This is a genomic window from Nesterenkonia haasae (assembly GCF_010119385.1).
Lineage (GTDB): Bacteria > Actinomycetota > Actinomycetes > Actinomycetales > Micrococcaceae > Nesterenkonia > Nesterenkonia haasae.
In genome coordinates this window covers 1-114,943 of sequence record NZ_VFIE01000021.1, presented here as the reverse complement: position 1 = coordinate 114,943, position 114,943 = coordinate 1, and the positions used below count along the sequence as shown (strand labels likewise).

Annotated in this window: 104 protein-coding genes, 1 tRNA gene, 1 pseudogene and 1 riboswitch (1 of these 107 cut by a window edge); of the genes and pseudogenes, 58 read left to right on the top strand and 48 right to left on the bottom strand. The window is 61.2% G+C overall.

Translation table 11 applies throughout. The features are described from left to right. Positions 1-29, bottom strand: partial view of a hypothetical protein gene (locus FH975_RS10210; protein ID WP_162321267.1) — the 5' portion only. The gene continues 820 nt to the left of window position 1, outside the view; only the first 29 of its 849 coding nucleotides appear in the window; its start codon is at positions 27-29; its stop codon lies beyond the left edge, outside the window. Positions 30-126: 97 nt separating this feature from the next. Here FH975_RS10210 and FH975_RS10205 point away from each other — a divergent pair, with 97 nt between their 5' ends. After that, a complete protein-coding gene (locus FH975_RS10205) occupies positions 127-768 on the top strand; it encodes an O-methyltransferase (RefSeq protein WP_162321266.1) in 642 nt (213 codons plus the stop codon). On the opposite strand, the gene FH975_RS10200 is transcribed toward FH975_RS10205, so the two are convergent. From FH975_RS10200 to FH975_RS10185, 4 genes are all read right to left on the bottom strand, one after another. Beyond that, positions 769-939, bottom strand: coding sequence for a DUF3117 domain-containing protein (locus FH975_RS10200; RefSeq protein WP_138252750.1), 171 nt, complete (start codon positions 937-939; stop codon positions 769-771). It abuts the gene before it with no gap. A 56-nt stretch (positions 940-995) separates the two neighbouring features. Then, positions 996-1,316, bottom strand: coding sequence for a DivIVA domain-containing protein (locus FH975_RS10195; RefSeq protein ID WP_162321337.1), 321 nt, complete (start codon positions 1,314-1,316; stop codon positions 996-998). A gap of 68 nt (positions 1,317-1,384) precedes the next feature. Next, positions 1,385-2,317, bottom strand: a complete 933-nt coding sequence (locus tag FH975_RS10190) for an undecaprenyl-diphosphate phosphatase (RefSeq protein WP_162321265.1) — start codon at positions 2,315-2,317, stop codon at positions 1,385-1,387. Positions 2,318-2,355: 38 nt separating this feature from the next. Further along, positions 2,356-3,138, bottom strand: a complete 783-nt coding sequence (locus FH975_RS10185; protein WP_162321264.1) for an NAD-dependent deacylase — start codon at positions 3,136-3,138, stop codon at positions 2,356-2,358. A 155-nt stretch (positions 3,139-3,293) separates the two neighbouring features. Here FH975_RS10185 and FH975_RS10180 point away from each other — a divergent pair, with 155 nt between their 5' ends. Then, positions 3,294-4,214: a hypothetical protein gene (locus tag FH975_RS10180; protein ID WP_162321263.1), complete on the top strand. Its 921-nt coding sequence runs from the start codon at positions 3,294-3,296 to the stop codon at positions 4,212-4,214. 16 nt (positions 4,215-4,230) lie between these two features. On the opposite strand, the gene FH975_RS10175 is transcribed toward FH975_RS10180, so the two are convergent. The 8 genes from FH975_RS10175 to FH975_RS10140 form a co-directional block, all read right to left on the bottom strand. Next, entirely contained in the window at positions 4,231-4,902 is a 672-nt protein-coding gene (locus tag FH975_RS10175; protein WP_162321262.1) for a response regulator, read from the bottom strand. Between the two features lie 22 nt (positions 4,903-4,924). Further along, positions 4,925-6,247, bottom strand: a complete 1,323-nt coding sequence (locus tag FH975_RS10170) for a sensor histidine kinase (RefSeq protein ID WP_162321261.1) — start codon at positions 6,245-6,247, stop codon at positions 4,925-4,927. A 44-nt stretch (positions 6,248-6,291) separates the two neighbouring features. After that, positions 6,292-6,480, bottom strand: coding sequence for a hypothetical protein (locus tag FH975_RS10165; protein ID WP_162321260.1), 189 nt, complete (start codon positions 6,478-6,480; stop codon positions 6,292-6,294). Positions 6,481-6,585: 105 nt separating this feature from the next. Further along, positions 6,586-7,470 carry an ABC transporter permease gene (locus FH975_RS10160; RefSeq protein WP_153078942.1) on the bottom strand — a complete coding sequence of 295 codons (885 nt, stop codon included), beginning with the start codon at positions 7,468-7,470 and terminating at the stop codon, positions 6,586-6,588. Then, positions 7,467-8,465, bottom strand: coding sequence for an ATP-binding cassette domain-containing protein (locus FH975_RS10155; protein WP_162321259.1), 999 nt, complete (start codon positions 8,463-8,465; stop codon positions 7,467-7,469). Before FH975_RS10155 ends, FH975_RS10160 begins: the two co-directional genes overlap by 4 nt. A gap of 75 nt (positions 8,466-8,540) precedes the next feature. Then, positions 8,541-10,739: a prolyl oligopeptidase family serine peptidase gene (locus FH975_RS10150; protein ID WP_162321258.1), complete on the bottom strand. Its 2,199-nt coding sequence runs from the start codon at positions 10,737-10,739 to the stop codon at positions 8,541-8,543. Positions 10,740-10,749: 10 nt separating this feature from the next. Then, entirely contained in the window at positions 10,750-13,428 is a 2,679-nt protein-coding gene (locus FH975_RS10145; protein ID WP_162321257.1) for a phosphoenolpyruvate carboxylase, read from the bottom strand. Between the two features lie 163 nt (positions 13,429-13,591). Next, entirely contained in the window at positions 13,592-14,878 is a 1,287-nt protein-coding gene (locus tag FH975_RS10140; protein ID WP_162321256.1) for an ABC transporter substrate-binding protein, read from the bottom strand. A 260-nt stretch (positions 14,879-15,138) separates the two neighbouring features. Between FH975_RS10140 and FH975_RS10135 the strand changes: the two genes are divergently transcribed. Beyond that, positions 15,139-15,636: an aminoacyl-tRNA deacylase gene (locus FH975_RS10135; RefSeq protein ID WP_162321255.1), complete on the top strand. Its 498-nt coding sequence runs from the start codon at positions 15,139-15,141 to the stop codon at positions 15,634-15,636. A gap of 28 nt (positions 15,637-15,664) precedes the next feature. Here FH975_RS10135 and dnaG read toward each other — a convergent pair whose 3' ends face one another. The 11 genes from dnaG to FH975_RS10085 form a co-directional block, all read right to left on the bottom strand. Further along, positions 15,665-17,632 (bottom strand): DNA primase, encoded by a 1,968-nt coding sequence (dnaG, locus tag FH975_RS10130; RefSeq protein WP_162321254.1) that lies wholly within the window; start codon positions 17,630-17,632, stop codon positions 15,665-15,667. A gap of 108 nt (positions 17,633-17,740) precedes the next feature. Beyond that, complete coding sequence (locus FH975_RS16630) at positions 17,741-17,911, bottom strand: hypothetical protein (RefSeq protein WP_153079116.1); 171 nt, start codon at positions 17,909-17,911, stop codon at positions 17,741-17,743. A 33-nt stretch (positions 17,912-17,944) separates the two neighbouring features. Continuing rightward, positions 17,945-18,616 (bottom strand): BON domain-containing protein, encoded by a 672-nt coding sequence (locus FH975_RS10125; RefSeq protein ID WP_162321253.1) that lies wholly within the window; start codon positions 18,614-18,616, stop codon positions 17,945-17,947. 134 nt (positions 18,617-18,750) lie between these two features. After that, the gene (locus FH975_RS10120; RefSeq protein WP_162321252.1) at positions 18,751-19,398 is read right to left on the bottom strand and encodes a response regulator transcription factor; all 648 of its coding nucleotides are present in this window, start codon (positions 19,396-19,398) and stop codon (positions 18,751-18,753) included. After that, positions 19,395-21,089: a sensor histidine kinase gene (locus tag FH975_RS10115; RefSeq protein WP_162321251.1), complete on the bottom strand. Its 1,695-nt coding sequence runs from the start codon at positions 21,087-21,089 to the stop codon at positions 19,395-19,397. Before FH975_RS10115 ends, FH975_RS10120 begins: the two co-directional genes overlap by 4 nt. A 132-nt stretch (positions 21,090-21,221) precedes the next feature. Next, positions 21,222-24,665, bottom strand: a complete 3,444-nt coding sequence (locus FH975_RS10110) for a pyruvate carboxylase (RefSeq protein ID WP_162321250.1) — start codon at positions 24,663-24,665, stop codon at positions 21,222-21,224. A 111-nt stretch (positions 24,666-24,776) separates the two neighbouring features. Further along, positions 24,777-26,102: a deoxyguanosinetriphosphate triphosphohydrolase gene (locus tag FH975_RS10105; protein WP_162321249.1), complete on the bottom strand. Its 1,326-nt coding sequence runs from the start codon at positions 26,100-26,102 to the stop codon at positions 24,777-24,779. 10 nt (positions 26,103-26,112) lie between these two features. Next, positions 26,113-27,294 carry a tRNA dihydrouridine synthase DusB gene (dusB, locus tag FH975_RS10100; protein WP_162321248.1) on the bottom strand — a complete coding sequence of 394 codons (1,182 nt, stop codon included), beginning with the start codon at positions 27,292-27,294 and terminating at the stop codon, positions 26,113-26,115. Positions 27,295-27,419: 125 nt separating this feature from the next. Beyond that, the gene (locus FH975_RS10095) at positions 27,420-28,370 is read right to left on the bottom strand and encodes a GNAT family N-acetyltransferase (RefSeq protein WP_153078811.1); all 951 of its coding nucleotides are present in this window, start codon (positions 28,368-28,370) and stop codon (positions 27,420-27,422) included. A gap of 66 nt (positions 28,371-28,436) precedes the next feature. Then, positions 28,437-29,819 carry a glycine--tRNA ligase gene (locus FH975_RS10090; RefSeq protein WP_162321247.1) on the bottom strand — a complete coding sequence of 461 codons (1,383 nt, stop codon included), beginning with the start codon at positions 29,817-29,819 and terminating at the stop codon, positions 28,437-28,439. Positions 29,820-29,929: 110 nt separating this feature from the next. Next, the gene (locus tag FH975_RS10085; RefSeq protein WP_153078813.1) at positions 29,930-30,922 is read right to left on the bottom strand and encodes a DMT family transporter; all 993 of its coding nucleotides are present in this window, start codon (positions 30,920-30,922) and stop codon (positions 29,930-29,932) included. 40 nt (positions 30,923-30,962) lie between these two features. Between FH975_RS10085 and FH975_RS10080 the strand changes: the two genes are divergently transcribed. After that, on the top strand, positions 30,963-31,208 hold the full coding sequence (locus FH975_RS10080) for an RNA-binding S4 domain-containing protein (RefSeq protein WP_162321246.1): 246 nt from the start codon (positions 30,963-30,965) through the stop codon (positions 31,206-31,208). A 1-nt stretch (position 31,209) separates the two neighbouring features. Here the strand turns inward: FH975_RS10080 and FH975_RS10075 are convergent, their stop codons facing one another. Beyond that, complete coding sequence (locus FH975_RS10075; RefSeq protein WP_153078815.1) at positions 31,210-31,866, bottom strand: alpha/beta hydrolase; 657 nt, start codon at positions 31,864-31,866, stop codon at positions 31,210-31,212. A 116-nt stretch (positions 31,867-31,982) separates the two neighbouring features. Between FH975_RS10075 and FH975_RS10070 the strand changes: the two genes are divergently transcribed. After that, on the top strand, positions 31,983-32,882 hold the full coding sequence (locus FH975_RS10070; protein ID WP_153078816.1) for an SGNH/GDSL hydrolase family protein: 900 nt from the start codon (positions 31,983-31,985) through the stop codon (positions 32,880-32,882). A 5-nt stretch (positions 32,883-32,887) separates the two neighbouring features. On the opposite strand, the gene FH975_RS10065 is transcribed toward FH975_RS10070, so the two are convergent. From FH975_RS10065 to FH975_RS10055, 3 genes are read right to left on the bottom strand one after another with little or no spacing between them, the layout of a single operon-like run. Further along, positions 32,888-33,310: a molybdenum cofactor biosynthesis protein MoaE gene (locus FH975_RS10065; RefSeq protein ID WP_328821857.1), complete on the bottom strand. Its 423-nt coding sequence runs from the start codon at positions 33,308-33,310 to the stop codon at positions 32,888-32,890. Continuing rightward, positions 33,307-33,804: a cyclic pyranopterin monophosphate synthase MoaC gene (gene moaC, locus FH975_RS10060; RefSeq protein ID WP_153078817.1), complete on the bottom strand. Its 498-nt coding sequence runs from the start codon at positions 33,802-33,804 to the stop codon at positions 33,307-33,309. The genes FH975_RS10065 and moaC overlap by 4 nt, the downstream gene beginning before the upstream one ends. Then, complete coding sequence (locus tag FH975_RS10055; RefSeq protein ID WP_162321245.1) at positions 33,801-35,138, bottom strand: molybdopterin molybdotransferase MoeA; 1,338 nt, start codon at positions 35,136-35,138, stop codon at positions 33,801-33,803. The genes moaC and FH975_RS10055 overlap by 4 nt, the downstream gene beginning before the upstream one ends. On the opposite strand from FH975_RS10055, the gene moaA reads away from it, so the two are divergent. Together moaA and FH975_RS17085 are read left to right on the top strand one after the other, a co-directional pair. Then, entirely contained in the window at positions 35,137-36,237 is a 1,101-nt protein-coding gene (gene moaA / locus FH975_RS10050) for a GTP 3',8-cyclase MoaA (protein ID WP_162321244.1), read from the top strand. The genes FH975_RS10055 and moaA overlap by 2 nt on opposite strands. Before the next feature lies 1 nt (position 36,238). Beyond that, positions 36,239-36,529, top strand: coding sequence for a MoaD/ThiS family protein (locus FH975_RS17085; RefSeq protein WP_162321243.1), 291 nt, complete (start codon positions 36,239-36,241; stop codon positions 36,527-36,529). Here FH975_RS17085 and FH975_RS10040 read toward each other — a convergent pair. The 8 genes from FH975_RS10040 to FH975_RS10005 form a co-directional block, all read right to left on the bottom strand. Continuing rightward, positions 36,440-36,811, bottom strand: a complete 372-nt coding sequence (locus FH975_RS10040; RefSeq protein WP_162321242.1) for a helix-turn-helix domain-containing protein — start codon at positions 36,809-36,811, stop codon at positions 36,440-36,442. The two genes, FH975_RS17085 and FH975_RS10040, sit on opposite strands and share 90 nt — an antisense overlap. 184 nt (positions 36,812-36,995) lie before the next feature. Beyond that, the gene (locus FH975_RS10035) at positions 36,996-38,276 is read right to left on the bottom strand and encodes an amidase family protein (protein ID WP_162321241.1); all 1,281 of its coding nucleotides are present in this window, start codon (positions 38,274-38,276) and stop codon (positions 36,996-36,998) included. Then, entirely contained in the window at positions 38,263-38,496 is a 234-nt protein-coding gene (locus FH975_RS10030; protein WP_162321240.1) for a hypothetical protein, read from the bottom strand. Before FH975_RS10030 ends, FH975_RS10035 begins: the two co-directional genes overlap by 14 nt. Before the next feature lie 10 nt (positions 38,497-38,506). Then, positions 38,507-39,595, bottom strand: coding sequence for a homoserine O-acetyltransferase MetX (gene metX / locus FH975_RS10025; protein ID WP_153078836.1), 1,089 nt, complete (start codon positions 39,593-39,595; stop codon positions 38,507-38,509). A 160-nt stretch (positions 39,596-39,755) separates the two neighbouring features. Then, positions 39,756-41,090, bottom strand: a complete 1,335-nt coding sequence (locus tag FH975_RS10020) for an O-acetylhomoserine aminocarboxypropyltransferase/cysteine synthase family protein (RefSeq protein WP_162321239.1) — start codon at positions 41,088-41,090, stop codon at positions 39,756-39,758. A gap of 48 nt (positions 41,091-41,138) precedes the next feature. Continuing rightward, positions 41,139-41,256: riboswitch (SAM riboswitch) on the bottom strand. A 173-nt stretch (positions 41,257-41,429) separates the two neighbouring features. Then, positions 41,430-42,332 carry a tRNA glutamyl-Q(34) synthetase GluQRS gene (gene gluQRS / locus FH975_RS10015; protein WP_162321238.1) on the bottom strand — a complete coding sequence of 301 codons (903 nt, stop codon included), beginning with the start codon at positions 42,330-42,332 and terminating at the stop codon, positions 41,430-41,432. Positions 42,333-42,346: 14 nt separating this feature from the next. After that, positions 42,347-43,120, bottom strand: coding sequence for an SDR family NAD(P)-dependent oxidoreductase (locus FH975_RS10010; protein WP_162321237.1), 774 nt, complete (start codon positions 43,118-43,120; stop codon positions 42,347-42,349). Between the two features lie 20 nt (positions 43,121-43,140). Continuing rightward, positions 43,141-44,328 (bottom strand): acetyl-CoA C-acetyltransferase, encoded by a 1,188-nt coding sequence (locus FH975_RS10005; protein ID WP_162321236.1) that lies wholly within the window; start codon positions 44,326-44,328, stop codon positions 43,141-43,143. 113 nt (positions 44,329-44,441) lie between these two features. Here FH975_RS10005 and FH975_RS10000 point away from each other — a divergent pair, with 113 nt between their 5' ends. From FH975_RS10000 to FH975_RS09985, 4 genes are read left to right on the top strand one after another with little or no spacing between them, the layout of a single operon-like run. Then, the gene (locus FH975_RS10000) at positions 44,442-45,938 is read left to right on the top strand and encodes a CoA-acylating methylmalonate-semialdehyde dehydrogenase (RefSeq protein ID WP_153078828.1); all 1,497 of its coding nucleotides are present in this window, start codon (positions 44,442-44,444) and stop codon (positions 45,936-45,938) included. A gap of 3 nt (positions 45,939-45,941) precedes the next feature. Then, entirely contained in the window at positions 45,942-47,021 is a 1,080-nt protein-coding gene (locus FH975_RS09995) for an enoyl-CoA hydratase/isomerase family protein (RefSeq protein WP_162321235.1), read from the top strand. Then, positions 47,018-47,953 carry a 3-hydroxyisobutyrate dehydrogenase gene (gene mmsB, locus FH975_RS09990; RefSeq protein WP_153078830.1) on the top strand — a complete coding sequence of 312 codons (936 nt, stop codon included), beginning with the start codon at positions 47,018-47,020 and terminating at the stop codon, positions 47,951-47,953. Before FH975_RS09995 ends, mmsB begins: the two co-directional genes overlap by 4 nt. A 3-nt stretch (positions 47,954-47,956) precedes the next feature. Continuing rightward, positions 47,957-48,733, top strand: a complete 777-nt coding sequence (locus tag FH975_RS09985; RefSeq protein WP_153078831.1) for an enoyl-CoA hydratase — start codon at positions 47,957-47,959, stop codon at positions 48,731-48,733. A gap of 10 nt (positions 48,734-48,743) precedes the next feature. On the opposite strand, the gene FH975_RS09980 is transcribed toward FH975_RS09985, so the two are convergent. Both FH975_RS09980 and FH975_RS09975 read right to left on the bottom strand, forming a co-directional pair. Beyond that, positions 48,744-49,250: a MarR family winged helix-turn-helix transcriptional regulator gene (locus FH975_RS09980; protein ID WP_153078832.1), complete on the bottom strand. Its 507-nt coding sequence runs from the start codon at positions 49,248-49,250 to the stop codon at positions 48,744-48,746. Positions 49,251-49,317: 67 nt separating this feature from the next. After that, positions 49,318-51,069 carry an AMP-binding protein gene (locus tag FH975_RS09975; protein WP_162321234.1) on the bottom strand — a complete coding sequence of 584 codons (1,752 nt, stop codon included), beginning with the start codon at positions 51,067-51,069 and terminating at the stop codon, positions 49,318-49,320. A 138-nt stretch (positions 51,070-51,207) separates the two neighbouring features. Here FH975_RS09975 and FH975_RS09970 point away from each other — a divergent pair, with 138 nt between their 5' ends. The 11 genes from FH975_RS09970 to FH975_RS09920 all read left to right on the top strand — a co-directional run bounded on the left by FH975_RS09970 (position 51,208) and on the right by FH975_RS09920 (position 61,442). Then, the gene (locus FH975_RS09970) at positions 51,208-52,413 is read left to right on the top strand and encodes an acyl-CoA dehydrogenase family protein (RefSeq protein ID WP_162321233.1); all 1,206 of its coding nucleotides are present in this window, start codon (positions 51,208-51,210) and stop codon (positions 52,411-52,413) included. A 100-nt stretch (positions 52,414-52,513) separates the two neighbouring features. Further along, on the top strand, positions 52,514-52,990 hold the full coding sequence (paaI, locus tag FH975_RS09965) for a hydroxyphenylacetyl-CoA thioesterase PaaI (protein WP_328821856.1): 477 nt from the start codon (positions 52,514-52,516) through the stop codon (positions 52,988-52,990). A 125-nt stretch (positions 52,991-53,115) separates the two neighbouring features. Continuing rightward, entirely contained in the window at positions 53,116-54,378 is a 1,263-nt protein-coding gene (locus FH975_RS09960) for an AMP-binding protein (RefSeq protein WP_235928658.1), read from the top strand. A 65-nt stretch (positions 54,379-54,443) separates the two neighbouring features. Further along, a complete protein-coding gene (locus FH975_RS09955) occupies positions 54,444-55,094 on the top strand; it encodes a TetR/AcrR family transcriptional regulator (RefSeq protein ID WP_153078838.1) in 651 nt (216 codons plus the stop codon). 91 nt (positions 55,095-55,185) lie between these two features. Next, positions 55,186-56,220, top strand: a complete 1,035-nt coding sequence (gene paaA, locus FH975_RS09950; RefSeq protein WP_153078839.1) for a 1,2-phenylacetyl-CoA epoxidase subunit PaaA — start codon at positions 55,186-55,188, stop codon at positions 56,218-56,220. Positions 56,221-56,264: 44 nt separating this feature from the next. Continuing rightward, positions 56,265-56,621 (top strand): 1,2-phenylacetyl-CoA epoxidase subunit PaaB, encoded by a 357-nt coding sequence (gene paaB / locus FH975_RS09945; protein WP_153078840.1) that lies wholly within the window; start codon positions 56,265-56,267, stop codon positions 56,619-56,621. Next, positions 56,618-57,463, top strand: coding sequence for a 1,2-phenylacetyl-CoA epoxidase subunit PaaC (paaC, locus tag FH975_RS09940; protein ID WP_162321232.1), 846 nt, complete (start codon positions 56,618-56,620; stop codon positions 57,461-57,463). The genes paaB and paaC overlap by 4 nt, the downstream gene beginning before the upstream one ends. A 14-nt stretch (positions 57,464-57,477) precedes the next feature. After that, a complete protein-coding gene (gene paaD, locus FH975_RS09935; RefSeq protein WP_162321231.1) occupies positions 57,478-58,017 on the top strand; it encodes a 1,2-phenylacetyl-CoA epoxidase subunit PaaD in 540 nt (179 codons plus the stop codon). After that, the gene (gene paaE / locus FH975_RS09930; RefSeq protein ID WP_162321230.1) at positions 58,017-59,195 is read left to right on the top strand and encodes a 1,2-phenylacetyl-CoA epoxidase subunit PaaE; all 1,179 of its coding nucleotides are present in this window, start codon (positions 58,017-58,019) and stop codon (positions 59,193-59,195) included. The genes paaD and paaE overlap by 1 nt, the downstream gene beginning before the upstream one ends. Before the next feature lie 40 nt (positions 59,196-59,235). Then, positions 59,236-60,006: an enoyl-CoA hydratase/isomerase family protein gene (locus FH975_RS09925; RefSeq protein ID WP_153078844.1), complete on the top strand. Its 771-nt coding sequence runs from the start codon at positions 59,236-59,238 to the stop codon at positions 60,004-60,006. A gap of 248 nt (positions 60,007-60,254) precedes the next feature. Further along, complete coding sequence (locus FH975_RS09920; RefSeq protein WP_162321229.1) at positions 60,255-61,442, top strand: NAD(P)-dependent malic enzyme; 1,188 nt, start codon at positions 60,255-60,257, stop codon at positions 61,440-61,442. Positions 61,443-61,460: 18 nt separating this feature from the next. On the opposite strand, the gene paaZ is transcribed toward FH975_RS09920, so the two are convergent. Beyond that, on the bottom strand, positions 61,461-63,581 hold the full coding sequence (paaZ, locus tag FH975_RS09915) for a phenylacetic acid degradation bifunctional protein PaaZ (RefSeq protein WP_162321228.1): 2,121 nt from the start codon (positions 63,579-63,581) through the stop codon (positions 61,461-61,463). A 147-nt stretch (positions 63,582-63,728) separates the two neighbouring features. Between paaZ and pdhA the strand changes: the two genes are divergently transcribed. Genes pdhA through FH975_RS09885 form a run of 6 tightly spaced genes read left to right on the top strand, consistent with a single transcriptional unit; the run spans position 63,729 to position 70,236 of the window. Next, on the top strand, positions 63,729-64,940 hold the full coding sequence (gene pdhA / locus FH975_RS09910) for a pyruvate dehydrogenase (acetyl-transferring) E1 component subunit alpha (RefSeq protein ID WP_162321227.1): 1,212 nt from the start codon (positions 63,729-63,731) through the stop codon (positions 64,938-64,940). Then, a complete protein-coding gene (locus FH975_RS09905) occupies positions 64,940-65,974 on the top strand; it encodes an alpha-ketoacid dehydrogenase subunit beta (protein WP_162321226.1) in 1,035 nt (344 codons plus the stop codon). Before pdhA ends, FH975_RS09905 begins: the two co-directional genes overlap by 1 nt. A gap of 1 nt (position 65,975) precedes the next feature. After that, entirely contained in the window at positions 65,976-67,367 is a 1,392-nt protein-coding gene (locus tag FH975_RS09900; protein WP_162321225.1) for a dihydrolipoamide acetyltransferase family protein, read from the top strand. 13 nt (positions 67,368-67,380) lie between these two features. Then, entirely contained in the window at positions 67,381-68,580 is a 1,200-nt protein-coding gene (locus FH975_RS09895; protein WP_162321224.1) for an acetyl-CoA C-acyltransferase, read from the top strand. Between the two features lie 10 nt (positions 68,581-68,590). Then, entirely contained in the window at positions 68,591-69,382 is a 792-nt protein-coding gene (locus tag FH975_RS09890) for an enoyl-CoA hydratase/isomerase family protein (RefSeq protein WP_162321223.1), read from the top strand. Further along, positions 69,379-70,236: a 3-hydroxyacyl-CoA dehydrogenase family protein gene (locus FH975_RS09885; protein WP_328821855.1), complete on the top strand. Its 858-nt coding sequence runs from the start codon at positions 69,379-69,381 to the stop codon at positions 70,234-70,236. Before FH975_RS09890 ends, FH975_RS09885 begins: the two co-directional genes overlap by 4 nt. Positions 70,237-70,337: 101 nt before the next feature. Here the strand turns inward: FH975_RS09885 and FH975_RS09880 are convergent. Beyond that, positions 70,338-71,764 (bottom strand): annotated as a pseudogene (locus FH975_RS09880) (FAD-dependent monooxygenase); the annotation flags it as partial. Between the two features lie 153 nt (positions 71,765-71,917). On the opposite strand from FH975_RS09880, the gene FH975_RS09875 reads away from it, so the two are divergent. The 3 genes from FH975_RS09875 to FH975_RS09865 all read left to right on the top strand — a co-directional run bounded on the left by FH975_RS09875 (position 71,918) and on the right by FH975_RS09865 (position 76,424). After that, positions 71,918-73,798, top strand: a complete 1,881-nt coding sequence (locus FH975_RS09875; RefSeq protein ID WP_162321222.1) for an amidohydrolase — start codon at positions 71,918-71,920, stop codon at positions 73,796-73,798. Continuing rightward, positions 73,795-75,276 (top strand): APC family permease, encoded by a 1,482-nt coding sequence (locus FH975_RS09870; RefSeq protein ID WP_162321221.1) that lies wholly within the window; start codon positions 73,795-73,797, stop codon positions 75,274-75,276. Before FH975_RS09875 ends, FH975_RS09870 begins: the two co-directional genes overlap by 4 nt. Positions 75,277-75,437: 161 nt before the next feature. Next, the gene (locus FH975_RS09865; RefSeq protein WP_162321220.1) at positions 75,438-76,424 is read left to right on the top strand and encodes an AraC-like ligand-binding domain-containing protein; all 987 of its coding nucleotides are present in this window, start codon (positions 75,438-75,440) and stop codon (positions 76,422-76,424) included. 6 nt (positions 76,425-76,430) lie between these two features. On the opposite strand, the gene FH975_RS09860 is transcribed toward FH975_RS09865, so the two are convergent. Then, complete coding sequence (locus FH975_RS09860; RefSeq protein WP_328821854.1) at positions 76,431-78,389, bottom strand: primary-amine oxidase; 1,959 nt, start codon at positions 78,387-78,389, stop codon at positions 76,431-76,433. A gap of 247 nt (positions 78,390-78,636) precedes the next feature. On the opposite strand from FH975_RS09860, the gene FH975_RS09855 reads away from it, so the two are divergent. The 8 genes from FH975_RS09855 to FH975_RS09820 all read left to right on the top strand — a co-directional run bounded on the left by FH975_RS09855 (position 78,637) and on the right by FH975_RS09820 (position 88,495). After that, positions 78,637-79,623, top strand: coding sequence for an AraC-like ligand-binding domain-containing protein (locus tag FH975_RS09855; protein WP_162321219.1), 987 nt, complete (start codon positions 78,637-78,639; stop codon positions 79,621-79,623). A 164-nt stretch (positions 79,624-79,787) separates the two neighbouring features. Further along, entirely contained in the window at positions 79,788-80,306 is a 519-nt protein-coding gene (locus FH975_RS09850) for a hypothetical protein (RefSeq protein WP_162321218.1), read from the top strand. Continuing rightward, on the top strand, positions 80,249-80,902 hold the full coding sequence (locus tag FH975_RS09845; protein WP_153078864.1) for a TetR/AcrR family transcriptional regulator: 654 nt from the start codon (positions 80,249-80,251) through the stop codon (positions 80,900-80,902). The genes FH975_RS09850 and FH975_RS09845 overlap by 58 nt, the downstream gene beginning before the upstream one ends. Positions 80,903-81,054: 152 nt before the next feature. Further along, on the top strand, positions 81,055-82,464 hold the full coding sequence (locus tag FH975_RS09840) for an aldehyde dehydrogenase family protein (RefSeq protein WP_162321217.1): 1,410 nt from the start codon (positions 81,055-81,057) through the stop codon (positions 82,462-82,464). A gap of 701 nt (positions 82,465-83,165) precedes the next feature. Further along, a complete protein-coding gene (locus tag FH975_RS09835) occupies positions 83,166-84,851 on the top strand; it encodes an amidohydrolase (protein WP_235928653.1) in 1,686 nt (561 codons plus the stop codon). A gap of 265 nt (positions 84,852-85,116) precedes the next feature. Then, on the top strand, positions 85,117-85,941 hold the full coding sequence (locus FH975_RS09830) for a sugar ABC transporter substrate-binding protein (RefSeq protein ID WP_235928652.1): 825 nt from the start codon (positions 85,117-85,119) through the stop codon (positions 85,939-85,941). An 11-nt stretch (positions 85,942-85,952) separates the two neighbouring features. After that, positions 85,953-87,506 (top strand): sugar ABC transporter ATP-binding protein, encoded by a 1,554-nt coding sequence (locus tag FH975_RS09825; protein ID WP_162321216.1) that lies wholly within the window; start codon positions 85,953-85,955, stop codon positions 87,504-87,506. Then, a complete protein-coding gene (locus FH975_RS09820; RefSeq protein WP_162321215.1) occupies positions 87,503-88,495 on the top strand; it encodes an ABC transporter permease in 993 nt (330 codons plus the stop codon). Before FH975_RS09825 ends, FH975_RS09820 begins: the two co-directional genes overlap by 4 nt. Before the next feature lie 457 nt (positions 88,496-88,952). On the opposite strand, the gene FH975_RS09815 is transcribed toward FH975_RS09820, so the two are convergent. The 4 genes from FH975_RS09815 to FH975_RS09800 are packed head-to-tail and all read right to left on the bottom strand — an operon-like array spanning position 88,953 to position 93,173. Next, entirely contained in the window at positions 88,953-89,744 is a 792-nt protein-coding gene (locus FH975_RS09815; protein WP_153078866.1) for an ABC transporter ATP-binding protein, read from the bottom strand. 3 nt (positions 89,745-89,747) lie between these two features. After that, a complete protein-coding gene (locus FH975_RS09810) occupies positions 89,748-90,692 on the bottom strand; it encodes an ABC transporter permease (protein WP_153078867.1) in 945 nt (314 codons plus the stop codon). Next, positions 90,689-91,753, bottom strand: coding sequence for an ABC transporter substrate-binding protein (locus tag FH975_RS09805; RefSeq protein ID WP_162321214.1), 1,065 nt, complete (start codon positions 91,751-91,753; stop codon positions 90,689-90,691). Before FH975_RS09805 ends, FH975_RS09810 begins: the two co-directional genes overlap by 4 nt. 49 nt (positions 91,754-91,802) lie before the next feature. Further along, a complete protein-coding gene (locus tag FH975_RS09800; RefSeq protein WP_153078869.1) occupies positions 91,803-93,173 on the bottom strand; it encodes an MFS transporter in 1,371 nt (456 codons plus the stop codon). 190 nt (positions 93,174-93,363) lie between these two features. On the opposite strand from FH975_RS09800, the gene FH975_RS09795 reads away from it, so the two are divergent. After that, entirely contained in the window at positions 93,364-94,161 is a 798-nt protein-coding gene (locus FH975_RS09795) for a thioesterase family protein (protein WP_202923174.1), read from the top strand. A gap of 33 nt (positions 94,162-94,194) precedes the next feature. Next, positions 94,195-95,595: an FAD-binding oxidoreductase gene (locus tag FH975_RS09790; RefSeq protein ID WP_162321213.1), complete on the top strand. Its 1,401-nt coding sequence runs from the start codon at positions 94,195-94,197 to the stop codon at positions 95,593-95,595. Here FH975_RS09790 and FH975_RS09785 read toward each other — a convergent pair. Then, positions 95,536-97,344, bottom strand: a complete 1,809-nt coding sequence (locus FH975_RS09785) for an FAD/NAD(P)-binding protein (protein ID WP_162321212.1) — start codon at positions 97,342-97,344, stop codon at positions 95,536-95,538. The genes FH975_RS09790 and FH975_RS09785 overlap by 60 nt on opposite strands. A gap of 108 nt (positions 97,345-97,452) precedes the next feature. Here FH975_RS09785 and FH975_RS09780 point away from each other — a divergent pair. Continuing rightward, positions 97,453-97,541, top strand: a tRNA-Ser gene (locus FH975_RS09780). 182 nt (positions 97,542-97,723) lie between these two features. Here the strand turns inward: FH975_RS09780 and FH975_RS09775 are convergent. After that, a complete protein-coding gene (locus tag FH975_RS09775; protein ID WP_162321211.1) occupies positions 97,724-98,218 on the bottom strand; it encodes a CinA family protein in 495 nt (164 codons plus the stop codon). A gap of 210 nt (positions 98,219-98,428) precedes the next feature. On the opposite strand from FH975_RS09775, the gene FH975_RS09770 reads away from it, so the two are divergent. The 10 genes from FH975_RS09770 to FH975_RS09730 all read left to right on the top strand — a co-directional run bounded on the left by FH975_RS09770 (position 98,429) and on the right by FH975_RS09730 (position 109,122). Next, positions 98,429-99,688 carry a Zn-dependent hydrolase gene (locus FH975_RS09770; protein WP_162321210.1) on the top strand — a complete coding sequence of 420 codons (1,260 nt, stop codon included), beginning with the start codon at positions 98,429-98,431 and terminating at the stop codon, positions 99,686-99,688. A 116-nt stretch (positions 99,689-99,804) separates the two neighbouring features. Next, the gene (locus tag FH975_RS09765) at positions 99,805-101,475 is read left to right on the top strand and encodes a DNA polymerase III subunit gamma and tau (RefSeq protein ID WP_328821853.1); all 1,671 of its coding nucleotides are present in this window, start codon (positions 99,805-99,807) and stop codon (positions 101,473-101,475) included. A 192-nt stretch (positions 101,476-101,667) separates the two neighbouring features. Next, positions 101,668-102,225, top strand: coding sequence for a hypothetical protein (locus tag FH975_RS16955; protein ID WP_328821852.1), 558 nt, complete (start codon positions 101,668-101,670; stop codon positions 102,223-102,225). 11 nt (positions 102,226-102,236) lie between these two features. Next, entirely contained in the window at positions 102,237-102,833 is a 597-nt protein-coding gene (recR, locus tag FH975_RS09760; RefSeq protein WP_153078875.1) for a recombination mediator RecR, read from the top strand. Positions 102,834-103,195: 362 nt separating this feature from the next. After that, positions 103,196-104,173 (top strand): transporter substrate-binding domain-containing protein, encoded by a 978-nt coding sequence (locus FH975_RS09755; protein ID WP_162321209.1) that lies wholly within the window; start codon positions 103,196-103,198, stop codon positions 104,171-104,173. Between the two features lie 87 nt (positions 104,174-104,260). Then, positions 104,261-105,115: an amino acid ABC transporter permease gene (locus FH975_RS09750; RefSeq protein WP_162321208.1), complete on the top strand. Its 855-nt coding sequence runs from the start codon at positions 104,261-104,263 to the stop codon at positions 105,113-105,115. 41 nt (positions 105,116-105,156) lie between these two features. Next, a complete protein-coding gene (locus tag FH975_RS09745) occupies positions 105,157-105,834 on the top strand; it encodes an amino acid ABC transporter permease (protein WP_162321330.1) in 678 nt (225 codons plus the stop codon). Next, a complete protein-coding gene (gene ehuA / locus FH975_RS09740) occupies positions 105,818-106,651 on the top strand; it encodes an ectoine/hydroxyectoine ABC transporter ATP-binding protein EhuA (RefSeq protein ID WP_202923173.1) in 834 nt (277 codons plus the stop codon). Before FH975_RS09745 ends, ehuA begins: the two co-directional genes overlap by 17 nt. Before the next feature lie 85 nt (positions 106,652-106,736). Then, positions 106,737-108,020, top strand: a complete 1,284-nt coding sequence (locus FH975_RS09735; protein ID WP_162321207.1) for an aspartate kinase — start codon at positions 106,737-106,739, stop codon at positions 108,018-108,020. A gap of 187 nt (positions 108,021-108,207) precedes the next feature. Then, positions 108,208-109,122 carry a 3-methyladenine DNA glycosylase gene (locus tag FH975_RS09730; RefSeq protein WP_162321206.1) on the top strand — a complete coding sequence of 305 codons (915 nt, stop codon included), beginning with the start codon at positions 108,208-108,210 and terminating at the stop codon, positions 109,120-109,122. On the opposite strand, the gene FH975_RS09725 is transcribed toward FH975_RS09730, so the two are convergent. After that, a complete protein-coding gene (locus FH975_RS09725) occupies positions 109,119-109,772 on the bottom strand; it encodes an NADPH-dependent F420 reductase (protein ID WP_162321205.1) in 654 nt (217 codons plus the stop codon). The two genes, FH975_RS09730 and FH975_RS09725, sit on opposite strands and share 4 nt — an antisense overlap. A 151-nt stretch (positions 109,773-109,923) precedes the next feature. Between FH975_RS09725 and FH975_RS09720 the strand changes: the two genes are divergently transcribed. From FH975_RS09720 to FH975_RS09695, 6 genes are all read left to right on the top strand, one after another. Then, positions 109,924-110,103, top strand: a complete 180-nt coding sequence (locus FH975_RS09720) for a ribbon-helix-helix domain-containing protein (RefSeq protein WP_162321204.1) — start codon at positions 109,924-109,926, stop codon at positions 110,101-110,103. After that, the gene (locus FH975_RS09715) at positions 110,100-110,321 is read left to right on the top strand and encodes a hypothetical protein (protein ID WP_162321203.1); all 222 of its coding nucleotides are present in this window, start codon (positions 110,100-110,102) and stop codon (positions 110,319-110,321) included. The genes FH975_RS09720 and FH975_RS09715 overlap by 4 nt, the downstream gene beginning before the upstream one ends. Positions 110,322-110,562: 241 nt before the next feature. Next, on the top strand, positions 110,563-110,817 hold the full coding sequence (gene purS, locus FH975_RS09710; protein WP_153078882.1) for a phosphoribosylformylglycinamidine synthase subunit PurS: 255 nt from the start codon (positions 110,563-110,565) through the stop codon (positions 110,815-110,817). Between the two features lie 6 nt (positions 110,818-110,823). Continuing rightward, on the top strand, positions 110,824-111,600 hold the full coding sequence (gene purQ, locus FH975_RS09705) for a phosphoribosylformylglycinamidine synthase subunit PurQ (RefSeq protein ID WP_162321202.1): 777 nt from the start codon (positions 110,824-110,826) through the stop codon (positions 111,598-111,600). Continuing rightward, on the top strand, positions 111,597-113,948 hold the full coding sequence (gene purL, locus FH975_RS09700) for a phosphoribosylformylglycinamidine synthase subunit PurL (RefSeq protein ID WP_162321201.1): 2,352 nt from the start codon (positions 111,597-111,599) through the stop codon (positions 113,946-113,948). Before purQ ends, purL begins: the two co-directional genes overlap by 4 nt. Positions 113,949-114,137: 189 nt before the next feature. Further along, positions 114,138-114,943 (top strand): ice-binding family protein (locus tag FH975_RS09695; RefSeq protein WP_162321329.1); only part of this gene is annotated, 806 nt, incomplete at its 3' end.

Below are 114,943 nucleotides of genomic sequence, written 5' to 3'. Positions count from 1 at the left end.
CGGGCAGCGCTTGGGGTCATCCGAGACATCGCCCATAGTGTGCAGGTGTTTTCTGTGAATAGGCTTATTTTTTTCTGAGAATCTTGGCTCACCTGGGGGTTCGCTGCAGCAATATATGCTTCACACATGAGTACGCCGGAAAAGAACAAGTATGCCAGTTGGGCCTACGCTGAAGAACATTCCGGACAGGACAGTCTGCTGGAACGGGCCCGTCAGCTGAGCGCCGATGTGGGAACGAAACCGATCTCCGACGGAACAGCGGCGGCACTGACGACCTTGGCTGCCGCATGCGGTGCCCGGAACATCGTGGGTATCGGCCTCGGAGCGGGACTGGCTGGGGCGGCGCTGATGCGCGGTGCCGCCGCGGATGCCGTGCTCACAGGTATTGACGCGGATGTTGACTCGGTGGGAGCAACGCGCCAGCTGCTTCGAAGCATTGGTGTGCCGTCCTCACGAACCAGATTGATCTCCGGTAAGGCCACCGAGGTCCTGCCCCGGCTGACGCCGAGGGGTTACGATCTGGTGTTTATCGACGCCGAGGGCGAGGCAGCTGCCGAATACGTGCAGCACGGACTGCGTCTGCTGCACGCTGGCGGCACGTTGATCCTCAACGACGCTCTCGATGCAGACCGTGTCCCTAAACCCGCTGTTCGGGAGGCATCGACTCAGGCTATGCGGCACGTGGAGGCGACGTTGCGGGATGACGACGCTGTCGTGACCGCCCTGTTGAGCACAGGTACTGGGTTGCTTGTGGCTGTGAAGCGCTAGTTATTCGCCGACGGCTCGGATGAGGCACTGCTTGAGCGACTCGGCTTCTTCCTTATTGATCTCAAGCACCAGGCGACCGCCACCATCAATCGGCACACGCATAATCAAGCTACGCCCTTCCTGAGAGACCTCCATCGGACCGTCGCCTGTACGCGGTTTCATTGCAGCCATCTGGATTTTCCTCTTTCCGTCGTCGTGCCCGTCAGCTCTTACTCCACCATTATCTCTCACTCAGTGGTGATGTCACGACGTTCAGCCGGATCCGAGTCGCTGTTCCGACCTTCGGATTCACGCAGCTGCTGGGCCAGCGTGTCAAGAAGCTGGTCCACCTGCTCCATGCGGTATCCGCGAACAGCAGTGTCGAACTCCACCTGCTCGAGGTCCTCGGCGCTGACTCGGCGCTCAGGAGCATGGCTCAGGAGTGTGTCAATCGGGTGCGGGCCTCCAGCCGGAGGCTCTTCCCGGGGAGCTTCGGCTCCCTCCCATTTTCCTACTAGGAGCACCACGATGACGCCTAGAACCATGACAGCGATGACATAGAGCCACATCACGATTGTCTGTTTTCCCGTCTGATCGCTTTACCCTGGGCCGCCTTCCGGCCCCAACTCCCTCCAGCCTAGTCGGAGGGTTGGGCCGCACGAGCTTCGGCGTCCTGCTCCTCTTGGATCGGTGTCTCGTCCAGTGGGGGCGGATCGGACAGATCGGGCTGGAAGATGAGGATAAAGATCCCGAAGAGCACCACATAGACGGCGAAGATCCTAAACCTCGCCTTGTACAGCAGGGTCAGCACCATCCACAGGGCGAGGGCTCCCACGACTGCGGCCACAATGAAGGCTGCCCAGTACGCCTCGGCCCCGATGCTGAAGCCGCCCTGATGCCCGATCAAGCTCCGAGATTGGACGGCGGTGGCGGACATGATCGTCGGAATCGCGACGAAGAAGCTGAACTGTGCGGCGATTCGGCGGTGCATACCAAGTGCCAGTGCCGCGGCGATGGTGATCCCGGATCGCGATATTCCCGGGAAGAGCGCCAGGGCCTGCGCGAGGCCGATCACAACTGCTACTGCGATCGTCATCTGCGCGGCGCCGCGCCATGTGTAGGTGACGCTGTCGGTCCACCAGAGAATGCCGGCAGTGATGAACAAGAACACGGCCACAATCCATGGAGTGGCGAAAACCTCAGCGCCGTATTCGCGGATGATCAGTCCGAGCACGCCAGTGATACCAACAACGATTACGCCAAGAAGCATCATTTTCAGGTGGATCATGTGCCGCAGGGTCCGGCGTCGCCAGACCCACCCCACCTCACGCACGGTGCCAGAGAGCAACTTGATCAAAGGGCGCCACATCACCACCACAACCGAGACCATGGTGCCGAGGTGGACGACGAGGTTGAAGAAGATCATTTCTGGGGTATCGGGTGCCGGAATTCTAGACCCGGTGTCCATAAGCCAGTGTTCTGCGATCACCAAATGTGAAGACGAGCTCACCGGAATGAACATGAATAGACCCTGGATCGCGCCCAGGAGTACTGCTTCCCACAACGTCACAGACGAATCCTTACTTTAACGGGTCGATGCGCTGCACATCAGAGGGCAGCATCAGCCACTGCCGGCAACATTGTCCCGGAGGGGCCGCGCAGGCAGTAGTCCATGGCATCACTGATGTCCGTCTCTTCAGGGTTGACCTCAACCAACGGGGTCCCGCTCTCCAGCGCGAGGAGAGGCAGGGATGCTGCCGGCTGAACAATACCCGATGTTCCTGCCACCACGACCAGATCTGCTGAACGGATTGCCGCTGAGGCGCTGTCGAAAGCGTTCATCGGAAGCATCTCCCCGAACCACACCACCCCTGGCCTCAGGCTTCCCCCGCACGCTTCACATGCCGGGGGTTCCGCGGGCTCTGGCGGATGCGCGAAGCCGTCATAGTGAGGCGCCGGCAAGTCAGCCGGCTTCGTGCAATCAACGCACCGGTGGTCGAAGATAGAGCCGTGCAGATGCGCAAGGACCCGGGCACCGGAGCGTTCGTGGAGGTCGTCAACATTCTGGGTGATGATGCTCAGGTCCCCGCCCGTGGCAGCAAGCTGATGCTGCCACCTGGCCAACGCAGCATGTCCTGGATTCGGATCGACCTGGAGGAGGAGCGCTTGCCTCCATCGGTACCACGTCCACACCAATGCCGGTGCTTGATCGAACGCCTCCGGGGTGGCAAGGTCCTCCGCGGAGAACTGTTCCCACAGCCCGGTCTGGGCCTCCCTGAAGGTCGGCACGCCGGACTCTGCCGAGATTCCCGCTCCGGTAAGCACCGCCACCCGCGATGCGGACCGCACTAGATCAGCCAGCTCGTCCGTGACCTCGTCAAGTACCTGCACACCACCAAGGGTAAAGCTCGGGCGATTCGTGATGCGAACTCGTGGCCCGTGGGTCTTCTCCCACGTCAACTCTGTACTCAAGTACAGCAGCACTCGATCCGATCCTCCGTAACGTAGTAGATGTCAGCAGAGGAATGCACACCTGAGGAGCACCCGTGACTACCATCTCCAGGACCCACCCCCTCGTCGTAGCCGATCAGCGATCGGCATGCACCATAATCGCTGTGCACTGGAGGGTCCAGACGGACCAATACGTAGAAGGCCACCTGAGAGCCCTGATGCTCCATGTGGAAGTTCACAGTGGTGTCACCCCGATCGCGCTGGAATGGTGTTCGGGAGACGGATTTCTAGGTGCGGTGGTCAGTCTGCCTCCGGCCGAAGCCACCCAGTGGGCCCATGTGCTCCGGTCTGCAGCCACAACGAATTTCCTCTTGCCGGAGCCCTTCCTCGCCAGTGTGGGCCCGTCCCCTGACGTTCTCGAGATGGAAGGTCTCGTCTCCACTGCTGGGGAGACGGCTTACTCTGCTCCAGGGATACCAGAGCCCAGCATCCTTCGACGCTCGGAGGTGAGCGGCTTTGAGCAATTGTTCATCTCCGGTGAGGATCCCGGCGAGACCGCAGGTCAAGCCGCAACATTCCTCGGACTCGGCCTGCTCGCGGCTGGGCCTGGGACGATCCTTCCCGATGCGGTGACGGCTGTTCACCACGGTGCCCTGCTGCAGGTCAGCCGCACGTTGTCGCGCGGAGCACCACGAGTGAACTGGAAGTTGATCCTCTCCGGCCAGGGAGGGCTTCCGATTATGGCCAAAGCGCTGACCGAGGCGGAGGCCGTTCTGGAGCGGTGTGACCCAGACCGACTTTCCAGAGCAAGACGGTTCGGAATCGCCACCCTACGCCGCCCCTGGTGCTCTCCTCAGCAGCTGGCGCGCGCGCTGGCGCAATATGAGACTGCGGGATGGGGCTCACAACTCCTCTTGGAGCCTGAGGAGATGCTCAACGCCGTACCCGACGCCGACGTGCAGCACGCGGCGGATTCCCTGCTGCGTCCGCTGCGTGAGGTGCTGGGGCGCACCTGAGCCGGGGACTTCAGTTTCAGGACCGGTTCCCGGGTGAAAGATCCACCAGGCCTCGTTCGACGGCAGTGACGAGGATCTGCACTCGATCTCTCACCCCGAGTTTCTCCATGACCCTAACGAAGCGCGCCTTGATAGTCGATTCCGTCAGAAATAACTCTTCCGCCATCTCCCGATTACTCATCCCTCGGCTGAGCAGCCGGATGACCTCCAACTCTTTTTCGCTCAGGGTCTCGAGAAGGGCCTTGTCAGGAGAGACTTCGGCCGGCTTGGAGCGTTCAAGGCCACTGACCACATGGCGGGTCACCTCCGCCGAAAGGACAGATTCCCCCACTAGCACCTTGTGGATTGCGGCGCGGATCTCCTCCGGGAGGGCATCTTTGACAAGGTATCCCGAAGCCCCGGCCCGCAACAGGTCAACAACATAGCGGTCCGTCGAAAAGGTGCTCAAACCCAAGATGCTGACGTGCGGGTTTTTCACATGTATCGCCGCAGTCGCTTGCACTCCGTCCATCACAGGCATCTGCATATCCATGAGAATCACGTCGGGTTTCAGCGCCGTTGCCTGGCTGACTGCGGACTGGCCGTCAGAGGCTTCGCCGACGACCTCCAGGTTCGGATCCACAGATAGGTACTCTCGGAGGATCTCACGGGTGAGTGGTTCGTCATCCACCAGCAGTACACGAGCCATCCGGCCCCACTCCCCTCTAAATTCAATCGACGCGAGTGCCAACGCCGGGATCGTCCCGGTGCAGACGCGTGAGGCTCATTTTGTCACGCTCACCCGAGGGCTTGGCATGCAGCCCCTCCAGAGGCATGACGATCGACGTCATCCACCGACCCTGCTCTTCCCGTATCGTCACGTGCCCTCCAAAGGCGTCACACCGTGCCCGCATCGCTTCAAGTCCGGTCCGTGATGACATGATGGGCTGGGCAGTGGACACCTCGTTACTGGCCCAGAGCGTGGCCTGATTCGCTTCGACTCGGAGCAGGATATCGGCCTGACTGCCAGGCTCGGCGTGCTTGAGAATGTTCGTCCCAAGTTCACGCACCGTCCGACGCAACGCCTGACGCATACTGGCCGGAATGCGTGCAGGCTGTCCCTCAACGGTGAGGCTGACCTGGAAGCCAGAGCGTTTCAGGGCGTCGACCACAGCGTCGACGTCATGGACGAATCCCACAGCGGTGGCTGTCTCTCCGGACATAGCTCCTGTGCCGAGCGGCTCAGCGTCCTCTGACGTGGACGGTGTTTTGTCAGTGTGCGATCCGCGCTGTTCTTTCTCATCCTCTTTCAGCAGAGCGACGAGACTCCGGAGATCTTGCAGGGTCTGGCGGGCCGTGCCTCCGATCCCATGCAGGATCTCCTGCAATTTCTCCGGGTCTTTGACGTAGTCGACGCGACGAGCCTGCATGGCCATCACAGTGACATCGTGGGCGACAATATCGTGCAGTTCATAGGCCAGACGGGTTCGTTCCTCCGCACGTACTAAGGCTTGGTGCTTTTCGAGGTCTCGTATGCGGTGGGCGCTCCGTTCCTGCCGCTGGCGGTAGACGTTCAAGCTCAGTCCCGCCATGGCGCCAAGGAATATGGCAACGCCGAGAACGACAACTGCCTCAGTAGCGTGTTCGCCAGGTAGCGCCAGCGCGGGAACCAGAAGCAGAGTCACGCCGGTGAAGGCGAGGGCCGGCCTCCACGGCAGGAGGAAACAGCAGAATGTCACCACTATTAGGTTGGGAAAGATTAGCCAGGAGACGACTGATGCTGGAGCACCGAGCAGTAGTACACCGAAAAGGGCAAGAAACCATGTGGGCACCGCGAAACCTGCTCCACCGATTGCTAGCGCCACCAGGGGGAGGAAAGGTACAACCATCTCGGTGAGGCCCCGTGCAGAGCTGAGGTCGTATGTGCCTGTGAGGGCATCGCCGCCTACGACAACAACGCATACTCCGACGAGAACCGCTGACAACTTTTTCCCACCGGGGAGGGGGCGGATGTCATGAGCCCATTGACCAATCTTTTTTTCAGGCTCAGACATATGCGTAGTCTACCGACCCGCTGTGCCCCCTTGGGGGGTAGTGCTCAACAGCTGCGAAGCAATCGGCACACCATGCCACTGATAAAACCTGCTTGTGAGACTTCGGAGGCCTCTGTGGCGGCAACTGTGATGACAGCTTCTTGTGTCGCTTCGAAAGCAGCACCTGCGCCAGCGTGCGATCCGCCGAGGATGCTGGAAGCGGTGAAGACCACTGCGACGAACAACCGGATCATGATTCTCTCCAAGCAATACCCGGAAGGTTCCTTATGAACTCTTCCTGCGATACAGCTAAGGATTCCGGAGTTTCTGCCTGGCGCACCTATACCAAAGACCAGATTTCAGGACTTCCGATTGTAGATGTACATAGATATCGGGGCGAAGATGGCGACGAGGACGGCACAGTAGATGAGTACGGCGACGATGTTTCCGGCGTCGAACGTCCCATCCATGAGCTCCCGGATAGCAGAAACGAGAACGCTCACCGGGTTGGCCTCCACCACGCCGCTCAACCAGCTCGGCATGGTCTCCGTGGGCACAAAGATATTGGAGGCAAAGGTCAGCGGGAAGATGATAGTCATGGACACCCCCATGACAGCTTCCTCATTGGGCATCAGCAGCGAGACCATAGTCCACACCCAGGAGAGGCAGAAGCTGAAGATCAGCAGCAAAGCAAAACCTGCCAGCACGCCCAGCAGTCCACCCTCAGGCCTGAACCCGACGATGAACCCCACTGTGAGGATGATCGTGCCAGCCAGGCCGTAGCGGACCTGGTCCCCCAGCAGGGCGCCGACCAGTTGGGCGGGCCTCCAGATCGGAAGTGACCGGAACCGGTCAAAGATTCCCTTGGAGATGTCCTTATTGAGAGTGATACCGGTGTACATGGTGATCATGATCAGCGTCTGGACGAAGATCCCCGGAATGAAGAACTGGACGTACTCACTGACTGCCGGCCCACCGGTCTCGCCCGTGCCTGAGACCACTGCACCCATAGCTCCACCAAAGATGAAGGTGAACATCACCGTCATCATGATGGGGAATATGGTCACGTCGAACAGTTGCATGGGGATGTGCTTGATCTTAAGCAGCGCGCGCCATCCGAAAGTGATTGAACCACTGATTGGACCCGACGGAGCTGGGCGCTGATCAGCTGGCAGCAGGACTCGCTGAATTTTCGCGGCTTCTGCTGAACCCTCTTGATCGGTTCTGGTGGTGGTCTGGCTCATTGGGCAACTTTCTCAGAGTCTGGGGCGGCGGCCGCGTCGTCGTTCTCCGTCTCAGCGGGTTTCCCCGTCAGAGCCAGGAACACCTCATCCAGGCTGGGTTGGCCATAGGAAAATGTCTCTACCGCTACGCCGATTTCCTCGAGGGATCTCATCGCTGCTGAGGCGCCGGCCTCCTCCCCCAATCGAACAGTCAGAGCAGCGGCATCCTTCTCCCGGACCACGGCGCTGCCCAAGCTGCGCTCCAACACCCCGGCCGCTTCTTCGCGTTGGGCCGGATCGGTCAGTCGAAGTTTCAACGCTCCGGCGCCCACCTGCGACTTCAACTGCCCTGGGGTGCCTTCGGCAATGACACGGCCGTGGTCGATGACTGCAATTCGGTCGGCTAGCTGATCCGCTTCTTCCAGATACTGGGTAGTGAGCAGGATGGTGGTGCCACCGGCGACCAGGGTGCGGATGATGTCCCAGACCTGGTTCCTGCTTCGCGGGTCGATTCCAGTGGTCGGTTCATCAAGGAACATCATGTCCGGGGTGACAATGAGTGACCCGGCGATGTCCAAACGGCGTCGCATACCTCCGGAGTACTTCTTGACCTGCCGGTCCGCGGCGTCTGCCAGACCGAATGCGCTGAGCAGGTCCTTGCCGCGGCGGCGCGCGTGGTGTTTGGTGAAACCGAGGAGCCGTCCGATCAGGATGAGGTTCTCTATACCGGTCAGGTCCTCATCAAGGGAGGCGAACTGACCCGTCAGTGCAATCCGTTCCCGCACAGCTTTCGGCTCAGTAAAGATGTCGTGCCCCAGCACCCGGGCTTCTCCTGCATCGGGGCGCAGCAGTGTAGCAAGCATACGAATAGCAGTGGTTTTGCCCGCGCCATTAGGCCCGAGCACCCCGTAAATACCTCCACGGGGAATGGTGAGATCGACGCCGTCAACGGCCACATTGTCGCCGAAGTTCTTCACCAGGCCACGGGCCTCAACGGCATAAGATGAATCAGACACAGGTACCTCTCAACAGAACCGTCGGTGCGTCAAGATCTTACACCTTTGCGGCCCAATCTGCCTGGTGTGTCGGCCTCAGTCCAAACCCAAACGTTGCGCCAGGAAACGGTAGATCAGCGCATTCATGGTGGCCTGTTGTTCAGGGTTCGCAGCTCCCCCGTGCCCACCTTGAGTGTTCTCCCAGTACGTGACATCCGCGGCCACCGACTCCAGGGCGGCGGTCATCTTGCGCGCGTGACCGGGGTGGACTCGGTCGTCTTTGGTGCTGGTGGTCAGCAGGACGGGCGGGTAGCCGGCGTCCTCCTGGAGCAGGTGGTAGGGGCTGAAGGCCTGCATGTACTCCCAGTCCGCCGTGTCAGGATCACCATATTCTGCACGCCAGGAGGCACCCGCCAACAAGTGCGAGTAGCGTTTCATATCCAACAACGGCACCTGGATGACGACCGCACCGAACAGGTCAGGGTACTGGGTGAGCATGTTTCCGGTCAGGAGACCACCATTGGATCCGCCCCGGCAGGCCAGCTGTTGGGTGGTCGTGACGCCGCTGGAGACAAGGTCCCGGGCCACCGCTGCAAAATCCTCAAAAGCCTTGTTGCGGTTCTCCTTCAGCGCGGCTTGATGCCACCGGGGGCCGTACTCGCCACCGCCACGGATGTTCGCCAGAGCGAATACTCCTCCGCGCTCTAGCCAGGCCTTGCCCACCAGTGGAAGATATCCGGGCTTCTGGGAGATTTCGAATCCGCCATAGCCGTAGAGGAGTGTGGGTTGGGGTTCCGGACCTGCGATGGACTCCCGTGGGGCTCCATCTGCAGCGAACTGTACGGTCTCCGCGGGGCCGATCAGGAAGTAGGGAATGCGGGTCCCGTCGGCGCTGCTGGCGAAGCTCTGAACGGCCGCCAATCCCTCTGCGTTGAATCGCTCTGGCGCCTGCTTGATGAGTTCATAGGTCTCCGGCTCCCCTTCCAGCAGCGGGGCCAGAGTGCCGAGGTACCGGGTGGTGGGAGTCAGGAAATCTTGCGCGGTAATCCAAATGTCGTCAGTCTCACGGGAGTCATAGGCGCCCACCGAGAGTGACCCAGTGATATCGCTGAGCACACGTCGGGATTGCCAAGCACCGCTGTCGTCGCGCCAATGGGCTTCGACATGCTCAACGACGTCCTCCATAACAGTGAGGGCAAAGAGGTTCCTAGTGGCGGTAATGCCTTGCAGTGACGTGGCTTCAGTGGGTGTGAACAGGGCAGTCAGTTGCTCGACGCTGGCGTCGTCCTCGCTGCCGTGGAGAAACTCTGCTGCGTCAGCCACGTAGAGGCTCCCGGCGGGGAGCACCACGCCGCGGACAGTTGCCTCAGTGCGTGGGGCGAAGAAGATGAGATCACGATGGAAGCCCACGTTGAGGTCTGTGGGGACGTCGATGAGAGTGAGCGTGAGGGCAGGTTCACTGCCAAGGGACCCGGGAGACTGCTCGTGGTACTCGATGAGGTACGTCTCGGAATCGTAGAAGCCCAGGACACGGGTGGCCAGATGCCGCTCAAATCCCGGGGTGGAGTCATAACCAGCGGATGCGACCATGTCATCTTCTGCCACTGAGATGATGGCCTCGGCATCCTCCAGTGCTGTGCCGCGGACCCATCGGCGAGCTACCCGGGGGTACCCGGAGCTGGTGACTGGGCTGTCCTCCTGGGGACCAGCGTGATCGGTGGAGGAGTAGACCGTATCTGCGTCTATCCAGCTGAGCCCGCCTTTCCCCTGGGGCCGGTAGAAACCACCGTCCTCGGGGGTGATGAAGCAGCGCGTGTTGAGGTCGAACTCTCTGGTGACATCGGCATCAGATCCTCCAGGTGAGAGGTCAATCAGCGCCCGGGAGTAGCCGGGGACGTCATCTGAGGCTTGTTCGGGTCGGAGAACTGCAGCTCCGTGCCACACCCACGTGGTGCCTTCTGCTGCGGAGAGCTCATCCAGGTCGAGCAGGGTCTCCCATTCGGGGGTATCGGTCTTGTAGGAGTCGAGGGTGGTGCGCCTCCAGAGTCCCTGCGGGTGCTCTGCATCCGTCCAGAAGTTGTAGAGCCACTCCCCGCGCGCCGTCACACCGGGTATGCGGTCTGAGGCATCGAGGATCTCCCGTAGCGAGCCCTTCAGGGGGTCGTATTGCTCATCCTGGAGCTGGCCCTCGGCCTTCCGGTTGCGCTGTTCAACCCACGCCAGCGCGTCCTCCCCCTCCACGTCTTCTAGCCACTGGTAGGGGTCACTGTCTGCTGCGATGAGGCGTTGCATCATGAAGTCAACCCTACCCAGTGTTCTGCAGACCGGCTGCAACTCCTTTGAGGGTGATGAGCAGAAGGTTGCGCGGGTCCTGGCTCTGCTCATCGGTCAGATCGCCCGAGCGAAGCCGGCGGAGTGCGCGAAGCTGGATAAGACTCAGGGCGTCCACATAGGGGTTGCGCAGCTGCACGGCACGGCCCAACACCCGGTGGTCGGCAAGTAGCCGGTCCTGGCCGGTGATAGCCAGTACCCACTTTTCGGTCAGGTGAAGTTCTTCCAGCACAGCCTCGGCCAACTCGGCCCTGTCTCCGAGTGCCAAGTAGCGCTGAGCGATGCGCTCGTCAGTCTTGGCCAGGGACATCTCGATATTGTCGATCATTGCAGCGAAGAGCGGCCACTCGGCGTAGGCCTGTTTCAACAGATCGAGGTCTCCTACTGATTCCAGCGCGGTGCCGAGCCCATACCATCCAGTGAGGTTGATCCGGGCTTGTCCCCAGGCGAAGTTCCACGGAATGGCGCGCAGGTCCTCCAACGACTCCACCGACAATCCACGTTTGGCTGGCCGGGAACCGATGGCCAGGTGCCCAATCTCATCTTGTGGGGTGACCTGGGCGAACCAGGGAGCGAACCCATCGGCCTTGACGAGGTTGTGGAAGCGCGCGCGAGAAGCGTCGTCGAGCCGCGTGGCCAAGTCGGCGTACTTCTCAGCAGCCGCAGCATTGCGCTTCTCGGTGGATGGCGCGCTGGCCATGAGGGTGGCCGCAGCCACCTGCTCAATGTGGCGCAGAGCGATCTCGGGGTTGCCGTAGCGGGCATCGATGACCTCACCCTGTTCGGTGACTTTGAACCGAAGATCCACCGAGTGCGGAGGCTGGGCGAGGATGGCGCGGTTGGCGGGACCACCGCCACGGCCCAGCGCCCCGCCACGTCCGTGGAACTGAGTGAGATGGATGTTGTTTTCCACCGCCCAGGCCGCGATCCTCTCCTGTGCCTGATACAACGCCAATGTGGCCGCGACCGGGCCAACATCTTTGGACGAGTCCGAGTATCCGAGCATGACCTCCATGCGCCGGTCCGTTTCCTCCAGACGTTTCTGCAGGTGCGGATTCTGGAGCGCTTCTTCAAGGATCCGGGGGGCATTCTGCAGGTCGTCGTATGTTTCAAACAGCGGGATGACATCCAGCACTGGCGCCTGTTCCGGCCCACCGAGGGCCTTCTCCGCCAGGATGTACACGTCAGCGAGATTCTGCGCGCTCTGAGTGAAGGACACGATGTACCGCCGAGCGGCGTTGATACCGTAGCGCTGCTGAAGCGAGGCAATGGCCCGGAACGTCTCCAGGACTTCCTCACCGGGAACGGCCATCTTCTCCACCGAGTCCGGGGCGTCCAGCCATTTGAGAGTTTGGATATGAACGGCGGAATGTTGACGCACTTCCAGCTCTGCTAAGTGGAAGCCGAAGGTCTCAACCTGCCAAATCAGCTCCTGGAGCTCACCGTAGGCTGCGCGCTCGGCGCCAGCAGCGACCAGTGAGTCCTGTACTGTTTTGAGTTCGGCCACCAGTTCTTCAGGAACCCGGTAGGCGAGATCAGCGTTGCGTTCCCGGGTGGCCTGGACGCGGCCAGCGATCGCCAACAGCACCTGGCGGTGCGGCTCACCGGGTGAGTGTTGGGCTGCCACCTCGGTAAGTTCCTCGGAGAGCTGCTTCTGGTGATTCCACAGTTTCTGCAGGGCATCTTGGGGTGGGGTGTACCGATCGTCCAGTGTGAGGGAGAGCCCTACGGTCCGGGTGCGTGCCTCAAGATTTCCTAGGATGCGGTCAGCGGCTTGCCCTACTGCCTGACGGGTGATGGATGCGGTGACATTGGGGTTGCCGTCACGGTCTCCCGCGATCCAAGATCCCAGCCGAATGAAAGCCGGCGCCTTAGGCGCTGCTCGGCCTGCGTCTGCTCCCTGGAGCCAGTCGTCCATGCGCCGATAGGCCTCAGTAAATACCGTGGAGAAAGACGACTCGAAGACGCCTAGTGCGGTGCGGACCTCGTCCAATGGGGATGGGCTGGAGACTCGAAGCTGGGCGGTGCGCCACATGTTGTCGATCTCTTCGATCAGGTCCCGCGTGTTTCGCGCTTGGGCTGCTGCGCCCATACGCGGGTCGTCCCGCTCGTCGAGAAGGTTGCCGATTCGCCGCACACTGGCGGTGATCGCGTTGCGTCTGGCTTCGGTGGGGTGGGCAGTGAGCACCGGGTGGAAGCGCAGCTCTTTGAGTCGGCGTTCGGCTTCTTCCTGACCGACTTCGTCAGCCAGGTGCGTGAAGGCGGCGGCCACCGAGTCAGAGGGCTTCTGCTCTTCAAGCGGCAGTTCACCGTCACGAGCACGGAGGGTGCGGACCCGGTGCTGCTCTTCAGACAAGTTGGCGAGCAGGAAATAACAGGTGAAGGCGCGGGCAACTTCTTTGGCGCGCTCTGCGCTAAGTCCTTCGACGAACTCTTCAGCCTTGGCCAGTGTCTCTTCTGAGTCCTGCTCAGCTGCGGCGATGGTCAGCGAGCGCAGACTCTCGACGTCTTCTAGCAGTCCCGCAGAACCATATTCACTCAGAACCGTACCCAATAGGCCGCCCAGGAGCCCCACGTCGTGGCGCATAGCTTCGGGAATTTCGTGCTCTGCAGCTCGGCGGGAATGGTCGGCTGCCAGTGTGCGCTCTGTCATGGTGCAGTGTCCTCCTCGATCGTCAAACGTGGTGCACGCTTGGAACCAGGCGGGACCCCATCGTCACGCGAGTTGTGCGGTGGACAACACCGTATCAAGCAATTACAGAACAGACTGGTGCTGGGGCTCCCCTCGGCCCCAGCGATGTGCCCCTATGCGCCCGTCATTGTTGAATGGCGAGTTCCATCTCCGCCATGGCGCTGCTGGCGGCTTCATCTGGCCCCATCCGCTCGAAGTACAGTTCGTCCTCGTAGCGCAGCATCAGGTTTTGGATCTCAGAGAATCCCAGGGCAGGTACGGGCTCTGGTCCGGCGAGTTCATCCTCGATCTCTTCGATGAACTCGGCAGATTTCAGGTCCTGTTCGTCAATGGCCTCCAGGACGGCTTCTCTAGCCTCTTGATTCGAGGGCAGGCCCCGGTCTGTCAACCCAAGCAGGGCAGCATCAAGATCGTTCACGACGTAGTCGATGAAGAGCTGCACCTCTTCGGGATGGTCGGTCGAAGCCGCGCCGGAGAGGAACATGGACGACTTGTACCAGAGACCATTGTCCTCCGCCTGTCCCGTCTTAGAGGGAAAGCGCAATAATTCCATGTCCACACCTGCAGATTCGGAGATGCCTGCCAGGGAACTGGTCCACATCGGCGCCAGAGCTACCCGTCCGGTGTGGATGAGCTGTTGCTCGGGATCTGCAGAGCGGTTCTCCGACATTGTGTCGGCTGCCGGCATACCTCCATCATTAAGCAGGTCTAACCAATAGGTGTAGTACTCGGCGAGGTCCTCCTCCTCGAAGCCTAGTTCCCCTTGCTCTGTAGTGAGATGCTTCCCCTCCTGCCGCAGCCATACCTGAAATCCGCCGGGTTCGTTTGTTTCGTTGGTCGCGTAGGCGCCGTCAAGGTTGGCATTGAGCTCTACGGTGAGCTCGGCAAAGTCATCCCAGGTCCAGGTGGTGTCATCGGGCATCGCTATGCCGGCCTCTTCAAAGAGATCGGGGTTCGCGCCGAGTGCCAGGGAGTTGATCCCGGTTGTGATGCCGAACAGACCATTTTCTGTGCGGCCGTTATCTACGGAGTCTTCGTCAAATTGAGATACGTCAACGTCGGTCAAGTCCAGAAGTACCCCACGGTCGGCGTACTCACGTAGGTACTTATCGTCCATTTGGATGATATCCGGGGTATCGCCGCCGGCTGTTTGCGTGGCCAGTTGATCCCAATGCCCACCAAAGTCGGCATATTCGCTGGAAACCGAGATGTGCGGATACTCCGCCTCGAACGCTTCGATGATGGCATCAGTCTGCTCGACACGAAGACCTCCACCCCAGTAGGAGAAGCGGAGCTCAACCGAATCGTCCTCTGTAGCGCTGACCGGGTCCCCTCCTCCGCACGCTGAGAGTGCGAGCGCCCCGGTGGCGGCCACCGCAATAATGGTGCTGAAGTTACTTGTGATCTTCATACGACTCCCTCGTCGAAACCAACGCCAGTCTCCGGTGAGCGTTCCGTCTTGCGCCCTGTTGGAGTGTCGCGCATCACGTTACGTGAGGCACGACACTCAGTAAATAAATCGCTTCAATTTCTTGATGCTAAAGGGAAATCATGCAATGTCGCACAGAGGAAGACGGCCCTGCCAGCATCGTCGGAGGTCCCGAACGACATGCGAATGGATTTCCCACGCCCCACCCTGGTGTGCGAAGAGGCTGAACTAAGCTGGAGTTCATGACTGAGCCGTCAGGACGTGAGCGGGTGCTTGATGATGCGCGGCACCATGGTGTGGAGATTGAGTTCGTGGACCGTGGTCACGCCACCTCATTGGAGGAGGCCGCTCAGAACCTTGGGATCGAGCCGCGGGAGATCGTCAAGACCTTGGTCGCTAAGACTAAAGTCACCCAAACCGCACGGGAACACAGCTATATTCTGGTGCTCATCCGTGGTGATCAGCAGGTCGACTGGGCCAAGCTCCGCAGGGTCGCGGGGGTGAAGAAAGCGTCAATGGCCGCACCTGACGAGGGGTTCCACGCCACGGGTTACCGTCCAGGCACTATCACCCCATTCGGCTCGTTCGGCGAGGGCAATGTGCGCTGGCCGGTATTCGCCGATGAGTCCATTGCGGACCGGATCTGCATGGGAGCTGGTGAGCCAGGTCTGAATCTCTTTGTTGGAGCAGCTGAGCTGTTTGACGCCTTCGGCGTCGTCACCGCAGACATCGCCAAATGATGCCCGTCATATGCCCGCTCACCGTGCCCTATTCGGCGCTGCGGAGCGTCCGGCGGCGTCGTTCCAGCTCCATCAGATCCGCATTCACCTGACGGTACTCCTGAGGTGATTCGCTCGGATCCATGCGCTGCAGCCGGCCCAGCAGGTTCGCTTTCTCATGCTGGATCTTCAGCTCGACGAGCCGGTTGAGAATCTCCTGACAGTATCGGTCCAGGTGTTCCTCATTCCTCGCCGGCAGCGACGTGACCGCAAGCTCCGAGACGAATCCGCGAAGTGGCTCAGGCACCTCTTGCCGCACCGTCTCCACCCAGGTTCTGGGATCGGAGGCCTCTGCGGCGGCGATTCTGATCCCGTCATGAACGGCCAGATGCGCAGGCGCGGTGAACCGTACGGTGAATATCTCTTCCCACTGCTCTGCAGTCAGCCGCGTGGGATGCTGCAGAATGACCTCAAGTGCCTGCCGCTCCATCATCACCGCTGGGTCCCGCGTATCAGGTCGAGGAAATGCGAAACCGCCGACGCCGCTTGCTCCTTGAGGTTCGGGGCTCCCGCGGTCTGTCTGCCTCGTTTGTGTGTTTCTGCGCTGTGGAGAGGTTCCGGCCGTGTGGTGCTGCTGAGACCGCTGGGACGTCGTCGTGTTCTGCTGTGCGGGCCCGCCGCGACGGCCGCCCCCGCTGCGTGATGCTCCCACGGCGGTCTTGACCTCATCTACGTCAGTGCCTAGCCACCCGGCGAGTTCGCGGGTATAGGCCGCACGGAGGGAATCATCACGGATCTCTGCGACGACCGGGGCAGCCGCACGGAGGGCACCAATGCGCCCCTCAACCGCGCTGAGGTCCCATTCGCGTAGTCGGCGGCGGATGACGAACTCCACGAGAGGCGTTTTTGCCTCCACCAGTGCTTGGACCGCCTCGTCGCCACGGTGTTGGCGGACATCGCATGGGTCCATTCCCTCGGGACCGACGGCGATGAACGTCTGGGCATTGAACTGGTGGGCTTCGTTGAACGCTTTGACCGCGGCCTGCTGCCCCGCCTCGTCACCATCAAAGGTGAACACGACCTCGGCGGGGGTGCCGTCGTCGGAGAGCAGCCTGCGCGCGATCTTGATGTGCCCCTCACCGAAGGCGGTGCCGCAGGTGGCCACGGCGGTGTCCACCCCAGCGATGTGACAGGCCATGACATCGGTATAACCCTCGACGACCACCAGCTGTCGTTTTTTGGCGATGTTCCGTTTGGCGTGCTCAATTCCGTAGAGCACCTGAGACTTCTTGTAGACGGTGGTCTCGGGTGAGTTGAGGTACTTGGGGCCTGGGTCGTCCTCGTAGAGGCGACGGCCGCCGAAGCCCACAGTGTTGCCGGTCATGTCCCGGATCGGCCACATGAGCCGGCCACGGAATCGGTCGTAGATGCCGCGGCGACCCTCGGAGAACATGCCGGTGTGCTGGAGTTCGTCATCCCGGAAACCTTTGGCGCGCAGGTGTCCGAGCAGGTTGTCCCATCCCTTGGGCGCATAGCCCACACCGTAGTGTTCAGCATGCACACGGCTGAAGCCGCGACCGGTGAGGAAGTCCCGACCGATCTGCGCCTCCGGGATGGTGAGGCAGCGTTGATAGAACTCATCGGCAATTTTGTGTGCATCCAACAGGCGCTGTCTCCTGCCGGTCTCGGCCTTGTCCGGCCCCGTTCCGCCGTCCTCGTAACGCAGCTCAATCCCGAACTTCTGTGCCAAACGCTCCACAGTCTCTTGGAATGAGGTGTGTTCCATGGCTTGGAGGAACGCAATGACATCCCCGGACTCCCCACAGCCGAAGCAGTGGTAGCTGCCCACCTGCGGGCGGATGTGGAAGCTGGGCGTGCGTTCGTCGTGGAAGGGGCACAGGCCTTTGAACGAGCCGATCCCGGCCTTCTTCAGAGTGACGTACTGCTCCACAATTTCCCGCAGATCGGCGCGCTCGCGTACCGCGTCAATGTCCTCACGCCGAATCAGTCCTGCCATGACACCAATCTACCGGCCAAGCGACAACTACGCCGCAGCCCTGTGGATAAGCCGAACGCACGAGGACCTTACGACGGTTCACACTCGTTCACCCGTCTAGGACCCGAGCTACTTGAGATCACCTGCTCGCGACGGAGACGAGCGGGGGCCGCTTCCCTCCCCCATGCCAGGATCTCGGGCAAGCAGCAGCAGCGAAATCGTGAGCGTCACCCCGAGAACCATAAAAAGTACCGAGAAGATCGACAGGAAGATCCCCCAGTGAAAAGCCCATTCGAACATACTCGGCCCCTTCCGAACCTCACGCGCAGACGGTCATCGGGACCGAATCCTCAGTCGATTGTCGATGTCGCTCACGTCTGAGCATGCCCAGGTGGCGAGACCGGCTTGCTTCTTCTCACGGAAAGTACTGACCCATCCGGTAAGGGTGGCTTTGGCATCGACGACGGTAACAGTGACATCCCTCGCATCGATGTGCGGGTTGCTCAGCAACGCTGTCATGATGTTCTCTTCGGACGCGTTGCCCGGGGCCCGGGCACTGAGGGAGATCTGATTGTCAATCGACTCAACGCCGCGGATATTTTCCACCACCTGCTGGGCGGCTTCCCGTTGGAAACTCCAGATCACTCCTCCCGTCAGCGTGACGTGGCGATCACGGACGTGCGATGTGACTGTTCTAGGAACGTTGTTCGCCCAGAACAGTGCCTGCTCGACGATTTCGGCGATATCTGTGTCACGGACGCTCTTCGTCCTGAGAGGTTCCACCTTCACGTTGTTTGTCACCACAGTCACTCCCCGGACTCGACGCGCTGCACGGCCGCATGCCAAGTATCTGAGAGTGTTGCCAACGACACCGTAGAGGGTGACGACTGCATTGCTGACTTCGACGTGAATGGCTTCTGATTCAAGTTCCGGTGTCCAGTTCAGCTCGGCCTCGACAGCAACTTGGATCACCTGATCTAACCGGCTGGTGGTGCTTGTGCTCATGTAAAAATCCCCTTGGTCACGGCTCGCTGCCTCACGAGTTGACTCCATTCTGGGGCGCAGAAGACGATGCGCGGTAGGGTCCTTGGTCCTACCTTTGTGCCTGTATCAACACAGGTCAGAGACTCACGGCGACTCTAGTTTTGAGAGTAGTTGGCTTTTGTTGTGGCACCATAAGCGGCGACTTGTGTGCGGCGCTTCATTCCGAGTTTCGCCAGCAGCCCGGAGACGTAGTTCTTCACCGTTTTCTCCGCAATATTGAGCCGCGCGCCGATTTGTCTATTGGTGAGGCCCTCGGTGATGAGTTCAAGGACCTGCGATTCACGCACCGTGAGGTTGAGCTCCGGGGACTGGGTGTCTTGGTGTTGTGAGGTGATCGATGAATGCACCCGGACGGCCAGGTCCTTCGTCACCAAGCTCTCACCCTTGGCCACCTGGAGGATCCTGTCAATCAAGTGTCTTCCGCCGATATTCTTCAGCACATACCCTGAAGCTCCAGCCATTACGGCTGCGGTACTGGCGACATCATCGTCATAGGCGGTGAGAATCAGGCAGCCGGTGTCCGGGTGGGCAGACAGGATCCTGCGGCACAAGTCGATTCCGCTGCCATCAGGCAGCCGCACATCAAGAACGACGATATCTGGGGCTTTCGCCGCGACTCTGTCCAGGGTCCCCCGCATGGTCGCTGACTCCCCCACGACCTCCATTCCCGGTTGGGCATTAATGAGCTGGGCAACCCCGCGCCGGACTATCTCGTGGTCGTCGACGAGGAAGACCCGGATCATTGCGGTGTCCTTGGAGTGATGAGGGCATGCCAACGAGCGCACGTACCGCCGGATTCACTGGATTCCAGGCTGAAGCTACCACCGCGGGCGACCGCACGTTCGTGCAAGTTATCAATACCGCTCGTGCGTATTGTCTGCCATGGCACCCCCACTCCATCGTCCCTGACCAAGACCGTGACATCCTCTGCGGTGGCAACCACCTCAACTTCCACCAGCTCAGCATGTGCATGCCGCAGAACATTGGTGAGAGCTTCTCTGAGGACTGCAACTGTGTCGTCGAGGAGTTGGTCGGTGATCATAAGGTCTATGGGACCGCTCAGCGTGACTTTGGGGGCCGTGGAGAACTGCGGTCCGAACTCCGTGACGAGATCAAGGATCCGGTGACGAGCAGCATGTGAGGTCCCGCGAGTCTGAAGAGTGAAGATCGCTGTTCGAATGTCGACTATTGCGGCATCGATTGCGGAGATATGCTCTTCCAAAATATCTGCCTGCGCAGGGTGAGCACTTGCAAGTGCCTGCAAACCCAGGCCTGTGCCGAATAGCCGCTGGATGACATGGTCGTGCAGGTCGCGAGCAGTCCGAGCGCGATCCTCTGTGACCTCGAGCCGTTGGCGATCTACACGTGCCTGCGCAAGAGCCACGGCGATACCCGCCTGGTCAACGAACTCCTCCACCATGGCCAGATCACCGGACCCGAGTGGCGGCCTATCCGCCCTCCGGACGACGCAGAGAGCACCGACGCGGACCCCGGACACGACAAGCGGAACCGCGACAATTGAGCCACCCGGGACGTCCTTCCCCAGCGGAGGCGGCCCCCTTCCGTTATGCTGAGAAATCCCGCGTTCACCGCTGAGTGCGTGTGCGAGCACCGAATCCGCGAGCGGGAGCGAACGGTCCTGGAGGCGCGCTGCCCCTTCACCTCGGGCCGCAGCGATGCGCAGGGTGCCTCCGCTCGCGCCGGGAAGGACGACGCAGGCGAGCTCCGCCTCGGCCAGGGTTGCGGCGTTGTCAGCGAGGACACCATAGACGTCGCTCTGCGCGGACTCCAACAGGCCAGCTGTGACCATGCTCAAAGCAGCGCTGATGCGCTGAGCCCGGCGGGCCTCGTCGTAGAGCCGGGCGTTGGTGATAGCGGTGGCGGCTGTGGCGGCCAATGCAGTGACGAGATCTTCGTCGTCCTCTGTAAAAACACCGCTGACCCGGTCGGTCAGATAGAGATTTCCGTAGGTCCGCCCGCCAATTGTGATAGGGACCCCGAGAAAGGTCCGCATGGGCGGATGATGGGCAGGGAATCCGACAGATCGAGAGTCAGCGGTGAGATCGTCCAGCCGCATGGGGCAGGAGCTCTCGATGACTGCTCCGAGCACCCCGTGGCCTTCCGGGAGTTGGCCGATTTGATCCACCAGTTCTTGGGGCATCCCTACGTGAATGAACTGCTCCAACCGTCCCTCCGAGTCAATGACACCCAGCGCACCGTATTGGGCATTCACCAAAGTGACCGCCGACTCCGCGATTCTTTGGAGCACGTCCTCGAGATCCAGTTCCCCGGTGACGAGTTGACTCGCTCGGAGCAGTCCACGCAGGCCGCGCGGATCCGCAAGAAACCGTTGATGGCGGCCGACGCCTTCCTCTGACGCGCCATGAGGATCCAATTTCGATTGGTCAGACAACCGAAAAGGGGAATCCATCATGTGCTCCTCACCTCATCTGGGTGTTTAGCATTTTACATGATGGCGCCTAACACAGAATATTGGGCTCTGGTCGGTTATTGACGTGAGCAGGTTTGCAAAACACAGTTTTGTCCACAGCTGGAATGCCAGTTCTCACTCCAGGACCAGGATGAGGTCTCCTCCGTCGACCTGCTGGACACCGGTGACGGCAAGGCGAGCCACTGTTCCCGCTGAGTGCGCTGTAATGCCGGACTCCATCTTCATTGCCTCAATACTGGCGATGGTCTGCCCAGCTTCCACTGCCTCGCCCTCCGCCACCTGGACTGATACCGCCCCTGCGAAGGGGGCCGCGACATGGGAGGTGTTGTTGGGGTCTGCCTTTTCCGCGGCGGCAACCTTCGACTCCACGGATTCGTCTCTGACCATGACCTGGCGAGCTTGGCCGTTGAGGGTGCACATCACGGTGCGCATGCCCTTCTCATCGGGTTCGGATATTGTCTGCAGCGTGACCAGCAGGCGCACGCCCTTGCCCAGTGAGATCACATGCTCGTGACCCGGAGTCATCCCGTAGAGATAGTCGCGGGTGTGCAACACGTGGATGTCGCCGTACTTCTCCCGAGCTGCCTCGAAATCGCCAGCCGGTCCTGGGAAGAGCAGCCTGTTGAGCGCCGTGCGGCGAGTGGCGGAGTCTGAGTCCAGTGCCGCGGCGTCGTCCTCGGACAGATCCTCGGCCATTGGCTTGACTGTCCGGCCCTGCAACGCCTTGCTGCGGAAGGGCTCCGGCCACCCGCCTGGGGGGTCTCCCAACTGGCCGGCGAGGAACTGAATGACCGAGTCAGGCAGATCGTAGTCACCTGGACTCTGCTCGAACTCTGCAGGATCGGCACCCAGGCCCACCAGTTGAAGGGCGAGATCACCGACCACCTTCGAGCTTGGAGTGACCTTCACGAGTCTGCCGAGCATTTTATCCGCCGCAAAGTACATGTCCTCGATCTGCTCGAAGCGCTCCCCCAACCCGAGTGCAATCGCCTGCTGACGCAGGTTCGACAGCTGGCCCCCGGGAATCTCATGCCGGTACACACGCCCGGTGGGTCCGGGCAGCCCAGATTCGAACGGAGCGTAGATTCCCCGTACCGCCTCCCAGTACGGCTCCAGGGACGCCACGGCGTCCAGCCCCAGGCCGGTGTCCCGCTCGGTGTTCTCCAGGGCTGCCACCAGCGCCGAGGCTGGCGGCTGCGAGGTGGTCGACGCCATGGAGGCTGTCGCCACGTCCACTGCGTCGACCCCAGCCTCTGAGGCGGCGAGCAGCGTGGCCAGCTGGCCACCGGCAGTGTCGTGAGTGTGCAGATGCACCGGCAGTTCAAATTCCTCCCGGAGCGCGGTGACCAAGGTCTTTGCAGCTTGAGGACGCAGCAGGCCGGCCATGTCTTTGATCGCCAAGATATGCGCACCGGCGTCAACCATGCGCCGGGCCAGATCGAGATAGTAGTCCAGCGTGTAGAGGTTCTCCTCTGGGGCGCTGAGGTTTCCGGTGTAGCACAGGGCGGCCTCAGCCACCGCGGTTCCGGTGGACCGCACCGCCTCAATGGCAGGAATGACCTGGTTGACGTCGTTGAGGGCGTCGAAGATTCGGAAGATGTCCACACCCGTGGCGGTCGCCTCTTGGACGAACGCCTCAGTGACCTTCAACGGGTAGGGGGTGTAGCCAACGGTGTTGCGACCGCGCAGCAGCATCTGCAGGGGGATGTTCGGCATCTCATCGCGCAGCCAGGCCAGACGGCCCCAAGGGTCTTCTGAGAGGAAGCGCAGCGCCACATCGTAGGTCGCGCCTCCCCACACTTCAGCAGAAAAGAGGCCTGGGGTCACATGAGCCACGGCCGGTGCGGCAGCCAGCAGATCGCGGGTACGCACGCGGGTAGCCAGCAGCGACTGGTGGGCGTCTCGGAAGGTGGTGTCAGTCACCGCCAAAGCTGTGGATTGGCGCAGCGTCCTGGCGAAGCCTTCGGGTCCCGCTGCGCGGAGCACATCCTTCCACCCCCGAGGCTTGGGGTGTTTGGACGGCCCGTCGAACGGCGAACGGTCCGGTTCGTCCCGCTTATCACCGGGGAACTTCGGCAGCTTGTCACGAGGGTCCATACCCTGGACCCGGGGACCGTGAGGCTGATTCACGGTGATGTCCGAGAGGTACTGCAGCGCCTTTGACCCACGGTCCTGCGAGCGGTTGGCCGTCGCCAGCTCGGGATGCTTATCTATGAAGTCCGTGGCGGTGTCCCCGGCCAGGAACTCCTCTGAGCTGAGCACATTGAGCAAGAACGGGATGTTGGTCGCGACTCCGCGTATCCGGAACTCGGCCAGCGCGCGACGCGACCGTGCTACTGCTGTCAGATAGTCACGTCCACGGCAGGTGAGTTTCACCAGCATCGAATCGAAATGCGGGCTGATCTCCGCGCCGGCGTAGGCTGTGCCACCGTCAAGCCGGATCCCGGAGCCGCCGGCGGACCGGTAGGCGGTGATCGTGCCGACGTCGGGCCGGAAACCATTAGCTGGATCCTCTGTGGTGATCCGGCACTGCAGTGCCGCACCGCGCACCCGCAGGTCCTGCTGCCGGATCCCCAAGTCCTCCAAGGATTCTCCGGCCGCGATGCGCATTTGGGAGGCGACCAGGTCAATATCGGTGATTTCCTCCGTGACGGTGTGCTCCACCTGGATGCGGGGGTTCATCTCAATAAAGACGTGCTGCCCAGCCCGCTCACCCGCAGTCTCCAGCAGGAACTCCACAGTGCCTGCGTTGCGGTAGTGCATGGCCTTCGCGAAAGCCACCGCGTCGCGGTGGAGTGCCTGGCGCACATCCTCATCCAGATTCGGTGCCGGAGCAATCTCCACCACCTTCTGGTGCCGGCGCTGCAGCGAACAGTCGCGTTCAAAGAGATGGACGACGTTCCCCTCACCGTCGGCGAGGATCTGAACTTCGATGTGCCGGGGCCGCTCCACTGCCATCTCAATGAACACGGTGGGATTGCCGAAAGCGGTGTCGGCCTCATGCATCGCAGCCTTCAATGCATCCGGAAGGTCCTCCCTGCGCTCCACCCGCCGCATGCCTCGGCCACCGCCTCCGGCGACTGCTTTGACGAAGACAGGGAAGCCGATTCGCTCAGCCTCAGCGGTGAGCTCGTCAACATCTCGGGACGGGTCAGAACTTTCCAGCACCGGGATCCCGGCAGCCTTCGCGGCCCTGAGTGCTTTGACCTTATCCCCCGTGGACTCCAGCACACTCACCGGTGGGCCCACGAATGTGATGCCGGCCTGCTCAGCGGCACGAGCTAAGTCAGGGTTCTCCGAGAGAAAACCGTAACCGGGGTAGATGGCCTCAGCACCTGCATGCTGGGCGACGCGAATGATCTCGTCCACATCCAGATACGCCCGTACCGGATGGCCTTCGTCCCCAATTCTGTAGGACTCATCAGCCTTCTGCCGATGCAGTGAGTTTCGGTCCTCATGAGGGTAGACCGCAACAGTGCGGGCACCCAGCTCCACACCAGCGCGGAGCGCGCGAATGGCGATCTCGCCACGGTTGGCCACCAGAATCTTCGAAAACATCAATCAATGCCTTCCGAGGTTGCGTTAGGAGTCACCACCCCGTTGTGATGACCGACCACAACCCTACCCTGCACCGTGTTTCGATCATGAAACGACGCCGCCGCTCTCCGCTCAGGAGGCGAACAGCGAGTTGGTTACGGGCTGACCCTTCACCAGTGTCGCGTACCACTCCAGGCAGGCCCCGTCGGTCAGCGAGGCGATCTGATCGATGATCGCACGGTGCCTGCCGGCGTCGTCGTCCGCGGAGCGAAAATCCGCCTGAAAAGGAGGCTCTAAGAACCGGTCGTCGGTTTCCATCAGCAACCCATGGAGTGCCTGCAGCACATCGGACTGCCGCTTGTACACCGGCAGCTGCTCGCGGGAGGCCATGATGTAGTGCGCAGCGATTCCCTTCATCACGCAGATCTCCTCCAGCGTCTGCTGCGGGATCACCAGATCCGCCTCATGCCTGACCAAGGGTTTCTCACCGTGCGCACTGCGAGTAGCTGACCAAAAGTCATGACAGAAGCGTCCGATCAGTTCAGAAGTCATGTTCTTCAGCGCAGCAAGCGCACGCCGGGAGCCGTCGGACTCCCACACCCAATTCTCACTGGCTTCCAATCTTGCGATCGCGGCGTCGACTTGGTCTTCCGGAGTCTCCGGCAGGTACCACTCCTGAACAGTTTGGATGACCCGGGCCCGTTGGACACTGTCCTGTAGAAACTTCAACTGGAAACGGCCGTTGACAATGCCGTCCTCCACGTCATGGACGGAATAGGCGATGTCATCGGCAGCATCCATCACCTGCGCCTCCATGGATTTGCGGGTGCCCAGCACCCCAGAGCGCATCCAAGTAAACGCCTCCAGGTCATCTTCGTAAGCGCCGAACTTCTGGCTGCGGGTGCCGGCAGCAGTCAGAGGCGCCTCATGAGCACGCCAGGGGTACTTCACTGCCGCGTCAAGGCTGGCCCGAGTGAGGTTCAGCCCTGCTGACCGACCATCAGGGTGGAAGCGTTTGGTCTCCAAGCGGCAGAGGATCCGCAAGGTCTGGGCGTTGCCCTCGAACCCTCCGATATGCGCAGCCAACTCGTTGAGCACCTTTTCACCATGGTGGCCGAAAGGGGGGTGCCCCAGATCATGAGAGAGACAGGCGGCATCGACGACATCGGGGTCGCAGCCGAGCATCCGGCCCAATTCACGTCCGACCTGGGCGACTTCCAGCGAATGCGTCAGTCGGGTGCGGGAGAAATCATCGCTGCTGGGCGAGACCACCTGGGTCTTCGCACCCAGCCGGCGCAGTGCGGAGGAATGCAGCAGACGAGCCCGGTCGCGTTCAAAACTTGAGCGGTACACCGATTTGCCGTGCTCAGGAACCCAGCGGTCCTCATCTACCTCGGCGTATCCCGGGGCGAGGGCCGAATACTGCCCCTCGATACGCTCAACATTCCGTACGCTCATGACGTCCAGCCTATCCTCCGGAAATGTCCACCTCTGCGGCCTGAATCATCTCCTGCTGGTCCGCATTCAGTTCCTGTGATGCGAGCCAATCTTCCGGCAGGTGCACCTTCTTGGCGGACCCGGCTCGGCCACGTGGGCCTTCAGCCGGCTGGCCCGGGTAGCCCAGGCTCTGATCGAGTTGCCCGAGCAGGTCCTGAAGCTGCTGGAGCGATTCGACGGTGACCAGCTGGGTGCGCAGGGCTGATCCCACCGGGTATCCCTTGAAGTACCAGGCCACATGTTTGCGGATGTCCTGCATGGCTTTGCGCTCATCTCCGTCGAAGTACGGGATGAGCAGCTGGGCGTGATGCAACAGGGTCCTGCAGACCATCTCGACACCCGGCTGAAACCTATCAGCGCGGCCCTCGAAAGCGGCCTGCAGGTCACCGAACAACCAGGGCCGGCCCTGGCATCCGCGGCCTACGACCACTCCGTCGACTCCGGTCTGCTCGACCATGCGCACCGCATCTTCTGCACTCCAGATATCACCGTTGCCGAGCACTGGCAGATCAGGCAGTGCCTCGCGCAGCCGTTTAATGGCGTCCCAGTCCGCCTGGCCGGAGTAGTGCTGGCGCGCTGTCCGCCCATGGAGCGCGACTGCCACTACACCGGAATCACGAGCGACGCGACCTGCTTCGATGAAGGTGAGGTGGTCCTCGTCGATCCCTTTGCGCATTTTGACGGTGACCGGGATATCAGCCTGAGAAGCCTCCCGCACCGCAGTGGCGACGATCGATTCAAACAACCGGATCTTCCACGGCAGCGCCGAACCGCCGCCTTTGCGCGTGACTTTGGGGACGGGGCAGCCGAAGTTGAGATCGATGTGATCAGCTCGGTCCTCTTCCACCAGCATGCGCACCGCGTGTCCGGTGGTGACGGGGTCTACCGAGTAGAGCTGGACGGACCGGGGAACTTCATCGGGCTCATGTTTGATGATGCGCAGCGATTCCGGCCTACGTTCCACCAGCGCGCGGGCGGTGACCATCTCATTGACGTAGAGCCCGCCGCCGTATTCGCGGCACAGGCGGCGGAATGCTGTGTTGGTGATGCCGGCCATGGGGGCGAGCACCACAGGCGTGTTCACAGTAATCGGCCCCAGCTGCAGCGGTGGCAGTAGGGCGGTGGCTGTGGGGTTGTTGAGAGTTTCTGTCACGTTTCCATTGTCCGTATCTGGTCAAACCCCCGCACCGCTCGGAATGACCACCCCTAATGTGAATGACCTTTGCCTAAAGCGCAGGGTAAAACTCAAGAGGCGGGGTAAAAGCTGGGCGAGCAGGCTCAGTTGGCGTCGCGGGCGTAGATCAGCGCTTCAAAGTCGACCTCAGCTTCATCAGCCTCAGCGAGCTCGTCGGTGACCCGCTTCAGCGGCACCATGGAATCATCGACTTCCACCGAAACCGGGAAGCGCGCAGCCACCAGCCCCAGCAGTTGCCTCACCACATGCTCTGCCTGACCATCACCAAGGCTGGGGTCCCAGCCAAGCAACACGTCAGCGGGGTCGTCTGTGCGTTCTGGGGTATAGCTGATGGCGAAAGCCATAATGGGCTTGGCGTTCTCATCAGCAGTGGATCGGAGAACGACGGCGCCTGTAGCACCAGATTCTGGGGAGAGCAGCATCTGCTGAGCACGGCCGATCGTCATCTCAGCGCGGTCCCACCCGTGGACTGCGTTGTAGAAGTCTGTGACCACCTGAGTCAGCTCCACCGAGCCGGTGGCGATCTCCTCCAGGTCAATGGCCAAGTTCTCCACATCCGGGACAGGCAGGCTGTCCGGTTGGATGATGACCTCCCGCGAGCGTTGGACCTTGCGGAAGCCGTTGTCCTTGAGGAAGCATTGGGCGGCTGATCCTTTGGCGCAACGCGCTTTGAGACTCTGAACCGCGCAATTGGGGATCTCGGCCTCCAGAATCTGCAGCAGCTGAGCCGCGATTCCCCTACGCCGGTAGTCAGGCGCGACTTCCGCATAGAAGGACAGCCGGTCCGGATGCAGCGAGGAGCGGAAGATTGTGGCGGCGGCCAGCGGAATCCCATTGTCCTCAGCGACGATGCAGCGCGACCAAGGCTCATTGGAGGAGGGCCGCAGCAGGCTGCGATCCCTGTGGTGCATGGGATTCTCGGGATCGCCCCACACTTCGAGGAGCTTGAGGTCGTCCCCCTCGGCCCAAGGCCGAACGGTGAGGCCTGAGTCGAGAGTCAGAGTGGGCTGGCCCGAGGGCGCGTTCGGCAACATCGCCAGCTAGCGTAAACCCGATTTAGCGTCCACGCAAAGCGCTTCTGTCAGTGGCATCAGAGTCGATCAGCCCAAAAGCTTTTCCGCGAGGTAGCGCTGGACCTGATCCAGTGCCACACGCTCCTGGGTCATCAGGTCCCGGTCGCGGATGGTCACCGCCTGATCTTCCAGGGTGTCGAAATCCACGGTGATGCAGAAGGGCGTGCCGATTTCGTCTTGCCGGCGGTAGCGACGGCCGATGGCTCCGGAGTCGTCGTAGTCGATGTTCCAGTGCTTGCGCAGCGAGTCGGCAAGCTGCTGGGCTGGGCCAGCCAGTTCTGGTTTCTTGGACAGCGGGAGGACAGCAGCTTTCACCGGCGCCAGCTTGGGGTGCAACTTCAATACTGTGCGCACATCAGTGCCACCCTTGGTGTTGGGGGCTTCGTCTTCGGTGTAGGCGTCGACGAGGAACGCCATCATGGACCGCGTCAGGCCGAAGCTGGGCTCAATCACATACGGTACGTAGCGTTCGCCACTGGCCTGGTCAAAGTAGCTGAGCTCCTTGCCGGAGTTTTTGATGTGTGTGCCCAGGTCGTAGTCAGTCCGGTTGGCGATACCCATAAGTTCGCCCCATTCCGAGCCTTGGAACCCGAACCGGTACTCCAGGTCGATTGTGCTGGCGGAGTAGTGGGCACGCTCGTCCTCCGGAACGTCGAACCGGCGGAGGTTCTCCGGGTTCAGACCCAGGTCGGTGAACCACGCCTCACATGCTTCCACCCACTGGTCGAACCATTCACCGGCCTTTTCCGGGGGTACAAAGTACTCGATTTCCATCTGCTCGAACTCACGAGTTCGGAAGATGAAGTTGCCGGGGGTGATCTCGTTGCGGAACGCTTTGCCTATCTGACCGATGCCGAACGGTGGCTTCCTCCGCGCAGAGGTCACCACGTTGGCAAAGTTCACAAAGATGCCCTGTGCGGTCTCGGGACGCAGGTAGTGCAGGCCCTCCTGATTGTCCACGGGGCCCAGGTAGGTCTTCATCAGTCCGGAGAACTGCTGGGGCTCGGTCCATTTCCCGGGCTGACCAGTCTCTGGGTCGCGGATGTCCGCCAGGCCGTTCTCCGGAGGGTGACCGTGTTTGGCTTCGTAGGCCTCAATGAGGTGATCTGCCCGGTAACGCCGGTGTGTGTGCAGGGATTCGACCAGCGGGTCGGTAAAGGTCTCGACGTGCCCTGAGGCTTTCCACACCGCTGCCGGGAGGATGATCGCTGAATCGAGTCCCACCATGTCACCGCGTCCGCGAACGAAGGTCTGCCACCATTCAGCCTTGATGTTCTCCTTCAGCTCTGTCCCCAGTGGACCGTAATCCCAGGCAGAGCGGGAGCCGCCGTAGATCTCGCCCGATTGGAAGACGAACCCGCGGCGCTTGGCCAGATTGGTGACTTTGTCGAGCGTGGACTCTTTGGCCATGGTGGGGAGAAACTCCTCGTGGTTGAGCTGTGGCCTCAGGACTCTGAGGGACGTGTGGTCAGGACGACGCAGGCCAGCTTACCGCTGTTACGCGCTGAAAGCGTGCGTTTTTACTTACCCCTGCCGCGCATCATGTCGGGGAGCGATGCGACGACCACGGCGACGAGCGTCATTGCGGTGCCCAGCACTGTGGCTATGGTCACCACTGAGCCCGGTGCCGGCACCACCAGATCCAGGACGAGTGAGCCGATGAGCTGCCCGGCAATCATTCCCATGGCAGCGATCAGGACCCCGACCTGTGTGACCAGCAGGGCACCGACCGCAATGAAGACGATGCCCAGCGGGCCGCCGATGTAGTACCACCACACTGTGGGCAACTGCCCCGGCATCCCCCCGTCGATCACGAGTTTGACGCACCACACGAGCAGCAGCAGAGCGGATCCAGCCAGGAAGTTGAAGAAGGTCGCCGGGATTGGACTGCGGTACGCCGCTGATTGGCGGCCGTTGAGGGCCTGCTGTCCGGCGTTGAGAAAGCCTCCGGAGAACGGCAGGATCACCAGCAGCAGCCACACCAGTTCTCGGTCTGTGCCCACCAGTTGCGGAGACACCGCCCAGGCGACCGCGATGACGGTCAGCGCTGCCCCGAAGAATCGCATGGGGCTGAGGCGCTTGCGGCCTGTTGGGCCCAGCCCCACTCGGTCCCAGAGCAGACCGCCGACGGTTTGGCCCGTCACCACCGCCACAGTGAACACAGCAACACCGATCATGCCGATGGTCAGCGTCTGGGTGAGCACAAAATAGCCGCCCACACAACCGGCCAGCAGGTACCACCACTTAACGGCACCGCTTTTGATGGCCGGGCGCACCCGCGCCATGGTGCGCCGCCCGGCTGGCGTCAGGAAGCCGATGAGGCACATCACCAGCAAACCGGTGAAGAAACTGATGAACGCCGCGAGGAACGGATCGCCGGTTTCGGCGGAGAGTTCGGCATTGACTCGCCCCTGACCCGGTATGGCCATGCCCGCGACAATCATCACTAGCAGCAGCCCGATCCACACCACTGGTGACCGTGCGGGCGGATCGCTGGGGCTCTCGGAGGTCATGGACCTAAGGGTAAACCGGACGTCGTGGAAGGATGGAACCATGAGCGAAAGCATTGAGGTCCCCATCCGGGACCAGATGATCCGGCTCGGTCAGCTGCTGAAGCTGGCTGGGGTGGTGGAGAACGGCGTCGTGGCCCGAGACTTGATTTCCGAAGGCGCGGTCCTGGTGGACGGTGAGGTCGAGACGCGGCGCGGTGCGCAGATCCGGCCGGGGCAGTCGGTCCAGTTCAACGGCGAGGACTACGGCCTGCCCAGTGCGGTGCTCAGTGTGGTCGCCGAGGGCTGAGTCAGTCCCGTAGGGCCGTCATCCTGAGGAACTCGTTGACGTGGGAGACTTCCTGGGGCACGACGCCGTGACCGGCCCCCGCGTAGAGGACTTTCGTCAGTTTGACGGTGGAGTTGGCCCACGTGTGGGTGTAGTCGACCATGTCCTGAGGAATGATGGGATCTTCTTGGTCCCTGCCCCAGAAGAACGGCACCTTGGCCGCCGCAAGGGCGTCGTCGTCGAAATAATCCGTCATCCCTTCGCCGCGTTGCGGGTCCACGGCGAATCCGGAGAGCCCGACTGCGGCCCGGAAAGCTTCTGGCCTGGTCCGCAGCAGGCTGGTGGCTAGGGCCATGCCCATGGAGAACCCGATCAGAGTCACCGAGGTGTGCTGCCCACGCCGCGAATCAATCCACCTCCAGAGATCCTCGACCGCCTGACGCGCAGCCGCCGATGAGTAGGCCAGGCGCTCCACGTCTAGGTCGAACCAGGTGTAGGCCCCGAATCCCATCGCCACCGGAGCGCGCACTGAAGCGTAGGTGAATTCACCGGGCAGTCCCGGAACCATGCCCAGCAGGTCGCGTTCATTGGCTCCGTGGCCGTGCAGCAGCACCGCCAGTGGGGTTCCCTCCCGTTCGGATTCGTCCCGTGTCCATTCCACCGTGTAGTCATCAGCCATAGGGCCATCCTACGTAGCTGATGTGGCATTCTCTGTGCAGCCGCATCCTGTGACGTACCCGGATCCACCAGGGTCATCCCACAGGATGATGGACGTTGCAGGGGCTGTCGTGGAGAATGATCAGAGTGAACGAAACTGGAACTCAAGACAGCGCGCAATCACCAGAACCTGAGACTTTTGACAGCCTCAACCCAGTGGATGTGCAGCATCCTTGGCTGCGGTACGTGGCGCTTGGGGACTCCTTCACGGAGGGAATCGGTGATCCTGACCCAGAGAATCCCGGGTCTCACCGCGGTTGGGCAGACCGAGTGGCGCAGGAACTGGCCAATGGCACCAAGAACTTCGCCTATGCAAACTTGGCGGTGCGCGGAAAATTAATCGAACACATCCGCGATGAGCAGTTGGCCCGGGCATTGGAGCTCAAGCCCGATCTGATCACCCTCTGCGCCGGGGGAAATGACGTGATTCGGCCCGGGTCAGACCCGGATGAGACCGCACGGATCCTCGACACCATGGTGCAGATGCTCAGCACCACCGGCGCAACGATCGTGCTGTTCAATGGCCCCGACGTGCGCGATACCCCGGTAATGGGCTCCATTCGCGGCAAAGTGGCGATCTTCAACGAGAATGTCCGCACCGTCGCCAAACGCCATGACGCAGTGGTGGCTGATATGTGGAGCCTGCGCGAACTCACCGCCAAAGAAATGTGGGATGAGGACCGGCTCCACTTCTCCCCCTTGGGCCACCACACCGTAGCGCGAATGGTCTTGGACACGCTCAACGTCACCCATGATCTGAGCCCGGTAGATCCGCAGCCGCTGGCTGAGCGTACCTGGCGCGAGGCGCGGGTTGATGATGCCATATGGGCGCGTCATCACCTTTTCCCCTGGGTGATCCGTCGGCTTCGGCGCCGCTCCTCCGGTGATGGCGTCACCGCCAAACGCCCCGACTTCGGACCGCTCTTCGAAGGGTCCATGCCCCCGGGTGGGACTCCGGCCGAACCGGATGATGACTGATCGGCTCAGGCGATTCCCACCCAGTCTTTGGTGCCGTCGGTGTAGAGCTGCTCTTTCCAAATGGGGACCTGGGCCTTGACCTGCTCCACCAGCTCCGCGCAAGCGGCGAAGGCCTCGGCCCGGTGGGCTGAGGCACAGGCTGCCACCAGCGCGTGCTCGCCGATCTGAAGTGCCCCCACCCGGTGGGCTGCCCAGACCCGGACCCCGGGATGTCCTTCAGCGATCCTCTGGCACACCTGGTCCAGGGTCTGTTCCGCGCTGTGGTGGGCCGTGTAGTTCAGTGCCGTCACCGACTTCCCACCATCGTGGTCCCGGACTATTCCGGAAAATACGACGACGCCGCCGCATTCGGGAGACCACACCTCAGCCTCCGCGCGTGCCGGGCTGAGCGAGTCTGAGGAGACCGCTGCATGTACCGCGCCCATCATGCGCGGCTCCATTCGCCAGAGGAGCCGCCTGATTTAGTCATCACTTTGGTCTCGGCGATGACTGCAGAGCGGTCAACACCTTTGATCATGTCGTAAAGCGTCAGGGCAGCCACGGAGGCGGCAGTGAGCGCTTCCATCTCCACTCCGGTGGGTCCGGTGGTCTTCACCTCTGTGGTGATACGGACGCTGCCCGGGGCGGGCTCGTCAAGAGTGAGGTCCACCGTCACCTTAGCCACAGGCAGCGGGTGACACAGCGGCACCAGTTCAGGGGTCTTCTTAGCTGCCATGATGCCGGCAATCCGTGCCGTGCCCAGCGCGTCCCCTTTGGAGAGACCGTTCTGCGCCAGAAGCTCAGTCACCCTTGGACTGGTCCGCACAGTGGAGACAGCCTGGGCGGTACGCGCGGTGGACGGTTTGCCGGAGACATCCACCATGTGGGCGCTGCCATCAGTCCGGACGTGGGTGAGGTGGGTCTCGTCTACAGGCTCTGTCATAGCAGAATCGCCTCTCGTTGGGCCCCGACCGGGACCTCGGTGTCGTCTTCGCGGAGTTCCAGGAGGGCATCGGCACGAGCTAGGTGTCCGAGCAGGTGGGAACTGGGTCCGCCGATTGTCAGCGCAGTTGTTCCGGCGCCGTCGTCGTGGTTTTTCAACTCTACGCGGCGGAACTGGCGCACTCCCAACGGTGACGTGAGATCCTCACCCACTGACACCTGGACGCGCCGCTGGGGCGGACAGGCAGGGTCCAGATCCTCCAGGGCTGGCCGCACCAGTGTCTCCAGACTCACCGCACAACTGACCGGGTTCCCGGGAAGGGCGACCAGAGCGACAGCACCTGGACCGGATTCCAGAACACCCCACCCCTGGGGTCCACCGGGCTGCTGGGCCACAGAGCCGAAGTGCACTCCACGCTCAGTGAGCGCCTGGCGAACCACCTCGTAAGCCCCGGCACTGATGCCCCCAGCTGTGATGATCAGCTGAGGCTGATGCTGCAGGATGAGCGCATCCAGTCCTGCCTGGAACTCGGTGGGAACATCGGAAGCGATGACCGCGGTGGTGACGGTGTGTCCGAATCCTTCGCAGACGGCGCGAATCAGTGTGGTGTTGGCATCGTAGAGCTGCCCGGCACCGAGCGGCTCACCGGGATGAAGCAGCTCCTGCCCCGTGGCGAGTACGAGCGTCCGCACCCGCTGCAGAACCTCCACCTGGGCAATACCGCAAGCCGCCAAGAGGCCCAGCTTTGCTGGTGTGAGGACTTCACGCCGACGCAGGATCACCTCCCCGAGGCCCACATCAGAGCCAGCCCGGCGAATAAACTTCCCCGGCTGGGCATCCTCTGCAGTGGTGTGCGTGAAGTGGACCGATGCTTCAGTGCCTCCAGCTGCCACCTCGAGCACAGCGAATCCCTCGGCGGTCTTTTCCACCGGGATCACCGCATCTGCTCCCTGCGGGATCGGGGCTCCGGTCATCACGGCCATGCATTTCTCCACCGGCAGGTCCGGAGCAGGTGCACCGGCCGGTACAACACCAGCCAGGGGCAACCGAAAGGGTTTTCCAGGCTCAGGGGCGTCGGATGACCGCAGGGCGAAGCCGTCCATCTGAGAGTTGTCGAAGCCGGGCAGCGGCACCGGGGCCAGAACCTCGGCTGCGCTGATGCGTCCGGCGCTGACTGTCTGTATAGGGTGCTCAGGCGGCGTCACCAGTGGCAGCGTCTCGGTCGGCCGGCTTTGCAGTGCAGGCTCCAGCACTCTCCGAAGCCGGTCGATATGTGCCTCCACGCTGACCCGGTCAGGGGTTGCGGAGGTCCGGGACGTAGAATGGACAGCCATGAGTCCTAGGGTAGCTCTCCCGATCCCCACGGTGCCCCGCGGGGTGACCGCACAGGGCGGTGACCCGTCAGCCGGACTGCTCGACCGATTCGGCAGGCGGGCAACCGACCTGCGGCTTTCGCTGATCGATAAGTGCAATCTGCGCTGCACGTACTGCATGCCCGCCCAAGGTCTGCCGTGGTTGTCTCGGGATCGGCTGCTCAGCGCAGAGGAGGTGCGCCGGCTAGTGCGCATCGGGGTGGATCAGCTCGGCATCCGGGAGTTGCGACTGACCGGCGGTGAGCCCTTGGTCCGCAAGGATCTCGAAGAGATCATCGCCGGAATTCGCGCCGATCATCCGCATTTGCCGATTGGGATGACGACGAACGCGATTGGCCTTGAGCGTAGGACTGCTGGCCTGCGCGAGGCAGGACTGACTCGAGTCAACATTTCGCTGGATTCCGTGCATCGGGAGACTTTCGCGCAACTGACGCGCCGGGATTCTTTGGCGGCGGTGCTTACTGGAGTGGCGGCGGCTGCCGCTGCTGGGCTGACACCGCTGAAGATCAATGCCGTGTTGGTCCGCGGAGTCAATGATCATCAGGCACCTGAACTGCTCAGCTGGGCGCTTGCTGAGGGTTTCGAGCTCCGATTCATTGAGCAAATGCCTCTGGAGGCAGACCGCACATGGGAACGCGAAGCAACTGTCACCGCCGCCGAGACCCGCACGCTTCTGGAAAGCAGGTTCCGACTGAGCCCTTCGGAGGAGGAACGCGGTGGGGCTCCCGCCGAGCGGTTCATGGTCTGGGATCACAACGACGCCGAGACTGCGGCGGCTCGGGGAACGGTCGGGATTATTGCCAGCGTGACTGAGCCCTTCTGTGCCGCCTGCACACGCACGCGGATCACCGCTGAGGGCCGGGTAATGAGCTGCCTGTTTTCCCGGGAAGAGGTCGACCTGATGGATCTGCTGCGTTCCGGGGCCGATGATCAGGCCATTGCTCAGCGCTGGGCTGACGCTATGTGGGCCAAGCCAGCTGCACACGGCACCGACCGGCCGGGCTTCGACCTTCCTGGTTTTGAACGCCCAGACCGCTCGATGTCAGCGATCGGAGGCTGATGTGAGTGTTGTGACCGTCCGCCTGTATGCCGCTGCTGCGGAGGCTGCCGGAACTCACCAACTGAACCTCCGGCTGGCTGAATCACCCGTGCCGTTGCAGCAGCTGATCGATCAGCTCAACCACACAGTTCTCGCATCGGCGCCCGACCCAGATCGGTCAAGCGCCCCCAGCCTGGAACGGGTGTGCGCGCAATCAAGTTTCCTAGTCAACGGCACCCGAGCCCCGTTGAGTCGTGGGCAGGTGGCAGTAGGCGACGTCGTCGATGTTTTGCCGCCCTTTGCCGGTGGGTGAGACCCGCTGTGCCACCTTCAGTTCTTGTGTGGTGCTTCGTGCGGCAGCTTCGCCGAGAGTCACCAACTTTTGGCTCAGCCCATAGCGCCGGTCCCGCAGCTGGACCAGGTACCCACAGTCAATCAGCGTGCGCAGCAGCCGATGAACAGTAGCGACCGGCAACTCAGTCGCGGTGGAGAGTTCACGAATGGTACCTAATCCGCCCTGACCAGCTAGGGCCTCGAGCAGATCACACGCTCGCCCCACAGACTGCACCGGTGGCCGAGGCGCACCGCTGGTCACGAGGTCCTCGCAGAGAGAACCATGGACTGTTCCACACCAAAAAGAGCGAGAGTCATGCCGCATACCCTAGTTCCCGGATGTTTCACCAGCGTTTGCGCAATGTGCCCAGCTCATATCGGGCCGTCATGCACCTCTGCGATTCCGGAAGGGCAGAGCCGCGCAGTCTTTGCCCTACAAGGTGCGCTCAGGCTTGATCGCCCAGCTGGGCGGCATAGGCGATCAGGGCTTTGTCACTGCCGCAGGGCCCCATGAGACTCAACCCGGTAGGCAGGCCCGCAGCGGTCAGGGTGGGAACGTTCACCACGGGAAGCCCAGCGAGGGAACCGATGGTCGTCAGCATCAGTGTGCGCTGACGCAGGCTATCCGCACCGTTGCTTCCAGCCCCCGCATCGTCGAGCAATGGTGCCACTGAGGCGGCAGACGGTAGTGCGAGCACACCGTCGCCGACCCAGCCGCGGACGGTCTCCCGCACGGCGGCGTGGACCCTGCGGGCGGCACCTTCGTCTTCGGCGGTGAACTCACTCGCCGCCCGGAAGCGTGCGCCCACGTCCGGGGCCATGTCCTCCCAGTGGGCGGCAACCCATTCTCCGTGGTTCTCCCAGGCTTCCCTCGACTGGATGACTGTGAAGGCGTGCTTCCACTCGCTGAAAATCTCAGGTTCGGGCCCATGGACGGCGACGCTGGGGCCTATCTGTGTTTCGAGCTGGCGGAGCGCGGCACGGCAGGCCTCGGCTACCTCTTCATCCGCCAGGGCGAACAGTTCATCGATTATCCTGAGCTCACCGAGCCGGCGGTTTGCTTCCCAGGCAACCGGCCCTTTGGGAACAGTCGGAATGGACCCGGTTCCCATGCCTCCTAGAGCGGAGGGCGCGGTGGGGGCGACTTTCTTGGGTGCCGGGATGAGCGTCTGCGCAACAGTGGCCAACAACTTCGGGTTCCGGGTGAGCCAACCGACTGTGTCGAAACTCTGCGCCAGGGGTTGCACGCCGGTCAGCGGGATGAGGTCTTGTGTGGTGCGAATGCCCCAGAGTCCTTGATAGGCCGCCGGGACCCGAATGGACCCGCCTGTATCCGTGCCCAGTCCAATGCTGACCTCGCCCAGGGCTACTGCGGACGCCGAGCCATTGGATGAGCCTCCAGAGATTCGCCCGGGTGCCGCTGGGTTGGGCGGAGTGCCGTAGTGGGCGTTGGTGCCGGCCAGGGACAGTGCGAACTCATCCGTCTGTGCAATACCTACGATCTCCGCTCCGGCGCGGATCAGCGACTGGACCGCTGGGGCGTGCCGGGACTGAACCGGCTGCTGCGCCAGGCGTACCGGGTTGCCGGCGCCTATGGGCTCCCCCGCCACCGCAAAGAGATCCTTGACCGCCACGCTCTCACCGCTCAGCGCTCCTTCGCCGTTCCCGGGGATCAAGGGGGCGGCCTTAGTACGCCACACGGCGGTCGCAGTATCAGTGGGATTCATGATGGAAGACTCCTGAAGTCGGCTTTTCGCGCGGCGGTGTGGTCACCTGTGACGATGTCCACCACCTGGGAGATGTGACAGTCAGTGGCTGCCAGCTGAAACCGGCCAGTACTGACCTGGGGCCGTCGTTACGGGCTGCACGTGGGGCAGCACTGTCAGCTAGGGTCGCGGCGTCGTTGGCACCAGTCGGGTGTTCGCCGGGCTGAAGGATCTCAGTCACCCTTCCAACCCTATAGGTCGAGACGGGCGCGCATGGCGTGGCCGAGTTGCTCGGCGGAGGTGAGGAAACCATCGTGGCCGATATGTGAGGTGATCGTGTGCACCGTGTGATCGCCCGGGATCAGGTCAGCAATCTGCTGTGACTGTTCGGGGAAGTACAGACGGTCTGTGTCCACAGCTGCTAGGAACGGGATGGACCGCACCCGCTCCAGAGCGGCCTTCACTCCCCCGCGATTACGGCCGACATCGTGGCTGATCAGCGCCTCAGCCATGGTGATATAAGCATTCGGATCGAATCTCTGAACGAGCTTGGCGGCCTGATGATCCAGATATGACTCCACCTGGTACCGGCCAGTACGGCGACCCTCCCCGGCCAGCTGGGTGCCGCCCAAAGGCTCTTCAAGGCCCTGGGCTGCCCGACCGAAGCGCAGCTGCAGCTCAGCTTCGGTGCGATACGTCACATGTGCTATTCGGCGCGCCAGGCCCAAACCGGCATCCGGTCGGGGACCGCCGTAATAGTCACCACCATTGAAGTGTGGGTCATTCCGGATGGCCATCACTTGCGCCTGGCCGAATGCGATCTGTTCAGCAGTGGAAGAAGCTCCACAGGCGAACACCGCGAACCCTCGGACAAAGTCGGGATAGCTAACTGCCCACTCCAAGGCGCGGGCACCTCCCATGGACCCTCCGATAACAGTGTGCAGGGTGGTCACCCCGAGATCATCGAGTAGGCGCTTTTCCACATTCACAGCATCACGGATCGTCACAAAGGGGAACCGCGATCCCCAGGGCACACCTTCTGGATCCAAAGAGCCCGAGCCAGTGGATCCGTAACAACCCCCGACCATCGCCGGAGCAATCACGAACCACTTCTCAGTGTCGATTGGACGGCCGGGCCCGAGCAGGCCCTCCCACCATCCTGTGCTCGGATCAGCGTCAGAGGAGGCCACGTGTGTGTCGCCGGTCAGCGCATGGGCCACTAGCACGGCATTATCGCCTGCCGCGTTGAGCTCACCCCAGGTTTCATAGGCCAGGGTCACCGCTGGGAGGCAGCCTCCGGTTTCAAAGGCGAAGCTGCCGGCGTCGTAAGTTTTCAGCACACCGGCGGGCCGAGCGCCGAAGTCGTTGGTAAGACCAACAGAATGACCGCCACCAGCACCCCCGGGAGCAGAGTCAGCGGTGGGAGCACGCAGCTCAGAACCCGCTGGCGCTCTGCGTCCGGGGGAACTGGTGCTGGTGGTGGTCACTGTGGTCCCTACTTCAGGCGAGCTTGGCCAGGGCTTGGTCCAAGTCGGCGAGGATATCGTCGATGTGCTCCAGGCCTACTGAGAGCCGAACGAGACCTGGCTTGACGCCTGCGGCCCGCTGATCGGCTTCGCTGAGTTGACGGTGGGTTGTGGAGGCAGGATGGATGGCCAGGGAGCGGACGTCGCCGACATTGGCCACCAACGAGTGGAGTTCCAGGGCATCGACCAGTGCCTGCCCCGCCTCTGCACCTCCGTGGACCTCGAAAGAAAGGACCGCTCCTACACCTTTGGGCAGGTACTTCTTGCCGCGTTCGTAGCAGGGGCTGGAGGGAAGACCGGAGTAGAACACGCGGCGGACTGCGGAGTGCGCTTCGAGGAACTCAGCGACCTTCTCGGCGTTCTCCACATGACGTTCCAGCCGCAGACTCAGCGTCTCCAGACCGAGGTTAATTTCAAAGGCGTTGTGTGGGGAGAGCGCCGGTCCCAGGTCGCGCAGCAACTGCACTCGCGCCTTGAGAATATATGAGAGGTTCGCTCCGAAGAGGCCACCTGGGCCGAGGTCGCGGCCGAAGACCAGACCGTTGTAGCTCTCGTCGGGTTGGCTGAATCCGGGGAAACGCTCCGGGTATGAGCCGTAGTCGAAGTTCCCGGAGTCCACGATCACTCCAGCGATTGCTGTCCCGTGACCGCCGATGAACTTGGTGGCCGAATGGACCACCACATCGGCTCCGAATTCGATGGGGCGAAGCAGATAGGGTGTCGGCAGCGTGTTGTCGACTATGAGTGGGGCGCCGAACTCGTGCGCGATTCCGGCAACAGCTTCAATATCGAGTACATCGCCGCGGGGGTTGGCCACGGTTTCGGCGAAGAACGCCACCGTGTTGTCCTTGATCTCGGCACGCCATGCCTCGGGGTCATCGGGATCGGCGACAAAGCTGACCTCTATACCGAACTTGGGCAGCGTGTGCTTGAAGAGGTTCTGGGTTCCGCCGTAGAGAGACGGGGAGGCGACGATGTGGCGTCCCGAGTGCGCGATGTTGAGTAGTGCCAGCGTTGTGGCCGCCTGGCCTGATCCGACCGCGAGCGCGCCGACTCCCCCCTCCAGGGAGGCGATCTTGTTCTCCACAGCCTCGACTGTTGGATTCGTCAGCCGGGAATAGATGGGTCCCAATTCTTCGAGGCCGAATCGCTTAGCGGCGGTCTCAGTGCTGGGGAACACAAAGCTGGTGGTCTGTTGGATGGGCAGTGCCCGGGCACCTGATCCTGGGTCGGGCTCAACTCCGGCGTGAATCTGCCGAGTTTCGAACCGAAGCTCAGGTGCGGCGTTAGTGCTGGTGGTTTCAGTCATTGATGACACTCCAGTGGTCGTATCTAGACCTGCACTGGAGCCCAGTGAGGTCCGCGCTTGCCGGAACGGGGTGTTCCGTCCGGCCAGGTCCTCACCCGGGGCACCCCACCGCGAACTGGAGGGTTGCCGGCCACTAAACCGGGGTTTTGCAGTGGCACTCTTGACCTATGTCTTTAGTTTGCTGAAAGTCTTTCTGCTGCGCAAGTCGCGGCCCAATATTCCGTCATGTGGACGGCGCCGCTGAGGTGGACGATCTGGTGCACTCCGTGTCTTCCGATATGGGAAACTCGGGCGGTTCCTTGGCCCATTTCCAACATCCGGAGACGCTCTACTGGTCGGTCAGCTGTGCGGGGACTGCCACACCCAGGGTCCGCGGGGAAGGTTTCTCGGGTCGAAGGCGTCCAATGCGTCCTGGAGTGGTCCCTGCGGGAGGTTCAGAGATCGCAGCAGTGAGTCGCGGACTGCTTCCGGCCTTATGCCATGCTCGCCGAGAGCGGCGAGTGTCACCGCCCCGTCGCGCTTGGCCAACCGCTGACCAGCCTGATTGACCACCAGCGGAACGTGGGCGTACTCCACACTGGCCGCAGCCGCCTCCCCGTAAAGCAGACCTCGCAGGTGCTGCTGCCGGGGCGCAGAGTCGGCCAAGTCGTCGGCACGGACCACCTGGTCCACCCCCGTGAGGTAATCGTCAACGACTACTGCCAGGTTGTACGCGGCGGCACCGTCATTGCGCACCAGGACAAAGTCGTCCACTGGGGCGGCAATGGTTCCGCGGAGGCGGTCGTGCGCACTGGCCTGTTCCCGAACCGCCTTCAGGCGAAGTGCCCCGGGTCGCTCGGTACGACGCCGCTTCCGCTCCTGCTCGCTGAGCCCACGACAGGTGCCCGGGTAGGCTCCGGGCGGGGCATGGGGCGCGCGCGGGGCGTCTTGGATCTCGCGTCGAGTGCAGTAGCACTCATAGACGAGCCCTTGGGCACTGAGGGTGGCCACGGCGTCGTCGTAAAGGTGCTTTCGCTGAGATTGGAAAACCACCTCACCGTTAAAGGTCACCCCGAGAGCCTCTAAGTCGGCGCGCTGACGCTCGGCCGAACCGGCCACAGTGCGGGAGGCGTCGAGGTCTTCGTAGCGCAGCAACAGATCTCTGCCGCTCGAACGGGCGAAGAGCCATGCCAGCAGAGCGGTGCGAAGGTTCCCCACATGCAGATCGCCGGAAGGGCTGGGCGCGTATCGACCGGCAGACATGCTCTACATGGTAGTCACTGGGGTTCCAGTCGCACTGCGCCGTCCAAGCGGATGGTCTCGCCGTTGAGCATGGGATTGGCGATGATCTGCATGGCGAGTTGGGCATAGTCCGCCGGCTCTCCGAGGCGGGGCGGGTGCAGAGTCTTGGCTCGGAGTGACTCGCGGGCAGCTTCTGGCAGGCCCGCCATCATGGGGGTTTCGAACAGGCCGGGCGCGATGGTGACCACGCGCACGGCATGGTGGGCGAGTTCGCGGGCTGCGGGAAGTGTCAGCGACGCGACAGCGCCTTTGGAGGCGGCATAGGCGATCTGCCCGATCTGCCCGTCGAAGGCTGCCACTGAGGCAGTATTGATGAGCACTCCTCGGTCGCCACCGACTGGTTCGTTGTCCTGCATGGCGGCAGCTGCGGCTGTCATGAGGTTCACGGTGCCGCCGGCGTTGATGGTCAGGACCTTCATGAACTGCTCAGCCGGCAGCGGGCCCTTGCGCCCCAGGAGTTTGCCTGGAGTGGCGATGCCAGCGCAGCTGATGGCCGCTCGCAGTGGGGCCTTTCGCGTGGCAAGAGCCACAGCGTCGGAGGTGGTCTGTGGGTCCGTGACATCACCTGGGTGGAAGTGCGCGGAGGCGCCCAGAGAGGCGACCGCGTCGGCCCGCTGCGAAGAGCCTTCCGCATCTGGGAGATCCACGACGACGACCTGAGCACCGGCGCTGATCAGCGCCTCAGCCGTTGCGTACCCCAGGCCGGATGCACCGCCTGTGACGACGGCGCTGGAATCGGTGAGATCCATAGGAGTGGCACCTTCCTCAGCTATTGGTTGACGTGAAGAATGAGGGCGTCTCCCTGCCCGCCACCACCGCACAGCGCTGCCGCCCCCGTTCCGCCGCCGCGGCGTCCGAGCTCCAGAGCCAGGTGCAGAAGCAGACGAGCGCCTGACATACCGACGGGGTGCCCCAAAGCGATCGCGCCTCCGTTGACGTTGACCTTGTCCTCACTGACGCCGAGTTGGCGCATGGAGGCCACGGAGACAGCGGCGAAGGCTTCGTTGATCTCCATCAGGTCCAGGTCTTTTGCATCGATTCCGGCCTTGGAGCACGCGGCTTCGATTGCTCGGGCGGGTTGGAGTTGGAGACTGGAGTCTGGCCCTGCCACCATCCCGTGGGCGCCGATTTCAGCGATCCAGCTCAGGCCCAGCTCTTGGGCTTTCTTCTTAGACATGACCACCATGGCGCATGCTCCGTCAGAGATTTGTGAGGCCGATCCTGCTGTGATCGTTCCCTCCTTGTTAAAGGCTGGCCGCAGCGCGCCGAGCGCTTCTGGGGTGACGTCGGGGCGGATGCCCTCGTCGGCCTCAACCAGCACATCATCACCTTTGCGCTGCGGAATACTCACCGGCACGATCTCTTCGGCAAAGACCCCGTTCTGAGCGGCCCGCGCAGCACGCTGATGGGAGGTCGCGGAGACCGCATCCTGCTCCTGCCTGCTGACCTGCACATCATCTGTATTGCAGGACTCGGTGAGCGCACCCATGGCCTGCTGTGTGGCCTGGTCGAAGAGCGCGTCGTGGGCCATGGAATCCACTATGGCGCCGTCGCCGTATTTGATGCCGGTGCGGGACTGAAACATCAGATGCGGAGCCTGCGACATCGACTCCATCCCGCCGGCAACCACGACCTCACACTCCCCGGCGCGGATCATCTGGTCCGCTGTGGCGACAGCGTTGAGACCTGACAGGCACACTTTGTTGACGGTGATGGAAGGAACCGCAGGTGGAATCCCTGCTCCCAGCGCTGCGGTGCGTGCAGGATTTTGTCCCGCACCGGCCTGAATGACCTGACCCATGATCACGTAGTCCACGGCGGCTGCGTCGACCTTCGCCCGGTCCAATGCCCCGCGGATGGCGACGGCACCCAGTTGGGCGGCTGATTGGGAGGACAGGCCCCCCAGGAGCTTCCCCATGGGAGTGCGAGCACCGGCAATGATCACTGTTTCCGTCATGACACCTCACTGTGTTTGACACTGTGTTTGACAATTAGTTGCACGTCCAACGACTCGAGCCTAGGCTAGCACATGAGAGCTAGATCACGTTCAGTGTGCTAAGGAGCGCCACCATGCCCGAACTGTCCCATTTTATCCACGGAGAACACGTTGCGGGGACCTCCGGACGTTTCCGTGAGGTGTTCAACCCAGTACTCGGTGAGGTCTCCTCCCATGTGCCCCTTGCCACCAGCGATGAAGTCAGCCGTTCCGTGGACTCAGCTCAGCGAGCCTTTCCCATATGGTCCGCGCTCAATCCACAACGTCGGGGCCGCATTCTGCTGAAGTGGGTAGACCTGATCCAGACCCACCAGGATGAGCTGGCGGAGACCCTCTCCAATGAGCACGGTAAGACGTTCGAAGATGCCAAAGGAGATATCCAGCGCGGGGTCGATGTGGTCGAATTCGGTGCCGGCGCCCCCCATCTGCTCAAAGGCGAGTTCTCGCATAATGTGGCCACCGGGATGGACGTCCACAGCCTACGCCAGCCCCTGGGCGTCGTCGCTGGAATCACACCTTTCAACTTTCCCGCGATGATCCCCCTCTGGAAGGCGGGCACAGCGCTGGCGGCCGGCAACACCTTTGTGCTCAAACCCTCCGAGCGGGACCCCTCAGTGCCCATCCGTTTGGCCGAACTGGCGCTGGAGGCTGGGATGCCGCCAGGCACCCTGAACGTGATCAACGGCGACAAAGAGTCCGTTGATGCACTCATCGCCGATCCGCGAGTCAAAGCCATCGGGTTCGTCGGCTCCACCCCCATCGCCCAGTCGCTCTACGCAGCAGCCGCCGCCCAGGGCAAGCGCGCCCAGTGCTTCGGCGGCGCCAAGAACCATATGGTGATCATGCCTGATGCAGACCTCGATCAGGCCGCCGATGCGCTTATCGGTGCAGGTTACGGATCAGCTGGCGAGCGCTGTATGGCGATCTCTGTGGCCGTGCCGGTCGGCGAGGCCACTGCTGAAGCGCTTCGTGACAAGCTGGTTGAGCGCATCGGCGCTCTGACGGTTGGCCCCTCTTTGGACCCAGGAAGCGACTTTGGGCCGGTCGTAGGGGCCGACGCCAAGAGCCGGATTGAGGAGTACATCGGTATTGGAGTTCAGGAGGGCGCGGAGTTGGTCACCGACGGCCGCGGCGCTGAGGTCGAGGGTTACCCCAATGGATTCTGGGTCGGAGCAACGCTGTTCGACCGGGTCACCCCCGATATGCGCATCTACCGTGAGGAGATCTTCGGCCCGGTGCTGACGATCGTGCGTGCCGCCGACTATGAGGAGGCGCTGCGGTTGCCCACCGAGCACGAGTACGGCAACGGTGTGGCCATCTTCACCCGTGACGGGGACACTGCCCGGGACTTCACCTCACGCGTAGAGGTCGGGATGGTGGGCGTCAATGTGCCAATCCCCGTGCCGATCGCCTACTACACATTCGGCGGTTGGAAAGGATCCGGATTCGGCGACCTCAATCAGCACGGGACGGACGGCCTGAAGTTCTACACCAAAACCAAAACGGTAAGCACCCGCTGGCCCTCAGGGACTAAAGAAGGCGCCAGCTTTATCATGCCGGAAGGGAGCTAGGTGGTGAGCGAACACGTCCTGTTCGACACCCGAGGCCAGCTCGGCGTCATCACCTTGAACCGGCCGCAGGCGATGAACGCTCTGACCACCGACATGGTGCGGCAGATGCTGCACCGCCTCACGCAGTGGAAGGAGGACGACGCCGTTGCACAGGTATTGATCCGCGGCGCTGGAGAAAAGGGCCTCTGCGCAGGGGGCGACATTCGTGCGATCTACGAGGATATCCGAGCAACCCATGAGCGGGGTGACGATGCCTACGCCACCGCAGAGTTTCTTGCACTGGAGTTTCAGCTTAATCTGCTGATCCATCAGTACCCCAAACCTTATGTGGCACTGATGGACGGTGTGACCCTGGGCGGCGGGATCGGGATCTCGGCTCACGGCAGCCACCGTGTGGTGACTGAACGCACCAAGGCTGGCATGCCGGAGGCCACGATCGGTTACCTGACCGATGTAGGAGGCACCTACCTACTCTCCCGCTCCCCTGGTCAGACCGGCCCCCACGCCGGGCTCACAGCCGGAGTTTTCGGGGCCGCAGACAGTATCCACCTGAACCTCGCCGATGTGTATACCTCAAGTCACAGACTCGATGAACTGACCAGAGCGCTGGAGCACTCACCTGCGGACGAGGTGCTGTCCACCTTCGCCGAGAAACCTGCGGAGGCACCGCTGCAGGAGCATCGGGAATGGATCGACGACGCTTACTCCGCGGATTCCGTTGAGGAGATTCTTGAACAGCTTGAGTCCTGGGGTGCACGCTATGAGGCCGCGGAGAACGCTCGGCAGGCCATCCTGGCGAAGTCCCCGACCGCCGTCAAACTGATCCTGCACGGCATTCACCAGGCGCGCGAGGCCGACCTGCCCGCGGCCCTGCAAGGTGAATACGCCGCTGCTCTCTACCAGTTGCGCGGCAGCGACTTCGCGGAGGGCATCAGGGCCCAGGTCATCGATAAGGACCGGGCCCCGCACTGGAAGCCGGATGCCCTCTCAGAGATTTCGGAGATCTCCGTAGCCAACGCCTTTCTGCCCGATGCCGGTTCAGTCCTTACTCTTTCCGACTCTTCACAGGAGGCAACGTCATGACCAGCAGCACAGAACATCTCGGGAGCTACCCCTCTGCCGCTTTCATCGGGCTCGGCAACATGGGTGGGCCCATGGCGGCGAACCTCGTTCAGGCTGGTGTCCATGTTCACGGCTATGACGTGGTTCCCGAGGCAATGGAGACGGCACGCAGCAACGGCGTGGAAGTGACCACCGACCCCCTCGAGGCCGTGGCGCATGCAGACGTGGTGCTCACGATGCTTCCGTCCGGACAGCACGTGATCTCTGCCTATCAGGATTCCCCAGGCCTGCTCTCAGCCGCACGGCCGGGAACTATCTTTCTGGACTGCTCAACCATCAACATCTCAGAAGCCCAGCAGGCAGCACAGCTGGCCGAAGATGCCGGATTTCGAGCCGCAGACGCGCCGGTATCCGGAGGCGTCGTCGGCGCCGAAGCAGGCACCCTGGCGTTCATGGTCGGCGGAGAATCAACAGTTTTCGACGAGATCCACCCGCTGCTCGACATTATGGGCGCAAGGGTGGTCCACTGCGGAGGGAACGGACTGGGCCAAGCCGCAAAGATCTGCAACAACATGATTCTTGGCATCAGCCAGATCGCGGTGGCAGAGGCCTTTGTGCTCGCCGAGCAGCTGGGTCTCACTGATCAGGCGCTGTATGACGTTGTCTCCAAAGCCTCCGGTCAATGCTGGGCTCTGACCACCAACTGCCCCGTCCCCGGACCGGTGCCGACCTCACCGGCCAATCGAGACTACGCCCCCGGATTCGCGAGCGCACTGATGGCCAAAGATCTTGGCCTGGCCACCAACGCTTTGGATGAGCAGGGCGTGGACGCCAAATTGGGACGGCTCGCGGCAGCCATCTATTCAGAGTTTGCACAGGGCGAGGGAGCCCGGCAAGATTTCTCAGCAATTATTAACAGCATCCGGGACACCTCATCGCGACAAGGAGCCTAGAGCATGAACGAGTATTCGACCATTGTGGTCTCCACAGCAGAACGCGTCGGCAAGATCCAACTGAATCGACCTAAAGCCTTGAACGCGCTCAACCAGGAGCTCATGGAGGAGGTCGTGTCAGTCGCGGTGGAATTCGACGCCGACCCGAATATCGGCGCCATTCTGATAACGGGCTCGGATAAGGCCTTCGCTGCCGGTGCCGACATCAAGGAGATGGCGGAGCAGGGTTATTCCACCATGTACGCCTCTGACTGGTTCCGCAGATGGGAGGACCTGACCAATCTGCGCACACCCATCGTCGCTGCAGTCAATGGTTACGCCCTCGGGGGTGGCTGCGAGTTGGCCATGATGGCTGACGTGATTGTCGCCGGAGAAGGTGCCACCTTCGGACAGCCGGAAATTAATCTGGGTGTCATCCCCGGCATGGGCGGTTCGCAGCGTCTGACCCGCTCCGTGGGAAAGGCCAAGGCCATGGACATGGTACTCACCGGTCGGTTCATCGGAGCTGAAGAAGCCGAACGCATCGGGCTGGTGTCAAGAGTCGTCCCTGATGAGGAGACCAACCGCATTGCTGAAGAGGTTGCTGAGGTGATTGCGGCGAAGTCCAAGCCTGCCGCGCAGATGGCGAAGGAAGCTGTCGCGGCTTCTTTCGAGACCACTCTGCAGCAGGGCGTCCGGCTTGAACGCCGGCTCTTCCATTCATTGTTCGCCCTGGAGGACCAGTCCGAGGGCATGAGTGCCTTCGCCGAGAAACGCGATCCCCGCTGGAAGCACCGCTGAAGTCCGCTGTTCAGCGGGAGAAATCGCCTGCGCGCTGACGAAAATTAGCGAGGATCCGGTTCAAGTCCCGGATCTCATCGGGAGTGAAACCTGTCTGCTCGAACAGGTCCGCATTCAACGCCTCCGTGGCCTGCTCAGCGATCCGCTTACCCTCACGAGTCAGCACCAGCAAGATGGCCCGACGGTCGGAGTCATGTGGTTGGCGCTCCACCAGGCCAGCTGACTCCAGCCGGTCCACCGCGTTGGTAATAGAGGTGGGATGAACCTGGAGCAGCTGGCTCGCCTTGTTCATGGGCATGCGCTTCTCTCGGGAGAAACTCAGCAGCGAAATCACCTCATATCGGGCGAAGGTGAGTTCGAAGGGCTTGAGGATCTCCTGCGCCCGTCCCAACAGGATCTGCTGGGTGCGCATAATCGCCGTGACCGCCGCAGCAGGTGCCGCCGCGGTATCCCACCCGTGCCGCTGCCAGTTCTTCTGAATCTCAGCGATCGGGTCCTTAGCCAGCGGCGGATGCATATGCAGATCTCCTTCGGGTGTCGGACGAGCTTCGACCATTCTATGGACTGCTGGTCGGAAGTGTCCGTCAGCGCTTGGGTACGATCCCCAGATCTTCTTCGCGGTACTCGACGCCGTAACCATCGGCCGGGCGGCCTGATTGGGCTCGTTCCTGCTCCGCCTGTCGCAGCTGAACCCGGCGAATCTTGCCTGAGATGGTCTTGGGGAGTTCCCTGAACTCGATGCGTCGAATTCGCTTATAGGGAGGGAGCTTCTCGAGGCAGTGTTGGAGGATTTCCGCGGCAGTCTGCTCCCCAGCGTCCCACCCGGAGGCCAGCGTCACATACGCCTTAGGAATGGCAAGCCGAATCTCATCCGGCGCCGGCACCACTGCTGCTTCCACCACAGCCGGATGCTCCACCAGAACAGACTCAAGCTCAAAGGGTGAGACTTTGTAGTCACTGGATTTAAAGACATCATCGGCACGGCCGACGTAGGTGATCACACCGTTCTCATCCCGGGAGGCGATGTCGCCGGTGTGGTAGAAGCCATTGCGGAAGACTTCCCGATTTTTGGCCTCGTCACCGTAGTATCCGTTCATCAGACCCACGGGACGAGGGTCCAGGCGAAGACAGATCTCTCCTTCGTTGGCTTCCTTTTCCGTCACCGGGTCGATAAGGGCGACATCAAAGCCGGGCAACGGAACTCCCATGGCACCGAAGGTCACCGGACGGCCCGGGGTATTGGCGATCTGAAGTGTGGATTCCGTCTGTCCGAATCCATCCCGTATGGTGCAGCCCCAGGCTCTCTGCACCTGCTCAATCACTTCGGCGTTAAGTGGTTCCCCCGCTGAAACCGCCACACGCGGCGGCTGCTTCAGCTGCGCCATCTCCGCTTTGATCAGCATTCGCCAGACTGTGGGAGGAGCACAGAATGTGGTGACCCCTCCCTCCTGCATGTTGTGCATCAAAGAGGCGGCGTCAAACTTCGTAAAGTTGTAGAGGAAGATCGTGGCCTCGGCAATCCATGGGGCGAAGAAGTTTGACCACGCGTGTTTGGCCCACCCCGGTGAGGACACGTTGAGATGGACATCCCCAGGCTGCAGCCCGATCCAGTACAGGGTGGAGAGGTGCCCCACGGGATAGGAGGTGTGGGTGTGCTCGACAAGTTTGGGCTTCGAGGTGGTCCCAGAGGTGAAGTAGAGCAGCAGCGTCTCACCCGCTCCAGTGAGCTGTGTGGGACTGAACTCGGCTGAAGCCGCGTAGGCCGCAGAGTATTGATGCACAGTACGACCCGAAACCTCGGGGACGTGCTCAGCATCTGTGGCGTATATCCCCGGCACGTGGATCAGTGAATAGTCGCCCTCAACCGCCTCAAATTTCTGCAGCGTCTCCGTACCGCCGAGAACCCATTTCGCCTCAGCTCGGGTGACCCGATCTTGGAGGTCATAGGCACCCATCTGCGTGGTTGTCGGCACCATGACCGCTCCGAGTTTGATGGCCGCGAGCATGGTCTCCCACAGTTCCACCTGATTGCCGAGAATGAGGATCATGCGGTCCCCGCGTTCAACGCCGATGCTCTTGAGCCAATTGGCAGCCCGGTTGGAATCAGCACTGAGCTGCGCGAAGGTCCGTGAGAGTTTGGACCCGTCTTCCTCGACGATGACTAGGGCGTCCTGGTCAGCCCGCTCTGGGCTGGCGGCCACCTGGTCGAACCAGTCAAAACCGAAGTTGAAGTGCTCAAAGCGCGGCCACTCAAACTCTACACGCGCGCGTTCCCACTCCTCCTGAACGCTGACCAGGTGGTCGCGTGCGGCTCGAAACTCCTCGGTAACTGTCATATCGGACCCTCCTCGTCGAGGTGTGATACCGGTCACCCATAGAATATACTTGGAAGTCCTATAGTTGGTAAACCCCCTAACGCACAGTCCCGCGCGAGGCCCGCACAGCCAAGCGCCCGCGGGAGAACGGAGACAACCATGAGCACGAAGGCAACCCCTGAGTCATCACAGGGAGTCAGAACTTCAGCCTCCAGCCACAGTCACCCTGACCTACTGGACCTGGCTCGCCACCTCAGCGCAGAGGAGCAGGAACGCCTCCAGCGCATCGAGGCCTACGTACAGGAAAACGTTCGGCATCAGAGCATTGAGCCCTGGCATCACGAGCAGCTCCCGATCGATATGCTGCACGGCCTCGGTGACCTCGGCGTAGGCGAACTCTTCCTCGATGGATCCTCCCAGCTCTTCCAAGGACTCGCGCATATCGCAGTGGCCCGGGCCGACGTGTCCATCTCCGCAGTGGTGGGCATACACAATGAACTCATAGTCGGCACGATCGAAAGTCTCGGATCCGCTGAGCAGAAGGAGCATTGGCTTCCTGGACTGCGCCGCCTGCGCACTCTGGGCGCTTTCTGCCTCACCGAACCAGATCACGGCTCAGACATAGCGGGAGGCCTGGCCACCTCGGCAACGTTCGAAGGCAACTCCTGGAGGATTCGTGGCTCGAAACGGTGGATCGGACTCGGCACCGTGGCCGATGTCGCCGTGATCTGGGCTCGCGACACCTCAGATGGCCACATCAAAGGCTTCCTTGTGCCCACTGATACGCCTGGTTATCGCGCACACAAGATCACCAACAAGACCGGACTTCGGATCATGCAGAACGCCGAGCTGGAGCTTGACCTCACCCTGCCTGAGTCCGCACTGATGCCCAAAGCCACGAGCTTCGCTGCCACCAGTGAGGGCCTGCGTGGTTCACGAGCATGGGTCGGGTGGCAGGCCGTCGGCGCACAACAGGCACTCCTGGATACAGCCCGCCATCACGCGCTCACGCGCACACAGTTCGGCAAGCCACTGGCGTCCTTCCAACTGGTGCAGACCGCCCTGGCGACCATGGCCGGCAATCTGGCTGTGTCGACGGCGTTCATGGGCGAGCTTGCTCGCCTTCAGGAGGCCAACCAGCTGACCATGCTGCGAGCCACGCTAGCCAAGGCCACGCTGACCCGGCTGGCCCGCGAGTCGGCAGCCACAGCCCGTGACGTACTCGGAGGCAATGGCATCCTGAGCACCCATGAGGTGGCCAAGATAGCCGGAGACATTGATGCGATCTACACCTATGAGGGCAGCTACGGCATCAACATGCTGATCGCCGGACGGGAACTCACGGGAGTCTCTGCATTCGTCTGATGTGACTACCTGATGTGCTTGACATCACACTGGGTGAGTGCTTGAGTTGACTTACTGACCGATTGGTCTGTAATTGTCGGATGTCATAACAGGAGCTTCTATGTCCGCTGCTCAACCGCTCTCTGCTTCACCCGAACAAGGGGTCGCGATGCCACCCGGCGGGCCGCACCACGCCATGCTCGAAACTGACCGATGCACTCAGTGGCTCGGCGCTGAAGTACTGATCGCGGAGGAGGGTCACGCCAAACTTCGGATGACCATCCGGCCTGAGATGACCAATGGTTTCAGCATCGTCCATGGAGGCATGATCTTCACCCTCGCAGACACATGTTTCGCCATGGCATGCAACCACCCGCAGGGTGACGACGGAACCGTCACAGTGGCCTCCGGGGCAGACATCACTTTCCTGAAGTCCGCACGTCTCGGTGACGTTTTGACGGCAGAAGCGCATCAGGTGGCCCGTGCGGGCAGGAGCGGCGTATTCGACGTCGTCGTCACTTGTGAAGGTGAGACCGTCGCGGTCTTTCGCGGCCGCTCACGCACCATCCCCACGGCCCACGAAGGCAGTTCACGATGAGCATCCGGCACGCACCCGAACCAGACAGCACCGCCACCGAAGACCCGACCCAGAACGCAGTCGCGGCAGCAGTGGCGGCCACCTCAGCGACCCCAACGTCCCCGATCGAGCCCGACACTGAGGAAATGCTCAGCCGGGAAGAGATCGATGAGCTGCAACTGGTCCGCCTGCAGGCCACAGTTCGCCACGCCTATGAGAACGTCAGCGCATACCGAGAGCTCTACGATGCCCATCATGTGAAACCGGAGGACCTGGAGACCCTTGAGGATCTCGCCAAGTTCCCCTTCACCGACAAGGAGTTCCTCCGCAACGCCTATCCCTTCAAGTCGTTCGCCGTCCCCATGCGCCAAATACGCAGAATCCATGCCTCCTCGGGGACAACGGGCAAGCCGACCGTGGTCGGCTACACCGAAGGCGATATTGACCGCTGGGCCGGGCTGCTCGCCCGGTGCCTGCGATTCTCCGGAGTCTCCCCCGGAGACATCGTCCACAACGCATACGGCTATGGCCTCTTCACCGGTGGCCTCGGCGCGCATTACGGGGTCGAGAGGCTCGGCTGCACCGTCATCCCGATGTCTGGAGGACAGACGGAGAAGCAGATTCAGCTCATCCAGGACTTCCAACCCCGGGTCATTCTGTGCACGCCGACCTACCTTCTGGCCCTGGCGGACGCTTTCCGCAGTAACGGCCTCGACCCTCGAGAGACCTCACTGGAGATCGGCGTCCTAGGAGCAGAACCGTGGACTGAGGAGATGCGCCGCGAAATCGAGAGGTCATTCAACATCAGCGCCTGCGACATATACGGCCTGTCCGAGGTCATGGGACCAGGAGTTGCCGGCGAATCGGGAGACCGCAAAGACGGATCCACTATCTGGGAGGACCATTTCCGGCCCGAAATCATCGACCCCATGACCGAAGATGTCCTGCCTCTGGGGCACCACGGAGAACTGGTCTTCACCACTCTGACCAAAGAAGCCTTACCCGTCATCCGTTACCGGACCCACGATCTCACTCGCCTGGCACCAGGTACCGACCGCCCGGGGCACCGGCGAATGGGACGCATCACCGGACGCAGCGATGACATGATCATTCTTCGCGGGGTCAACCTCTTCCCCACACAAATCGAAGAGATAGCGCTGGGCATTGAGGGCCTGTCCCCCCACTTTCAACTAGAACTCACCCGTCCGGGCTCCATGGATGAGATGACCGTTCACATCGAAAGGCGGCCAGAGATGGCTCGCGATCAGGCCGAGGCTGCCGGCGCAGAACTGGCCCAGCAGATCAAGGTCAAGGTGGGGTCTAGCTGTCAGGTGACAGTCGCTGAACCAGAGACTCTTGCTCGGTCTTCCGGCAAGCTGCGCCGCATCTATGACAGACGCCCGCGATGAGCCTCGGGCTAGGGATACTCTGGTAGCCAACCACCCAGCGCCTACACAGGGAGCCCACAGGACTCATGCCACTGGACCGACTTCGCCAGGCGACGGCCACCGAGACCTCGGGGCGCCCGCGAACCGCTAGCAAACGGGGCCGTCCCGGTTACGACCGGGAAAGTCTGGTGCGAGTATGCGTCGAAGTATTCAACCACCGTGGCTACGAGGCAACCTCCATGGGGGTATTAGCTGAGGAGCTCGGTATCTCCAAGTCCGCCATCTACCACCACGTCAAGTCCAAAGAGGAAATCCTCGACGCCGCCCTCAGCCACTCACTGACTGAGCTGGAGGGAGTCGTCGCGGACGCGGAGGCGCTCAAAGCCCCTGCCGTGGTCGAGCTGGAAACCATCATCCGAGAATCGATCAACGTACTGACTCGCTCGCTGCCCTACGTCACACTATTGCTGAGGCTCCGCGGGAACTCCGAGGTGGAGACTGCTGCCCTCGTCCGACGGCGCGAGATCACGCGCCGAATCGCAGCGTTGATCGGCCAGGCCCAGACAGCTGGCGACCTGCGCAGTGACATTGACGCTCGGACTGCCTCACGACTGGCGATGGGTATGGTCAATTCGATTGTGGACTGGTATCGGCCGGAGCGCGCTGAGTCTTCGGCACCCGTAGCGGACACTGTCGTCAATCTCCTCCTCGGCGGACTGCGTAGCCCCTCCCGCTAGCAATCCTGCAACAACCCAGCTAGAGGTGTTGTGAGTCACACCTGTCCTGGTATATACTGAACGAACGGTCAGTAATTCAGGAGGTTCCGCAATGTCCCCAGAGAAGCCAGCGCTTCGAGCAGTCGACTCCTCGAGCGAGACGATCACGCAGGAAGCGCAAGCAGCTGCAGAAGACGCCCGCGTGGGTTGGGAACAGTTCCAGCAGCTCATAGAAGCGGACCAGCGCGTTGAGCCCCGTGACTGGATGCCGCACAACTACCGCAAGACGTTGGTGCGTCAGATTTCCCAGCATGCACACTCCGAGATCATCGGGATGCAACCAGAGGGCAATTGGATTTCGCGAGCACCGTCGCTGAAACGTAAGTCGGTCCTGATGGCCAAGGTGCAGGATGAAGCAGGACACGGCCTGTACCTCTACTCCGCCGCGGAAACGCTGGGCACCTCTCGGGACGAGATGTACCAGCAGCTCTACACCGGAAAAGCCAAGTACTCCTCCATCTTCAACTATCCTGCCCGGACATGGGCTGATGTTGGTGCCGTGGGCTGGTTGGTGGATGGTGCCGCCATCACCAATCAGGTACCACTGTGCCGAGCCTCCTTCGGCCCGTACGGGCGAGCCATGGTCCGGGTGTGCAAGGAAGAGTCGTTCCACCAGAGGCAGGGGTGGGAGATTCTGTACAGCCTCTCGCACGGCACTGAGGCGCAGAAGCAGATGGCGCAAAATGCTGTCGACCGCTTCTACGGACCAGCTCTCCAAATGTTCGGACCGCCAGACGATGAGTCACCAAACTCTCAACAGTCCATGGCGTGGAACATCAAGCGGTTCTCCAACGACGATCTGCGGCAGCGATTCGTCGACATGATTGTGCCGCAGGCTGAAGCCTTGGGACTGACCCTCCCGGACCCGGATCTGAAGTGGAATGAGGACCGTGGCCACTACGACTACGGTGACCTCGACTGGGACGAGTTCTTCAGTGTGGTCAAGGGCAACGGTCCACTCAATCACCAGCGTCTTGCGCATTATCGAGCTGCGCGCGACGACGGCGCCTGGGTCCGTGAAGCCGCCGCGGCCTATGCAGCCAAGCAGGCAGACACCTCCCGCGGAAGTGCCCTGCTCAGCGCCTAGAGCCCCCTTCACGTCCCCCTTTGCAGGAAAGAAAGGCCCGAACCATGGAAGAGACCGACCGCAACGCGCCCACAGACCAGGTCCCGGAAGGTGGCGTGGTCACTGAGGATCCAGCTGAGCACAGCGTGTGGCCACTTTGGGAAGTTTTTGTGCGATCCTCTCGGGGGCTCTCCCACGTCCATGCGGGTTCTCTCCATGCGCCAGATGCCGCGATGGCGCTGCGCAATGCCCGGGACCTCTACACGCGGCGCAACGAAGGCACATCCCTCTGGGTGGTCCCGGCGGCTGACATCACAGCCTCCGACCCTGACTCCAAAGGTGGGTATTTCGAGTCACCTAAAGGCAAGTCCTACCGCCACGCGACGTACTACAAGCAGTCTGAGGGGGTTCCACACCTATGAACAGCGCCGCCGGGTTCACCTCGCAGGACTCCGCTACGCGGATCTCCGTAGGAGACGCACTCACCCCCGAAGATGTCAGCGCCAGCAGCGCCGTTGCCGCTGAGGACACAGCTCGTTATGCCCTGATGCTCGGGGATGACTGTCTCATCCTCGCCCAGCGTCTAGGAAATTGGATCTCTCGCGCACCCGAGCTCGAGGAAGACATTGCACTCGGGAACATTGCCCTGGACCTCCTGGGCCATGCGCGATTCTTCCTCACCTACGCTGGTTCCGCCTGGGGCAAGAGTGAGGACGACTTAGCGTACTTCCGCGATGAGGAGGATTTCCGCTCCTGCCGACTTGTTGAGCAGGACAATGGCGATTTCGGAAAGACTATCGCCAGGCAGCTGATCTTCAGCTTCTACACCCACGAGCTCTACAGCCGCCTGGTTGACTCAGCAGACGCCACGCTGGCGGCAATCGCTGACAAAGCGCTCAAAGAAGTGGACTACCACCAAGATCACGCGGCCCAATGGCTGCTGCGGCTCGGAGGGGGCACCGCGGAGTCCAGCCGCCGTGTGCAGGCCGGATTGGACGCTGCCTGGCCCTATGTCGAGGAACTCTTCGCAGACGTCGAGCCAACGGAGAGGCTCGCCGAGCAGGGTGTCGCGGTGCTGCCCTCAGCACTGCGCGAACCCGTCCTCGATCGGCTCCATGCCATCATCACAGAAGCAGGACTGAACCCTCCGGAGGCGAAGGGGGCTTTCGGCGCCGACCGGTCCGGTCGTTTCTCAGAGCACCGCGGGTTCATTCTGGCCGAGATGCAGGTGCTGGCCCGCCAGCACCCCGGTGCCTCCTGGTGAGAGGAGCAGCTGAGATGAGCACAGCCGAAGATCGGCACCTCTCCCCCGACGGGATTCGCCCTCCAGATCCGGCTGACGCTGCCGTGTGGGATGCGGCCGCCCAGGTGACGGACCCCGAAATTCCGGTGCTGACGATTGCCGACCTCGGGATCCTCCGCGCTGCTGCGGCAACTGCCGGCGGTAGCGGCGTCGTGGTCATCACCCCCACATATTCAGGCTGCCCGGCCATGGACACCATCACCGCGGACGTCACCGAGGCAGTCCGCAACGCCGGCTTCGACACGGTCCGGGTGGACACTGTGCTCACCCCCTCCTGGACCACCGACTGGATGACAGAAGACGGCAAGCGCAAGCTGCGCGAGTACGGCATCACTCCCCCGTCGGGCCATGCCGCAGTGCGCGGCGGTCCGATCCGCGTGGGGCTGAGCGTGAAGTGCCCGCGCTGCGATTCGCTGGATACTAAAGAATTGGCCCGTTTCGGCTCCACGGCGTGCAAGGCGCTCTACCAGTGCCGGGCATGCCTAGAACCCTTCGACTACTTCAAGGTGCTGTGATGACCCTCGAAAGCCCTGCCGCCGAGGCGGCACCGTCAACCCGCCGGCGTGCCAGCTTCACTCCCCTTCCTGTCAAGGAGGTACGTCGGCTCACCGCTGACTCAGTAGAGGTCACTTTTGAGGTCCCCGAGCATCTGGTCGATGACTTTGACTACGCCCCCGGACAGTATGTAGCGCTGCGGGCCCAGATCGACGGCCACGAAGTCCGCCGCTCGTACTCGATCTGCACCGAACCAGTTCCCGGGGAAATTCGCATCGCTGTCAAACGTGACCTGGGCGGGGTCTTCTCCACCTGGGCCAATGATCAACTGAAGCCCGGTGACGTGGTCGATGTGATGAACCCTTCCGGGACCTTCGTGTCCAAGATGGCGTTGACCTCTATGAACCGACCCGAAGCGTTGGCGGAGGATGCAGTGGCCCGTAATGCCGGGGCCCAACTGGTCGCCTTCGCCGCCGGCTCCGGGATCACTCCGATTATGGCCATCGCACGTTCGGTCCTAAGCGCCTCCCCCGACACCACCTTCGAGCTGGTCTACGCCAACCGATCGGCCGCGGATGTGATGTTCGCCGAAGAACTGGGAGACCTCAAGGATCGCTACCCCACTCGCTTCGTTGTTCACCATGTCCTCTCCCGTGAGCAGCGCCTGAATCCGCTGCTGACCGGTCGGATCGATGCTGAGAAACTGACTGCCCTGCTGGATCAGGTGCTGCGTACCGAAAGGACTGATGAGTGGTTCCTGTGTGGCCCGTTCGAGCTGGTGCAGTTGGTTCGTGATGAGCTCGCATCTCGCGACGTTCCCGCTGAAGATGTCCGGTTCGAGCTTTTCACCACCGGCCGGCCGGACCGGCCCAGCGGACAGCAGGGGCGCCGCGTTCAGGACGATGCATCTGGTCCGGTGCGCCGCATCGAGTTCACCCTCGATGGGCTCACAGGAAACGTGGAGTCCCCCGCCGCCTCTGGAGAGACCGTGCTCAATGCTGCGCTGCGGCAGCGTTCCGATGTTCCCTTCGCCTGTGCTGGCGGCGTGTGTGGTACCTGCAGAGCCCAAGTGGTCTCCGGTGACTTCGAGATGGAGGAGAACTACGCATTGGAGACTGATGAGCTCGAGCGCGGATTCGTCCTCACCTGCCAGACCAGACCTACGTCCGACCTTCTGGTGGTCAACTACGACGCCTGATCCAACCAGCCACACCTCTAGTGAGTGACAGGAACAGAACATGATTGATCTGAGCATCCAAGGCCACTTCGCGGAAGTGGTGCTGAACGCTCCCCAGAAGCTCAACTCATTGGACGAGCAGGCCCTCGATGAGTTGGATGCCGCCTATCAGGAGGCGGAGCAGGCTGATGTGCGTGCACTGTTCCTGCGAGGTGAGGGCCGGGGTTTCTGCGCCGGGCGAGACATCTCCGGCGTGAACCCCAAGGACGACGATGTCATAGGTTACTTGGGCGAGCGGGTCACCCCGCTTCTGCGCCGGATGGCTGCATTTCCCGCACCGACATTCGCAGCTGTCCACGGAGCCTGTTTGGGCGTAGGGCTGGGCCTGGCCATAGCCACCGATGTCGTCTATGTAGCGGAGAACGCAAAGATCGGATCTCCGTTCGCATCGCTGGGTGCCACCCTCGATTCCGGCGGTCATGCGCTGTTCGTGGAGCGGCTAGGTGCCCACCGCACCTTGGATCTAATTTACACAGCTGAGCTGATCTCCGGTCAGGAGGCTGTGACCTCTGGACTGTTCTCCCGTGCCGTACCCGCTGATTCGTTGACCTCGTTCACCAGGGAGAAGGCCCAAGCCGCAGCACAGGGCGCAACCCTCGCCTTCCGTGAATCCAAGAAACTCGTAGCCCAGATCCGGGATCAGCGACTGGGCTTGTGGGACTCACTCGACAATGAGAACCGCGCTCAGGCTGCGCTCTGCGATTCCGAGGACTACATTGAGGGTTTCGCAGCTTTCCAGCAGAAGCGGACGCCTACTTTCCAAGGAAAGTAGACCGGCAGTAACGTCCACTTAGTGAAATTTCTCACCGGCGAGCTGGGCTGAACGAAGCGAGCATCTATTCTGTGAGCACGGTCTAAAGAAAGTACTGACCACTGCGACGGCGTGGGGAACCGATGATCTCGGCACCTACGGCAGCGCACGGCCGGAGCATCTAGCCCACCCGATGAAGTGTGTGCGCTCCCGCGAGATCCGCGACGCGCCGTGTCGACCTGAACAGTTACTTTCCAGGAGAGACCCTTATGTCGGATACAAGCACGCCTCAACCGATCACTGACGACGACGTCTTCACCGCTCATGAAGGCGGCAAACTCACCGTTGAAACCACTATGCCTCTTGATTCCAAGAGAGCATTGTCCATCGCCTACACCCCCGGTGTAGCCCAAGTCTCCCGAGCCATCCATCAAGATCCAGCGCTGCACGCCACCCATACGTGGGCATCCCGTCTGGTGGTGGTGCTCTCCAATGGAACTGCAGTATTGGGATTGGGAAACATCGGACCTGCCGCGTCGTTGCCCGTGATGGAGGGCAAGTCAGCCCTGTTCCGCGAGTTCGGTGGCCTGAACTCCATCCCCTTGGTCATCGATACCACTGATGTCGACGAGATCGTCGAAACCATGGTGCGGCTGCGACCCAGTTTCGGCGCAGTCAACCTTGAAGACGTCGTGGCGCCACGGTGTTTCGAATTGGAGCAGAAACTCATTGAGGCACTCGACTGCCCGGTGATGCATGATGATCAACACGGCACAGCAGTCGTCGTTCTGGCAGCACTCACCAACGCCACCCGGCTGACTGGGCGCACTTTCGCCAACACCCGGGTTGTCATAGCGGGCGCAGGCGCGGCCGGGATCGCCGTCACCGAGATCCTGCTCGAAGCGGGAGTCCAAGACATCACCCTGACCGACTCCCGGGGCATCATCCACCGCGGCCGCAATGATCTCAATGACACCAAGGCCCGAATCGTGGAGAAGACTAACCCTGGGAATATCACCGGTGGGATCGCCGAAGCGCTCGATGGCGCGGATGTGTTCGTCGGAGTGTCCTCCTCCACAGTTCCTGAAGAGGCCGTAGCCGGGATGGCCGATGATGCGATCATCTTCGCTCTGTCCAACCCAGATCCTGAAGTCCCCCCAAACATCGCGTCGCGCCACGCGGCAGTGGTGGCCACCGGCCGCTCGGACTTCCCAAATCAGATCAACAACGTGCTGGCCTTTCCGGGCATCTTTCGTGGGGCGCTCGACTGCGGTGCGCGCAGAATAACATCGGCCATGAAAGTCGCGGCAGCCACGGCGATCGCTGATGTGGTCGGCGATGATCTGCGGGCCGACTACATCGTCCCCTCACCGCTGGATGACCGGGTGGCCACCGGAGTTGCCCAGGCAGTCATGCACGCCGCCCACCAAGAGGCGGCGGTGGCGACGTCAAGCTAACCGCGCGGTGTTGCCCCGTCAGGCCCAATCGGGAACGTCCTTCGCGACCCGGGTGAGTACATCGTAGGTAGCGACGATCTCGTCGTGCTGATTGTGCAGCACAGTATCCCAGCGGACCTCTCCGTAGTCGTCAGTCTCCCTGGGGGTGATCTGTTTTGCCGTCAGAGTCACGCGGATTGAGTCCCCGTAGGTTACCGGCGTCATGAAACTCAGGTTCTCGAGCCCGGTGTTGGCCAACACCGGGCCCGGAGCCGGGTCAACGAAGAGTCCCGCGGCCCAGGACACCAACAGATACCCATGCGCGACGCGCCGAGGAAAGAACGGATTGGCGGAGGCAGCTTCTTCATTGGTGTGCGCATAGAACGTGTCGCCTGTCGAGGCAGCGAACGCATCAATGTCTTCCAGACGCACCTGGCGCAGCCCAGAGGCAAACTGGTCTCCGATGCGCAGCTCGGAGAGAGACTTCCGGAAGGGGTGCCGCGCGCTGCCATCAGCAACGGTCTCCGCAGTCGCCGTGTGAGCCGCAGCGCCTCGGTGCCACACACCAGTCACGCCGGTGAGCAGTTCGGGTGTGCCCTGGATGGCGGTGCGCTGCATATGGTGCTTCACTCCGCGCATCCCACCGAGTTCTTCACCCCCACCAGCGCGGCCGGGTCCGCCGTGGACCAGGTGCGGCAGCGGCGAACCGTGCCCGGTGGAGGTCTTCGCGTCATCACGGTCCAGCAGATGCACTCGCCCATGGTGAGAGCCGATACCCCGAATGAACTCTGCAGCGGTCCGCGGATCATGGGTACAGACCGTCGCGACCAGGGAACCTCCACCGAGTGCTGCGAGGTCCACCGCGTCGGCGATATCGGTGTATCCCAGAACAGAGGTGACCGGGCCGAAGGCTTCCACCTGGTGGACCTCAGGGGTGCGGGCATCGCTGAACTTCAACGTTGTCACTGGATAGAACGCGCCCTTTTCTGCGTCTGCCCCACCTGTGGAGGCCTCCGGCCCGCCGAAACAGACCTCACCTCCGGCTTCGACCAAGCGCCGAACCGCCTGGGAGACCTCTGACTGCTGGTCCTTGGAGGCCAACGCTCCGACTGTGGTCTCAGCATCGCGAGGGTCCCCCAGGACAGCACGGGCTTCAACTCGCTCGCGCAGAGCGTTCACCACAGCGTCGACATGTTCGCTCGGGACGATCGTGCGCCGAATGGCGGTGCACTTCTGGCCTGCTTTGACCGTCATCTCCTGGACGACAGCCTTGATGAATGCCTCAAACTCCGGGGTGCCGGGAGCAGCATCGGGTGCCAGAATCGCAGAGTTCAGGGAGTCCGTCTCCGCCGTGAAACGCACTCCCTCATACTGAACGTTCGGGTGCGAGCGCAGCATATGAGCCGTGGCCGCGGAGCCGGTAAAGGCCACATGGTCGCGATAGTCCAGGTGGTCAAGAAGGTCGCGGGCCGAACCGGAGATCAGCTGGAGCGACCCCTGGGGCAGCAGCCCAGAGTCCACCATGAGCCGGACACAGGCTTCTGTGACGTAGGCAGTCTGGCTGGCCGGCTTCACAATCGTGGGAACTCCGGCAATGAAACTAGGTGCGAACTTCTCCAACATCCCCCAGACGGGGAAGTTGAACGCATTGATTTGGACCGCCGCGCCGGTGAGCCGGGTGTAAATGTGCTCGCCGATGAAGCTGCCATCGCGGGAGAGCTGCTCGACGCCACCGTCGATGATGACATTCGAGTTCGGAAGCTCCTTCCGTGCCTTGGAGGAGTACGCGAACAGCGTCCCGATCCCGCCGTCGACATCGACCAGATGATCTTTACGGGTCGCACCGGTCTTATCGGAGAGCTCATACAGCAGCTCCTTATGCTCACCCAAGTGCAGTGCCAGCTGCTTCAACCGCAGCGCCCGCTGATGGAAGGTCAACTCACCCAGCGCCGCTTGGCCCGCACTTCGGGCATAGTCGACAGCGCGGGAGGTCTCCAGACCATCAGTGGAGACCCGGCAGACCAACGCACCCGTGGCGGCGTCGTGAATGTCAGCCACCTTCTCAGGGTCGGACGGGGCCCACCATTGGCCTCCGATAAAACTCGGCAAAATTTGCTCAGGGGCGTGCCCGGGTGTTGCTTCGGTGAACTCGACGGTCATCAGCGTCCTCAATTCCACGGTTGGACTGCGGTCTTGGATTGGCCAGAAAACTGTTACCGACCAATCGGTCAGTATTTACGATACACTAGCGTGACAGGTATCACACATGGCGTGCGCCACTTCCGCATCCATCCAGAGAGGGTGATCATGGACGATCCCAAAACGGCACCGGAGCCTGGCCACGAAAAAGCAGAACAGGCCTCCCGGATCTTCGCGGCGAGCCGCAGCTTTGGCATTACTCCAGAGCAGTACATGCTGCCCGCGCAGCAGCAAATCCGCATGCTCGACGCTGCGGGCACCCTGGTCCCAGTCGAGCAGCAGGGCACAGGACCCGGACACGAGTACCCGATCCCGGAGGACGAGGTGCTGCTCAAGGCCTACGCAGCTCTAGTGGCGGGCCGGCGCATCAATGACCAGAACTATGCCCTAGTCCGCCAGGGCAGGTTGGCGGTCTACCCTTCCTCGCACGGCCAGGAGGCCTGCCAAGTGGGCGCGGCGCTGTGCCTGGAACCCGGTGACTGGATGTTTCCCACCTACCGGGACACGGTCTCGGTCATCTCACGCGGAGTTGATCCGCTGGAGGTCATGGTGTCCTTCCGCGGCGACTGGCACTGCGGCTACGACCCTAGAGAACACCGGGTGGGTGCGATGTCCACCCCGCTGACCACACAGCTGCTGCACGCTGTGGGGGTCGCCCACGCCGCCAAGCTGCGCGGCGAAGAAACTGTGGTGCTCGCCATGTGCGGAGACGGTGCCACCAGCGAAGGCGACTTCCACGAGGCACTGAACTTCGCCGCTGTATTCGAGGTCCCGGTGGTGTTCTTCGTTCAGAACAACGGGTACGCGATCTCCGTTCCGCTCTCCAGTCAGTCAGCAGCGCCCTCACTTGCGCATAAGGCCATCGGCTACGGGCTCGCCGGAGAACAGGTGGACGGCAATGACATGGTCGCTGTCCTCGCCACACTGCGCCGAGCTGTTCACTTGGCGCGCGAAAACTCGATGCCTTTGCTCGTGGAAGCCGTCACCTACCGGATGCAGGCCCACACCAACGCCGATGATGAGACTCGCTACCGGGACCGTGAAGAAGTCGAGCAGTGGAAGCAGAAAGACCCACTGCTGCGGATGCAGACTTTCCTCACCGGTGAAGGACTCCTCGACGACGACGCCGCGGGCCGAATCACTGAAGCGGCAGAGAAAGTTGCCAGCTCGCTGCGCCAGGCGATGACGGCGGACCCAGCGGAGAACCCGTTGGAGATCTTTGACCACGTATACGCCGCACCCACCGCGCAACTGTTGGCCCAACGGGCACAGCTCGACGACGAGCTCCAGCGCGCCACGACCGATGAAGGGGCCCAGTGATGAGCACCATAACTGCCACCAGCACCACCACCTTCGCTTCCGCACTCAACACGGCCATGTCTGACGCGATGGAGGCCGATGAGTCTGTAGTGGTCTTCGGCGAAGACGTCGGCACCCTGGGTGGAGTCTTCCGAATCACCGATGGACTGACCAAACGCTTCGGGTCCAACCGGTGCTTCGACACTCCCCTGGCGGAGTCCGGTATTGCGGGAACTGCGGTCGGAATGGCCATCAACGGCATGCGCCCAGTGATCGAAATGCAGTTTGACGCCTTTGCGTTTCCTGCCCTGGAACAGATCTTCAGCCATATCGCGAAGATGGCCAACCGGACCCGCGGCCGCGTGCGACTTCCCATCGTCATCCGCATCCCTTATGGCGGCGGAGTCGGCGGTGTAGAACACCATTGCGATTCCTCAGAGGCCTACTATGCGCACACCGCTGGGCTGAAGGTCTTCACACCATCCACTGCTGCTGATGCCTACCTGATGCTCCGCGAAGCCATCGACACCGAAGATCCGGTGGTGTTCTTCGAACCGAAGAAGCTCTATTGGTCCAAGGCCCCGGAGGATCTCTCCACCCTGCGGCAGGCATACGAATCCGAGTCGGAGAACTCCCGCCGAATCGGGGCCCAAGGCCAAGCCGTCGTCGTTCGTGAAGGATCTGACGTCTCGATCGTTTCCTATGGGCCCTCTGTTGCAACGGCCCTGAAAGCCGCTGAAGCAGCCGCCGAGGACGGGATCAGCGCCGAAGTGCTGGACATGCGCAGCCTCGTCCCATTCGATGAAGCTGGACTGATCCGCAGTGTGGAAAAGACCGGACGTGCCGTCGTGGTGGCTGAGGCCCAGGGATTCGTGTCAGTGGCCAGTGAGATCGCCGCACGTATTCAAGAGCGGTGCTTCCACTCTTTGGCATCTCCGGTGCTGCGCGTCACGGGTTTCGATATCCCCTATCCCGCCCCGAAGCTGGAAGAGCATCATCTGCCGGATGTGGACCGCATCCTCGACGCCCTCGACGAGATGCAGTGGGAGGACTGAGATGACCACATTCAATCTGCCCGACCTGGGCGAAGGTCTCACTGAAGCGACACTTCTCAGCTGGATGGTTTCCGAAGGCGACACTGTCGAAGTTGACCAAGCGATCGCGGAGGTTGAGACAGCAAAGTCCGCCATCGAGGTCCCCTCCCCCTACGCGGGCACCGTGCACACGCTTCATGGGGTCGCTGGCGACACGCTCGAAGTCGGTAAGCCATTGATTACAGTGAGCACCGGCGATGACACCGCCAACGGCACGCAGACGCAAGAAGCGGAGGCCGGCGCACTGTCCTACCGTGAGGAGGAGCGCGCTGGAGCCAGCGAGCCGCAGGACGCCGTGGCTGACGAAGGCTCCGGAAATGTGCTGATTGGTTACGGCACCTCGGCAAGCAAGAACGGCCGCAGACGCCGCAGACGACACGCCGGCGGACGCTCAGCTGTCCCGCCAACTCCAGCGCCGGAGGAGACTAAGGCTCCCCGGGTGTCGTCTCCGTTGGTGCGGAAGATGGCGCGCCAGCAAGGAGTGGACCTTCGTGGCCTGACTGGTTCAGGGCCGGACGGCCTGATTATGCGTTGTGATGTCCTCGCTGCGGCCGAGCAGTCAACCACAGCGCCGCGAGGCACATCCGTATCGCCACATGCAGAGCCTTCTGATGCAGAAGTTCCGAGCGCAGGCCGCGATTCACTCACCGGCCTCGATATCAGAGAGCGCGTCCCCATGACGGGGATGAGGCGGGCCATCGCCACCAAGATGTCTCAGTCCCGGACTGAGATACCTGAAGCCACCGTATGGCAGGACGTCGACGTCACCCAACTTGCAGACATGCGTCAGCAGCTGAAAGACGCAGGTCATGTGGCCCCGTCCATATTGGCGTTCCTCAGCAGGTTCGTGGTCGCTGGGCTGCGAAAGTACCCTGAGCTGAACTCGCGCATCGTCGAATCCGACGGCTCAGAGGAGATCGTGCACTTCGAGGGCATCAATCTGGGTTTCGCCGCACAGACAGATGCCGGTTTGGTCGTTCCGGTCATCCGTCACGCTGAGAAGCATTCCGCACTGGGCCTGCACGCCGAGATCCGTCGCCTCGCGGAGGCTGCACGAGGTGGCAACATCGGAGGCAAGGAGCTCTCCGGAGGGACATTCACCGTGAACAACTACGGTGTCTTCGGATCTGACGGCGCAACCCCGATCATCAATCACCCTGAGGCGGCGATTCTCGGTATCGGGCGAACCCTGGACCGCCCGTGGGTGGTTGAGGGAGAGATCACAGTGCGCAAGATCACCACCGTGACACTCGCGTTCGACCATCGGGTCTGCGACGGCGGTGCTGCGGGCGGCTTTCTCGGTTATGTAGCGAGCTGCCTGGAGAACCCTGCCGTGGCTTTGGCCGACTTCTGAAGGAGAAAAACCTGTGACTGATGCCTTTCTCGTATCTGGAACTCGTACACCGGTGGGCAGGTACGGAGGCTCCCTCTCTGCCGTTCGCCCCGATGATCTTGCCGCACTGGTGATTCGCCAGGTGGTGGAAGATTCGAAGGTGCCCTCTGCTGACGTTGATGAGGTGATCTTCGGCAACTCCAACGGCGCTGGCGAGGAGAACCGCAACGTGGCCCGCATGGCGTGGCTCTTGGCTGGCTTCGAAGACGTCGTGCCAGGCATCACCGTCAACCGGCTGTGCGCCTCGGGAATGTCCGCCATCGCCCAAGCACAGCAGATGATCGCTGCCGGCGCTGCCGATCTGGTGGTGGCCGGCGGTGTGGAGTCCATGTCCCGAGCACCGTGGGTGATGGCCAAGCCGGAGAAGCCCTTTTCCCGCCCGGGGGACGTGGTGGATTCTGCCATCGGGTGGCGGTTCGTCAACCCACGGCACGTGGACCATCCCAAGCGCACCTTCTCTATGCCAGAGACCGCAGAAGAGGTCGCCAGGGTGGACGGAATATCCAGGGTGGACGCAGATGAGTTCGCGCTGAGGTCCCAACAGCGCGCCGTGGCAGCTACCCAAGCCGGACGGCTCACGAGGGAGATCACACCTGTGGAGATCCCCAGCAGGAAGGGCCAACCCACTGTGGTGACCACCGATGAAGGCCCCCGCCCGGAGACCACCTTGGATGCCCTGTCGAATCTGCGCCCGGTCGTTGCTGGCGGCAGCGTCGTCACAGCAGGAAACGCTTCATCGCTCAACGATGGCGCCTCCGCCGTGATCGTGGCTTCTGCGCGAGCTGTGGAGAAGTACGGGTTGAATCCGCGTGCCCGCGTCGTCGGATCCGCGAATGCTGGAGTGCCGCCGGAGATTATGGGTATCGGTCCGGTGCCTGCCACGCGCAAAGTGTTGGAGCGCACCGGCTGGGGCATCGGTGACCTCGATGCAGTGGAGCTCAATGAAGCCTTTGCCAGCCAATCCCTGGCATGTATGCGACGACTCGGGTTGGATGAGCAGATCGTCAATTCTGACGGCGGTGCCATCGCTCTGGGCCACCCCCTGGGTTCATCCGGATGCCGCATTGTACTGACGCTGCTGCGCCGGCTGGAGGATGACGGCCTGCAGCGCGGTCTGGCCACAATGTGCGTCGGTGTGGGCCAGGGCTCCGCCATGCTGATCGAAAGGGTGTGACCTTACGCAGATGGGATGGAACCCTTCCGAATTCACCACGCTGCGCATCATAGAAGCCGACGACCGGGTCCACGCCCGGCTGGACCGCCCAGAGGTGCGCAACGCTATCGACTCCGAGATGGTCAGTGAACTCCATTCTCTGTGCGCCCAACTTGAGTCCCAGCCGAAGATCCTGATCCTTTCCGGGACGGAGGCGAAAGGGAAGGGCATCTTCGCTTCCGGAGCGGATATCGGCCAGCTGCGGGAGCGCCGCCGCGCCGATGCGCTGCGCGGCATCAACTCCGCTGTCTTCGACCGGCTGGCGGCACTGCCCATGCCAGTTATCGCTGCCTTGGACGGGTACGCCCTCGGCGGTGGAGCGGAATTGGCCTGGGCTGCCGATTTCCGGGTGGCCACCACACGGGTCAAAGTCGGGCAGCCGGAAACTCAGCTAGGCATCATCCCTGCCGCTGGCGCACTGTGGCGGCTGAAAGAACTCACCGGAGAGTCTCTGGCCAAAGAAATCCTCTTCACGGGACGAATACTCAACGCTGAGGAGGCCCTGCACTTTGGCCTGGTGACGTCGGTCCACGAGCCAGAGGAACTTCTGGAAGCCGCAGAAGCACTGGCTGATCGGATTGCCCAGCAGGATCCCCTAGCTGTCCACGTGGCGAAACGGGTCTTTGCCATGCCGCGCGAGGCGCACCCGCATGTGGACAACCTCGCGCAAGCCATCCTGTTCGAATCTCAGGCTAAGTTCGACCGCATGCAAGCGTTCCTCGACCGCAAGAAGACACCGCCCCCCAAGGAGGCAGCAGAGTGACAGACTCAATCCCCCAGCACGTTGGAGTACTCGGTGGTGGGCGCATGGGCGCCGGCATTGCGCACGCATTTATCGTCGCAGGAGCCCAGCGTGTCACGGTCGTGGAGGTCGACGACGCCGCGGCTCAGTCCGCAGCGGACCGGGTCACAGGGGATCTGAGCTCCAGTCTCGAACGAGGAAAAATCAGCGGGGACCTCAGCAAGTGGCTAAACAAACTGAACGTATCCACCGACTATGCAGCATTCGTGGACTGCTCCTTGGTGGTGGAGGCTGTTCCTGAGAAGTGGGACATCAAAGTTTCTTCTCTGCAGCGGGCTGAATCCCAACTGACAGACTCAGCCTGGCTGGCCAGTAACACGTCGTCGATGTCTATTACCGAGCTGGGCGGAGTGTTGAAGCGTCCGGATCGTTTCTGCGGACTGCACTTTTTCAACCCGGTCCCCGCATCCAAACTGGTCGAGGTGGTCCTCGCCGAAGAGACCAGCAGCGAACTCGAAGCACATGCACGCTCATGGGTGGAAGCTCTGGGCAAAACTCCGGTCGTGGTCAACGATGCACCAGGATTCGCGTCCTCACGGTTGGGAGTGGCCATAGGGCTGGAGGCGATCCGCATGGTGGAGGAAGGAGTGGCTTCTGCTGAAGACATCGACAATGCGATGGTGCTGGGATACAAATTTCCTATCGGCCCGCTGGCCCTGACCGACATCGTGGGACTGGATGTGCGTCTCGGCATTGCTGAGTATCTCCACTCCACACTCGGGGACCGGTTCGCGCCACCGCAGCTGATGCGCCAGATGGTGGCCCGTGGTGAGCTGGGCCGGAAGTCCGGCCAAGGCTTCTACACCTACGAGTAGAGCTGCTGGCAAGGCCTCTGCCGCGTTTGACCCCGCCCTACCAGGCTTACCCAACGCTATGACGTAGGGGATTTCAGATAGGGCGGGGTCAAACTATGCGGCTACCGGGAACGCTTACTGAAGTTGCCTGTGAAGAACTCTGCGAGTTCTGCGGTAGCCGTCAGCGGCAGCACATGGGCCACATACTGGTCTGGGCGCACAACCACCACTGCGCCATTGTCGCTGATGCCGCGTTCTGCAAAGATGCTCTGCTCAGGGTGGACCCCGGAGACATCGTTGAGGTAGGTCAGTCGGAAGGGGCCCACTTTGGGTTTGAAAGCCTCGGGGACGGCATTGATCGTGATATCCGGGGGTTCCGCTGGGCCCAACGGCCAAGCTGGGAGTCCTCCCCCGCTGGGGGCGCATCCGCGAAAGCGTAAATGCGCCAGCGGCCGTCGGCAGTGGCCAGGTGTCCCAGGTGCAAGGGGTTTCCGTCACAGACTCGGGATACCAGTGCAGACTTGAAGCGTTTGCCCACCGTGTATCCGGACGCCAGATCCTGATGGCGGGCATCTCCGGTGATCATGGACGGCTTGTACTCGGTCATAAACCCGGCCGGGAATTCGAACGTCTTGACGTAGAAGTCCTCCAATACGGAAGGGTCCTCCATTTCCTCAGGCTTCTTGGCCATCAGGGGGGACCATTCCTTGTCGAAGTCGATGAGGTTCTGAGCTACCTCCTGCCGCTCACCGGAGTACGTGTCGAGCAGGGTATCCGGACTCAGCCCGGTGAGCACCTGACCGAGTTTCCAACCCAGATTGAACCCGTCCTGCATCGAGACGTTCATTCCCTGACCGGCCTTGGCGCTGTGGGTGTGACAGGCGTCGCCGGCGATGAAGACCCGTGGGGTGCGCTCACCGGTGAGTTCGTCGGGGACATCGTCAAACTTGTCGGTGACTCGATGACCGACCTCATAGACGCTGTGCCAGGCCACATGCTTCACATCAAGGGTGTACGGGTGGAGGATAGTGTTCGCTTTGGCGATCACCTCATCCAACGTGGTCTGCCGCACCCGGCCTGCATCATCGTCGGCGACCTCACCGAGATCAACGTACATGCGGAACAGGTGTCCGCCTTCGCGCGGGATAAGCAGGATGTTTCCGCCGGAGCGGGACTGGATGGCGCATTTGAGCCTGATGTCGGGAAAATCGGTCACCGCGAGAGTGTCCATGACGCCCCAGGCGTGTTTGGCCGTGTCGCCGTCCAACGTCCGGCCGATGCTGCGCCGGACCCCGCTTCGTGCCCCGTCGGCACCCAGCACGTATTTGGCACGAACTGTTCGTTCCTGGCCTTCACGTTGACCGGCTACATGCCGGATACGCACCCACACCGGGTAGTCAGCGTCGTCAGTGACCTCCAGTGCTAGGAACTCCACCCCGAAATCGGGGCGCATCCGAGAGGGGGAACGTGCCATGTGTTCGGCGAAATAGTCCAACACACGGGCCTGATTGACGATCAGGTGGGGGAACTCGCTGATGCCGTGCTCGTCTCCTCCTCATGAGCCGAACCCCCTCCCGTGAGCTTCGTCACATATACACAAGGGCCGTGCACAGCAGTCCAAGCATGGTGCGGGCCGAGAGGCAAGGATTGCCGACTATCACCTGTTAATTTCAGGTGTCTCGCGCAATTGAGGAGGTACGTAATGACCACAACCTCGTCAGCATCTTCGAACAGCTTTCCCAGGCGACGGTTTCTTCAGGGAGCCGGTGCCGGCCTGGCTGTCGGTGCACTAGCTGGATACGGAGGGTCGTTTGCCCTCTCGGGAAGAAGCTCACATGCAGATTTGGTCATCTACAACGGAAATGTCCTGACGCTTTCCGGGGAGTTTCGGCCCTTTGAGGCTCTGGCCGTCAAGGACGGGGTCGTCCACACTGTCGGCGAATCCGCAGACGTCAGGCGACTCATCGGCGGCAACAATGATGTAATGAACCTCCGGGGTCGAACAGTCGTTCCCGGGATCAACGACAGTCACTTCCACCCCATGGGGTATGGCACAAATCAACCGCCGCTGACACTGGCCCTAGGGCGTGAACATGTCTCGTCAATCGCGGAGATCCGCGATCTCGTTGCTGAAGCGGTCGAGAATGCCGAGCCCGGAGAGTGGATCCGAGGTTTCGGGTGGGACCAGGGTTATCTGGATGAGGTCCGATACCCGACTAAGGAGGACATCGATGAGGTGTCACCGCAGAATCCCGTCATATTGCGGGAATGGTCTGGACACTCAGTATGGGTCAACTCCGTCGCACTGGAGATGGCTGGGATTGACGAGGACTCCGAGGCTCCCCCGGGCGGTGAGATTTTCCGGCACGGAGACGGCGAGCCCACTGGGGTCCTCACGGAAGGGGATTCCTATCCGGTCAATGAGCTCGTACCGGATTTCACAGAAGACCAGCAGCGCCAGGCACTCGAGCTGGCGGCCGATGCCATGCATGCTGAAGGCATCACCTCCACCACGGATGCTGGTACCAATATCGCCACAGTCCAGATGTACAACGACCTCCTCTCCTCTGGGCGCATGCGACAGCGTATGACTGTCATGCTTGGCGGCCCCGGAGGGGACGCGGAACTGGAAGAAGCGCTGCGGGCCGGACGGGAAATCGAGACCGATCCCCCGTGGTTGAACGTCTCGCAATTCAAGATGTCCGCCGACGGCGTGCCCACACAGGCAATGACCGCGTGGATGTCAGAAGAATATGAAGCTGGCGGCCACGGGTCCCTCGTAGTCCCCGGAGACTCTGAGGAAGTGCAGCTGGAGACGCTGTACCAGCGCATAAGCCTTGCCCATGAACTGGGTTATCAAGTGGGGATTCACTCCTGTGGGGACCGCGCAATCGACGCCGTGGTCGAGGCCTACGACCGGGTCATCGGTGAGCAGGGAGACAAGGGCTTGCGCCATTATGTGATCCACGGCGACTTCATTTCCTCACAGTCACTGTCGAAGCTGAGCTCTCACGGTCTCGGAGTGAACTTCAATCCGAGTATCAAGCGCTCGCTTTCCCACCAGTTGGTCGACGTGCTCGGTCGCGATCGCACCAACTATCAGTGGCCCTACCGGAGCGCCTTGGCCGCGGGCGTCGTGGTGGCAAGCGCCTCCGACGCCCCCGTGGTCCCTCCGCACTTTAGGGAAGGCATCACCGCGATGCTGACACGGCGCAGTCTGGCCACCGGAGAGGTCTTCGGAGAAGAGGAGACCATCGAGTTGGAGGACGCACTGCTGACCTACACCAAGGCAGGTGCTTGGCAGGATGCCGCTGAGGATTGGAAAGGCACCCTCGGGGAAGGCATGGCTGCAGACCTCGTAGTGCTAGATGGCGATCTGCTCAACACTTCACCGGAGGACATTGTGGATATCCCCGTCGGTTTCACCGTCGTCGGTGGCGAAGTTGTGTACGACGTCGCTTCAGCCACTATTCCCCTGGCCACCGCCTCAGCCGCCGCAGTCCGTGACTCTGGCTTGAACACCTATATGAAGGTCGGCTGCTGTGGCGCCGATACAGGACGACACGAAGGAGCACGGATATGAGCGAGAAGACGGATTTTGAGTCACGGGTCCCCGCGCCCGGGGAAAAGGCCCTGGCGCGCAGAACCCTAGGCGTTCCGGCACTGGTGTTCCTTATCATTGCCGCCTCCGCACCACTGACTGTATTGGCTGGCGGGGCAACAACCAGTTTCGCCGTCACCGGCGAACAGGGCGTTCCGGTGGGCTATCTGATACTGGGGGTGATTTTGGTGTTCTTCGCCGTGGGATACGGCCGGATGAGCACCGTGATTCAAAATGCGGGTGCCTTCTATGCATACGTCACCGCCGGGTTGGGCACAACCCCCGGAATCGGGACCTCCTCACTTGCCCTGGTGACATACAACGCCATGCAGGTGGGACTCTACGGAGTCTTCGGGTTCACCGCGTCGTCGATGTTAGCTGAGCTGGCGGGTCTCGAGGTCCCGTGGTGGCTGTGCGCTCTTGTGGCCTGGGTGCTGATAGGCGTGCTTGGCGTCAACCGTATCGACCTCTCGGCAAAGGTCCTCGCCGTCATCGTGCTCCTTGAGTTCGTCGTCGTCATCGGTGTCAGCATGCTTTCGTTGGGCACGGCTCCTGAAGGTGTGTCATTCGAGCCGTTCCTGCCTGAGCACTGGCTCACGGGCAGCCTGGGGGCCCTTTTGGCTTTCGGTATCGCCGCTTTCATGGGATTTGAATCTGGAGCAATCTACAGCGAGGAGGCGAAGAACCCCGAGCGCTCCGTGGCTCGGGCGACTTACATTGCCGTGGCCATCATCGCTGCGTTCTACGCGCTTTCAGCCTGGGCATTCGCAGTAGGTGTCGGACCCTCAGAAATCGTGGCCCAATCCCAGGAGTGGGGTCCGGATCTGATGTTCGTCTTCCTTGAACAGCATGTGCCCGTGATCGTCGGAAACCTTGCAGCGGCTCTTTTCCTGACCAGCATCCTCGCGGCCATGATCGCCTTCCACAACGCAGCAGCACGCTATTTCTTCTCGATGGGTCGGGCTAGACTGCTTCCTCGGTACCTTGGAGTCACAAGCCGCAATGGCGCCCCAGCCGCAGGCTCTCTGACCCAAACTGGTGTCGGCCTCGTCTTCATCATCATTTTCGCCGCGGCAGGTGCAGGCTCAGATCTGGGAGCACTCTTCCCCGTACTGACCATGTTCCCGTGGCTGACGAATGCGGCCGGGTTTGGAATGGTGATTCTGCTGTGTGTGACATCAGTCGCCACCATCGGGTACTTCAAGAAGCATCCTGGAAATGTCCCCGGTTTTGTCAAGACTGTGGCTCCGGCAATCTCCGCAGTGGGGCTAGCCATCGTGGCGATCCTCATCATGTTCAACTTCGACGTGATGATCGAGTCAGACGGATTCTCGCCCCTTGTAGTCATCATTCCCGGAGTCATTGTTGGTTCGGGTGTCGCCGGGCTCGCCTGGGGAAGCTTCCTGCAACGCCGCCGGCCAGAGATCTATCACGCGGTCGGCGACGCTGATATCGGCTGATTCTCCTGTCTCGCTCTGCGGGGCCGCAGGGCGCGCCCAGCGTCTCGCGGCCCCGCACCTGCCGTGGAAAGGCGCTTTACACGTGTTGTGATTCATGACACACTAACCACAGATGGTTCTTGAGCGTCTGCTCAGAATCCAGGTGTCTCGCAGGAGGAATCATGCATCAGGTTCGTCGGGACAACGAAGTCCTCGACTCCAGCCCGACCGTTGACCTGCTGACCTGGCGTGCCATTATGGGGCAGGCTGTGGTTCCGCTTGAGATCAGTGAATACGGAAACGGAACCTTCTCCGGACGTTTCAGACAGGCCCGCGTAGACGCCGTGGGACTATTTGACATGGAAACTGCTGCGCACGTCGTTCGCCGCCCGGCGGCTCTGATCGACGAAGATCAGCCCCGTTTCTACAAGATGAGCCTGCAGCTGCGCGGCCAAGTGCGTCTGGAGCAGGACGGTCGAATCGCAGTCCTTCACCCCGGTGACCTGGCAATATACGACACGCATCGGCCATACACCTTAACTTTCCCGGAGTCCTCTCGGGCAATGGTGATGATTTTCCCACAAGGGCTGGTCGAACTGACTCCTGAACAGGTCTCCCGAGTGACCGCAGTTCGTTTTCCCGGTGATCGCGGATTCAGCCGCATGATCAATCCGTTCTTTGCAGAGTTAAGCCGAAACCTCGATCAATTGGGGGGAACCTATGCCTCCCGACTTGTCTTCTCAGCACTCGATCTGATGGTCACGACGCTCTCCGAGGAGCTTCACCGGCAAGATGATGGAGGAGCTCAGAGTGCGCTAACCCGTGAGATCCGCCAGTACATACTTCGGCATCTCGCCGATGAATCACTGACCCCATCAACTGTAGCGGCAGCTCATTTCGTGTCACTGCGTTATCTCTACACCCTCTTTTCCGAAGGAGGAGAGACAGTCTCAGCGTGGATCCGCTCTCAGCGACTGATGCGGATCAGACGCGATCTCACAGACCCGCTCTACGCCGATAAACCTGTTTCGTGGATCGCCGGCCGTTGGGGCTTACACGATGCTGCGCACTTCTCCCGCCTCTTCAAAGCCGAACATGGTGAGTCCCCAAGTGCGTATCGGCGCCGCCACCTCAACGTCACCTCGGAACTCGCTGCGGCTGCAGCGTAATCCCCCTCAGCAACTGCAGGAATCAGAGTCTGCGGAGGAACTGCAGTGCTCGCTAGTCTGCTCGGGCGGCACATCCAATGTGGGATTGCGCTCGAAGAACCCATCCGGTGTCATCCGGAAGCCTGCATAGTCAACAGGCATAATCGGCCAGTCTTCAGTGCGCGGAAAGTGGGTAAGCCCGAACACATGCCACAGCACCAGGTCAGCTCCATCAACAGATCGGTCCCCAGCGGCGTATGCAGGAAGACCATCTTGACCTGAACTCAGGTTGACCATGCGCCCTGCCGGCCACAGTTCGTCTCGCTCATATTGGGTCACCCAGAGATGATGCCCGGCGAAAGCTGCGCGCCGCCGAATCGGTGAGTCCTCGGCGGCCAGCAGTGTCGGGCTGTCTTCCGGGTGCAGAATATAGGAGACGGGTTGTCCGAGTCGGTTCGTTGACTCGGCGCTGCCGATCCTCCATACGCGACCGACGGACCCCTCAGCGTCGCGGACTGCTTGCTGCTCAGTCTCGAGGCGCGTGATGTTTCGGGTGAAGACGTTCCCCCACGGGTTATCCTCGCCCATCGGAACTCGGGCGACATCTATCTCGTCGACTGTGTTCACTGTCCCGTCAACTGTCATATCCAGCCGGGCGCAGAACAAGTGCTGGTGTACTGGCGCACCCAGCCCCGGAGCAACTTCGGTCGCATACGGGTAATCTCCCCCAGGATAGGCGTTGGTGAAGACGATTCCTGTGGCTTTCGATTCCAGCTCGATCTTGCCGTCGAGATAGAGGTACCAATAGAAGCCGTAGTCATAATTTCCTACGGTGACGAAGAACGAAATTACCAGTCTGCGCTGACGGCGGACTTCGCTAGTGCCGGAGAAGGCATCAGTATGCTTCCAAAGAACTCCGTAGTCCTCCTCATGGATGCAGATCGCATTATTGAGGGTCTTCGGCATGCCGAAATCATCGACCACGACGGCGTCAACGTAGGTGATCTCGCCCTTACAGTCACAGCCCAACTCGAGGGCGTTGGCCAGTCGGCCAAACTGATACTCTCCGACGTCAAAGTAGTTCTGCCACGCGTTGGTGGGAGACGGATCCCCGTAGTTGACGACCATCTCGCCAATGGACCCGCGGTAAAGGATGGGACGGAGCCGCCCCCCGTCATTGAAGCTCAACTGATGAAGGGTCAGCCCCTCACGCCCGTTGAACCCCAACCGGACACTCCAGTTCTCCCAGTTCAGCACCCCCTCTTGGAGGGTGAAGCTCACCCCTTCGGGCTGGGTGATGGAAATGGGCTTCATCGTGGTGCGATACTCTCCCCGAACCTCGGGGTCCAGATAGTCCCCAGATTCCTGCGGTACATGATCAGTGTCGGTTTCCACGACACGGAGAACTTTTTGATTGGTGAGGTCCACATGGGCGACCACGCCGCCGATTGGGTGGGCCCAGATGGAGTCAGTGGGGTAGGCCTGGTAGAAGGCCAGGGCACGCACAATCCGCTTGCCGACTTCGTCCTCGTAGCCGAAAACACCGGCAGAAAGCCCAATGATGACCACCTTGTCAAGATCAGTGATACCGCGTTTGCGCACCGCCTCCACCCACCGCTGGTCAGCCTTAACAATGGGATCGGCTCCCTCTAAGTCCTCGTCAAAGCTTGGCGCAGAACCCTCAGCCACCGCATTGATTTCTCGGCGCTGGACGATGCTTCTTTGGTCCAAATCAACAATGAGGTCATAGAGCTTCAGGGTGCTCAGATCAGTGAGCACCAGGCTGACCTCTCTGGGGAGTTTCTGGCCGGCATTCCACGCCAATACCGCCTCTTTGTGCGGCTCCCGCAGTGAGACGTAGGAGAAACGCGTGGCCTCATTCAGAAGCCCCTCCGCATCAACCACGCTTCGCGTCTGGTGGACCTCCTCGACTGTCAACGGCGACAAAGGGTGAGCAGTGGCGGCGATAGCAGTTTGCTGAGTCACAAATTCTCCTTTAGGGCTTTTGCTGCTGAGAGTAGATTCGGGCAGCCGCTGGATGACCACCACCCACTTATCTCTTGGAGTCTGCCACCGGTTGCATGTCGGTGCATTGATCAGCTGTGCACGGACTTTGACGATGCTGGCCTAACCACCTGGAGTGCACCTGCGTTTTACGAACTCGAAACAACCCGGTAACCAATTTTGAGCATTTGCTCAATAATGTGGTGGGCATACTCACGCAGGAGGCACCATGCACCCCACGCGATCTGACGACGTCGTTGTTTCATTTCCTCGTCCAGCCACCGACCTCGCCACGTGGCGGACCGTCATGAGGTGCGCGATGGTGCCGATGGATATAGAAGAACTGCCCCAGGTCGCTTTTAGGGGGCACTTCCAGTACGCCGATGTCGACGGCGTGCTGCTCTTCCAGATGGCCACTACGGCGCATGTGGTCCGACGCAGCCAAGCTGCCATCTCCTCCTCCGACACCCGGTATTACAAAATGAGTTTGCAGCTTGCGGGCCAGGCGTACTTGGAGCAGGACGAGCGCATAGCCGAGCTGCACCCCGGAGACCTGGCGATATATGACACTCACCGGCCTTACACGCTGACTTTTCCAGAGACAAGCCAAGCTCTGGTGATGATCATCCCCCAAAGCAAAGTCAGTCTCAGCCCTGAGCAGCTGAGCAGCGTCACAGCCACCGTTTTCCCGAGTGGAGGGGGCCTCGGGCGCATGATCAACCCGTTCTTCGTGGAACTAGGCAAAAACCTTGAACATCTCACCGGATCCTACGCCTCCCGACTCGTCCGTTCCGCGGTGGATCTGATGGAGACGCTGCTCGTCCAAGAAGTGGACAGCCGCTTCCCGTGCGAAACGTCGACCGTACGTTATCTCGGTAGAGAGGTTCAGGATTACATCCAGGAACACCTCTCCGACGCTGACATGACTCCGGCCTCCATTGCGGCCCATCACTTCATCTCACTGCGTCACCTCTATACGGTCTTTGCAGAAGAAGGCCATACCGTGTCGGCGTGGATTCGCGCTAGACGTTTGGAGAAAATTCGTCGGGACCTGACTGACCCCCTCTACAGCCAGCGGGCCGTCTCATGGATCGCCAGCAAGTGGGGACTCCACGATGCTGCGCATTTTTCTCGTGTGTTCAAGGCCGAGTACGGTGTAGCACCATCGGCGTACCGCCGCCTCCACCAGCAGCACCAGCTGACCGCGGTGGGATAGGTTCACCGCGACGTGGCAGCATTCTTCGGACAGATGGTTACACTGAGGCGCATGCACCGCGTGTTCACGCCTCGTATCCCATGCCTGGACTTCCGGGAAGGTTCCCGAACTATGAGGGCGCAACTGTGCAGGCCTCCAGCAGGTGAGCTCCGGGGCTGAGTGAGATGTTGCTGCGCAGATTCGCTGCCGGGTTGGGAGGAGCCTCAGGCCTTCTGCACCTCTTGATGGTGGGCCACGGACCATTGGTGCTGAGCCTGGCGATGGCCCTGGCTGCGGTGACCTGTCTGCCCTGCGCTGGCCACTTGTGGCGGCACGGCACCGTGAGGACCTGGGCCCTGGTGGGTCTGATGAGCACGCTGATGGTCCTGCTTCATGTGGCCATGATGATCCTCGGCGCATTCGAGACCACGGGCAGTCCTGGAGCTCTCTCGCCCGCGAGTGGCGGCGACCATACGGGCCATCTTCATCCAGTACTGCCCATCGGATTACCGGTCCACGAACTGTTCTACGCCGCCGCAATCATCGCCGCAGTTGAGGTCCTAGTGTGCACCATCGGTCTGAAGCGAGGGCTGACCGAGCGAGTCGCCACCTCCTCTGTGACACGACATGGGGAAGAATCAGTGGCATGCCCAAACGAGTGGACAGAGAAGAGCGCCGCCAGGAGATTGTCTGCACCTACCTGAAGATCGCTGCCCGTGACGGCATGGAGGCTGCGACAACTCGTGCCCTCGCTGCCGAGCTCGGTGTGGCCTCAGGGGCCCTATGGCATTACTTTCGGGGTTTCGACGAGGTCTTGCACGAGGCTCTGAAGTTCATTTTCAGCAGCACCAACTATCGGGTGGCCGAGCGGATCGAAGGGCTGAGCGGACTTCGGGCTCTTACCACCATGCTCCAGGAGATCATTCCCGCCGCTGAGCACACCCAAGGAGAGGCTTATGTTGTGGTCAGTTTCTGGGGCAGGGTGCCGTCCCGACCAGATATGGCCGGCATCCAGTCTGAAATCGTCCAACAGTGGCACGATGACTTCTTCAATCTGCTCAAACAGGCAGTGGCTGCGCAGGAGCTGAGCTCTGGCGCACCGCTGGATGTCATCAGCGACACCATCTTGGCGCTATGCACCGGTTTCCAAGTGGAGTTCGTGCTGAGCACTCCCCTTTCAGCCCAGCATCGCCAGTGGAGAATGCTCCACCACGTCTTGGCACCCTGGATGACGGACAGGGGCGTGCGAGCAGCTGACTTTCCCGATCTTTCGCCAGAAACTGAGTCTGCACTCACCTGAGCGAGCGCCCCCGGCGGAAGGGGTGGAATTCAGTATTCACCCATCAGTACATGCGCTGTAAAGACCTGTGCGTTGATGGTCAATACTTTCCCCAGAATCTGAGCGAACCTAAGAGACGTACATCACATACTTCTCCACAAAGGAGCTTCGCAATGACGACACGCACTGATGATCTTCTGGGTCGGATTCAGCCTACTGAGGGCGGCCGCGAGATCTTCGACCCGGCCACCGGAGAATTGGTCGGCCGAGCCCCCCAAGCAAGCGTTGAAGACCTCAACGACGCAGTGGCTCGGGCAAAGACGGCCCAGCCCGGGTGGGCGGCGCGCAGCAATGACCAACGCCGTTCCCTCCTCCATGCGGCAGCGGACGCCGTGGAAGCTCACGCGGAGGAGCTGGCACAGCTGTTGTCACGAGAGCAGGGGAAGCCGCTCAACGGCCCCAACGCTCGTTTCGAAGTAGGAGCGTGCTCAGCGTGGCTGCGGGCCACCGCCGAGTTCTCTCTGGAGCCCGAAGTGTTGGTCGACGATACGTCCGGCAGGGCCACACTGCATTGGCGCCCGCTCGGGGTCGTCGGGGCTATCGGCCCGTGGAACTGGCCGATGATGATTTCAGTGTGGCAGATCGCCCCCTCACTGCGTCAGGGCAATACCGTCGTCATCAAGCCCTCGGGGTATACCCCGTTGAGCGTGTTGGCACTTGTGGAGGTGCTCAATACTGTGCTGCCGGAGAATGTTCTGATACCTGTGCCCGGTCGTGGGCATGTCGGGGAAGCGCTGAGTCGGCACCCTGACATAGACAAGATCATGTTTACCGGGTCCACTGCCACCGGGAAGAGCATCATCAAGGCCGCGGCTGATACCGTCAAGCGCCTGACTATGGAATTGGGCGGCAATGACGCCGGCATTGTGCTGGCCGATGCCGACCCCAAGGCCATCGCAGAAGACTTGTTTTGGGGCGCGTTCATTAACACCGGCCAAACCTGCGCGGCACTGAAACGCCTCTATGTGCCTGAGTCGATCTACGATCAGGTCTGCTCCGCGCTGGTTGAAGTTGCCGAGAAAATGCCCATGGGCCCTGGCCTGGACGAAGCGAACGTTCTTGGCCCACTGCAGAACGAGGCCCAATGGCAGATTGTCGACCGGCTGGTAACAGCCGCGAGAGACTCAGGGGCCCGCATCCTGACTGGAGGAGATCCGGACCACAGCAGGTCCGGCCACTTCTACCCGACGACACTCGTGGCCGATATCGACCCACAGAACCCCCTGGTCGTTGAAGAGCAGTTCGGCCCAGCGCTGCCAATTGTGAAGTACAGCACTGTGGACCAAGCAATCGAATGGGCGAACTCGCTAAATGAAGGGTTGGGGTCTTCGGTGTGGTCCTCAGACCTCGACCGCGCAGAGGAGGTCGCATCTCAGCTGGTGGCGGGGACCACCTGGATCAATAAGCACGGGGCCGTCGACCCCCGCATGCCTTTCGGTGGTGCACGCGAGTCCGGATTCGGACTCGAGTTCGGCGTGGAAGGGCTGAAAGAGGTCAGCCAACCTCATATCATCAGCCGCTAGTCGCTAGTCCTTGCTGAGGGCACCGTGGCTTACAGGGGCAAAGCTTCGTTCGGTTCATCACACGAGCTTACGGAGTTTGGGCGACGAGGTGTCCCGTCCGTCGTCCGCCGCTTAGGCACGGCGGACGACGCGCACATTGCTGTCTCTGGCCTCGGGACCCGAGGATGTGCGTGACCAATGCACGGAACACTGTGGTCTGGGTCGAGGAACTTGCATCCTATGGATGCCGGTCAAGCACACGCCCTCTCCAACTGTAGAGACCCGATGCGTGGGCTCACAGTGGAACAATGACGTGTGACGTCCGATGGTAGGGAATCGTCTGCCCAACAACGGTCTATTCACGGTGTGCCCTTGTTCGTGGGGTGGTCGTAGGGCATCCCACGCCGTGAACTCGATAACTGGGGAACCGAACTTTGTTAAGAGAGTTCTTCCGCAGTGCGCCCGGTAGTCCTGATCACGAGGTTTGCGTGTATAGAAGAACAACGCGGTGACGAAGTCGAACAAGTACCGCCCTAGACCGAGGTCATCGAAGTTAATGAGTGCCACCCGGGAACCTGCCTGTTATTGATGAGCGGAACGCTGCCGGTTGCGTGAAGCCAAATATCTCGCGCTGCACACAAAACGACAAACACCTTGCATCATCTTTCAAGGCTCACAAGGCGGAAGAAGCCTACGGTTGTACAAATCTCTAGAACCCGTCAATGAAATTCTCACTCTCCCCCTGGAGGTCTCTTATGGAAGCTATCGAACACGTCGTCTGGAATGCCACGATCCTCACCATGGATGACGAAGACACGGTTGCCGAGGCGATGGCAATCGGCGGAGGACGGATCGTGGCAGTCGGGTCGAACGAGGAGATCTTGCAGTTGGCCGGGGAGGGGAATGCTCGGCGAGATTTGCGTGGTCTGACTGTGATGCCTGGGTTGATTGACACACACAATCACCACAACTTAGCCGGTGAGGCAGACCTGTACCGGTTAAACTTCCCTCCCACCGCTTCGATCGAAGAGATTGTGCAGTCCACCAGTGAATGGGCGAAGCAACTGGGCCCTGGCGAGTGGGTGCTCGGAGAAACCTGGGGCTCGGGACGTTACGGGGAGCTATCCACCAGTGAAGCCCTTCAGAAACTAGATGCGGCGACAGGCAATATACCGGTATTACTTACCGACGATTCTCACCACAACAAATGGGCCAACTCCGAAGCCATGCGCCGCGGCGGTATCTTCGCACTGGAATCGGACCCGCCCGGTGGTCACGTCGTCCGTGATATCGAGGGCCGGCCTACTGGGCTGCTGATCGAAACCGCCGGAGCCTTGGTGGAACAGGCACGCCTGAAGGAGACCGGCGTTCCAAAGGTAGATCATGTGTCCGCCAGCTCTGAACGAGCGATCCAAATGTTGCATGAATTCGGCGTCACTGCTTTCCAGGATGCGGCAACGACTCGAGAAATCATGGCGGGCCTGAAGACCCTGGACAGCCAAGGGCGTCTCAAAGCCTGGGTAGTCTCTTCGATGCTGGTCAACGACTTTATCTTCGGCACGGAATTCCTCGGTGAGCCGCTCCTGAGTAGCGGTGAACAACATCGAACCGTCCACCACCGACCCGACTTCGCAAAGATATTCCTTGATGGCGTCCCACCGTCGAGGACCGGTGCATTTCTTGAGCCGTACATACCCGACGATGTGCATGGTCACAACCACTGCGGCGGGACCACTATGCCCATCGAAGAACTAGAGACGTGGCTGCGTAGGTGCGCAGAATTAGGCATCGGCGCCAAAATCCACTGCACAGGGGATGCTTCAGTCCGCGCAGTGTTGGACGTCGTTGAGAAGTTACGCAGAGACGACATAACTGATATGAAAGTCCATATCGCCCACGGCTCATACACGCACCCTAACGACGTCGCCCGGTATGGCCAATTGGACGTCGTAGCAGAGATTTCCCCGGCGCTTTGGTATCCAGGTGTCATTGTGGAGGCTCTTCGCAGCGTGCTTCCGGAACCGCGCGCTAGCCGTATCCACCCCAACCGTGACCTATTGGACACTGGCGCCACACTCGCCGGGGGCTCTGACTGGCCAGTCTCAGAAGATCCTAACCCGTGGCCGGCAATATACGGTCTCGTTACACGGCGCAACCCCACCGGAGAGTTCCAAGGGACGCTATGGCCCGAGCAAGCCATCACCCTCAACGAGGCGTTGCGCGTTTACACAACGGGACCAGCCGAAGCAATGGGGTTGGACGACACCATCGGTCGCCTCGCACCCGGGTACTCCGCAGACTTTCTTGTCCTAGAGAAAAACCCGTTCACAACTGATTTGGAAGAAATCAAGGACTTCACTGCTCTGGAGACATGGTTCTCGGGGGACCAAGTCTATGCAAAAAAGTAACTCACTGCACCGTCAACCTGAGGAATCTACAATTATGACACATCTACACGCTGACCAGAAACCGCCGCACACGAGAATACTGGCTCCACAGTGGATGCTAGCTACAGCACTAGGCGCAGGACTAATCCTGACCGGATGTAGCGATGCCCCTGAGGAAACTACAAGTTCACCGGCAACCGGGGTAACCGAGGAGGACGGGACCCGGGGGGAAGTAAACAAGATCCTCTTCTCTTACCCATTCAACGCATTACCTGTCTATTCAATCTTGACTGAACAGACCTTGGAAGTCGCTGAGGACCGCGGCGTAGAGGTGATCTTCACGCACGACGACATGGACCTCGGCCAACAGGTCACGAATCTCACCACATACCTAGGGGACGAAAGCATCGATGCTGCAGTGACCTTCCCCGCAGACCCAGCGTCCTTAAACCCAATCGCTCAGGATTACATGGATGCGGGCAAGTACTGGGTCACTTACGGTGGCGACCTGGAGAACCAAGACTCCACATTGCAGTTCAGTTTTGAAGAAGCTGGATGCACCCTGTCTGAAGATGCCGCCCAGTGGGCTGACGAGACACTTGACGGTGAAGGAACTGCCCTTGTTCTCGTTGACGAGACGATCCAGATTGGGCAAGAACGCACCGACGGTCTCCTCAACTGCCTGGAAACCTCAGCTCCTGGCCTTGAAATCATCACACAGCAGGCCGTGACACCAGATGAGGGCCTCTCCGCTACCAACACGGTCCTCGCTCAGAACCCTGACGTTGACGTGGTCCTGGCCGCCGCCGGTGATGCGGCCCAGGGCGCTTATCAAGCATTGGTGGAGAGTGGACGCGACACTGATGACGACGAGACCTACCTCGGGGGCCTCGATGGCAATGGATCGCTGTTCGCATCCATGAAGGCGGGCACCTTCGTCCGCGGAATAGTCACTCCATCCTTCGATGAGCTAGCCATGCAGATCATCGACCTCCCCGTCGCTTTGGGGGAAGGGAGCGCTGATGAAGTCGTCGACCTGCCCACTTACTTGATCACTGCCGACAGCGAAGAGCTCGACGCCTACATCGAAGCATTCGGCGCGGCTGAGTAGCAGAGACAACCATGTCAGTCGCGGTCAAGAATCTCACGAAACGCTACGGCGCCACCGTAGCGCTCGACAACGTCACCTTGGAGATCAAATCGGGGGAGGTCCACGCACTTCTAGGTCACAACGGTGCAGGCAAGTCGACAGTCATTGGGTGTCTTGGCGGCCGGACTTCTCCCAACGAAGGGGTCATCACCATCGATGGGCAGGACTTCACAGAACTCTCCCCACAGGAATCCATCCGCCAGGGCATCGCCGTCATCTACCAGCACCTGAGCCTCATCGACTCACTTACCGTGACAGAAAATCTGTTTCTGGGCCTGGAAAAGTCTCGAGCCGGGTTCGTGGAACGGTCGCGCCAACGGGAAATCGCTTGGGAATGCCTATCCCGAGTCGGCGCGACCGCGCGGCCTGGCGACAGGGTGGGGGACCTCGCGATGGGGCAGCGGCAACTGGTTGAGATCGCTAAAGCGCTGAGGCGTGACACAAACCTATTAATCCTCGACGAACCCACCGCCGCTCTGAGCCCGACCGAAGCTGAGCGCCTGGCAATCCTTGTAGACCAGTTGCGAGAGGAAGGCATCGCCATCCTCTACGTGACACATCTCCTCAATGAAGTGATGCAACTCGCGGATCGGGTCACGGTGCTACGCAGCGGAAGTGCTGTATGGAGTGAGAGAACAGCGGACATTACCAAGGCTGATGTAGTTTCCGCGATTAGCGGTGACCACACTGCGGCGAACATTCGGCCGGCTCCGTGTGACGCCACTGTAGACGCGTTGTTCGAGTTGAGGGGATTCAGCACTGAGGGGCTGGAATCGTTAGACCTGAGCCTCCAACCGGGAGAAATCGTATGTCTGTATGGCCTCATCGGCTCCGGCAGAACCCGACTTCTCGAGACCGTTTTCGGTCGTCGTCGCTATCGAGGAGAAGTGCTGGTTGAAGGAAAGTCGCACCTCATCCGAAATCCGAACGACGCCCTCAAAGCTGGTATCGCTCTCGTTCCCAGCGACAGGATTAAGCAGGGACTGTTCGGGCGACTCACTGCGGCGGAGAATACCGTCACCCGGGTGATGTCCACCTTGGCCCGATTTGCTGTCCGAGACTGGAGGCAGGAGAGGCGAATCGTTGAAGACACGACCAATTCCATGTCTCTTCGACCGAATGTCCCCGACCTCGCAGCGTCACGTTATTCAGGCGGTAATCAACAGAAGATCCTCATCGGCCGCTGGATTAACTCCGCCTCTGAGGTAAAAGTTCTCCTCTTAGATGACCCAACTCAGGGCGTTGATGTAGGGGCACGGTCTGAGATCTATGAAGTGATCCGCACACTAGCAGCCACGCGGCGAATTAGCGTGCTGTTTTCCACAAATGAACCGGAAGAGGCTTTGGCCTTGGCCCATCGCGTGATCTTCATGCGTGAGGGGAAAATCGATGAATCTCTCACAACGGACGAGCTCGTCGAAGAAACTCTACTGGAGCGCGTCCACTCGGACTCCTTGGCCCACTCATCGTCTGCGGAGCCTGCGACCGCTCGTTTCCCTCACACAGAAAGTCTCCGAAAACAATGAATCGTACGCTCACCCATCGCGTGTTTCTGGGGCTCGTCCAGAGCCCCCTGCTAGTCATTCTGATCGTCATGGTCGTGCTAGTAGAGATGGCCACCGGCTCCCAAATGAGTTGGGGAAATCTCCGTGGCGTGTTGCTTGACGTCGCGGTCATCGGAATCGTGGCCGTTCCCGTCGGCATGCTGCTTATCGCAGGATACATTGACCTCTCCGTTGGCTCGACCCTCGCTATCGGCGGCGTTTGCGCTGCGTTGGCCGTGAAGCATACAGAGTCGGTCTGGTTGGGTCTGGGCGCAGCGCTCCTGGTCGGAGCACTCGTGGGCGCGATCAATGGGCTCCTCGTTGCTGTCATCGGTCTTTCGTCGCTGATTACCACGTTGGGTGTGCTCACGGCGGGACGAGGCGTCGCACAGTTGATGAGCCCCCTGCCGGTCAGTGGCTTCACCCCAGAGTTTGCCTTCTTTGGGGCGGGGGCCGTCTTAGGTGTTCCCGTGCCGGCCGTCATTGCCGGTGTACTCTTCCTATTCGCCGGCGTTTTCTTGATCATGACTCCGAGGGGACGTCACGTCTATGCACTGGGGGTCAATCGGGAAGCCGCGTATCTTTCCGGGATATCTACACGGCTCATCCCCTTTGCGCTTTACATGGTCTCGGGGGCCTGCGCCGGGCTTGCAGGGGCCCTCACCGCTGCACGTCTGAATAGCGCGCCGGCAGGTCAACTTGGAGCCGGTTTCGAGTTAGCCGTCCTGACGGCAGTGCTCATCGGAGGCATCGCGCTGACCGGCGGCGAAGGGACCATGTTCGGGGTACTGGTGGGTGTGCTTTTTATGGGCCTCTTGACCAACAGCCTCACCTTGCTCGGAGTAGCTACTTTCTGGCAGAACGTAGTAAGCGGTCTTGCTCTTGTGTCCGCAATCATAATCTCCTTGGGAACCCAACGTCTCCGAGGAAAATTGCTCACTCTCGAGGCGAAACGGGTCGCCACGCCATGAGGTGCCACAGCTGACGGGAGCTTGGAAGCACTCCTTTGCTCGGGTGGTTGAATCCCTCGCTTTGGAACACCCCGCGTACTGGTCGACTAGTAAAACACTCCAGATGGAGTGCACGCACCAGGGGTTCTGGCGGCCGGTAGGCAATCTGGGAACAAGAACTGCGCACTCAGTGGGACAAATGAGGATGTGCATGTAGTGAGATCTTCATCGAGACACTGACTGATAAGGCGCCCCGATGCATTCGCGTGACGTCCAATACGCGAACCATGTATGCAGAGTGCTGCTCCTGAGACGGTCCCACTAAATTGACACCCTAGCGGAAGTCGGCGGGTCATCGAGTCTGTGCCAAGTGAGGCCTCCTGCGTCCGGCGTCACCCCACACGTCAGTTCGAATATCTTCATGAAGCGATGCTCAACCACCTCAGGCGCGCTCATGGAGTGCACACAGTTTCTTTAGCTACTGCAGCAGTGTCTTATCATCCAGAGCTGCGCCCTTGATCTTGCCGAACTCCGCTAGGAGGTCCTCAGGAGTAAGCTTGGACTTCTCCTCCTCGGAGACATCCAGGATGATGCGACCCTCGTGCATCATGATCAGCCGATTGCCGACCTCCAAAGCCTGGACCATGTTGTGCGTGACCATCAGCGTGGTCAACCCCTGCTCCTCGACCACCTTCCTGGTCAGGCGAGTTACCAGTTCTGCGCGCTGCGGGTCCAGAGCAGCCGTATGCTCGTCGAGAAGCAGAATCTTCGGCTGAGAGAACGTCGCCATCAACAGGCTCAGTGCCTGGCGCTGACCTCCGGAAAGCAGGCCGACCTTGGTCTTCAGCCGATCCTCGAGACCTAGCTCGAGCACCTTCAGCGCCTCCGCGAACCGTTCCCGTTTGGCCCGGTTGACTCCCAAGCCGAGCCCGCGGCGTCGTCCGCGTTTATCCGCCAGGGAGAGGTTCTCTTCGATTGTAAGGTTGGGGCTGGTGCCCGCCATGGGGTCTTGGAACACGCGTCCGACCTGTGCGGCGCGCTGGTGCTCTTTCAGCTTGGAGACGTCCCGACCGTCGAGTGCGACGACCCCTTCGTCCTGACTGATCCTCCCGGCAACGGTGTTCAGCACGGTGGACTTTCCCGCACCGTTGGAACCGATCACGGTGACGAAGTCTCCGGGTGAGAGCCTCAGGTTGACGTCGATCAGGGCTTTGCGCTCGTTCACAGTGCCGGGAAAGAAGGTCTTAGAAACATTTGTCACATTGAGCATGACTCAGCTCACCCTCTTCCCATTAATGTTTGCATCCTCGGTCAGAGTGGCCTCAGCTGCTGCGTGCAGAGCTGACCGACCTCTTCTGCGCCGAGCCGCGAACTTCCGGAATCCGTCCCACTGCGGAAGGAGCAGAGCGGCGATGACCAGAATCGCGGACATCAGCTTCATGTCATTGGGGTTCAAGCCTGCGTTGAGTGCCAGCTGAATCGCCAGCCGGTAAATGACGGCTCCGAGCACCACTGCCATAGTGGCTTGGATGACCACGCGGGTTCCAAAGATCGCTTGGCCGACGATGACTGACGCCAGTCCGACCAGAATCAGACCGATGCCCATGCCGATGTCGGCGAAACCCTGATGTTGGGCGACTACGGCACCGGCGAGTCCTACCAAACCGTTTGAGAGCATCAGACCAGTGATCTTCATTCGGTCAGTTGATACTGCGAAAGAACGGATCATCTGTTCATTGTCACCGGTGGCCTGTAGGGCCAGGCCAGCGTCCGTATGGAGGAACCAGTCGATGATGATCTTGAAGACCAGAGCCACAGCCACCAGAACCAGCACCGAGCTCCAGCCGCTGCCAGCGAACTGGCGAAGCAGGGAGATTGTGGTGTCCTCGCCTAGCAGCGGAATATTGGCCCCGCCCATAATCCGGAGGTTGATCGAGTAGAGCCCGATCATGGTCAGGATGCCGGCCAGCAGACCATTGATGTTGCCCTTGGTGTGCAGCAGACCGGTGACCAGCCCGGCCAAGGTGCCCACCACGAAGGCGGCGCCGCTGGCCAGGAACGGGTCCACACCGTTGACTATGAGAATGGCCGCGGTCGCGGCCCCCGAGGTGAAGGAACCGTCGACGGTGAGATCCGGAAAGTTCAGGATCCTAAAGGTCAGGTATACCCCGAGGGCTACGATCGCATAAATCAGGCCCAGTTCAAGCGCTGTGATCATTCGTCTTCGTCGTCATCCTCGCCGGCGTCAGCTGGGTCTTCAGCTTCGACATCTTCACCGACCACTACGTCAGCACGGTCGAGAACCTCCTGGGGGAGCTCCACATTCATCTCTTCAGCGGCATCCGGGTTGACGGTGAGCTCCAACTCCGACTGTGTCTCTACGGCCATAGACGCTGGGTCTTCTCCGTCTACCAGGATGCGGATGGCCATCTCACCAGCTTGATAGCCCAACTGCTGGTAGTCGATGCCGTAGGTGGCCACAGCCCCGCGGACCACTGAGTCCGCCTCGGCAGCGATGATCGGTACGTCGTTCTGCTGGCCGTACTGAATCACGGCTTCCAGGGCTGAAACCACAGCGTTATCGGTAGGCACATAGATCGCGTCCACGTCGAGTGACTCCACGCCCTGCTGCACCTCGGAGGAGGCTGAGATCGTCGCTTCCTGAACCTCGAGGCCCAGCTCTTCAGCGGCCTCCTGGAGCATCTCGACCTGCACCTGGGAATTGGTCTCTCCTGAGGAGTAGACCACGCCGACAGTTTCGGCGTCGGGCATGATCTCCTGCAGCAGTTCCAGCTGCTCGGACACGGGGTTCATATCTGAGGCTCCGGTGATGTTGCCTCCGGGCTCCTCCCAGGAGTCGACTAGGCCAGCCTCCTCCGGATCGGTCACCGAGGAGAACACGATCGGGATGTCAGTAATCTGCTGGGCTGCCGCCTGCGAGGTAGGGGTCGCAATGGCGTGCACCAGGTCCAGATCTGCAGTGGCGAAGGTACCGGCGATGTTCGAAGCCGTGGCCTGCTCGCCCTGCGCGTTCTGCTCGTCCCATTCGACGTCGATTCCGGCGTCGTCGAACGCACTCTTGAATCCGTCCCTGGCGGAGTCCAGGGCTGGGTGGGAAACGATCTGGGTGATGCCGATGGAGTAGCTCTCAGCGGCGTCGCCGCCGTTGCCGTTTTCGTCGTTCGCTTCATCGGCGCTGCCATCGCCATTGCAGGCGGTCAGCAGCAGAGCCGCGGTTGCCGCGGCGGCAGCTACGCGAACAGCTAGGGTGTTGGTCATATTGGTCTCCTCCTCGAGACTGGGCGGGGGTCGTGCGTTGAGTGGTGAATCAGTGAACCATTTGCTTGTCACCAAGCCGGAGTTCTTCGCGCTCTCCATCGTCCTGCAGGTCTATTCCCTGAAGGTTCTTGGGGACCATGGAGACCGCGATGAAGGACATCACCGCAAGGCCACCGATGTAGACCCCGATCAGCCATGACTGACCGGTGGTGTCCAGAATCGCCTGAGCGATCGTAGCAGCGAATGCGCCGCCGATGATGGACCCCAGCGCGTACCCGATGGAGACTCCCGAGAACCGGATAGAGACGGGGAACATCTCAGCGTACAGAGCCGACTGCGGGCCGTATGAAGGGCCGAGGCCGATGGTGAGGACGAAGATGGCCAGCGCGAACAGGGGCAGCGAGGCGGTGTCCAGCAAGAACCACATGGGCACCGCCCAGACGATGATGATCGCGTAACCGATCTGGAATGTCCGCACACGTCCGATGCGGTCGGAGATCCAACCTCCAAGCATGGTGAAGATGAACCATCCGACGCCACCGATCAGCGATGCGATCAGAGTTTCGGTGCGTGACATCCCGAGTTCTGCCGCACCGTAGGCGGCGAAGAAGGCGATGACCAGGTAGCCCGCGGCATTGTTCGCCGCGAAGATCAGGGCCGCCAGGAACGTGTACTTCTTATGTGTGGTGACCAGTTCCTTCAGCGGGGCGGAAGATTCCTTCTTGCGTTCCTTCATCTCTTTGAAGACCGGGGACTCCTCGACCTTCCACCGGATGAAGAAGGCGATGAGAATCAGCACGAAGGAGAACAGGAACGGCACGCGCCAGCCCCATTCCAGGAATTGCTCTTCGGTGAGGACAGCATTGAGCCCGAACATGAATCCGGTCGCCAGGAGCATACCCAGCGGAACGCCGATCTGCGGGAACATGCCGAAGAGGCCCCGTTTGTGGCGCGGGGCATGTTCGACGGCGAGCAAAGCTGCACCACCCCATTCGCCTCCGGCCGAAAGACCCTGGATGATCCTCAGCACGATCAGCAGAATCGGGGCAGCCAGCCCCCAGGCGGCGTAGGTGGGGAGGAGACCAATCAGGACAGTGGCCCCACCCATACCAGTCAGCGTGATGAACAGAACGAGTTTGCGTCCGAACTGGTCCCCGAGCCAACCGGCCAGGACAGCGCCGAGAGGGCGGAAAAGGAATGAGATGCCGACTGATGCCCAGGCGACGATCTGCGCAAGAGTCTCGGACTCCGCACCGAGGGGCTCAAAGTAGAGCACGGCCAGGACAAACCCCGCCGCCTGCGCATAGATAAAGAAGTCGTACCACTCGATCGTGGTACCCACCAGGGTTCCGGCGAGAACTCTCTTCTCCTCGCGGGTCACACTGTGGCCCTCTCTGCTGAGGTAGGCCTGCTGGGTCATTGTGCCTCCGTTGGCGCCTGATTGTTCGGGATGCGAGTGACGTGAATGCTGGCGCAATCACCAGATTTTCGTGTGATTCAAGTCACTGGCGAAAACTGTAGCAGACTTACTGACCATTCGGTAGGTAAATGAATTTGCGGCTGATACTTTGGTGATCATTCCGCACATTCGACAGCCAGTTGGGGGCCCCTTGACCACGAACTCGATGCCACCGGCCTACTTCTCCGCACTGGGAAATGGCAAGTATCGCGCGACGCAAGCTACAGCCGGCGCCTGGGACCCGAACCAGCAGCACATCGCCCCGGCGATGGGACTCATGACTCATGCGCTTGAACGCCACCAGGGTACTGACCGGCCACTGCACATCACGCGCTTGAGCTTCGACATCTACGGCACCGTGCCGATTGATCAGGTGGAGGTATCGGTCAGTCTGCTCCGCCCCGGACGCACCATTGAGCTGAGCCAGGTCTCCATGACCCACGCTGATCGGACAATTGCGGTGATGCGCGCCTGGTCGCTGATCGACTCCCCTACTGAGGATATTGAGCACCACCCCCAGGAGGGTTTCCCCGCACCGGAGGAGTGTGAACCCTGGCACGCGGCCGAGATCTGGCCCGGTGAGTTCATCGCCTCGCTGGAAGGGCGCCGTCGATCCTTGAGCCCCGGCCGGGCCCAGGCATGGCTCCGCGCGGAACTTCCACTCATCGAGGGCGAGCGCACTAGTGACCTAGCCGGCTACCTGGGCCTGATCGACGTCGCCAACGGACTCGCTATGGCCGTGGACCCCTCTGCTGCGGCCTACCCCAACGTCGATTCCACTGTTTCTTTCTTCCGCCAGCCCCGCGGCGAATGGGTCGGACTTGATGTCACTGCTTCAGTCGGTCCCCGCGGTGTGGGCCTGACGCACAGCCTTCTGCACGATATCGGAGGTCCGGTGGGAGTATTGACGCAGTCTCTGACCATTCGGCGCATGCCCACAGCATCCTGATCCCACACCACATGTGAGAAGAAGCAGGCCTTCATGACCACTCAGCAGAAAATCCCCGCCCACTCCCCCGTGGTCCGTGACCTCATCGCCGCGCTCGGCGACAAGGTCTCTACCGCACCGGAAATTCTGGATTCCAGGGCTCATGACCGTTCGTACCACTCTTGGGAGCCGCCGCTAGCGGCGGTGCAGGTCTCAAGCACTGCCGATGTCTCTGCAGCACTGCGGATCTGCCACCAGCACCGCACTCCGGTGGTTCCTCGCGGTTCTGGCACCGGACTCGAAGGGGGCGCCAACACAACTGCTGGGAGCATCTGCTTAGATGTTTCCGGGATGAATCAGGTTCTGCGCGTCGCTGCCGATGACCTCTATGCCACGGTCGAGGCGGGGGTTATGAAGTCTGAGCTCAACGAGGCCCTGATAGAGCACCAGCTGCAGTTCGCAGCTGGCCCGGGGATCGACGCCAGCGTAGGAGGCATGACCGCCACGTCGGCCAGCGGAACCACTGCTGTTCACTACGGAACCCTGAAGGAGAACGTGCTTGCGCTGACGGTCGTGCTGGCTGACGGTTCGGTGGTCAAGACGGGCTCGACCACAAAGAAGAGCTCTTCCGGATATGACCTCACCCATCTGTTCGTGGGATCTGAGGGCACACTGGGAGTCATCACCGAGGTGACGCTTTCCCTACATCCGATTCCCGAGACCGCGCGAATGGGCGTCTGGTCATTGCCTTCGCTGCAACAGGCAGTAGACCTGGTGGTGAAGGCCCTCCGATCCTCCCTCCGGCTGACCCGTGTGGAACTGTTGGACCGGGTCACCGTTGACGCGCTGGCCAAGTACACCGGCTACACCGCACCGGTGACGGAAACACTCATGGTTGAATTCGTCGGAGGCCCCTCGGAGGTGGAGGATCAGTATTCTCGATTCGCTGCGCTGGCAGAGGCGTACGACGCCGCCGAGCACGCCTCCACTACCGACCCCGAAGAAGCTGCCCACCTGTGGCAGGCGCGTCATGATGCGCTACCAGCCGCGCTGGCGCTGATCCCAGGATCTGCTTCACTGACCACTGACGTGTGCGTGCCGATATCCAAGCTGCCTGAGTGCATCCTCGCCACCAAGGAGGATCTCAGCACGACCGGTTTGATCGCCCCAATCGTGGGCCACGTGGGTGACGGCAATTTTCACTTGGCGATCCTGCTGCCCCCGGGGGATGAAGAAGCTCAGCAGAAGGCGCACCAGCTGAACGCTCGCCTGTTGGACAGGGCTTTGGCCGTAGGCGGAACGTGCACCGGTGAGCACGGCGTCGGGCTCGGGAAGGTCAGCGCGATGGCCAAAGAACACGCCTCCGCTATAGCGACTATGCGCACGATCAAGACCTCACTGGACCCTCACGGCATCTTGAACGCTGGGAAGATCCTGGCCCCTGGCGGCGGCTGAGGCGACCTCGGCAGCCGCGGCATCTGCGTCAGCCAGAGCTCGCGCCGATCCACGCGTGTCTCCGCCGGCTTCTGCTGCGATTGCTGTCCCCCACTGAACGGAGGACAACTGCAGCCCCAAGACATAGATTTGTCCTGCGCTTCCGTCGGCGTGGATCAGCCGGTGAGGTTCTGCTGTGACATTGAACCCCTTGTGCACATGGGCTTGCCCACCGGATTCGATGACCGCTGGGGTCGCAAGGCCGTGGTCGAGCAATCCCCGAACCAGTGGCGACCGCGCCTGGGTGATACGGTTCGGCGGCATCATCGCCTCAATCATGTGCTCAGCGGTGTATCGGGCACCTTGAACGGCGGCCGAGTCAGCAATAAATGCACCCTGTGTGGTGTCTACGCCGTAAACCGGCTCAGGGCCCAGGAACTCCACAATTCCGGCCCGTGCCAGGGCGGCCAGCTCCTCAATACGCTGCACCGGCGGCCCAGATGCCAGTCCTTCTACCAGCGGTTCGAACCAACCCTCGATGTCGCGCAGCACCGAACCCTGTTGGATCCGCCGGTCAGCCACCAACTTTTTGATCTGAAGTCGGGCCGCATGGAGGGCATTGGCCGCCATCTTCTCTGGCGAATCCTCCTCTGCGGCTGAGGAGGAGGCATCATCTTCCAGCCACTGGACCAGGGTCTGCTGATATTCCTGGGGTGAGGTCCAGCTGCGGTGTTGAAATGGTTTGGCATACGCGATGACGTCGAACGTTCCAGACCCGCCGTACTGCGTATAGGTCGCCTGGATGTCCTGTTCAATCAGCGGCCACAGGTGGGCGGCAAAGTCCAGCTCTGAGTGCTTGGCAATCAGAGCGTTCGTCACCTCCGGCGTCAGATGAGCTAGCCGGATTCCTGAGGGCACGAACCCTGGTGCGAGTGTCTTCGCTCGGTAGGGTGTCCCGCGCCGCGAGCCCGCGATCAGATGAGGTTCGTCGCCGGACGCCACATACGTGTAGCGCTGTCCTGGTGCGGGGTCGGGGTTGAGTCGGAATTGTCCTCCCCGCCCCGCAGTCACCTGGATCATCAAGTCGAAGAAGTTGAGTCCGAGTCCGCGCACCAGCACATTCTGACCTGGCCGGAACAGTCCGTAGTCCACGTCGACTGGGATAGCGGGGCCCTGGTAGTGCAAGCCATGGTCTTCGGCTTGCGCAGCGAGGTGTGCAGGCCCTGCGGCCAGTTCAGCGTCCAAGTGTCCAATAGCGAGCACGACCGCGTCTGCAGTGCGTTCCACGTCTGCAGTTTCAAGCAGGTACTGATCGTTCTGCCGTGTCAGGCCGGTCACTTCCGCTGAGATGTGTTCTACGGCTACTCCGCGACCGCGGAGGTGTGCCGAGGCTTCCTTGTTAATCCACGCCAGGTAGGTGCCATATTGCCTGCGGGTCGGGTAGGAGACGGCGTCGTCGTCGAAGCCCGCAGTGGCGCAGAACTCCAGGAAGCTGATGGAGCACGACGACGCGGGCAGACTGCGGCGAGTGCCACCTGAGGGAGCTGCGGTGGGGAAGGACGCCGGGGTGTTCATGAGGTACAGCGGAGATTGGTTAGGGTCCCACACACGTCCTGGGCCGGGAGGCGCGGGATCAAAAACAAGGACTTTGAGCTTGCGTCGCTGCCCCGGGCTGCAACGCTCCACATAGGCCAGGAGACGTTCAAGGAATGAGGTGCCCCGTGGTCCGGCTCCGACCACCGCGATCACATACTCGTGCTGATTACTCACTGTCTCCACATTACCGGGTGCTGCTGGAGCGGCTACTTTGCTCTGCGAGCGCTTGGCCGCTAACCTAGGGAGTCGCGTCAAGAGCGAATATCGCACCTGACGTGACTAGGAGGCGTGCCGGAGCGGCCGAACGGACTTCACTGCTAATGAAGGATCCCCTTAACCGGGGATCGGGGGTTCAAATCCCCCCGCCTCCGCGAATTGAGCAACGGCAGGACTCTGGCCTGAAACATTGGCCTGATTCCAGCGTTGTGACACTGGCGCATAGTTCCTCTGAAGACACATCTGAGGGCCCGGGCTACTGCCCCGCCTCGGGCGGGGCCTCTCTGTTCCGGTCTCCTCGAGAGCCGCCAGCAGGCTGCTAGGGACGCCCCGGGGCTTATTGAGTGTGCTTCACCAAAGCAGATCGCAATAGTTGCAAGGCGCGGAGCTGCGTTTGAGCAAGTATCTCCAAAGGTTCCCCGGAGAAGTGATGACGTTCCGTTTCGACGTGTCCCCCGGCTTCCGCAGCCAGCCAGGTTGTCCCTGGAGACTGTCCCTCCTGCCCATCTGGTCCTCCAGCTCCACTGGCTGCTACGGCTGCGTCAGCTCCGAACACGGCGGTCACCCCTTCAACCATGCTGACGACCGCCTCTTGGGATATCACCGGTCCCTCAGGCACTCCAAGCACGCGGTGCTTGGCCGAAGACTGATACGCGACGACACCCCCGACCAACCACTGGCCGGATCCTTTCGCCGCTGCCAACTGATTGACCAACTTTCCGCCGGTGAGCGATTCTGCCACCGCCACTGTCAGCCCTTCGTCGGCGACGATCTTGCCGATCTCAGCAGCCACCTCCGCGGCTTGCTCCTCTAACGTGGCAGGACTCTCCATGTCCGTTCCCTTCTGCAGCAACTTGCACTCTTAGGTTCGACACGGGCCCCTGGTCAGCCCCTGGCTGGGAGACGAACCTCGAAGAACAGACACAAGCGTTGAACGAACCGGTGACGCGATTTTAATGGGTCCAATGACCTCACCGTCAAGCTATGGTGTACAGCACGCACCTCCAGACATTCAAGCCCCATACAGATTAGGCATTCGGCCATGACACAGCATGTGGAACTCGCAGATCACGGAGAGCACATGATCAGTGACCTCCAGGCTCTGGCGACCATGGTCGACGATTCTGCTCCAGGCTGGTCTCGCGTGGCGCTGAGCGAACTCGACGTTACGGGCCGTCACTGGGTGCTCAGGCAGATGATCGAGGCAGGTTTGGACGCGCGCATCGATGAAGCTGGAAACGTGCTCGGCCTTCTCAAGGGTGACCGACCTGGTGCCGGGACGATCATGACTGGCTCGCACACTGACACCGTGCCTGGTGGTGGGAGGTTCGACGGTAACGTGGGCGTCACTGCTGCCCTGGAGGTTGTGCGCACCCTACGGGCCAGCGGCACTCGATTGGCTCAGGATCTCTTGGTCGTCGACTTCTTCAACGAGGAGCCGAACCGTTTCGGCATCAGTTGCGTAGGTTCGCGTGCGCTGACCGGAACTCTCAGCGCGGCACACTTGAATGCCCAAGACGCGGCCGGAACAAGGTTCGGTGACGCACTCCTGGAGGCACGGATCGACCCGTCGCAGGTCGGCAGAGCCGTCAAGGACTTCACCGGCGTCATCGCGTTCGTCGAGCTTCACATCGAGCAGGGCCCGCATCTTGAAGAGCAGGGAAACCGGATCGGCCTGGTGACCTCAATCACGGGCATCAGCCGGTTTCGCGGAATCTTCCACGGCAGACGCGATCATGCCGGCACCACTCCCATGAACAGACGTCATGACGCTGGATGTGCAGCTGCGGGCACCGTTCTAGCAGTGGAGTCCATCGCTTCGGATCGTCAGACCAGCCGGGGCACGACTGGGAGCGTCACCTTCACGCCCGACGCCGTCAACGTGGTCTCGGAAAGAGCGGAGGTCCGTGGGGAGTTCCGGAGTCCAGATGCGCAGTGGCTGACCCAGGCCCGGGAGAAGCTGCTGACTGCCGCCTCGCAGCACGGAGAACAACGCGACGTGACGTTGGAACTCGAGTGGCTTCCCGGGGAAGAGCCGGTCGCCATGTCAGATCCCCTCCTCAACACTGCTTCCCGGGTGGTCTCGGATATGGGGCTCTCCCATACGAGAATGTACAGCGGTGCCGAGCATGACGCGTCGCAGATGGCCAGACAAGTGCCTACTGCAATGATCTTCGTTCCATCGCGCGATGGCCGGAGCCACTGCCCGGAGGAATTCACCGAGACCGCCGATATCCTCGCCGGCGCCGAGGTTCTCCTCAACACGATCATCCGCATCTCGACACAGCACTCGTCCATGTAATACGGCCCTAAACAACATTCTGCAGCGGCCGCCCGCGACCGATGAACGGCGGAATGTTCCATAGACTGAGTCGCTTCCCTCGCGCCGGTTCTGAGGCGCACGGTAAGGTCTAGTTCGTGAGCACTGCCCTGTACCGCCGTTACCGTCCTGACACCTTCACCGACGTCATCGGACAGGAGCATGTCACAGCCCCGCTAGTCACCGCCCTCGGCAAGGATGCGGTCTCCCACGCCTACTTGTTCTCCGGACCTCGCGGTTGCGGAAAAACCACGTCAGCGCGAATTCTGGCCCGCTGCCTGAACTGCGCTGAAGGTCCTACCGGTGAGCCCTGCGGGACATGCGAATCGTGCCGGGACCTGGCCTCCGGAGGACCGGGTTCACTCGATGTCATTGAGATCGACGCCGCCTCGCATGGGGGCGTCGACGACGCCCGCGACCTGCGCGAGCGTGCCACCTTCGCCCCAGTCCGCGACCGCTACAAGATCTTCATCATCGATGAAGCACATATGGTCACCGCGGCTGGCTTCAATGCGCTGTTGAAGATTGTCGAAGAGCCGCCGGAGCACATCAAATTCATCTTCGCGACCACCGAGCCGGACAAGGTGATCGGCACCATTCGTTCGCGGACCCACCACTACCCCTTTCGGCTCGTTCCCCCCGAACCGCTCCTGGAGTACCTGGAGCGGCTGTGCACTGCAGAGAGTGTGGAGGTCGCGCCAGGTGTGCTGCAGCTGGTACTGCGAGCCGGCGGCGGCTCGGTGCGCGACACCCTCAGTGTGTTGGACCAACTCATCGCCGGCGCCGAATCTCGCGGTCTGGACTATGACCGGGCGGTGGCACTCCTGGGCTTCACCCACGCCGCACTGTTGGATCAGGTGGTGGATGCCGTCTCCGCCCTCGATGGAGCAGAAGCGTTCCAGGTGGTGGACCGGGTCATCCAGTCCGGACAGGACCCCCGCCGCTTCGTGGAAGACCTCCTGGAGCGGCTGCGGGATCTGATCATCGTGAAATCTGTGCCCGAATCACCGCAAGCTATCCTCCGCGGGGTCCCCGAGGACCAGATCCGCATCATGCAGAACCAGGTCGGGCATATCGGCGCTGCAGAACTGACTCGCGCAGCAGATATCACCGCCACAGCACTGACAGAAATGGTCGGCGCCACCAGTCCCAGGTTGCACTTGGAACTGCTGATGGCGCGGCTGCTCCTCCCACACGCAGAATCCGGACAAGCCAGCGTCGCAGCGCGACTGGAACGGTTGGAGCGCCGTATGGACTTCACCACCGGCGCTGGCACAACGCCTCCTGGCGAGGCCCCCACAGGCGGACAACCCGCAGAATCAACGACGCCTGCCACCGAACCAGAAATCCAGCGGCGCCAGACCACCCCCGCGGAGGTGCCTCATCAGCAGTCAGCTGCACCCAGCAGCGAGCCTGCTCCGCACAGTCAGCCAGAGCCCGGCAGACCTGCAGCAAGCCCTGAACCTGCTCCTAAAGATAAGCCAGAGCCCCAGCAGTCTTCAGCTCCCCAATCCGCCGGACAGACCGAACGCATGCAACAGGCCTGGCCAGATGTTGTAGAAGCTATGAAGTCGCGCTCACGTGTGCTGTGGATGCTCGTCAAGGGCAATGTGCAGGTCACGAGATTCGATGGACAAACAGTGGCGCTGGCGTTCAGCAATGATGGGGCACGGAACACTTTCACCAACCGTGGCGGTGAACAGGCCCTCACTGCGGCAGTTCAGGAAGTCGTGGGCATCAGCGTTCGCTTCACTCTCGGTGGTCAGTGAGCACAACCGCAGGCTCGATCCCACCCACCCGGCGGTGGAGCACACCCAAAAGCTGAGGGCCGGACTGAATCGTCAGCTCCGGCCCAGTCCACACCCGCACCCGCACCCGCAGAGCCTTCCAAGGCGACACCCGAACCTCCAGCGCCTTCGCGAACCGCGCCAGGACACGCTCCTCGTGGACCGCGCGCAGCGGTGCACGAGGCCGAAGCCGCCTCCACACCCACACCGCCTGATGACGGGTGGGTGCCACCCCTTGAGGAGCCGCCTGACCTTCCGCCGCCGGAATCGGGCTACGGCTCTCCTTCCCCCCACTCCGCATGGGGACAAACAGGAGACCCCCAGCAGGATGAACCCTCCTCCCGACGTATCCCAGAGAAGCCGGTTGTGCCTGCCTTCGCGCGGCGAGCCAACCGGGCTCAGGCTCCAGACTCTGGACCCGAGGTCAGCAGCAACGGTGTAAACCCAGCAGCCTCGGCAGCACCCAACGGCACCGGAGCAGAAATCCGCAGCAGGCTTGCATCCCGTCAGTCAGGGGCATCATGGACTGCGACCGCAGAACGTCCAGAAGACCTCTATGACACCTCACCCCCTCCAGACTGGGCCGAGGCCCAACCACCATCGGCGGATCTTGAAGAAGTCGCCAGTGAAGACGACGCCGAGCTAGAGCATTCAGGCGTGTTCGGGCGCAAAGCCATTGAGCGGATACTCGACGGAGTGCTCATTGAAGAGCGGCGTCTCAATGAGCCGTAGACTAGACGATTGTGTATGAAGGCGCAGTCCAAGACCTGATCGACGAGCTCGGTCGACTCCCCGGCATCGGTCCAAAATCAGCTCAACGGGTGGCTTTTCACATCCTCGAAGCCGATTCTGACGATATGCGGCGATTAGCTGAGGCAATCCGCACGGTCAAAGAGAAGGTCCAATTCTGCGAAGTCTGCTTCAACGTCTCCGAAGAGTCCCGCTGCCGGATCTGCCAGGACACAAGGCGCGAAGATTCGTTGTTGTGCGTTGTCGAAGAATCCAAGGACGTCATGGCAATCGAACGCACACGCAGCTTCCGGGGCAGATATCACGTGCTGGGCGGGGCTATTAACCCCATTGCCGGTGTGGGCCCCGACCAGCTTCGCATCAGGCAACTGCTGAACCGGCTCTCCGACGAGACCATCCAGGAGGTCATCATCGCGACTGACCCCAACCTCGAAGGAGAAGCCACCGCCACCTACCTGGTGCGAATGCTCGGGTCTTTGGGTATTCGCATTACCCGGCTTGCTTCCGGCCTACCTGTCGGCGGCGACCTCGAATACGCCGATGACGTCACCCTGGGCCGGGCCTTCGAGGGCCGCACCTCCGTAGGCTGAACCCCCGCTTCACCTTGCTGATTCCGGGGCCGCCGCCCAAAGATCGTGCTCGCGCTGGAATGGTTATTGACTTGTGATGTGAAGTATCGAGATCGATATTCCCGATCAAATCCACCGGCCGCAGTCACTAATGTTGACGCGGATGTAGGGCGATACGCCGAAATCACGCCAGAAATTCAACACTGCCTTCACACCCCGAAATGCGTCCCGGCCGGGCTGCATTCGTTTTGTAAAACCTTGGTAAATCCTTAGCGTAGGGGTAGATGTTGCCTGAACGCAGTCGTAGGATTGTCGACAACCCTATGGTTGTGTAGGGCACCCTCATCGCACACACGACACGAGGAAACATGAGGTACCAACTGATGAGCTTCAAAACTTCTACGATGCGCGCCGGAGCTCTCTCCGCCGCTGCGCTGCTCGTTCTGACCGCCTGCGGTGACAATGGCGATGACAACGGCGAAGAGCCGGATGACGCCAATGGTGCCGCCGAAGAGAATGGCGACGTCGACACCGATGACGACAACGGCGTGGAGGACGACGCTGACGCCGATGAAGACGCGGATGCCGATGCCGATGGCGAGACACTGACCATTTCACTCTTCGGTGAAGAGCCGTACTCCTGGATCGACGAAGAAACCGGCGAGCCAACAGGCGCCACCATCGCAGTCGCCGAGGAGATCTTCGTCGAGCGTCTGGGGTATGAGGTCGAGTTCGAAGAAGAGTCCAATTGGGACAACCTGATCCCCGGTCTCGGCGCCGGACACTGGGATGTGGTGTCAGCTGGCATGTCCATCAACTCCGACCGGTGCGCCGAGGCAGCCTTCGGCGAGCCTGAGCTGGTCTACACCACAGCCTTCCTGCTGGAAGAAGGTAATCCTGCAGGGGTCGAGAACTTCGAGGACCTCGTTGACGCCGATCTGGATGTCATCGCCCTGAGCGGTGCGGTCGAGTCCGGCTGGATGGATGAGGTCGGTGTGGACCATGACACTGTGGACAGCGCCGCAGACGGCGTCGACTTCGTCGAGGGTGGCCGTGCAGACGTCTTCGCCCTGACCGCCATCTCGCTGGAGGCAATGGCCGGTGACATTGAGGGCCTGGAGGTCACAGACTCCTTCGCCCATGAGCTCTCCGTGGGTGCCCACGCATTCCGTCTGGACGACCAAGACCTGGTTGATGAATTCAATACGGAGCTGGAAGAGCTCATGGACTCCGGTGAATACCTGGACCTCGTCAGCGAGTTCGGCTTCACCGAAGACGAGATGCCACCGAGTGGTCTGACGGCTCAGGAACTCTGTGAAGAGGACCCTGAAGAGCTGACTGAGCAGTACCTTGACGACTGATAGTTGAGTCGCCCATTGGTTGCGGCCGGCACCTGCGGGGGCCGGCCGCAACTTCTGTCACCGCACTGCTGACTGAGGGGAAAACCTATGGAGTTCTTCGAAGATTGGCCGCAATACTTCGAAGTCGCGATCAACTGGTCTGACCGACTGCTTGCAGGGCTTTGGACGACTGTTCAGCTCACCCTGTTCGGCGGGATCTTAGCTTTTCTGATCGCTGTCACACTCGGACTGTTAGCCGGAAGCCCGAATCGCTGGATGAGAATCCCTGCACGAATACTCATCGAATTCTTCCGCGGCATCTCACTGGTGGTGCTGCTTTTTTGGCTGATGTTCGTTCTGCCGCAGATTTGGATGCGCAATCCAGATCTTCCCCTTCGGGATCTGGTCTACAACACCTTTCTTCTCGGCGTAATCGCCCTGGGTCTGAACTACGGCGCCTACGGGGCCGAAGCGGTACGCGCATCGCTGACCACCGTTGCCTCCGGACAGTGGGAGGCAACAACCGCACTGTCCATGTCCTGGCCGCACAAGATGCGCCGCGTCATCTTCCCTCAGGCCTGGGCGCTGATGCTGCCCTCCCTGTCCAATCTGTGGATCCATCTGCTCAAGGGCAGCGCGATCGCCTACATCATGCCGTTCGTCAGTGACTTCACGGCAGAGCTCAATCAGCTGCGCCGACCCACGGACATCTGGTTCTCCCACGCGTTCATCGGCCTGGTCGTCTATTTCATCCTGGCGCTGATCCTCACCCTTTTCATGCAGACGCTGGAAGCCCGAGCCAAACACAAACTGGGACGAGGCCCCTCACTGAAGGAAATCCTCTCCCCCGCGCCTAAGGCCATTCCGAGTGAAGCTCCTGCCACGGCACGAAACACCGAGTCCACGAACATGGCTGGACCCGGCGCCCCAGCGAAGAGCCCGTCGGAAGGAGGTGCTCGATGATGACCAGCAGAATCAACGCTGCCGAGATCGACGACCCCTCAATGGTCGACGAGGAAGAAATTCGGCAGAGTCCGTTCTGGGACTGGGACTTCGCTTTCGATGCTTTCCCCGACATCTTCATGGCCTTCCTCGAGGTCACGATCCTCGTGACGGTTATCGGAACGCTGGTGGCCGCTGTGCTAGGACTCATCATCGCCATCCTCATCATGGTGCTGCCACGACCTCTTGCGTGGTGTGTGCGTTGGCTCGCGAACTTCATCCGCATGACCCCGATTGTGGTCCAGCTGATCTTCGTCTTCTGGGCATTCGTCTGGATGGACGCGCTGACCATCGGCATCATTGTCTTCGGCATCCACTACGCCACCTACATGTCCGAGGTCTACCGCGCTGGCATCGAATCGGTGCCCAAAGGCCAATGGGAGGCCACCACGGCATTGTCCATGTCAGCCGGGCGCACCTGGCGCAAGGTCGTCATCCCGCAGGCCCTGCGCTCCACGGTGCCCTCACTGGGCAATTACGCCATCTCCATGTTCAAAGACACACCGTTCCTGCTGGTCATTGGCGTGGCAGAGATGGTCACCGTCGCCGGTGAAATCGGTGCACCAGTCTTCCGGTCCACTGAGGTGTACACCATCGCTGGTCTGCTCTTCCTCGCAGCCAGCTACCCCACCGCTGTCCTCATCAACCGATTGGAGAAGCGCCTTGCCTACGCCCACTGACGCTGCCGGCACCCAGCCTGAAGCCGCGGCGTCGTTCTCACCATCCGACACCCCGGTGATCAAGTTCGTCGACGTCGAAAAGCGCTTCGGCGACAACATCGTGCTCAAAGACCTCAACTTCGAAGTCGCTCAAGGCGAGCGGGTCACACTGATCGGCCCATCCGGGTCAGGTAAGACCACGATCCTGCGGCTGGTGATGACCCTCGAGGAGCTCACCGGCGGTTACATCTACATCGATGGCCAACCCCTGACCCATGAGAACCGTGACGGCAAAAGGGTCCCGGTGTCCAAGAAGGACCAGAAGAAGCTGCGCACGCGGATCGGCATGGTCTTCCAGCAGTTCAACCTCTTCCCCAACATGACAGTGTTGGAGAACATCATTGAGGCTCCCATTCATGTGCTGGGCCAGTCCAAAAAGGACGCGATCGCCAAGGCACACTCCCTCCTTGAGCAGGTGGGCCTTCCGGACAAGGCTGACTCCCACCCCAGCAGCCTCTCCGGGGGGCAGCAGCAGCGCGTGGCGATTGCCCGCGCACTGGCTATGGACCCTGAGATCCTTCTCCTGGATGAAGTCACCTCAGCCCTGGACCCCGAGGTGGTCGATGACGTCCTCAACATCCTGCGCCAAGTCGCTGACACCACGAATGTGACAATGCTCATTGTCACCCATGAGATGGGATTCGCTCGTGATGTCAGCCATAAGGTGATGATGTTTGACGGCGGTCACGTGGTGGAAGAAGGCCACCCAGACAAGATCTTCACCAACCCTGAACAGGAACGCACCCGGAAGTTCCTCTCCGCGGTGCTGGGGCACTGAACGACGCCTGAACCTGTCACACTTGACCACATAAACTGGTGGCCAGCCCACCAACCAACCTCACCGGGAGTGAGCAAATACCTCTATGAGTCTCATAGTCCAAAAATACGGCGGATCGTCCGTGCAGGACGCCGAATCCATCAAACGGGTCGCCCGGCGGATCGTCGAAACCAAGAATGCCGGCAACCAGGTGGTCGTGGTCGTCTCAGCCATGGGCGACACCACCGATGACCTGTTAGATCTGGCGGGCGCGATCTCCACCACCCCGCCGCTCCGGGAAATGGATATTCTGCTCTCTTCAGGTGAGCGCATGTCCATGGCCCTGCTCGCCATGGCCATTCACGAACTTGGGGAGACTGCGCAATCCTTCACCGGCTCGCAGGCCGGCATGATCACAGACGCCATCCATGGCAAAGCCCGTATCATCGAGGTCTCCCCCCTGCGCGTCCAAGAAGCGGTCGACACCGGCCATGTGGGGATCGTCGCGGGGTTCCAGGGAATGAGCCGGGAATCGAAGGACATCACCACCATGGGACGCGGGGGTTCTGATACCACCGCAGTGGCCCTAGCTGCTGCCCTCAACGCGGACGTCTGTGAGATTTACACCGATGTTGATGGTGTCTTCACCGCAGATCCACGGGTTGTCTCCACAGCCCAGAAGATTGATTCCATCTCCAGTGAAGACATGCTGGAGATGGCCGCTGCCGGAACCAAAGTCCTGCACCTGCGCAGTGTGGAGTACGCCCGCCGTTTCGGCGTGAAGCTCCATGTACGGTCCTCCTTTTCCGATAAGGAAGGCACCTGGGTCATCCCAGACGAGTCAGACAAAGTCATCATTAAGGAAGGCGAACCCTTGGAACAGCCCATCATCTCCGGTGTCTCCCACGACGACACTGAAGGCAAGCTGACGATTACCGGGGTGCCGGATGTGCCCGGCAAGGCCGCCGAGATCTTCAATCACATCGCCGAGGCCGGCATCAACATCGACATGATCGTCCAAGATGTGTCCATGGAGACCAAGACGACCAATATCTCCTTCACCCTGCCAGGTGCCGACGGTGATAAGGCACAACGCATCCTGCTGGAGCACAAGGACGTCATCGGCTTCCAGAACCTGGACTTTGTCCCTCAAGTCGGCAAGGTATCACTGGTGGGTGGGGGCATGCGCAACCATCCCGGAGTTTCTGCACGCTTCTTCACCGCGCTCAGGGATGCAGGTATCAACATCGGACTGATTTCCACTTCAGAGATCCGTGTCTCGGTCATCACTGATGTCGAGCTGCTGAGTAAGGCGGTCCAGGCCATCCACACGGCCTTTGACCTGGACTCCGACGAAGAGGCGAAAGTCTACGCCGGTACCGGGCGCTGACCGCCGACCAACGACTCAGGGCGGCAGGCTTCCAGTCTGGAGGCCTGCCGCCCTGAGCTTAAGGTGCGAGTTGACATTTCTAGTTTAGCGAAATCTCAGCCTCAGTTCAGCTATGGCTCGGTTTTCGGCGTTGTACTCCATGTTTCCTGAAAACCAGCGGTCCCACTCCCGGTATTCTTAGGGGACGATGCCCCCTGCCTCCCCGACCTTAGTGTTCCTCTCACCGGAAGAGCATCAAGAGCGCGCGATACTCCATCATCGAGCTGTCAGCCGCTATACCGAGGGCTTCCTGACTCGGCGCAAGGCTGGTAAGAAACACCCTGTAGAGGATTTCCTGTTCACCTACTACTCCTATAAGCCCGGGCAATTGGCTCGTTGGCATCCCGGCATCGGCGCCGTTTTGCAGGCCGTAGGGGACTCCGAGCAGGCCGACTGGCGCTTCTACCAGCCCGTTGAGGATGGCACAGCCGCCGGCGGAGTGACCGTAGATGTGGACACCTTCAGCTCAGCACGGTCATCCATCATCGACTTCGCTCGACGCCTGCTGAGTACAACGGTGGAGCGGCCAACCCAACTCGGGTGTTTCGGCCTGCACGAGTGGGCGATGGTCTACCGGTCCCGCGAACACGGCCAACGCCACGACCAGGTGCCGCTGCGTCTGGGCGCACAGGGCACCGATGAAGTGGTCGAGTCTCTGAGGATCACCTGCACGCACTTTGATGCATTCCGGTTCTACACTCCCTCCGCCAAACCGCTCAACACTGTGCAGCCTCTCCGCGAGAATCAGATCCGAATGGAACAACCAGGCTGTTTGCACGCGAATATGGACCTCTACAAGTGGGCCTATAAGCTCATCCCGGCTGTCAGCAGCGATCTGCTTCTGGCCTGCTTCGATCTAGCGTGGCGAATCCGCGAACTGGATATGCGCGCCTCCCCTTACGACCTGCAGGACTGGGGATACGACCCAGTACGAATCGAGGAACCAGCAGGCCGCGCGCAGTACACCCGGGCCCAGCAGGAGTTCTCTCGCGAGTCCCAAGTACTGCGGGGTCAGCTGCTGAGCGTTCTCGACCGGTTGCCCGGCGCGCCTGCTTCTAGCTAGGCGTTAGTCAGGACTCGGTGACACTGGTCCAGCAGTGACCTCATCTGCTCAGCGTTGTGGCGACCGTTGAAAATTTCGGTCCCGTTCTCCAAGGCCTGACCGGCGGCGAGTGGGCCTGCGTCCACGGCGTCATAGCCCAGTGAGTCGATGAAGGCAGCAACCAACTGTTTGGCGTCGTCGTCATCAGCAGCCACTGCGAGCGCACGCCGACCCGGGGCTCCTGCCGGGTGAGACTCCACCTCCAGTTCGCCGTAGCCGATGTGGTTGAGCGTCTTCACGAGTCGCACCTGCCCAAAGAAGTCTGCAATCACTTCGGAGGTGGAGGGGCCGGATTCAAACTCGTCCATCACACCGTCGACCGGTGCCCAATAGTTCATAGTGTCGATGACTACGTGGCCGCGCAGGACATCTGTGTCGATGCTGCGGTACTTGTGCAGAGGCACTGCCACGATGATGATGTCGGAGCCTCGCAGGTCCTCTTTTTCAACAGCCTGGGCGCCGGGAACAATCACCTCGGTGAGCAGTTGGATGTCATGGGCCGGCTTCCCGGTAGCGATGTGTACGGTATGCCCAGCGCGGATCGCCTGGCGTGCTACTGCCGTGCCGACTCTCCCGGCGCCCAGGATGCCGATGCTCAGCTGCTGTGTCATGAGGTGCCCCTCCGCTATGTGTTTCAAATTTGAAGTACCAGTGTCTGCAACACCTGGAGCACTCAAACTCTTCCCAGAATTCACCAATTGTGGTTGCTATCACCGGCCTCGCGGTATTTCGGATCAAATTCTAGTTTGCTAGCATACTTGCATGACGGAGAAAAAAACCCAGTTCAACGTATATCTCCCGCCGGAGCTCGTGCGCGCCATCAAACACCGCTGTATCGATGAGGGCACCTCGCTCTCCTCCTTCGTCGAGCGGATCCTGGGTGACTATTTGGAGAAGAACGCCTCCGCATCCGCCACTGCAGAAAAGGAGCCAGCACAGTGACCATGCCCTCCCTTCCAGCACTGACCGTCCAGCCCATCCACTTCACCTCCGACTTCGAGTCTTGGGACCGGTTCTATCGGCAGCTAGGAGTGGAACCGGCTGCATCGGACGATGACTTCTTGGGACGGGCTCTGGCATGGTGCTGCTCAGAGAGGTCACTGCGTAGAACGCGCCGTGGATCGAACGGCGTTGCCACAACTCCCCCGGCCGGTCTATGAGTGTGGCAATGACAAGCAACGGGAGAGTACCCAGCACAGGCAAGTCGCCGCCAACAGCACCATCGTCCCGAAAACCGTCCCCCCGAGACATTCACTTGTCAGGTTGGTGTTGCGTCGTCAGGCATCTATAAGGAGGCTGAAGGCTCAACAACTCCCTGAAAGCCACCATGAGGCGCGCACACGGCGCTCCCAGGTAGGATTGTGAACTGGTCCATTCCGAACACAGCCCCAGGAGACTTACGTGCCTACGATCGTCGTCGAGGTCATGCCCAAGCCTGAGATCCTCGATCCGCAGGGCAAGGCCATCGCCAACGCACTCCCCCACCTTGGATTCACCGGCTTTTCTAGTGTCCGCCAAGGCAAACGGTTCGAACTGAACATCGACGGCGAGGTCACTGATGAGCTTCTCGAATCCGCTCGCACCGCGGCCGCTGAGATGTTGTCCAACCCAGTGATCGAGGATGTCGTATCCGTGACCGTGGCTGAGGGCCTGTAACCGCACATGACCGCAGAAACTCCGCTCATCGGCGATCACACCGTTCCTGAGACTTCACCGCTGGCTGGCGCCCGCATCGGCATCGTCACCTTCCCCGGCACATTGGACGACCGCGACGCCGCCCGCGCTGTCCGTCTCGGTGGAGGCACCCCCGTGCCGCTTTGGCACGCGAACGACGCTCTCCATGGGGTGGACGCCGTCATCCTTCCTGGTGGGTTCAGCTACGGCGACTATCTGCGCGCCGGGGCAATCGCCCGTTTTGCACCGGTGATGAACACAATCGTCGCCGAAGCTGGGGCAGCCGCAGGTTCCCCACTGCCCGTATTGGGCATCTGCAACGGCTTCCAGATCCTCACGGAGGCGCACCTGCTTCCCGGCTCAATGATCAAGAATGACCACCTGAAGTTCACCTGCCGCGATCAGGTGCTCCGGGTTGAGAACACTGAGACTGCGTGGACCTCGCAGTTCACCCAGGACGAACTCATCACTGTGCCCATGAAGAACCAGGACGGGCAGTACGTCGTCGACGACGCAACGCTCCATGCTCTAGAAGACCAGGGCCGTGTGGTCTTCCGGTACGTCGGCGCCTCCCCCAATGGCTCAAAGAACGACATTGCTGGAGTGGCCAATGAGCGAGGCAACGTAGTGGGTCTCATGCCGCACCCGGAGCACGCAGTGGAAGCCGGCTACGGCCCCGACGACGCCACCGGGTTACGCGAAGGAACAGACGGACTGACGATTTTCACCTCCGTGGTCTCGTCATTGACTGGGGGGAATGCGTGAGCGATTTCAACATTGACACAGTAGAAAACGCCGGGGATACCCCGGAAACTGAGCTTCCCTGGGCCGAACTCGGTCTGAAGCAGGATGAGTACGATCGTATCCTCGACATTCTCGGCCGGCGGCCCACTGCGGCAGAGCTTGCCATGTATTCGGTGATGTGGTCCGAGCATTGCTCTTATAAGTCCTCCAAGGTTCACCTGCGTCAGTTCGGCGACAAGGTCACAGAGGAGATGAAGAAGGACCTCATGGTGGGCATCGGCGAAAATGCCGGTGTCACCGACCTTGGCGAGGGTTGGGCGGTGACCTTCAAGATCGAGTCACACAACCACCCCAGCTACGTGGAGCCCTATCAGGGTGCCGCGACCGGGATTGGGGGGATCGTTCGCGACATTATTTCCATGGGCGCGCGTCCGGTAGCGGTGATGGATCCGCTGCGCTTCGGCGACATCGACCACCCGGACACTCAACGTGTGCTTCCAGGCGTCGTGGCCGGAATCGGCGGCTACGGAAACTCCCTGGGACTGCCCAATATTGGCGGGGAAGTCGTCTTCGATTCTGTTTACCAGCAGAACCCGCTGGTCAATGCTCTCGCGGTAGGAGTTCTCAAGCACGGGGATTTGCGCCTTGCCAACGCCTCCGGGGTCGGCAACAAAGTGGTGCTCTTCGGCGCCCGCACTGGTGGTGACGGCATCGGAGGTGCGTCCGTCCTGGCCTCTGAGTCCTTTGACGACACCAAACCCTCTAAGCGCCCAGCAGTACAGGTGGGTGACCCGTTCGCAGAGAAGGTCCTCATTGAATGCTGCCTGGAACTTTTCCACAATAATCTGGTCGAGGGGATACAAGACCTGGGCGCGGCAGGGATCAGTTGCGCGACTTCCGAGCTGGCCTCCAATGGTGAGGGCGGGATGCATGTAGAGCTGACCGATGTGCTGTTGCGGGACCACACCCTTACTCCTGGTGAGATCCTCATGTCGGAGTCCCAGGAACGCATGATGGCGGTCGTCACACCGGAAAACGCTGAGGCGTTCGAGGCCGTCCTGGCGAGATGGGGTGTTGAATTTTCCTGGCTTGGTGAAGTCACTGACACCGGCCGACTCATCATTGACTGGGACGGCGAGACCATTGTCGACGTCGACCCACGGACGGTCGCCCACGATGGCCCCGTCTATGAGCGCCCATACCATCGCCCCGCCTGGCAGGATGAACTCCAGGCCGATACTTTTCGCTCAGCGGAAGCAGGCCAGGGGCTTCCCGCTTCAGCTGAGGAGCTCGGCGAGGCCGTTCTGGACCTGATGACGAGTCCGAATATGGCTGATAAGTCCTGGATCACCGATCAGTTCGATCGTTTTGTGGGCGGCAATACCGCGCTGTCTCAGCCGGATGATTCAGGTGTCATCCGGGTTGACGAGGCGACCGGCCTCGGGGTGGGGTTGGCTACTGACTGCAATGATCGCTATGCCTACCTGGACCCCTACGCGGGTGCTCAGCTGGCTCTGGCTGAGGCCTACCGCAACGTTGCCACTGCTGGAGCGGTCCCGCTGGCTGTCAGCGATTGTCTGAACTTCGGCTCTCCAGAGGACCCGGAGGTCATGTGGCAGTTCGCTGAAGCCGTGCGCGGGCTCGCGGATGCCTGCATGGAACTCGGAATCCCGGTGACCGGCGGCAACGTGAGCCTCTACAACCAGACAGCCGGACGAGCCATCCACCCCACTCCGGTAGTCGGGGTTCTGGGCAAGTTTGACGACGTCTCCCGGCGCACCCCATCCGGTTTTCAGCGGTGGGCAGACGGCCAGGCGATCTACCTTCTGGGCACCACTCGTGATGAGCTGAACGGTTCTGAGTTTGCCCGTCAACGCGGTCACCTCGGCGGCCTACCACCCGCGGTGGACCTGAACGTGGAGAAGACTCTCGGCGAGATCCTCATCAACGCTTCACGGGATGGAATGATCGACGCCGCCCACGATCTCTCAGAAGGTGGACTAGCTGCCGCATTGGCAGAGATGAGCCTGCGCTTCGGTGTGGGGTCACGTACCTCGGTGCATGAACTGTGTGAGCGAGACGAGCTGGACCCTTTCACCGCACTGTTCAGTGAGTCCCAGGGACGTGTCTTAGTCTCACTGCCACGCTCGGAGGAGCTGAGATTCACCGATATGACCACTGCTCGTGGTTTCCCCGCACTGCGTTTGGGCGTGGTTGACGCCGAGTCCGGAGGGATTGAGGTGGCCGGCCCGTTCCCCGACGGTAGCTTCGGCATCGGCCTCGACGAACTCAAAGAAGCCTGGAGCTCAGTGATTCCATCGAAGTTCGGCCAGGTCAACGCTGGAGTTACGACCACGACAACAGATTGACTAGCGCGCTAGCTCTCTCTAGCGTCCCGACTTAGTTTAGGTTTCACTCCACGAACCTCCTGGCGCCGTTGCACCGATCGCAAACCTGCGTATTGTGCATTGTCCCCCAACGGCGTACTGTCAGAGCATCTAGGGACTCCACCGTGCTGATCAGCACTTATGGTGTTCCCCCCAGGAGGAAAAGTGAATATGTATCTCAGCTCGCCGCAACGAGTATCAGCACTCCGGCGGGCGGGATTCGGCCCTTGGGCTGTAGCTGCACTGGCAGCTGTGCTCGCCGCTTTTCTCGCAATCTCGGCCTCGCTGGCGTTCGCCTCGAATGCACATGCCGCGACTCCTCCCACCCTCGGCACGGTCGGGTCCTACTCAGTGCTCGGTGCAGAAACCGTTACCAACACCGGCCCCACTGTCCTGAGCGGTGATCTCGGAGTGAGCCCCGGAACGGCGATCACGGGCTTCCCACCCGGTCTAGTGCTAGGCACGATTCATGCCGGAAACGCCCAGGCCGGGCAGGCCCAATCAGACTTGGGCAGCGCGTATACCGACCTCGCCGGCCGTGAAGCCACTGCAAGTGTCTCGGCCGACCTGGGAGGACAAACATTCGTCGAGGGTGTCTACTCTTCCAGTGGGCCCTTGGGGCTGACCGGCACGGTGACATTAGATGCACAGGGAGATCCCGACGCCGTCTTTATTTTCCAGGCAGCATCAACCCTAATCACTGCAACGTCGAGCACCGTCGCTCTCACCAACGGCGCACAGGCCTGCAATGTCTACTGGCAGGTAGGGAGCTCCGCAACACTGGGTACTAACACCACGTTTGCCGGGTCGATCCTGGCGCAGGCTTCAATTTCGGTCAACACGGGAGCAACCGTGGAGGGACGCGCTCTGGCGAGGACTGGTGCTGTCACGCTGGACAGCAATGTTTTCAGCGCCCCGGGCTGCGAAACCTCACCGCCGACCGAAGACCCCACCGAAGACCCCACCGAAGACCCCAC

What these genes read in the sequence shown, in the direction of transcription:
- FH975_RS10205 (WP_162321266.1), top strand. Translation starts at nt 127, where the DNA reads ATGAGTACGCCGGAAAAGAACAAGTATGCCAGTTGGGCCTACGCTGAA.
- FH975_RS10200 (WP_138252750.1), bottom strand. Translation starts at nt 939, where the DNA reads ATGGCTGCAATGAAACCGCGTACAGGCGACGGTCCGATGGAGGTCTCT.
- FH975_RS10195 (WP_162321337.1), bottom strand. Translation starts at nt 1,316, where the DNA reads ATGTGGCTCTATGTCATCGCTGTCATGGTTCTAGGCGTCATCGTGGTG.
- FH975_RS10175 (WP_162321262.1), bottom strand. Translation starts at nt 4,902, where the DNA reads ATGGCTCGTGTACTGCTGGTGGATGACGAACCACTCACCCGTGAGATC.
- FH975_RS10170 (WP_162321261.1), bottom strand. Translation starts at nt 6,247, where the DNA reads ATGTCTGAGCCTGAAAAAAAGATTGGTCAATGGGCTCATGACATCCGC.
- FH975_RS10165 (WP_162321260.1), bottom strand. Translation starts at nt 6,480, where the DNA reads ATGATCCGGTTGTTCGTCGCAGTGGTCTTCACCGCTTCCAGCATCCTC.
- FH975_RS10160 (WP_153078942.1), bottom strand. Translation starts at nt 7,470, where the DNA reads ATGAGCCAGACCACCACCAGAACCGATCAAGAGGGTTCAGCAGAAGCC.
- FH975_RS10150 (WP_162321258.1), bottom strand. Translation starts at nt 10,739, where the DNA reads ATGATGCAACGCCTCATCGCAGCAGACAGTGACCCCTACCAGTGGCTA.
- FH975_RS10145 (WP_162321257.1), bottom strand. Translation starts at nt 13,428, where the DNA reads ATGACAGAGCGCACACTGGCAGCCGACCATTCCCGCCGAGCTGCAGAG.
- FH975_RS10140 (WP_162321256.1), bottom strand. Translation starts at nt 14,878, where the DNA reads ATGAAGATCACAAGTAACTTCAGCACCATTATTGCGGTGGCCGCCACC.
- FH975_RS10135 (WP_162321255.1), top strand. Translation starts at nt 15,139, where the DNA reads ATGACTGAGCCGTCAGGACGTGAGCGGGTGCTTGATGATGCGCGGCAC.
- dnaG (WP_162321254.1), bottom strand. Translation starts at nt 17,632, where the DNA reads ATGGCAGGACTGATTCGGCGTGAGGACATTGACGCGGTACGCGAGCGC.
- FH975_RS16630 (WP_153079116.1), bottom strand. Translation starts at nt 17,911, where the DNA reads ATGTTCGAATGGGCTTTTCACTGGGGGATCTTCCTGTCGATCTTCTCG.
- FH975_RS10125 (WP_162321253.1), bottom strand. Translation starts at nt 18,616, where the DNA reads ATGAGCACAAGCACCACCAGCCGGTTAGATCAGGTGATCCAAGTTGCT.
- FH975_RS10120 (WP_162321252.1), bottom strand. Translation starts at nt 19,398, where the DNA reads ATGATCCGGGTCTTCCTCGTCGACGACCACGAGATAGTCCGGCGCGGG.
- FH975_RS10115 (WP_162321251.1), bottom strand. Translation starts at nt 21,089, where the DNA reads ATGATGGATTCCCCTTTTCGGTTGTCTGACCAATCGAAATTGGATCCT.
- FH975_RS10110 (WP_162321250.1), bottom strand. Translation starts at nt 24,665, where the DNA reads ATGTTTTCGAAGATTCTGGTGGCCAACCGTGGCGAGATCGCCATTCGC.
- FH975_RS10105 (WP_162321249.1), bottom strand. Translation starts at nt 26,102, where the DNA reads ATGAGCGTACGGAATGTTGAGCGTATCGAGGGGCAGTATTCGGCCCTC.
- FH975_RS10095 (WP_153078811.1), bottom strand. Translation starts at nt 28,370, where the DNA reads ATGTTGCCGAACGCGCCCTCGGGCCAGCCCACTCTGACTCTCGACTCA.
- FH975_RS10090 (WP_162321247.1), bottom strand. Translation starts at nt 29,819, where the DNA reads ATGGCCAAAGAGTCCACGCTCGACAAAGTCACCAATCTGGCCAAGCGC.
- FH975_RS10085 (WP_153078813.1), bottom strand. Translation starts at nt 30,922, where the DNA reads ATGACCTCCGAGAGCCCCAGCGATCCGCCCGCACGGTCACCAGTGGTG.
- FH975_RS10080 (WP_162321246.1), top strand. Translation starts at nt 30,963, where the DNA reads ATGAGCGAAAGCATTGAGGTCCCCATCCGGGACCAGATGATCCGGCTC.
- FH975_RS10075 (WP_153078815.1), bottom strand. Translation starts at nt 31,866, where the DNA reads ATGGCTGATGACTACACGGTGGAATGGACACGGGACGAATCCGAACGG.
- FH975_RS10070 (WP_153078816.1), top strand. Translation starts at nt 31,983, where the DNA reads ATGATCAGAGTGAACGAAACTGGAACTCAAGACAGCGCGCAATCACCA.
- FH975_RS10065 (WP_328821857.1), bottom strand. Translation starts at nt 33,310, where the DNA reads ATGATGGGCGCGGTACATGCAGCGGTCTCCTCAGACTCGCTCAGCCCG.
- moaC (WP_153078817.1), bottom strand. Translation starts at nt 33,804, where the DNA reads ATGACAGAGCCTGTAGACGAGACCCACCTCACCCACGTCCGGACTGAT.
- moaA (WP_162321244.1), top strand. Translation starts at nt 35,137, where the DNA reads ATGAGTCCTAGGGTAGCTCTCCCGATCCCCACGGTGCCCCGCGGGGTG.
- FH975_RS10055 (WP_162321245.1), bottom strand. Translation starts at nt 35,138, where the DNA reads ATGGCTGTCCATTCTACGTCCCGGACCTCCGCAACCCCTGACCGGGTC.
- FH975_RS10035 (WP_162321241.1), bottom strand. Translation starts at nt 38,276, where the DNA reads ATGAATCCCACTGATACTGCGACCGCCGTGTGGCGTACTAAGGCCGCC.
- FH975_RS10020 (WP_162321239.1), bottom strand. Translation starts at nt 41,090, where the DNA reads ATGACTGAAACCACCAGCACTAACGCCGCACCTGAGCTTCGGTTCGAA.
- gluQRS (WP_162321238.1), bottom strand. Translation starts at nt 42,332, where the DNA reads ATGTCTGCCGGTCGATACGCGCCCAGCCCTTCCGGCGATCTGCATGTG.
- FH975_RS10010 (WP_162321237.1), bottom strand. Translation starts at nt 43,120, where the DNA reads ATGGATCTCACCGATTCCAGCGCCGTCGTCACAGGCGGTGCATCCGGC.
- FH975_RS10005 (WP_162321236.1), bottom strand. Translation starts at nt 44,328, where the DNA reads ATGACGGAAACAGTGATCATTGCCGGTGCTCGCACTCCCATGGGGAAG.
- FH975_RS10000 (WP_153078828.1), top strand. Translation starts at nt 44,442, where the DNA reads ATGCCCGAACTGTCCCATTTTATCCACGGAGAACACGTTGCGGGGACC.
- mmsB (WP_153078830.1), top strand. Translation starts at nt 47,018, where the DNA reads ATGACCAGCAGCACAGAACATCTCGGGAGCTACCCCTCTGCCGCTTTC.
- FH975_RS09985 (WP_153078831.1), top strand. Translation starts at nt 47,957, where the DNA reads ATGAACGAGTATTCGACCATTGTGGTCTCCACAGCAGAACGCGTCGGC.
- FH975_RS09980 (WP_153078832.1), bottom strand. Translation starts at nt 49,250, where the DNA reads ATGCATCCGCCGCTGGCTAAGGACCCGATCGCTGAGATTCAGAAGAAC.
- FH975_RS09975 (WP_162321234.1), bottom strand. Translation starts at nt 51,069, where the DNA reads ATGACAGTTACCGAGGAGTTTCGAGCCGCACGCGACCACCTGGTCAGC.
- FH975_RS09970 (WP_162321233.1), top strand. Translation starts at nt 51,208, where the DNA reads ATGAGCACGAAGGCAACCCCTGAGTCATCACAGGGAGTCAGAACTTCA.
- paaI (WP_328821856.1), top strand. Translation starts at nt 52,514, where the DNA reads ATGTCCGCTGCTCAACCGCTCTCTGCTTCACCCGAACAAGGGGTCGCG.
- FH975_RS09960 (WP_235928658.1), top strand. Translation starts at nt 53,116, where the DNA reads ATGCTCAGCCGGGAAGAGATCGATGAGCTGCAACTGGTCCGCCTGCAG.
- FH975_RS09955 (WP_153078838.1), top strand. Translation starts at nt 54,444, where the DNA reads ATGCCACTGGACCGACTTCGCCAGGCGACGGCCACCGAGACCTCGGGG.
- paaA (WP_153078839.1), top strand. Translation starts at nt 55,186, where the DNA reads ATGTCCCCAGAGAAGCCAGCGCTTCGAGCAGTCGACTCCTCGAGCGAG.
- paaB (WP_153078840.1), top strand. Translation starts at nt 56,265, where the DNA reads ATGGAAGAGACCGACCGCAACGCGCCCACAGACCAGGTCCCGGAAGGT.
- paaC (WP_162321232.1), top strand. Translation starts at nt 56,618, where the DNA reads ATGAACAGCGCCGCCGGGTTCACCTCGCAGGACTCCGCTACGCGGATC.
- paaD (WP_162321231.1), top strand. Translation starts at nt 57,478, where the DNA reads ATGAGCACAGCCGAAGATCGGCACCTCTCCCCCGACGGGATTCGCCCT.
- paaE (WP_162321230.1), top strand. Translation starts at nt 58,017, where the DNA reads ATGACCCTCGAAAGCCCTGCCGCCGAGGCGGCACCGTCAACCCGCCGG.
- FH975_RS09925 (WP_153078844.1), top strand. Translation starts at nt 59,236, where the DNA reads ATGATTGATCTGAGCATCCAAGGCCACTTCGCGGAAGTGGTGCTGAAC.
- FH975_RS09920 (WP_162321229.1), top strand. Translation starts at nt 60,255, where the DNA reads ATGTCGGATACAAGCACGCCTCAACCGATCACTGACGACGACGTCTTC.
- paaZ (WP_162321228.1), bottom strand. Translation starts at nt 63,581, where the DNA reads ATGACCGTCGAGTTCACCGAAGCAACACCCGGGCACGCCCCTGAGCAA.
- pdhA (WP_162321227.1), top strand. Translation starts at nt 63,729, where the DNA reads ATGGACGATCCCAAAACGGCACCGGAGCCTGGCCACGAAAAAGCAGAA.
- FH975_RS09905 (WP_162321226.1), top strand. Translation starts at nt 64,940, where the DNA reads ATGAGCACCATAACTGCCACCAGCACCACCACCTTCGCTTCCGCACTC.
- FH975_RS09900 (WP_162321225.1), top strand. Translation starts at nt 65,976, where the DNA reads ATGACCACATTCAATCTGCCCGACCTGGGCGAAGGTCTCACTGAAGCG.
- FH975_RS09890 (WP_162321223.1), top strand. Translation starts at nt 68,591, where the DNA reads ATGGGATGGAACCCTTCCGAATTCACCACGCTGCGCATCATAGAAGCC.
- FH975_RS09875 (WP_162321222.1), top strand. Translation starts at nt 71,918, where the DNA reads ATGACCACAACCTCGTCAGCATCTTCGAACAGCTTTCCCAGGCGACGG.
- FH975_RS09870 (WP_162321221.1), top strand. Translation starts at nt 73,795, where the DNA reads ATGAGCGAGAAGACGGATTTTGAGTCACGGGTCCCCGCGCCCGGGGAA.
- FH975_RS09865 (WP_162321220.1), top strand. Translation starts at nt 75,438, where the DNA reads ATGCATCAGGTTCGTCGGGACAACGAAGTCCTCGACTCCAGCCCGACC.
- FH975_RS09855 (WP_162321219.1), top strand. Translation starts at nt 78,637, where the DNA reads ATGCACCCCACGCGATCTGACGACGTCGTTGTTTCATTTCCTCGTCCA.
- FH975_RS09850 (WP_162321218.1), top strand. Translation starts at nt 79,788, where the DNA reads ATGTTGCTGCGCAGATTCGCTGCCGGGTTGGGAGGAGCCTCAGGCCTT.
- FH975_RS09845 (WP_153078864.1), top strand. Translation starts at nt 80,249, where the DNA reads ATGCCCAAACGAGTGGACAGAGAAGAGCGCCGCCAGGAGATTGTCTGC.
- FH975_RS09840 (WP_162321217.1), top strand. Translation starts at nt 81,055, where the DNA reads ATGACGACACGCACTGATGATCTTCTGGGTCGGATTCAGCCTACTGAG.
- FH975_RS09835 (WP_235928653.1), top strand. Translation starts at nt 83,166, where the DNA reads ATGAAATTCTCACTCTCCCCCTGGAGGTCTCTTATGGAAGCTATCGAA.
- FH975_RS09825 (WP_162321216.1), top strand. Translation starts at nt 85,953, where the DNA reads ATGTCAGTCGCGGTCAAGAATCTCACGAAACGCTACGGCGCCACCGTA.
- FH975_RS09820 (WP_162321215.1), top strand. Translation starts at nt 87,503, where the DNA reads ATGAATCGTACGCTCACCCATCGCGTGTTTCTGGGGCTCGTCCAGAGC.
- FH975_RS09815 (WP_153078866.1), bottom strand. Translation starts at nt 89,744, where the DNA reads ATGCTCAATGTGACAAATGTTTCTAAGACCTTCTTTCCCGGCACTGTG.
- FH975_RS09810 (WP_153078867.1), bottom strand. Translation starts at nt 90,692, where the DNA reads ATGATCACAGCGCTTGAACTGGGCCTGATTTATGCGATCGTAGCCCTC.
- FH975_RS09805 (WP_162321214.1), bottom strand. Translation starts at nt 91,753, where the DNA reads ATGACCAACACCCTAGCTGTTCGCGTAGCTGCCGCCGCGGCAACCGCG.
- FH975_RS09800 (WP_153078869.1), bottom strand. Translation starts at nt 93,173, where the DNA reads ATGACCCAGCAGGCCTACCTCAGCAGAGAGGGCCACAGTGTGACCCGC.
- FH975_RS09790 (WP_162321213.1), top strand. Translation starts at nt 94,195, where the DNA reads ATGACCACTCAGCAGAAAATCCCCGCCCACTCCCCCGTGGTCCGTGAC.
- FH975_RS09775 (WP_162321211.1), bottom strand. Translation starts at nt 98,218, where the DNA reads ATGGAGAGTCCTGCCACGTTAGAGGAGCAAGCCGCGGAGGTGGCTGCT.
- FH975_RS09770 (WP_162321210.1), top strand. Translation starts at nt 98,429, where the DNA reads ATGACACAGCATGTGGAACTCGCAGATCACGGAGAGCACATGATCAGT.
- FH975_RS09755 (WP_162321209.1), top strand. Translation starts at nt 103,196, where the DNA reads ATGAGCTTCAAAACTTCTACGATGCGCGCCGGAGCTCTCTCCGCCGCT.
- FH975_RS09750 (WP_162321208.1), top strand. Translation starts at nt 104,261, where the DNA reads ATGGAGTTCTTCGAAGATTGGCCGCAATACTTCGAAGTCGCGATCAAC.
- FH975_RS09745 (WP_162321330.1), top strand. Translation starts at nt 105,157, where the DNA reads ATGGTCGACGAGGAAGAAATTCGGCAGAGTCCGTTCTGGGACTGGGAC.
- FH975_RS09735 (WP_162321207.1), top strand. Translation starts at nt 106,737, where the DNA reads ATGAGTCTCATAGTCCAAAAATACGGCGGATCGTCCGTGCAGGACGCC.
- FH975_RS09730 (WP_162321206.1), top strand. Translation starts at nt 108,208, where the DNA reads ATGCCCCCTGCCTCCCCGACCTTAGTGTTCCTCTCACCGGAAGAGCAT.
- FH975_RS09725 (WP_162321205.1), bottom strand. Translation starts at nt 109,772, where the DNA reads ATGACACAGCAGCTGAGCATCGGCATCCTGGGCGCCGGGAGAGTCGGC.
- FH975_RS09720 (WP_162321204.1), top strand. Translation starts at nt 109,924, where the DNA reads ATGACGGAGAAAAAAACCCAGTTCAACGTATATCTCCCGCCGGAGCTC.
- purQ (WP_162321202.1), top strand. Translation starts at nt 110,824, where the DNA reads ATGACCGCAGAAACTCCGCTCATCGGCGATCACACCGTTCCTGAGACT.